The sequence below is a fragment of the Ruminococcoides bili genome, from assembly GCF_040093295.1.
Taxonomy (GTDB): domain Bacteria; phylum Bacillota; class Clostridia; order Oscillospirales; family Acutalibacteraceae; genus Ruminococcoides; species Ruminococcoides intestinale_A.
In genome coordinates, this window is record NZ_JBBNJY010000003.1 from 1 (window position 1) to 115343 (window position 115343).

111 protein-coding genes, 2 tRNA genes, 1 other RNA gene, 5 pseudogenes and 1 CRISPR repeat array are annotated in these 115343 nt (G+C 38.8%); of the genes and pseudogenes, 50 read left to right on the forward strand and 69 right to left on the reverse strand.

Annotated elements, in window-relative coordinates; all coding sequences use genetic code 11:
- Nucleotides 1-174 precede the first annotated feature (174 nt).
- Nucleotides 175-1281, reverse strand: a complete 1107-nt coding sequence (locus AAAY30_RS01350) for an SLC13 family permease (protein ID WP_499215595.1) — start codon at nucleotides 1279-1281, stop codon at nucleotides 175-177.
- A gap of 105 nt (nucleotides 1282-1386) precedes the next feature.
- Nucleotides 1387-2583 carry an AIPR family protein gene (locus AAAY30_RS01355; protein ID WP_301954381.1) on the reverse strand — a complete coding sequence of 399 codons (1197 nt, stop codon included), beginning with the start codon at nucleotides 2581-2583 and terminating at the stop codon, nucleotides 1387-1389.
- 208 nt (nucleotides 2584-2791) lie between these two features.
- Here AAAY30_RS01355 and AAAY30_RS01360 point away from each other — a divergent pair.
- Nucleotides 2792-2938: pseudogene (locus tag AAAY30_RS01360) on the forward strand (helix-turn-helix transcriptional regulator); the annotation flags it as partial.
- Between the two features lie 44 nt (nucleotides 2939-2982).
- Here the strand turns inward: AAAY30_RS01360 and scfB are convergent.
- The 4 genes from scfB to AAAY30_RS01380 form a co-directional block, all read right to left on the reverse strand.
- Nucleotides 2983-4356: a thioether cross-link-forming SCIFF peptide maturase gene (scfB, locus tag AAAY30_RS01365; protein WP_295025265.1), complete on the reverse strand. Its 1374-nt coding sequence runs from the start codon at nucleotides 4354-4356 to the stop codon at nucleotides 2983-2985.
- A 99-nt stretch (nucleotides 4357-4455) separates the two neighbouring features.
- Nucleotides 4456-4608 carry a six-cysteine ranthipeptide SCIFF gene (gene scfA / locus AAAY30_RS01370; protein WP_022234662.1) on the reverse strand — a complete coding sequence of 51 codons (153 nt, stop codon included), beginning with the start codon at nucleotides 4606-4608 and terminating at the stop codon, nucleotides 4456-4458.
- Nucleotides 4609-4708: 100 nt separating this feature from the next.
- Nucleotides 4709-6055 (reverse strand): MATE family efflux transporter, encoded by a 1347-nt coding sequence (locus tag AAAY30_RS01375; RefSeq protein WP_499215594.1) that lies wholly within the window; start codon nucleotides 6053-6055, stop codon nucleotides 4709-4711.
- Nucleotides 6056-6074: 19 nt separating this feature from the next.
- Complete coding sequence (locus tag AAAY30_RS01380) at nucleotides 6075-6611, reverse strand: histidine phosphatase family protein (RefSeq protein ID WP_295053541.1); 537 nt, start codon at nucleotides 6609-6611, stop codon at nucleotides 6075-6077.
- Between the two features lie 167 nt (nucleotides 6612-6778).
- Here AAAY30_RS01380 and AAAY30_RS01385 point away from each other — a divergent pair, with 167 nt between their 5' ends.
- From AAAY30_RS01385 to AAAY30_RS01395, 3 genes and pseudogenes are all read left to right on the forward strand, one after another.
- The gene (locus tag AAAY30_RS01385) at nucleotides 6779-6982 is read left to right on the forward strand and encodes a spore coat associated protein CotJA (protein ID WP_302199057.1); all 204 of its coding nucleotides are present in this window, start codon (nucleotides 6779-6781) and stop codon (nucleotides 6980-6982) included.
- Entirely contained in the window at nucleotides 6975-7229 is a 255-nt protein-coding gene (locus tag AAAY30_RS01390; RefSeq protein ID WP_186934931.1) for a spore coat protein CotJB, read from the forward strand. The genes AAAY30_RS01385 and AAAY30_RS01390 overlap by 8 nt, the downstream gene beginning before the upstream one ends.
- Nucleotides 7229-7321, forward strand: a pseudogene (locus AAAY30_RS01395) (manganese catalase family protein); the annotation flags it as partial. The gene AAAY30_RS01390 and the pseudogene AAAY30_RS01395, both read left to right, overlap by 1 nt.
- Nucleotides 7322-7388: 67 nt before the next feature.
- Here the strand turns inward: AAAY30_RS01395 and AAAY30_RS01400 are convergent.
- From AAAY30_RS01400 to AAAY30_RS01440, 9 genes are all read right to left on the reverse strand, one after another.
- Nucleotides 7389-7874, reverse strand: coding sequence for a lipocalin family protein (locus AAAY30_RS01400; protein ID WP_303248385.1), 486 nt, complete (start codon nucleotides 7872-7874; stop codon nucleotides 7389-7391).
- Nucleotides 7874-8527 (reverse strand): hypothetical protein, encoded by a 654-nt coding sequence (locus tag AAAY30_RS01405; RefSeq protein ID WP_252559599.1) that lies wholly within the window; start codon nucleotides 8525-8527, stop codon nucleotides 7874-7876. The genes AAAY30_RS01400 and AAAY30_RS01405 overlap by 1 nt, the downstream gene beginning before the upstream one ends.
- On the reverse strand, nucleotides 8508-9515 hold the full coding sequence (locus AAAY30_RS01410; protein ID WP_337781974.1) for a DUF624 domain-containing protein: 1008 nt from the start codon (nucleotides 9513-9515) through the stop codon (nucleotides 8508-8510). The genes AAAY30_RS01405 and AAAY30_RS01410 overlap by 20 nt, the downstream gene beginning before the upstream one ends.
- 17 nt (nucleotides 9516-9532) lie before the next feature.
- Nucleotides 9533-10207: a stage II sporulation protein M gene (locus AAAY30_RS01415; RefSeq protein WP_186934935.1), complete on the reverse strand. Its 675-nt coding sequence runs from the start codon at nucleotides 10205-10207 to the stop codon at nucleotides 9533-9535.
- Nucleotides 10208-10286: 79 nt separating this feature from the next.
- Nucleotides 10287-11087 (reverse strand): pyrroline-5-carboxylate reductase, encoded by an 801-nt coding sequence (gene proC, locus AAAY30_RS01420; RefSeq protein WP_337781975.1) that lies wholly within the window; start codon nucleotides 11085-11087, stop codon nucleotides 10287-10289.
- Between the two features lie 43 nt (nucleotides 11088-11130).
- Nucleotides 11131-13230: an SH3 domain-containing protein gene (locus AAAY30_RS01425; protein WP_337781976.1), complete on the reverse strand. Its 2100-nt coding sequence runs from the start codon at nucleotides 13228-13230 to the stop codon at nucleotides 11131-11133.
- A 15-nt stretch (nucleotides 13231-13245) separates the two neighbouring features.
- Nucleotides 13246-13812, reverse strand: coding sequence for a hypothetical protein (locus AAAY30_RS01430; RefSeq protein WP_294668145.1), 567 nt, complete (start codon nucleotides 13810-13812; stop codon nucleotides 13246-13248).
- 1 nt (nucleotide 13813) lies between these two features.
- Nucleotides 13814-14431, reverse strand: coding sequence for a J domain-containing protein (locus tag AAAY30_RS01435; RefSeq protein WP_303248388.1), 618 nt, complete (start codon nucleotides 14429-14431; stop codon nucleotides 13814-13816).
- Nucleotides 14424-15314 (reverse strand): DUF5685 family protein, encoded by an 891-nt coding sequence (locus AAAY30_RS01440; RefSeq protein ID WP_294657114.1) that lies wholly within the window; start codon nucleotides 15312-15314, stop codon nucleotides 14424-14426. The genes AAAY30_RS01435 and AAAY30_RS01440 overlap by 8 nt, the downstream gene beginning before the upstream one ends.
- Before the next feature lie 176 nt (nucleotides 15315-15490).
- Here AAAY30_RS01440 and AAAY30_RS01445 point away from each other — a divergent pair, with 176 nt between their 5' ends.
- Nucleotides 15491-16057 carry an HAD-IB family phosphatase gene (locus AAAY30_RS01445; protein ID WP_337781977.1) on the forward strand — a complete coding sequence of 189 codons (567 nt, stop codon included), beginning with the start codon at nucleotides 15491-15493 and terminating at the stop codon, nucleotides 16055-16057.
- An 81-nt stretch (nucleotides 16058-16138) separates the two neighbouring features.
- On the opposite strand, the gene AAAY30_RS01450 is transcribed toward AAAY30_RS01445, so the two are convergent.
- Entirely contained in the window at nucleotides 16139-16333 is a 195-nt protein-coding gene (locus tag AAAY30_RS01450) for a hypothetical protein (protein ID WP_337781978.1), read from the reverse strand.
- 194 nt (nucleotides 16334-16527) lie between these two features.
- Between AAAY30_RS01450 and AAAY30_RS01455 the strand changes: the two genes are divergently transcribed.
- On the forward strand, nucleotides 16528-17967 hold the full coding sequence (locus AAAY30_RS01455) for a recombinase family protein (protein ID WP_443711559.1): 1440 nt from the start codon (nucleotides 16528-16530) through the stop codon (nucleotides 17965-17967).
- Nucleotides 17945-18526: a manganese catalase family protein gene (locus AAAY30_RS01460; protein ID WP_294664152.1), complete on the forward strand. Its 582-nt coding sequence runs from the start codon at nucleotides 17945-17947 to the stop codon at nucleotides 18524-18526. The genes AAAY30_RS01455 and AAAY30_RS01460 overlap by 23 nt, the downstream gene beginning before the upstream one ends.
- Before the next feature lie 158 nt (nucleotides 18527-18684).
- Here AAAY30_RS01460 and AAAY30_RS01465 read toward each other — a convergent pair whose 3' ends face one another.
- Nucleotides 18685-20193, reverse strand: coding sequence for a recombinase family protein (locus AAAY30_RS01465; RefSeq protein WP_337781980.1), 1509 nt, complete (start codon nucleotides 20191-20193; stop codon nucleotides 18685-18687).
- Nucleotides 20194-20262: 69 nt separating this feature from the next.
- A complete protein-coding gene (locus AAAY30_RS01470) occupies nucleotides 20263-20460 on the reverse strand; it encodes a hypothetical protein (protein WP_005358002.1) in 198 nt (65 codons plus the stop codon).
- Nucleotides 20461-20549: 89 nt separating this feature from the next.
- Between AAAY30_RS01470 and AAAY30_RS01475 the strand changes: the two are divergent.
- The 4 genes and pseudogenes from AAAY30_RS01475 to AAAY30_RS01490 all read left to right on the forward strand — a co-directional run.
- Nucleotides 20550-21130: pseudogene (locus AAAY30_RS01475) on the forward strand (potassium channel family protein).
- Between the two features lie 22 nt (nucleotides 21131-21152).
- Nucleotides 21153-21671, forward strand: a complete 519-nt coding sequence (locus tag AAAY30_RS01480) for a type 2 periplasmic-binding domain-containing protein (protein WP_252559589.1) — start codon at nucleotides 21153-21155, stop codon at nucleotides 21669-21671.
- 60 nt (nucleotides 21672-21731) lie between these two features.
- Complete coding sequence (locus AAAY30_RS01485) at nucleotides 21732-22643, forward strand: magnesium transporter CorA family protein (protein ID WP_022234639.1); 912 nt, start codon at nucleotides 21732-21734, stop codon at nucleotides 22641-22643.
- A gap of 40 nt (nucleotides 22644-22683) precedes the next feature.
- A pseudogene (locus tag AAAY30_RS01490) lies at nucleotides 22684-23176 on the forward strand (histidine kinase); the annotation flags it as partial.
- 126 nt (nucleotides 23177-23302) lie between these two features.
- On the opposite strand, the gene AAAY30_RS01495 reads toward AAAY30_RS01490, so the two are convergent.
- The 10 genes from AAAY30_RS01495 to AAAY30_RS01540 form a co-directional block, all read right to left on the reverse strand.
- Nucleotides 23303-24832, reverse strand: coding sequence for a recombinase family protein (locus AAAY30_RS01495; protein ID WP_499215718.1), 1530 nt, complete (start codon nucleotides 24830-24832; stop codon nucleotides 23303-23305).
- 31 nt (nucleotides 24833-24863) lie between these two features.
- Nucleotides 24864-25052 carry a hypothetical protein gene (locus AAAY30_RS01500; protein ID WP_295027178.1) on the reverse strand — a complete coding sequence of 63 codons (189 nt, stop codon included), beginning with the start codon at nucleotides 25050-25052 and terminating at the stop codon, nucleotides 24864-24866.
- 13 nt (nucleotides 25053-25065) lie between these two features.
- A complete protein-coding gene (locus AAAY30_RS01505) occupies nucleotides 25066-25920 on the reverse strand; it encodes a ParB/RepB/Spo0J family partition protein (RefSeq protein ID WP_295027176.1) in 855 nt (284 codons plus the stop codon).
- Nucleotides 25921-26116: 196 nt separating this feature from the next.
- Nucleotides 26117-26356, reverse strand: coding sequence for a hypothetical protein (locus AAAY30_RS01510; RefSeq protein WP_295027174.1), 240 nt, complete (start codon nucleotides 26354-26356; stop codon nucleotides 26117-26119).
- Between the two features lie 37 nt (nucleotides 26357-26393).
- Nucleotides 26394-27290 (reverse strand): relaxase/mobilization nuclease domain-containing protein, encoded by an 897-nt coding sequence (locus tag AAAY30_RS01515; protein ID WP_295027172.1) that lies wholly within the window; start codon nucleotides 27288-27290, stop codon nucleotides 26394-26396.
- Nucleotides 27291-27296: 6 nt separating this feature from the next.
- Complete coding sequence (locus tag AAAY30_RS01520) at nucleotides 27297-27572, reverse strand: plasmid mobilization protein (RefSeq protein ID WP_295027170.1); 276 nt, start codon at nucleotides 27570-27572, stop codon at nucleotides 27297-27299.
- A 296-nt stretch (nucleotides 27573-27868) separates the two neighbouring features.
- Nucleotides 27869-28183 carry a hypothetical protein gene (locus AAAY30_RS01525; RefSeq protein WP_295027168.1) on the reverse strand — a complete coding sequence of 105 codons (315 nt, stop codon included), beginning with the start codon at nucleotides 28181-28183 and terminating at the stop codon, nucleotides 27869-27871.
- Nucleotides 28180-29103, reverse strand: coding sequence for a ParM/StbA family protein (locus tag AAAY30_RS01530; RefSeq protein WP_295027166.1), 924 nt, complete (start codon nucleotides 29101-29103; stop codon nucleotides 28180-28182). Before AAAY30_RS01530 ends, AAAY30_RS01525 begins: the two co-directional genes overlap by 4 nt.
- A gap of 13 nt (nucleotides 29104-29116) precedes the next feature.
- Nucleotides 29117-29341, reverse strand: coding sequence for a cysteine-rich VLP domain-containing protein (locus tag AAAY30_RS01535; RefSeq protein WP_177899537.1), 225 nt, complete (start codon nucleotides 29339-29341; stop codon nucleotides 29117-29119).
- Nucleotides 29342-29395: 54 nt separating this feature from the next.
- Entirely contained in the window at nucleotides 29396-30295 is a 900-nt protein-coding gene (locus tag AAAY30_RS01540; protein ID WP_295027163.1) for a hypothetical protein, read from the reverse strand.
- 300 nt (nucleotides 30296-30595) lie between these two features.
- On the opposite strand from AAAY30_RS01540, the gene AAAY30_RS01545 reads away from it, so the two are divergent.
- The 4 genes from AAAY30_RS01545 to AAAY30_RS01560 all read left to right on the forward strand — a co-directional run bounded on the left by AAAY30_RS01545 (nucleotide 30596) and on the right by AAAY30_RS01560 (nucleotide 36838).
- Nucleotides 30596-31438 carry a tyrosine-type recombinase/integrase gene (locus AAAY30_RS01545; RefSeq protein WP_295027161.1) on the forward strand — a complete coding sequence of 281 codons (843 nt, stop codon included), beginning with the start codon at nucleotides 30596-30598 and terminating at the stop codon, nucleotides 31436-31438.
- 291 nt (nucleotides 31439-31729) lie between these two features.
- Nucleotides 31730-32443, forward strand: a complete 714-nt coding sequence (locus tag AAAY30_RS01550; protein WP_302191071.1) for a hypothetical protein — start codon at nucleotides 31730-31732, stop codon at nucleotides 32441-32443.
- Nucleotides 32433-33959: an Eco57I restriction-modification methylase domain-containing protein gene (locus AAAY30_RS01555; protein WP_295053516.1), complete on the forward strand. Its 1527-nt coding sequence runs from the start codon at nucleotides 32433-32435 to the stop codon at nucleotides 33957-33959. Before AAAY30_RS01550 ends, AAAY30_RS01555 begins: the two co-directional genes overlap by 11 nt.
- Nucleotides 33959-36838, forward strand: a complete 2880-nt coding sequence (locus AAAY30_RS01560; protein WP_302191072.1) for a GIY-YIG nuclease family protein — start codon at nucleotides 33959-33961, stop codon at nucleotides 36836-36838. The genes AAAY30_RS01555 and AAAY30_RS01560 overlap by 1 nt, the downstream gene beginning before the upstream one ends.
- Before the next feature lie 125 nt (nucleotides 36839-36963).
- Here AAAY30_RS01560 and AAAY30_RS01565 read toward each other — a convergent pair.
- Nucleotides 36964-37215 (reverse strand): annotated as a pseudogene (locus AAAY30_RS01565) (TnpV protein); the annotation flags it as partial.
- A 208-nt stretch (nucleotides 37216-37423) separates the two neighbouring features.
- Here AAAY30_RS01565 and AAAY30_RS01570 point away from each other — a divergent pair.
- The 5 genes from AAAY30_RS01570 to AAAY30_RS01590 are packed head-to-tail and all read left to right on the forward strand — an operon-like array spanning nucleotide 37424 to nucleotide 41197.
- Complete coding sequence (locus tag AAAY30_RS01570; protein WP_295027153.1) at nucleotides 37424-38182, forward strand: DUF5986 family protein; 759 nt, start codon at nucleotides 37424-37426, stop codon at nucleotides 38180-38182.
- A 30-nt stretch (nucleotides 38183-38212) separates the two neighbouring features.
- On the forward strand, nucleotides 38213-39364 hold the full coding sequence (locus AAAY30_RS01575) for a helix-turn-helix domain-containing protein (RefSeq protein WP_303248396.1): 1152 nt from the start codon (nucleotides 38213-38215) through the stop codon (nucleotides 39362-39364).
- Nucleotides 39365-39370: 6 nt separating this feature from the next.
- Nucleotides 39371-39877 (forward strand): hypothetical protein, encoded by a 507-nt coding sequence (locus tag AAAY30_RS01580; RefSeq protein WP_303248397.1) that lies wholly within the window; start codon nucleotides 39371-39373, stop codon nucleotides 39875-39877.
- Nucleotides 39878-39886: 9 nt separating this feature from the next.
- A complete protein-coding gene (locus AAAY30_RS01585; RefSeq protein ID WP_295027147.1) occupies nucleotides 39887-40261 on the forward strand; it encodes a hypothetical protein in 375 nt (124 codons plus the stop codon).
- Nucleotides 40262-41197 (forward strand): DUF1848 domain-containing protein, encoded by a 936-nt coding sequence (locus AAAY30_RS01590; protein WP_295027145.1) that lies wholly within the window; start codon nucleotides 40262-40264, stop codon nucleotides 41195-41197.
- A gap of 304 nt (nucleotides 41198-41501) precedes the next feature.
- Here the strand turns inward: AAAY30_RS01590 and AAAY30_RS01595 are convergent, their stop codons facing one another.
- Nucleotides 41502-41876 carry a TnpV protein gene (locus AAAY30_RS01595; RefSeq protein ID WP_295027142.1) on the reverse strand — a complete coding sequence of 125 codons (375 nt, stop codon included), beginning with the start codon at nucleotides 41874-41876 and terminating at the stop codon, nucleotides 41502-41504.
- 541 nt (nucleotides 41877-42417) lie between these two features.
- Here AAAY30_RS01595 and AAAY30_RS01600 point away from each other — a divergent pair.
- From AAAY30_RS01600 to AAAY30_RS01620, 5 genes are all read left to right on the forward strand, one after another.
- Entirely contained in the window at nucleotides 42418-42702 is a 285-nt protein-coding gene (locus AAAY30_RS01600; RefSeq protein ID WP_295027141.1) for a hypothetical protein, read from the forward strand.
- 44 nt (nucleotides 42703-42746) lie between these two features.
- Nucleotides 42747-43034 (forward strand): hypothetical protein, encoded by a 288-nt coding sequence (locus AAAY30_RS01605; RefSeq protein WP_295053510.1) that lies wholly within the window; start codon nucleotides 42747-42749, stop codon nucleotides 43032-43034.
- Nucleotides 43021-44628, forward strand: a complete 1608-nt coding sequence (locus tag AAAY30_RS01610) for a hypothetical protein (RefSeq protein ID WP_302484294.1) — start codon at nucleotides 43021-43023, stop codon at nucleotides 44626-44628. Before AAAY30_RS01605 ends, AAAY30_RS01610 begins: the two co-directional genes overlap by 14 nt.
- Nucleotides 44629-44977: 349 nt before the next feature.
- Entirely contained in the window at nucleotides 44978-45325 is a 348-nt protein-coding gene (locus AAAY30_RS01615; RefSeq protein ID WP_295027135.1) for a hypothetical protein, read from the forward strand.
- Nucleotides 45303-45668 carry a DUF1643 domain-containing protein gene (locus tag AAAY30_RS01620; RefSeq protein WP_295027133.1) on the forward strand — a complete coding sequence of 122 codons (366 nt, stop codon included), beginning with the start codon at nucleotides 45303-45305 and terminating at the stop codon, nucleotides 45666-45668. Before AAAY30_RS01615 ends, AAAY30_RS01620 begins: the two co-directional genes overlap by 23 nt.
- Nucleotides 45669-45806: 138 nt before the next feature.
- Here AAAY30_RS01620 and AAAY30_RS01625 read toward each other — a convergent pair whose 3' ends face one another.
- The 21 genes from AAAY30_RS01625 to AAAY30_RS01725 all read right to left on the reverse strand — a co-directional run bounded on the left by AAAY30_RS01625 (nucleotide 45807) and on the right by AAAY30_RS01725 (nucleotide 67611).
- Nucleotides 45807-46715 carry an ADP-ribosylglycohydrolase family protein gene (locus AAAY30_RS01625; protein WP_499215719.1) on the reverse strand — a complete coding sequence of 303 codons (909 nt, stop codon included), beginning with the start codon at nucleotides 46713-46715 and terminating at the stop codon, nucleotides 45807-45809.
- Entirely contained in the window at nucleotides 46705-47700 is a 996-nt protein-coding gene (locus AAAY30_RS01630; protein ID WP_302191077.1) for a hypothetical protein, read from the reverse strand. Before AAAY30_RS01630 ends, AAAY30_RS01625 begins: the two co-directional genes overlap by 11 nt.
- 16 nt (nucleotides 47701-47716) lie before the next feature.
- Complete coding sequence (locus AAAY30_RS01635; RefSeq protein ID WP_295027128.1) at nucleotides 47717-48355, reverse strand: leucine-rich repeat protein; 639 nt, start codon at nucleotides 48353-48355, stop codon at nucleotides 47717-47719.
- A 369-nt stretch (nucleotides 48356-48724) separates the two neighbouring features.
- Nucleotides 48725-49071, reverse strand: a transfer-messenger RNA (tmRNA) gene (ssrA, locus tag AAAY30_RS01640).
- A gap of 153 nt (nucleotides 49072-49224) precedes the next feature.
- The gene (locus tag AAAY30_RS01645) at nucleotides 49225-49404 is read right to left on the reverse strand and encodes a hypothetical protein (protein WP_022234618.1); all 180 of its coding nucleotides are present in this window, start codon (nucleotides 49402-49404) and stop codon (nucleotides 49225-49227) included.
- A 15-nt stretch (nucleotides 49405-49419) separates the two neighbouring features.
- Nucleotides 49420-50607: a sodium/glutamate symporter gene (gene gltS, locus AAAY30_RS01650; protein WP_302191079.1), complete on the reverse strand. Its 1188-nt coding sequence runs from the start codon at nucleotides 50605-50607 to the stop codon at nucleotides 49420-49422.
- Nucleotides 50608-50627: 20 nt separating this feature from the next.
- Nucleotides 50628-51578 (reverse strand): TAXI family TRAP transporter solute-binding subunit, encoded by a 951-nt coding sequence (locus tag AAAY30_RS01655; protein ID WP_337380695.1) that lies wholly within the window; start codon nucleotides 51576-51578, stop codon nucleotides 50628-50630.
- Between the two features lie 112 nt (nucleotides 51579-51690).
- The gene (locus tag AAAY30_RS01660) at nucleotides 51691-54459 is read right to left on the reverse strand and encodes an AAA family ATPase (RefSeq protein WP_412122661.1); all 2769 of its coding nucleotides are present in this window, start codon (nucleotides 54457-54459) and stop codon (nucleotides 51691-51693) included.
- Complete coding sequence (locus AAAY30_RS01665; RefSeq protein WP_295027124.1) at nucleotides 54456-55592, reverse strand: exonuclease SbcCD subunit D; 1137 nt, start codon at nucleotides 55590-55592, stop codon at nucleotides 54456-54458. The genes AAAY30_RS01660 and AAAY30_RS01665 overlap by 4 nt, the downstream gene beginning before the upstream one ends.
- A gap of 153 nt (nucleotides 55593-55745) precedes the next feature.
- Nucleotides 55746-55868, reverse strand: coding sequence for a hypothetical protein (locus AAAY30_RS01670; protein ID WP_271229648.1), 123 nt, complete (start codon nucleotides 55866-55868; stop codon nucleotides 55746-55748).
- Between the two features lie 106 nt (nucleotides 55869-55974).
- Complete coding sequence (locus AAAY30_RS01675; protein WP_499215736.1) at nucleotides 55975-57711, reverse strand: Rqc2 family fibronectin-binding protein; 1737 nt, start codon at nucleotides 57709-57711, stop codon at nucleotides 55975-55977.
- 9 nt (nucleotides 57712-57720) lie between these two features.
- Entirely contained in the window at nucleotides 57721-58206 is a 486-nt protein-coding gene (gene rlmH / locus AAAY30_RS01680) for a 23S rRNA (pseudouridine(1915)-N(3))-methyltransferase RlmH (RefSeq protein WP_443719448.1), read from the reverse strand.
- A gap of 9 nt (nucleotides 58207-58215) precedes the next feature.
- Nucleotides 58216-59004 (reverse strand): MBL fold metallo-hydrolase, encoded by a 789-nt coding sequence (locus tag AAAY30_RS01685; protein ID WP_499215737.1) that lies wholly within the window; start codon nucleotides 59002-59004, stop codon nucleotides 58216-58218.
- Between the two features lie 115 nt (nucleotides 59005-59119).
- Nucleotides 59120-60886: a Na/Pi cotransporter family protein gene (locus AAAY30_RS01690; protein ID WP_499215738.1), complete on the reverse strand. Its 1767-nt coding sequence runs from the start codon at nucleotides 60884-60886 to the stop codon at nucleotides 59120-59122.
- A gap of 192 nt (nucleotides 60887-61078) precedes the next feature.
- On the reverse strand, nucleotides 61079-62749 hold the full coding sequence (locus AAAY30_RS01695; RefSeq protein WP_499215739.1) for a sensor histidine kinase: 1671 nt from the start codon (nucleotides 62747-62749) through the stop codon (nucleotides 61079-61081).
- A 3-nt stretch (nucleotides 62750-62752) separates the two neighbouring features.
- Entirely contained in the window at nucleotides 62753-63424 is a 672-nt protein-coding gene (locus tag AAAY30_RS01700) for a response regulator transcription factor (protein WP_294664394.1), read from the reverse strand.
- Nucleotides 63425-63524: 100 nt separating this feature from the next.
- Complete coding sequence (gene phoU, locus AAAY30_RS01705) at nucleotides 63525-64166, reverse strand: phosphate signaling complex protein PhoU (protein ID WP_499215740.1); 642 nt, start codon at nucleotides 64164-64166, stop codon at nucleotides 63525-63527.
- Nucleotides 64166-64918, reverse strand: coding sequence for a phosphate ABC transporter ATP-binding protein PstB (gene pstB / locus AAAY30_RS01710; RefSeq protein WP_022234601.1), 753 nt, complete (start codon nucleotides 64916-64918; stop codon nucleotides 64166-64168). Before pstB ends, phoU begins: the two co-directional genes overlap by 1 nt.
- 17 nt (nucleotides 64919-64935) lie before the next feature.
- Nucleotides 64936-65826 (reverse strand): phosphate ABC transporter permease PstA, encoded by an 891-nt coding sequence (gene pstA / locus AAAY30_RS01715; protein ID WP_295053856.1) that lies wholly within the window; start codon nucleotides 65824-65826, stop codon nucleotides 64936-64938.
- Complete coding sequence (gene pstC, locus AAAY30_RS01720; protein ID WP_499215741.1) at nucleotides 65819-66688, reverse strand: phosphate ABC transporter permease subunit PstC; 870 nt, start codon at nucleotides 66686-66688, stop codon at nucleotides 65819-65821. The genes pstA and pstC overlap by 8 nt, the downstream gene beginning before the upstream one ends.
- Complete coding sequence (locus AAAY30_RS01725; RefSeq protein WP_295027111.1) at nucleotides 66685-67611, reverse strand: substrate-binding domain-containing protein; 927 nt, start codon at nucleotides 67609-67611, stop codon at nucleotides 66685-66687. Before AAAY30_RS01725 ends, pstC begins: the two co-directional genes overlap by 4 nt.
- A 213-nt stretch (nucleotides 67612-67824) precedes the next feature.
- On the opposite strand from AAAY30_RS01725, the gene AAAY30_RS01730 reads away from it, so the two are divergent.
- Entirely contained in the window at nucleotides 67825-69204 is a 1380-nt protein-coding gene (locus AAAY30_RS01730) for a TrpB-like pyridoxal phosphate-dependent enzyme (RefSeq protein ID WP_022234597.1), read from the forward strand.
- A gap of 176 nt (nucleotides 69205-69380) precedes the next feature.
- Nucleotides 69381-70694, forward strand: a complete 1314-nt coding sequence (locus AAAY30_RS01735; RefSeq protein ID WP_252559577.1) for a CobW family GTP-binding protein — start codon at nucleotides 69381-69383, stop codon at nucleotides 70692-70694.
- Between the two features lie 161 nt (nucleotides 70695-70855).
- Here AAAY30_RS01735 and AAAY30_RS01740 read toward each other — a convergent pair whose 3' ends face one another.
- The 3 genes from AAAY30_RS01740 to AAAY30_RS01750 form a co-directional block, all read right to left on the reverse strand.
- The gene (locus AAAY30_RS01740) at nucleotides 70856-71092 is read right to left on the reverse strand and encodes a DUF896 domain-containing protein (RefSeq protein WP_022234595.1); all 237 of its coding nucleotides are present in this window, start codon (nucleotides 71090-71092) and stop codon (nucleotides 70856-70858) included.
- 96 nt (nucleotides 71093-71188) lie between these two features.
- A complete protein-coding gene (locus AAAY30_RS01745) occupies nucleotides 71189-72760 on the reverse strand; it encodes a peptidoglycan-binding protein (protein ID WP_249376389.1) in 1572 nt (523 codons plus the stop codon).
- A 310-nt stretch (nucleotides 72761-73070) separates the two neighbouring features.
- Nucleotides 73071-74336, reverse strand: a complete 1266-nt coding sequence (locus tag AAAY30_RS01750; protein WP_252559576.1) for a cation:proton antiporter — start codon at nucleotides 74334-74336, stop codon at nucleotides 73071-73073.
- Nucleotides 74337-74829: 493 nt separating this feature from the next.
- Here AAAY30_RS01750 and AAAY30_RS01755 point away from each other — a divergent pair, with 493 nt between their 5' ends.
- Nucleotides 74830-75552: a leucine-rich repeat domain-containing protein gene (locus AAAY30_RS01755; RefSeq protein WP_249376391.1), complete on the forward strand. Its 723-nt coding sequence runs from the start codon at nucleotides 74830-74832 to the stop codon at nucleotides 75550-75552.
- A 61-nt stretch (nucleotides 75553-75613) separates the two neighbouring features.
- The gene (gene adhE, locus AAAY30_RS01760; RefSeq protein WP_295026286.1) at nucleotides 75614-78235 is read left to right on the forward strand and encodes a bifunctional acetaldehyde-CoA/alcohol dehydrogenase; all 2622 of its coding nucleotides are present in this window, start codon (nucleotides 75614-75616) and stop codon (nucleotides 78233-78235) included.
- A gap of 257 nt (nucleotides 78236-78492) precedes the next feature.
- Here adhE and AAAY30_RS01765 read toward each other — a convergent pair whose 3' ends face one another.
- From AAAY30_RS01765 to AAAY30_RS01815, 11 genes are read right to left on the reverse strand one after another with little or no spacing between them, the layout of a single operon-like run.
- Nucleotides 78493-79155 carry a V-type ATP synthase subunit D gene (locus AAAY30_RS01765; protein ID WP_252559605.1) on the reverse strand — a complete coding sequence of 221 codons (663 nt, stop codon included), beginning with the start codon at nucleotides 79153-79155 and terminating at the stop codon, nucleotides 78493-78495.
- Nucleotides 79156-79181: 26 nt separating this feature from the next.
- Nucleotides 79182-80558 (reverse strand): V-type ATP synthase subunit B, encoded by a 1377-nt coding sequence (locus tag AAAY30_RS01770; RefSeq protein ID WP_022234483.1) that lies wholly within the window; start codon nucleotides 80556-80558, stop codon nucleotides 79182-79184.
- Between the two features lie 14 nt (nucleotides 80559-80572).
- Nucleotides 80573-82324: a V-type ATP synthase subunit A gene (locus AAAY30_RS01775; protein ID WP_022234484.1), complete on the reverse strand. Its 1752-nt coding sequence runs from the start codon at nucleotides 82322-82324 to the stop codon at nucleotides 80573-80575.
- Between the two features lie 41 nt (nucleotides 82325-82365).
- The gene (locus AAAY30_RS01780; RefSeq protein WP_022234485.1) at nucleotides 82366-82962 is read right to left on the reverse strand and encodes a FliH/SctL family protein; all 597 of its coding nucleotides are present in this window, start codon (nucleotides 82960-82962) and stop codon (nucleotides 82366-82368) included.
- A 21-nt stretch (nucleotides 82963-82983) separates the two neighbouring features.
- Nucleotides 82984-83292, reverse strand: a complete 309-nt coding sequence (locus AAAY30_RS01785; RefSeq protein WP_022234486.1) for a V-type ATP synthase subunit F — start codon at nucleotides 83290-83292, stop codon at nucleotides 82984-82986.
- 27 nt (nucleotides 83293-83319) lie between these two features.
- Nucleotides 83320-83757, reverse strand: coding sequence for an ATP synthase subunit C (locus tag AAAY30_RS01790; RefSeq protein ID WP_022234487.1), 438 nt, complete (start codon nucleotides 83755-83757; stop codon nucleotides 83320-83322).
- A gap of 56 nt (nucleotides 83758-83813) precedes the next feature.
- Entirely contained in the window at nucleotides 83814-85757 is a 1944-nt protein-coding gene (locus AAAY30_RS01795; RefSeq protein WP_186934925.1) for a V-type ATP synthase subunit I, read from the reverse strand.
- A gap of 33 nt (nucleotides 85758-85790) precedes the next feature.
- Nucleotides 85791-86825 (reverse strand): V0D/AC39 family V-type ATPase subunit, encoded by a 1035-nt coding sequence (locus AAAY30_RS01800; RefSeq protein WP_186934924.1) that lies wholly within the window; start codon nucleotides 86823-86825, stop codon nucleotides 85791-85793.
- 45 nt (nucleotides 86826-86870) lie between these two features.
- Entirely contained in the window at nucleotides 86871-87179 is a 309-nt protein-coding gene (locus tag AAAY30_RS01805) for a hypothetical protein (RefSeq protein WP_022234490.1), read from the reverse strand.
- A 17-nt stretch (nucleotides 87180-87196) separates the two neighbouring features.
- A complete protein-coding gene (locus tag AAAY30_RS01810; RefSeq protein WP_186934923.1) occupies nucleotides 87197-88558 on the reverse strand; it encodes a PFL family protein in 1362 nt (453 codons plus the stop codon).
- A 36-nt stretch (nucleotides 88559-88594) separates the two neighbouring features.
- Nucleotides 88595-88864: an ACT domain-containing protein gene (locus AAAY30_RS01815; protein ID WP_195410495.1), complete on the reverse strand. Its 270-nt coding sequence runs from the start codon at nucleotides 88862-88864 to the stop codon at nucleotides 88595-88597.
- A gap of 175 nt (nucleotides 88865-89039) precedes the next feature.
- Between AAAY30_RS01815 and AAAY30_RS01820 the strand changes: the two genes are divergently transcribed.
- On the forward strand, nucleotides 89040-89864 hold the full coding sequence (locus tag AAAY30_RS01820; RefSeq protein ID WP_337782019.1) for a histidinol-phosphatase HisJ family protein: 825 nt from the start codon (nucleotides 89040-89042) through the stop codon (nucleotides 89862-89864).
- A gap of 225 nt (nucleotides 89865-90089) precedes the next feature.
- Here the strand turns inward: AAAY30_RS01820 and galU are convergent, their stop codons facing one another.
- Nucleotides 90090-90962 carry a UTP--glucose-1-phosphate uridylyltransferase GalU gene (gene galU / locus AAAY30_RS01825; protein ID WP_022234494.1) on the reverse strand — a complete coding sequence of 291 codons (873 nt, stop codon included), beginning with the start codon at nucleotides 90960-90962 and terminating at the stop codon, nucleotides 90090-90092.
- Between the two features lie 21 nt (nucleotides 90963-90983).
- Nucleotides 90984-92066 (reverse strand): RING finger protein, encoded by a 1083-nt coding sequence (locus AAAY30_RS01830; RefSeq protein WP_302191269.1) that lies wholly within the window; start codon nucleotides 92064-92066, stop codon nucleotides 90984-90986.
- Nucleotides 92067-92276: 210 nt separating this feature from the next.
- Between AAAY30_RS01830 and AAAY30_RS01835 the strand changes: the two genes are divergently transcribed.
- The 6 genes from AAAY30_RS01835 (at nucleotide 92277) to AAAY30_RS01860 (ending at nucleotide 101093) form a co-directional block, all read left to right on the forward strand.
- On the forward strand, nucleotides 92277-93059 hold the full coding sequence (locus AAAY30_RS01835) for a transglutaminase-like domain-containing protein (protein WP_443711407.1): 783 nt from the start codon (nucleotides 92277-92279) through the stop codon (nucleotides 93057-93059).
- Nucleotides 93059-98032: an anti-phage protein ProA gene (gene proA, locus AAAY30_RS01840; RefSeq protein WP_499215635.1), complete on the forward strand. Its 4974-nt coding sequence runs from the start codon at nucleotides 93059-93061 to the stop codon at nucleotides 98030-98032. The genes AAAY30_RS01835 and proA overlap by 1 nt, the downstream gene beginning before the upstream one ends.
- Nucleotides 98033-98136: 104 nt before the next feature.
- Nucleotides 98137-98334, forward strand: a complete 198-nt coding sequence (locus AAAY30_RS01845) for a hypothetical protein (protein ID WP_499222339.1) — start codon at nucleotides 98137-98139, stop codon at nucleotides 98332-98334.
- Between the two features lie 135 nt (nucleotides 98335-98469).
- Nucleotides 98470-99588 (forward strand): peptide chain release factor 2, encoded by a 1119-nt coding sequence (prfB, locus tag AAAY30_RS01850; protein WP_186934917.1) that lies wholly within the window; start codon nucleotides 98470-98472, stop codon nucleotides 99586-99588.
- Nucleotides 99589-99609: 21 nt separating this feature from the next.
- A complete protein-coding gene (locus AAAY30_RS01855) occupies nucleotides 99610-100821 on the forward strand; it encodes a cofactor-independent phosphoglycerate mutase (RefSeq protein WP_337782021.1) in 1212 nt (403 codons plus the stop codon).
- A gap of 83 nt (nucleotides 100822-100904) precedes the next feature.
- Nucleotides 100905-101093 (forward strand): FeoB-associated Cys-rich membrane protein, encoded by a 189-nt coding sequence (locus AAAY30_RS01860; RefSeq protein WP_178480416.1) that lies wholly within the window; start codon nucleotides 100905-100907, stop codon nucleotides 101091-101093.
- Nucleotides 101094-101095: 2 nt separating this feature from the next.
- Here the strand turns inward: AAAY30_RS01860 and AAAY30_RS01865 are convergent, their stop codons facing one another.
- On the reverse strand, nucleotides 101096-101743 hold the full coding sequence (locus tag AAAY30_RS01865) for an HAD family hydrolase (RefSeq protein WP_337782022.1): 648 nt from the start codon (nucleotides 101741-101743) through the stop codon (nucleotides 101096-101098).
- Nucleotides 101744-101928: 185 nt separating this feature from the next.
- Here AAAY30_RS01865 and AAAY30_RS01870 point away from each other — a divergent pair.
- The 4 genes from AAAY30_RS01870 (at nucleotide 101929) to AAAY30_RS01885 (ending at nucleotide 104230) form a co-directional block, all read left to right on the forward strand.
- Nucleotides 101929-102013 (forward strand) — tRNA-Leu (locus AAAY30_RS01870).
- A 510-nt stretch (nucleotides 102014-102523) separates the two neighbouring features.
- The gene (locus AAAY30_RS01875; RefSeq protein WP_302191266.1) at nucleotides 102524-102778 is read left to right on the forward strand and encodes a hypothetical protein; all 255 of its coding nucleotides are present in this window, start codon (nucleotides 102524-102526) and stop codon (nucleotides 102776-102778) included.
- Nucleotides 102766-103107: a TnpV protein gene (locus AAAY30_RS01880; RefSeq protein WP_499215636.1), complete on the forward strand. Its 342-nt coding sequence runs from the start codon at nucleotides 102766-102768 to the stop codon at nucleotides 103105-103107. Before AAAY30_RS01875 ends, AAAY30_RS01880 begins: the two co-directional genes overlap by 13 nt.
- Before the next feature lie 73 nt (nucleotides 103108-103180).
- Nucleotides 103181-104230, forward strand: a complete 1050-nt coding sequence (locus AAAY30_RS01885) for an acyltransferase (RefSeq protein ID WP_499215597.1) — start codon at nucleotides 103181-103183, stop codon at nucleotides 104228-104230.
- 618 nt (nucleotides 104231-104848) lie between these two features.
- On the opposite strand, the gene AAAY30_RS01890 is transcribed toward AAAY30_RS01885, so the two are convergent.
- A tRNA-Gly gene (locus tag AAAY30_RS01890) sits at nucleotides 104849-104922 on the reverse strand.
- A 454-nt stretch (nucleotides 104923-105376) separates the two neighbouring features.
- Here AAAY30_RS01890 and AAAY30_RS01895 point away from each other — a divergent pair.
- From AAAY30_RS01895 to cas2, 10 genes are all read left to right on the forward strand, one after another.
- Nucleotides 105377-105589 carry a hypothetical protein gene (locus AAAY30_RS01895; RefSeq protein ID WP_499222340.1) on the forward strand — a complete coding sequence of 71 codons (213 nt, stop codon included), beginning with the start codon at nucleotides 105377-105379 and terminating at the stop codon, nucleotides 105587-105589.
- 635 nt (nucleotides 105590-106224) lie between these two features.
- The gene (gene cas6 / locus AAAY30_RS01900) at nucleotides 106225-106965 is read left to right on the forward strand and encodes a CRISPR-associated endoribonuclease Cas6 (RefSeq protein ID WP_337781807.1); all 741 of its coding nucleotides are present in this window, start codon (nucleotides 106225-106227) and stop codon (nucleotides 106963-106965) included.
- Nucleotides 106965-108359, forward strand: a complete 1395-nt coding sequence (gene cas8a1, locus AAAY30_RS01905; protein ID WP_337781808.1) for a type I CRISPR-associated protein Cas8a1/Csx8 — start codon at nucleotides 106965-106967, stop codon at nucleotides 108357-108359. Before cas6 ends, cas8a1 begins: the two co-directional genes overlap by 1 nt.
- Before the next feature lie 18 nt (nucleotides 108360-108377).
- The gene (gene cas7i / locus AAAY30_RS01910; protein WP_337781809.1) at nucleotides 108378-109262 is read left to right on the forward strand and encodes a type I-B CRISPR-associated protein Cas7/Cst2/DevR; all 885 of its coding nucleotides are present in this window, start codon (nucleotides 108378-108380) and stop codon (nucleotides 109260-109262) included.
- A 12-nt stretch (nucleotides 109263-109274) separates the two neighbouring features.
- Nucleotides 109275-110339, forward strand: coding sequence for a CRISPR-associated protein Cas5 (cas5, locus tag AAAY30_RS01915; protein ID WP_337781810.1), 1065 nt, complete (start codon nucleotides 109275-109277; stop codon nucleotides 110337-110339).
- A 10-nt stretch (nucleotides 110340-110349) separates the two neighbouring features.
- Nucleotides 110350-111531 carry a CRISPR-associated helicase Cas3' gene (cas3, locus tag AAAY30_RS01920; protein WP_499215598.1) on the forward strand — a complete coding sequence of 394 codons (1182 nt, stop codon included), beginning with the start codon at nucleotides 110350-110352 and terminating at the stop codon, nucleotides 111529-111531.
- Nucleotides 111532-111593: 62 nt separating this feature from the next.
- A complete protein-coding gene (gene cas3 / locus AAAY30_RS01925) occupies nucleotides 111594-112556 on the forward strand; it encodes a CRISPR-associated helicase Cas3' (RefSeq protein ID WP_499215599.1) in 963 nt (320 codons plus the stop codon).
- A 9-nt stretch (nucleotides 112557-112565) separates the two neighbouring features.
- Nucleotides 112566-113063, forward strand: coding sequence for a CRISPR-associated protein Cas4 (gene cas4 / locus AAAY30_RS01930; RefSeq protein ID WP_022234507.1), 498 nt, complete (start codon nucleotides 112566-112568; stop codon nucleotides 113061-113063).
- 9 nt (nucleotides 113064-113072) lie between these two features.
- Nucleotides 113073-114065, forward strand: a complete 993-nt coding sequence (gene cas1b / locus AAAY30_RS01935) for a type I-B CRISPR-associated endonuclease Cas1b (protein WP_022234508.1) — start codon at nucleotides 113073-113075, stop codon at nucleotides 114063-114065.
- A 3-nt stretch (nucleotides 114066-114068) separates the two neighbouring features.
- On the forward strand, nucleotides 114069-114347 hold the full coding sequence (gene cas2 / locus AAAY30_RS01940; RefSeq protein WP_022234509.1) for a CRISPR-associated endonuclease Cas2: 279 nt from the start codon (nucleotides 114069-114071) through the stop codon (nucleotides 114345-114347).
- 185 nt (nucleotides 114348-114532) lie between these two features.
- Nucleotides 114533-115290: a CRISPR direct-repeat array (repeat unit 30 nt; unit sequence CTATAAATCTATCCATATTGGATTTTAAAT).
- Nucleotides 115291-115343 lie beyond the last annotated feature (53 nt).

Below are 115343 nucleotides of genomic sequence, written 5' to 3' on the forward strand. Positions count from 1 at the left end.
TATATCGGAAGATTTTTATGGGCGCTGCCCATACCCGCAATTTTTGAAAAAATTGAGTAAACTTTTTTGCTTTTGGGAGGATAGTTTAGCGTTAGCTAAATTTCAATGCCCGACCGACACTCCGCTAAACCACAATTTTTAATGTTATCAAACATAAAAAACAGAACGCAAAAATCATTTAATCACAAGCCATAATATTATATTTGCCGCCAAAAACAAAACATTAAATAAAGTAAATAATCCAAAGTATTTTGCGATACTTACATTTTCTTTCTGAATAAATTTAAACGATATAAGACTTGCCATTGATGCTATCAATGTACCAAGGCCTCCGATATTTACACCAATCATTAAATCTGTAGCATTATTTGTAAAACCTGAAAGTAAAATTGTGGCAGGCACATTTGAAAATACCTGACTTGCAAGCACTCCAACCGGCACTTCATTGCCATTAACTACACTCGAAAGCCAACCGTTAATTTGACTTATATTACCGAGATTACCTATGAATACAAAAAGAAATATGAAAGTAAACAGCAAACTGTAATCTACCTTTAAAAGCACCTTGCGGTCAAATATAAGTACAAAAGCAATTACAACAGCAAGGAGTATAAGATAGTTTAATACTCGAAAAACACTTAATAGAGCAATTGCAAACAATGCAATATACATTGCTATAAGTCTTTTATCAAAATTTAATTCTTCCCTATTTTCATTATATACAATTGGAGATTTACCTGAAAATAGTGAACAACATACAAGCATAACAAGAGAAATCAAGGCATACGGCAAAATCGTCTTAAAGAAATCAGATATATTCATATTATAAGCCGAAAACAAGTACAAATTTTGCGGATTGCCTATCGGAGTCAGCATACTGCCAAGATTGGCGGCTATTGTTTCAAGCGTTACAACATATATCGCTCGGCTTTGCTTGTCCGCAAGTTTTAACAGCACTATTGTAAACGGCACAAATGTTATCAATGCAACATCATTTGTAATTATCATGGAACTGAAAAAGCATAACAGTACAAGCGACAGCGTAACACCTCGCATTGTATTGACTTTATTAAGCAGATATTCAGCAATCACTTTGAATACACCCATTTTGTTAAACCCAACCATTACTGTCATCAGAGAAAACAAAAGTCCAAGCGTGCGGAAATCTATATAATCAAAATATTTTTCACTCGGCGGCACAAAGAACATTGAACTCAGCGCAAGCACGAACGAAACGCTGAGTACAATTTCTTTCTTTAAAAAATCAATTATCCTGTTCATTTGTAAAATCACCATAAAAAGCGGTATGAGAAATCCCATACCGCCTAAATCATAACAAGATATATATGTATATATACTGTACAATAAATTAAAAATTTGATATAATTACAATGATCTTCGTAATTCCAATTCAACAGTAATGTATAAGGTTTTCCAATTACCACTATCTTTACCAACAGCTTGAGGACTATTTCCAAGTGTTCTACTTCTTTCAATTGTAGTTTCTACTAATTCACTTCCTAATCTATCAAGAAAATCAAATGGATTAGCAGCCCATTTATAATACCCATTATCATCTTGTACAATCAAGGCTCTAAAAGAACCAAGAATTGGATATAAAAAACCTGTTGGAGTTTGATAATCCATTTCTTTTTTATAAAATTTTGATTTAAACTTTGTATCTCTTTTTGCTGATGTTACACCTTTTACAGAACCGTAGCGCCCAGATGTGTATTTTTGCTTGTAATAATCAACCATTTTAGTTTCAATCATATCATAAAGCTTAAATAAATCTGTCATGATATTTTTTAATCTATAATAAGGGTTTTTAACAGTTTCGCCATATTTTTTATGGTCATCAATATAATAATCTATACATTTTTTCTTACCATTATAAGATACAATTGGAAAAGAATTTTGATCTGGATATTTAGAAATATTGAACAGTGTGAGAATAGAGATAATATCGGCAACATCTATATCACCTTTATCATTTTCTCTAAAATAAACATTATCTTTAAAAGGTTCATTTCTAATAGCATCTTTTATAAATTTAAATCTATTTTCAAGTTCAGCAATAGATTTATCTTGAACTTGTGTTGAAGTATTTCTTGCCGCAGCTAATGATTGAAAAATATCTTCAACTCCAGTTAATAATTCAATTTTTACGAACTGCTGTCCGTAGTCTATTTGCTCACGCTTTTTTAAAATAGCTTTATAAGTATGACCGCCATCAATATTACCATGAACATCTAAATCTTGAAAAATAACTTTTAACATACCACTATTATTATCATAATGTACATCTTTAGCGGAGATAACTAAACCTCTGTTAAGTAAATAAAAATCAGGTTCCGAAGTTTTTAGCAATGATTCCATAATTTTTTTTGCAACTGATGTACCCATTTTTTGTTCTCTTGGATTAGTAGCCATAGGTATATTGTCTGGCAAATCCTTAACATCGCAAATTGCAAAATACATTTGTGGATAAAATTCATCCGGTTTTTTAACCAAATCTTTGTGTTGAAATGGATTTGGAATCTTTCTAAAACTTTCAACTTTAAAATTCAATTCAGTGCTCATAATTAATTTTCCTTTCAATTAAAATATAAATTTTATGAATGATACATAGATCTCTCTATCATCAACAATATAATAATATAACATTAGCACACACAATTCAACGCTATATATGACGTTTTGAGGTAAGTATGAAAAATAAAAATTTAATAAATTATTACTTAGGAAATGAAATAAAAAAGATTAGAATTTCAAGAGATATACTCAAGAAGAATTTTCAGAAATTTGCGGAATTAGTAGAGCCTATTACGGTAGAATAGAAAGAGGCGAATATAATGTAACCGTTGATATGTGTTTAAAAATATCAAATGGATTTGGATGTCATATTTCTGAATTGTTTATTAATTTACCAGTTTAATTAAAAAGCGGTATGAGAAAACCCATACCGCTGAATTTATTGTATTAAAGCTCTGCTTCGGCAACTTTCATCATAATTGCACATTCCATACGCTTTTTAAACAGCTCACAGCCATATTCATAAATGCCTGTAATTGAGCCTGTGGCGTGGTATGCGTTTGCAGCACAGCCGCCGCTGCAATAAAGTTTTGCCCAACAATCTTTACAATTCGGTCTTGCGTACGCATTGCAAAGTTTAAACTCGTCCTGAATAGCAGTATTTGTAACACCTTCATAAATGTTTCCAAGACTATATTTAGGGTCGCCTACGAACTGATGACAAGGATATAACTCACCCCACGGTGTAACTGCCATATACTCTGTACCCGAACCGCAGCCCGAAATTCTCTTGTAAATACAAGGTCCGCCCGTAAGGTCAATCATATAGTGATAGAAAGTAAGCGGTCTGCCCTCTTTTTCACGCTTAAGCATTTCCTTTGCAAGTATCTCGTACTGCTCAAAAAGAACAGGTAAATCATCGTATGTAAGCGCATACGGGTCTTCCGGTGAGCAAACAACAGGCTCCATTGAAAGCTCTGTAAAGCCAAGGTCTGCCATATGGAAAATATCATTTGTAAAATCAGTATTGTTATGTGTATAAGTACCACGCACATAATAACCTCTGTTACCACGCTTTTTAACAAATTCCTGGAACTTTGGCACAATAATATCGTAACTGCCCTTGCCGCTTACGGTTTTTCTAAGGTGGTCATGTACTTCTTTTCTGCCGTCAAGGCTAAGTACAACATTATGACATTCTTTATTTGCAAATTCAATTACATCATCATCAACAAGCATACCGTTTGTTGTGAGAGTAAAACGGAAATTCTTGTTCTTTTCCTTTTCAATACTTCTTGCGTAAGCGACAATCTGCTTTACTACATCAAAATTCATAAGCGGTTCGCCGCCGAAAAAGTCAACTTCAAGGTTTACTCTGCTGCCTGAATTTTCAATAAGAAAATCAATAGCTCTCTTGCCTACTTCAAAACTCATTAAAGCTCTGTCACCGTGATACTTACCCTGACTTGCAAAGCAGTATTCGCAATTAAGATTACAGGTATGAGCAATATGCAGGCACAAAGCCTTAATAACAGTGTTTCTCTTTTTAAAATCAAATGCAAGGTCCTCATATTTATCAGCAGTAAAGAGCTTGCCGTTATCCTTTAATTCTGTAACATCATCATAGCAATCCGAAATTTCTTCTGCTGTAATTTCAGGGATATCTTTGTACTTTTCAAGCATAGCCTTGATTATATTTTCTTTATCGGAATTTTCGTACATTTCAATAACATCATACGCAAGGTCATCTACGCAGTGAACACTGCCGCTGAAAACATCAAGCACTATGTTATATCCGTTTAACTTATACTGGTGTATCATATATTTTCTCCAAATCCTTTTTATAGACAAAAGGAAAGCCGTTCTCCAAAAGGTGAAACGGCTGAAAATCCTTTTTAATGCAAAATTTGCACAGCTAAATTATTTCTCGCTGAGGCACTTCTCACACTGCTGGTTAGCAACGCCGCAAGATGTTTTGCAAGCTGACTGACAAGATGTCTGACACTCACCGCAACCGCCTGTTTTAACGCTCTTCTTAAGGTCACGAGTTTCAATAGTCTTTATTCTTTTCATAGAAAATCATACTCCTTGTAAGATTATATTTTTATTATAATACCACATTATGCGAAATTTGTCAATAACATTACAGGGCAATTTGTATAATTTGTAAGCATTATATCGTATATCCGTTACTTAACCTTCTGCCAAATCTGCTTTTACTGTACATAATAAAACCTACTGCGGTTGTAATAACTTCGGTTATCGGGAATGTAAACCAAAAACTTTCAAGTCCAAAATGTGCAAGCACCCAACCAAGCGGTACAAAAAGCACAATTGTTCTCAGAATTGTAAGTACGGAACTTTTAAAAGCCGAACCGATTGCCTGAAAAAATACAGGAAAAATCAGTGATGTAACCATTGGTATAAAAGAAACGGCAATTATCCTTAACGCATATGAGCCTATTCTGATTACCTCGCTGTCCTTTGAAAATGTGCCCATAAGAGAGGCAGGCATTATTTCAAAGCACAACACACCGATTAGCATTAGCGCCATTCCGAGCAAGACAGCATCTTTCAGAGTTTTGCCGCACCTTTCTCTATTTCCTGCACTGTAATTAAAGCTGATAACAGGCACAATGCAGGTCTGCATTGCACCGAGAGGAATAAAAAATATTGTCTGCCATTTATAATATAAACCCAAAGCGGTGACTGCCTGATCGGAAAATCCCTTTAATATTAGATTTAATCCGAATATATACAATGTGTATGCAGACTGCATAAGAATATTCGGAAAACCTAAGTGGTAAATTCTCTTTATGTATTCTTTGTATTTGGATATTTTCGGCGATCTTTTGCAGCCTTTTTTCATTACAATTAAAGCAGCCGCAATCTGTCCTACTACTGTAGCGATAGCTGCACCGGCAATGCCCAATTCGGGGAAAAATCCGATTCCGAAAATTAACAATGGGTCAAGAGCAATATTAACAAAAGCACCCGCAATTTGAGCAATCATAGGTATTTTCATATTTCCCGTCGCCTGCATAACTTTTGTCCAAATGCTTTCAAAAAACAAACCAAAGCTAAATACACAAACTATTCTGCCGTACACAATTACTTCATCTATAATTTCCTGTGAATTTGTCGATATTTGTGCATAAAACGGCATTATAAACCAACATATAAGAGCAAAAACAAACCACATTGCAAACGCAAGGAAATTTCCTACGCCTGCGGTTTCATCACTTTTTTTCTTGTTGTCAACACCGAGAAAATGCGCCATGAGAGTATTTATACCAACGCCCGTACCGACCGCAAGCGCAATCATCAACAACTGTATCGGATAAATTATTGACAGCGCCGTAAGTCCCGATTCTGAATAATTACCTATAAAAAAGCTGTCTATTATATTGTACAATGCCTGTATAAGTTGGGCAAGCATAACAGGCGGTGCAAGTCTTAACAATATACTGAATATTTTATCATTGCCGAAATCCAATTCTTTTTTCTTTACCCTATCCAATTAAATTTGCCTCCACAAATCATTCAAATTCATATTTTAAAACAGCACAGTTCTTAACTCCGAAATTTGCATATTCAGTGTTAGTCATTTCATAGAAATATGAATTAATCACCCTTGATATTCCGTTGTGCGCAACAAGAATACAGGTTTCACCGCTCGCTTTTACATCATCAAGCAGATTATAAATTCTTTGCGCAAGGTGCAACATAGATTCGCCGCCGTCATATCTGCAAACAAACTCACCTTTGGCAATTCTGAACTCATCACCGTTTCGTGGAGTTCCCTCAAATTTTCCGAAATTCTGTTCTGTAAGTCTTGGCTCTTCAATAGCAGGAATACCTGTTATTTCTGAAATATGCATTGCCGTTTTTTTAGCTCTGATAAGCGGAGAATAAAGGATTTTATCTGCATTTATGTTATCGTTTAAAATCTTTTTACCTGTTTCTATAGCCTGTTCATGACCCTTTTGCGTTAAGTCAATATCCGTAGAACCGCAAATTTTATTTTCAACATTCCATACGGTTTCACCGTGTCTTACAAAATAAACACAGCTCATAAAATCATCCTTTCGTACACAAAACTTCCCTATATACTTTATCAAAATTTCACTGACAATTCAAGTTTTTGCCATAAAAAGTATTCCCGTAAAAGCAGTTTGGTACTAATTTTATACAAGTGCATAATATGTTATTGAGTAAACAAGCTCGGAAAGGAGAAATTTATGTGGACATTATCAATACAGTAATTTCAAGATACGCAACATCAAAATTTCCTGAAAAAACACCTCCGGCAATGGCATATGTTCCGTTTCAGGAAAGTAATCCAAAAACCTACTCCCCTGTTCAGGCGCTTGAAGCAGGCACAGTTTTTCCGGAATTGAACAAGCCTTTTTACGGTAATAAATGCGGTGGTGTAAAAAATGACTGAGAGAGAAATTCTTTTAAAGAAAATATCAACATATCAATTCTCAATCCTTGATTTACAGATTTTTCTTGACACTCACCCATACGACCAACAGGTACTCTCGCAGATAAAAGAATGTAAAGAAAAACTTTTGCCCTTGATTGAAGAATACGAAGAAAAATACGGACCTTTACGCAAAGAGGCAAATACAGCTAATAAATGGCAGTGGGTTAAAAATCCTTGGCCGTGGGATAACGAGGAGGATTTGTAATGTTTGTATATGAAAAAAAATTGCAGTATCCCGTAAACATCAAACAAACCAATGCAAAACTTGCTAAAATCATTATTACGCAGTACGGTGGTGCATACTCCAAAACATATAAAAAACAGGCTGTCCGCTATAAAAGCGCGACAGCCTGTTGCTTTGATATTAATTATTTAAAGTGAAATAAACTTCGTAATCTTCATAATTCAATGAAATTGATTCAATTTTATCACCGTTACGGTGAATATAAAAACTTGTTGTAGTTTCTCCGTCATCAAAAGCGGCGGTAATTGTATCGCCGTTTACAGTATACTTTCCGGAGTGCGTACCGTCCTCTGATGTGCCGGGTGTGAGCCAAAGCGAAAAAGTACCGTCATCCTTAAATGAAAGCGAGCCTTGATACGAAGTATAGCTTGTATTATAAACCTCTGCCATTTCCACTTCATCGCCGCTTGCATTTACAGCACTCGATGATACCCAATCTGTACCGACAATATCATTAGCTTTATTATGCATTGTAAAAATCAAAGCTACTACCGCTACGACAATTACAAGTAGAACAACAGTGACTGTAATTGCCTTTTTACGGTTAAATTTATTTTCTGTATGATTTACTTTGTTTCTTTTTTTATTCTTTTTGGTTTTGCTCATTAATTTGCACTTCCAATTTTAAAATAAACATCATATCCGACATAATCAATCTTTATTTCGCTTGGAACATTGCCTTTGTACGAGATAATTTCCGCAGATTTATTTTTGTCATTTGAGTATGTCATATTAATTACGCCGTCAGTTACGGTATATGCACCATAGTTATACTCCGACTGGGTTATATTATCGGAAAAGAGTCCGTTTTTATCAAAGGTAATTCCCTCTCCGCCATATACCGAGCCGAAAACTTCTTTTACAGACGCATCACGCTTGCCTACATTGTCAAAAGCCTTATACGGATACATCTCTGCGTCAAAATTCAGATTTTTGTCCGCACTCTCTGCACCGCTTACTACAATTGCCTGTGTGGTCGGCTCAACAGCAGCTTCTTCCTTTTCAGTGCTTTCCTCTGTAGTTTTCTGTATCGACTGCTCGGTTGTTTCTTCTGTAACAGCCTGTGTGGTTTCTGCTGCCGTCATCTGTTCTGTTGCAGCAATCGTTGTGTTATTGTTTTTATTATCGGAATTAAGTTCTCGCTGTACCGAATAAAAAGTAATACCGATAATCAAAAGCACCAAAAACGCAATTATAGCAATAAAAAGCCACAGACTTATTGTTATTTTAGGTCGTTTTTCAGCGTGTTTTGCTTTCATCAGATTTCCCCTCTGCTTTCTCTCTTTCTTTTTTCATCTTAATAATTACACTTCGCTTAACCATTTTTCCGTTATAGAAAATATATTCATCGCCGTCTTTATTCTCTTCGACATCAAGGTCAAGAAATTCCTCGGCTATATTGTTTTCCTCATCTTCCTCGTCAATAAACTGACCTTTTCTTCTGTTGTCCATTTTCTTATCAATTTTTTTAGAGCGTTTTTCTTTTTCTGTCATAAGGTTATACATTCCGGGATAAACCGAGGCATTTATAACATAAGAAGCAAGCGCAGGCACAAGTACAAACATAAGAATTGCGGTTGTAATTATAAGCGCAATACTGCTGTCTGTATTGCCTACAAAAATAAGAATTGTAGCGCAAAAAAGCACAATTATAAAAAGACCGAATGTTGCAATAATATTATGCTTTAACTCACCGAATGACATAAGCGCACTGTTTTTATAAATATTTTTAAGTGACAAATCAAATGTAACTGTCATTGACGGTACATAAAAGAAAATAAAAAGAAATGCAACTGCAATAATAATTGAAATTATCAGGCAAACATAAAGCATTACAAGGAAAAACGAGTCTGCATTCGGCTGTGAAATTAATGCGCTGTACAGCCTTATTGAAAAATAACTGAATATAACCGCAAAGTATGTAATTACACCGTGAATTAAAAATCTTTTCCAATTGTTTTTTATGCCCTCAATAAATGTTTTGAAAACATCCACATTTTCTTTTCCTCTTGCAAGTCTTGTGGTAACAAGGGTTACGCCTGCAAAAAAAGGTGAAAGCGGAATAATCGAAAGCATAAGAATAAAATATCCGTTAAGTTTTAATGCACTGTCAAGAAAATAAAAAGCCGTAACCAACACCGCAAGCGGTACGGCAAACAATAGGTTTGTAAAAACTATTTTACCGAAATTATTAAATAGGTTGTTGAAAAAATCAGTCAAAGCGAACTTTGCTTTTTTCCCTGCCATTGTTCGACCTCCATAGGTTAAAAATTAAAATTCCCCGCAAAAACTCCCCATAATGCAGCGTCAAGCACGGCAGAAAGAAAAGCGAGTATAAGGCAACTCACTCCCCTTGAAAGAAAGTCCGATATATACCTGTGCGAAGATCCGCCCATTTTTTTATCCGCTATAATCTGCCAAAACATATTTCCCGATGCGGTAAAAGCGGCGGAAGAAAATAAAATAAGTGCCAGACAAAATAAAAATGTTCCGGGCAACAGTACAAAAAGATAGAAAACTATACCTTTTAACGAATGAACCGAAAACAAATATCCGGCAGTAATTCCCGTACCGAAGCCCTTTAAAAACACAATAAAAGGCAGTACGGGGATTCCCCAAGGGGTTAATCCGAGTAAAAATACTGCGAACAAAAATATAAAATCAGATGCAAAGCAGGCACAAAATGTGTTAATTACATTTTGTGAAAGCCGTGCGTCAAGATTTGTAAAAAACAAAAAATCAAGAGAAGCAAGCATTTCCTTGTCGGCAGACATTGCATATACAGTTCCGCAGGCAAGTCCGACAATCAACATCGAAATAAACAATATATAAATTCCGTATCTCTTTATGTAATATTTTATATCTTGTGTTGTCAGAGAAAACCTGCCTGTTCTGATTAAATCTGTTTTTTCTTTTATCGAAAATATAAAGCCTTTCACAAAACATTCCTCCATATAATTATCCTTAATAAAAATATGCGGAATATTTTGCTTGTATGCTAATTATCTATTAATGTAATTACTTACCGAGCTCTTCTGCCCTCTTTGTGCAGGCAGCCATACCTTTTTTAACGGCATCATAAAAGCCGAGGTCTTTCATTGCATCAAGAGCAGCAATGGTAGTACCGCCCTTTGAACTTACTTTTTCAATGAGTGTATCAACACTGTCGCCGCTCTCTTTAAGCATTTTAGCCGAACCCTCAAGAGTTGCACAAATAAGATTCATTGCCTTGTCATAATCAACGCCGCACTCTTGAGCATAATCTGCCATTGCTTTTGCAAAGAGATAAATATATGCCGGGCTGCTTCCGTTTACAGATATAATCTCGTTCATATGCTCTTCTGCAATATATTCACAAACACCGCTGCCCGCAAACATATTATAAACAATCTGTTTGTCTTCTTCGGAGATATTATCTGACGGGCAAAGTGCAGACGCACCCTTCCCGAGCAAAAGCGGAGTATTCGGCATAACTCTTACTACAGGGCATTTACAATCAAGAAGATTCTGCACATATGCAATAGAAATACCTGCCGCAATTGAAACAAAAACTTTGTCATCTGTTACCTGTGACTTTAATGCCTCAAGCACTTCGGGATAATTCTGCGGCTTAACAGCGAGAACGGTAATGTCGCTTTCAAGCATAACATCAGCGGCGGATTTTTTAATATTAATGCCTTTTTTGCTCATAATATCGCATTTTTCCTTGTCTAGGTCAAAAACATTAATAAAATCAGCCTTGCCGTCATTCTGTCCCATAAGACTGCCGATAATTGCAGTTGCCATATTTCCTGCACCAATAAAACCGATTTTCTTCATTATAATACTCCCTTTCAAATAAGTAATACCAATTAAATATTTATCACAATCCAAAGCTCGGGTTACGGGCGCAAGTATAACTGAAACCGTACTTGTTTTCGTAACCGTCCCTTATGTAATCACCGTAAAAGAATATTTCAGCCTCATCAACTCTTCTGTATAAAAGTCCCTCATAGCAATCGCCTGCCGCATGGTGATATGCAAAGAAATTCTTAGCATACGCAGACTGACTTACATTATCAAGACTTCTGCTTGCTGACATTACAGAGGCATAGTCGGAATAAATATATCCCACCGTGCCGTCACTCAATTTAATTTTATACCAATTATCATTATAAAGACTGCCGTCAACGAAAGTAAAGGTTGTACCGTAAGACATAACGGATACAACAGAATAAGATGTTGACGCTCCGCTTCTCAAATTTACGCCGTCACCGCTTACATAGCCTTGAGCATTTGCAGACGGTTTTAATGCAGGCTGATATGCTGTATTAAGTAAAGTGTCCGACAAATCGCTGTCATTGTCAAGCGCATATGCTCCTACATTATATGTAAAGCACACAAGTGCATCGAACTGCTGTTGGTTACACTTTACATTATTTGAAATCATAAACTTATTAACTCGAGAAGTATATCCGCCACTGTTTACGGTTTGGCAAAGATAAGCATATGCCTCGGTTTTTGAAAGATTATTGTAAAATTGTTCGCCGGACCACACAACCTTGCCATAACCTAATGTTGCGTCACCCGTAATATAGTCAGGTGTTACCGTAGGCAAAAATCCCTCATAATTTGCGATAAGAGAGATTATTTCATCGCTTGCACGGCGTTCACCGAGAACCGCAGTTGTAGTATCGGTTGAAGTTGTAACAAAAACTTCGCCCTCTGCATCATCTTCGACAGTTCTGTAATAGTTTTCGTCCTCTGCGAGCGAATACGCTGTATAGTTCCATGTACCCGAAGTATCAAGCACAGTTTTTGCAGACCAAATAATATTGTCGCCGTCTTTCTTTATTGAATCGGCGTGAAGCGTATAGCTTTCTTTTTCATTGGATATCGTAAAATACAAACCACGCTTTGTATTATCGGTTATAGCATTCAAAGTAACAAGGCTGTTAAGAGGCGCCGAATTAGGTGTGGCATATACGAAACGAACAGGCGCAGTTTTTTCTACAGTTACAATACAGGTACCTGCACCATAGCTTGTTTCTGCCGAAATTACGGCAGTACCCTCGCTCTTGGCATATACAACACCGTCGCTGACTGTAGCTACATTTGAATTTGAAGTTTTCCAATCTACATATGAATCTGTGGTAAGAAAAACAGATTTATCTTTATTTATATGAACCGCAGAATCGGAAATACCTACATAACTTCCGCTTGTAACCGTTACATAGCAACTCTCTGATATTCCGTCATATCTTGCGGTAATAACTGCCGAACCCGCAGCTTTTGCATATAAAAGTCCGTCCGAAGTTACAGATACAATATTAGAATTTGATGAAGCAAAGTTTACATTACCTTTTGCACCGTTTACATACAAAGTGCTGTAGTTTCCTTTGTACATACTAAGACTTGTCTTTGAAAGTCCCGACTTTTGCGGTTCATCGGCATTAAGCGTTACATAATCCGCATAAACATATCCCCTTGTACCGCTGCTAAGTTCAATGTAATACCAATTACCGCTTTTTGAAACGGCGGTAATTTTTGTACCGTAATCAAGAGTAGTAATAACAGAATAATCTGTACCCGCACCCGATCTCATATTTACATCACTTGCATTTATGTAACCCGTTCCGAGAGTATCTGTAACCTCTTTTGCGGTAGCATATTCATAGTAAATATATCCCTTTGTACCGTCCGAAAGAGTGATTTTGTACCACTCGCCGTTGTACAGAGTTCCGTCGTCAAAGGTAAATTCTGTTTTGTATCCCATAACAGTCACAACACTGTAGCTTGTACCCGCTCCCGAACGAAGATTTACTCCGTCACCATTTACATAACCTGACGCTCCTGCCGTCACACTTGCGCTCACAGCCTGCTCTGTCTGTGAAAGTTCAGCCGCATTTACGGGAAGTGAAAAAAGCAGCAATACGGCCGCAAGAATCGGGACTATTAATTTTTTTGCGCTTACTTTTCTCATGATACTACCCCTCTGTCATTTTCTGTATTTTGGTTTTATAAGCTTGTTTCTGAGTACAACTATATAATATGTAACGAGTTTTGTTGCCGCCAAGTCATAAATTGTAAAGAATATATTTCCTGCAAGCAAGAAAATCCACGGTACATACATTCCGCCTATAGTGTATTCCTCAGCAGGCACGGCAAGTAAAAAAGCCGCTATAAAAAATGCTCCTATTACCGCTGCATTGAATACCGCATATTTAAGCACAAGCTGTACGGCTCTTGTTTTTATTTTTCCCTCTATTGCACCTTTAATTATCGGATAATAACCGAAAAACATAATGTAATATACAACAGCTTCCTTGTCACCCGCAAGGAAAAGCGAAAGCAGTGAAACACATATAAATGCGCCCCACGCCCACTTATGACCTGCTTCGACTACAATCACCATAAGCACAATTCCTGCCATACAAGGAAAGGCAAAAGTACCGAGCGGCACTAATGATGTGAGCATCATAAAGACAAGCGAAAGTGCCGACAACACACCCGAAATTGTAACTTTAAAGGTTGTTTTTAACGGACTTGAAGATGACTTTTTCATATTAACAGCCCATTCTGCAACAGTTGCAAAGGCAGTTTGTAAGACAGTTTACACAAAGACATGTGGTGCAGTAATCACACATAGCACCGTCACCTGTATTTGGTGTACCTTGAGTGTAGCCGCCGTAATTATAAGCCCTCTGATTATTCATATTATTAAGAGCCGCACGGTACTCCTGATTGTTAGGGTCCATATTTACAGCCTGTGTAAAGTAAGAATAAGCCTGATTTGCCCAACCCTTGCGATATGCACACATACCTTTAAGGTAATGCCATTCTGCGTCACGGTACTGTTGCTCTGTATTATCAAGAATCTGTTCGGCCTCGTTAATCATATTGCGCTGAATATAAATTCTTACACCGTGAAATCTTGTGGATTGGTGAGAATATCCGCCGGCTGCATTTGAAGTTGAACCCGAGCCTCTGCCCTTTTGCCTTAATTGATTTATTGTATCGTAAGCCTCATTGATTTCCTTCATTTTTTGTTCGGCAACATCTGCAAGCGGACTGTCCGCATAATTGTCGGGATGATATTTTTTGGCAAGCTTTCTGTACGCTGCTTTAATTTCTTCATCGCTGGCATTTTCAGATACGCCAAGAACCTCATAAGGATTATTCATCTTTACTTCCTTTCTGCGACTCAAAAGATTTGTCCGAGTCCTTTTGGGTTTTATCTGTAATTTTATTCTGAATTTTCGGGAATCCTCTAAGCATCATATTGTCAAGTATCCCCTTAAAACCGTTTATATCAAGTAAATTATACGCATCATATGCCCTTGCAAGGCACTGATTAAGAGTGAGCGAAATAATATTGTTGTCTAAACTTGAACCGTCCTCTTGTATAAAAGGGTTAAAACTTAATGACTTAGCGTCTTTTTCTATATCGTCTGCCGCATCCATAAGATAAATCCATCTGCCTATATTATATCCGTATTCGTATAAAACTCGGCTCTCGGTTTCGTCATTACCGTCTTTTGCAAGGATTTTTCCGAGCATTTGAGCTGTCGGGTCTGCCGAAATATCAACGGAAGAGCTTTTATCCTGTTCAATAACAGCCTGTCTTTCCATCATTTCAGCCACATATTCGTCAATCCACGGATAACGCTTTTTAGCTTTCTTTCTCTGATGTGAGAAAAACGGCTTAATCATTCTCGAAAACAGAGATTTAAAAAATCCGCTGTCATTTATATCATCAATAAGTTTGTAGTAAACGGTAATAATTGAAAAAGCCGCAGCCTTTTGGTAATCGTCATTTTTGCTGTAAGCAAAATTACATCTTTTAAGAGGATTGCAGGTACATCTGCCTTTCTTAAAACCGCCGCACGAAGAATGTAATGACATCAAAAGCATTGCGTAAAAAGTACAGTCATAGCTCAATGTAAGACGAGTTAAAAAAGAATAATCTTTACCCATTTGCTTGCAAAGTCCGCAGTAAACAGCCTTATATGTTTCAAACTCTTTTACAAGAAGTTCCTCTTTTTCAATCTGTAAATAACCGAACACTGTATTACTCCTATATTATTACTCACATTATACTATACTATATTTCAGGGTAAAAAGCAACAGTAAGTATGCCGAAAATAAGTGATTATTAGGTGAACAAGGGTATTGCAAAAATCTATAATTAATTATAGAATATAAGTATTTATAAAGCTAATAATTTACTAAGAGGTTTATTTATGAATGTATATGACTTTGATAAAACAATATATGACGGCGACTCAACCGCCAATTTCTATATTTTTTCTCTAAAAAGGCATAAAAAAATTTTATTGCTTGCCCCCTCACTTATCGGTGCTTTTCTTAAATTCTATGTTTTTAAAATCGGCACAAAAACGCAGTTTAAAGAAAAAATGTATAAATTTTTAAAATACTGCGACATACAAAAAGACATAACCGACTTTTGGAATATTAATATTGACAAAATCAAACCGTTTTATAAAAATCAACAGCAAAAAGATGATGTAATAATATCCGCCTCCCCAGAATTTTTACTTGCACCAATATGCAAAACTCTCAAAATAAATTATCTTATGGCATCTGTCGTTGACGAACATACAGGCAAATACAGCGGTATAAACTGCCACGGTGAAGAAAAAGTAAGGCGATACAGAGAAATGTTTGGTGACATAAAAATTCACGAATTTTATTCCGACAGCTACAGTGACACTCCACTTGCTAAAATTTCCGAAAAGGCATTTATCGTAAAAGGTAACCGACTCCTTGATTGGGATTTTTCTAAATAAAACTGTTTATACAAAATTCTATTATATTAAATCAGGTCAATCCGATAAAAGATTGACCTGATTTTTTTGAAATATCAATATTTACAGATTTTTAATGTACTCTGAATTGTTTGAGTAAAAATTACTCATATGTTTTCCGACATTTTCAAGCATTTTCTGTACAGCCTCTTGTGTCTCTGCCTCGTCACGAGGCAAATACCATTTTACATTTCTCTCTTCGTCAACTTCATACCACAAATAATATTTCCCGTTAATCGGTAAATGTATTCTAACCATAAAACTTTGCCTCTTTGACAATTTATAACCACCCCTTAACTTTATTCTATTCCTACATATATATTATGTGCTCTGCAAAATCAATTAACAGATGCCAAGCAACATATATAGCAAAAATCAACACATTTTTATCTCTGAAACATATTATGACTTATAGCAAATTCACTTAGATTAAGCGATAGAAAGTGATTATTATGGAAAAAGAACTTAAAACCGCTGCGGCATATATCAGAGTATCTACAGACCGACAAACCGAGCTTTCTCCTGACAGTCAACTGCGTATAATAAAAGAATACGCAAAACAAAACGGTTACAATATCCCGTCAGAGTACATATTTCGAGAAGACGGATTGTCAGGCAAATATGTCAAAAAACGGCCGCAATTTATCGAGATGATAGGGCTTGCAAAGCAAAAGCCTGCACCGTTTAGTGCAATACTTGTGTGGAAGTTCAGTCGATTTGCACGGAATCAAGAAGAAAGCATTGTATATAAATCTATGCTTAAAAAGAATGATGTTTCGGTAATAAGCTGTTCCGAAACTCTTGATGAAGAAAATCCGTTTTCCTCACTTATTGAGCGTATCATAGAATGGATGGACGAATATTATTCAATCCGCCTTTCCGGGGAAGTGCTGCGAGGAATGTCCGAAAAAGTCAAACGAGGTCAGCCGGTGACTATTCCCTCTTTCGGTTATGATATAATCGATAAACAATATGTTATCAACGAAGAAAAAGCAGCAATTGTTCGTAAAATCTTTACCGATTATATAGACGGAAAGAGCAGCATACAAATTGCATCCGAACTAAACGAAATCGGTGTCAAAACTACAAGAGGAAATCCTTTTGAAAACAGAACAATAGATTATATCCTGAAAAATCCCGTTTATATAGGAAAAATCCGTTGGAATCAAAACGGAAAAACTGATTACAGATATTCAAACAACAAAGATATTGTGTACACTCAAGGAGTACATAAATCTATTGTCAGCGATGAAATTTTTTATAAAGTTCAAAATTTGATAGAAGCTAACGGTCGTAAACAAAGAAAAGGCATACACAATAATATTAAACAAGAATATATGTTGCACGGTTTAATAAAATGTAGCAACTGCGGCTCTGCATTAGCATATTCAAACAAAGGACTGCAATGCATTAAATACTCAAAATCAATATGTAAACAGTCACATTACATCAGCCTTACCAATATTAATAATCTTGTAATACTCGGACTTGAACAGGTTTTTAAAAACAAAGATTTTAAACTTTCGGTCAAGTCTTTATCTCAAACTGTTGCTGACTGCATTGATTACACTAACTTAATCAAAAAAGAAAATCAAAAAATACAACGGATAAAGAGCGCATATCTTGAAGGAATCTACACTGTTGAAGAAGTAAAAGAATACAAAAAGTCTGTAGAAGATAAAATAAAAAACCTATCTTCCCGTCAAGTTCAATTAAAACAAGAAAAAACTAAACCAAGAAAAGAAAATGTAAAAGAAAAGAAAAACTTTTTAGCAACTCTAAAAAGCCCTGCAATAAGCGAAAAAGAAAAGAATGAAATACTAAAAGGCTTTGTAGATTGCGTAGTCTTTAACCGCTCAACTTCTTCGGTTGATATATTTCTTTATATCTGATTATCACTTTTCGGAGTACGGTGGACCTGACGGAGAACTCGGCGCATCACTCAGATATTTAAGTCAGAGATTTACAATGCCGCTGCCGGAATTAAAAGCCACCTTAACCGACATCGGTACCGAGGAATTAAATCACCTTGAAATGATAGGTGCAATTGTATATCAGCTTACAAAAGACCTCACGGAAGATGAAATCAAAAAGCAAGGCTTTGAAGATTACTTTGTTGACCATACAACAGGCGTATATCCGCAATCGGCAGGAGGTTCACCTTTTACAGCCGCATCTATGCAGGTAAAAGGCGATCCAATTACAGATCTCCACGAAAATATGGCGGCCGAACAAAAAGCGCGATCAACCTATGATAATATCTTAAGATTTTGCGATGATTACGATGTAAAAGACGCAATAAGATTTTTGCGTGAGCGTGAAGTAGTACACTATCAACGCTTCGGTGAAAATCTGAGACTTATGACCGACAAACTTGACGAAAAGAATTTCTACGCATTCAACCCGTCATTTGATAAAAAATGTTTTAAAAACTGTATGAAAAAGAAATAACGCAAAATAAAGGCATCCCATAAAATTTTGTGTACGGTTGCATAATTTATATTGTGTTGTTTTATACTTCATAAATGATTCTTGTTTTGCTATAAAAAACGCATAAATATTTGAATAATCATATACTAAAAAAGTCACGACTGCATATGCAGTCGTGACTATAATGGTGGAGCGGGTGTCATCAAGGATGAACACCCCTCCGTTTCGGTATTTTCGCCCTCAAAAGCTTCCTCAATATCATCAAGCGGGATATTGTCGATGCTCAAAGGCTTCTTACTTGCGTTGATAATTAGGGTGAAATGATCGTCATACAAGTAGATGGATTGAACGAATATATTGATAATCGCTCTGCGCTTATTAAAATCATCAAGCGGCATTTCGCACACATAATCAAGAAAGGCTAAAATCTGCGCTTCGGATAGGCAGATTTTCTTGTTGTTCTCAATAGCAAGCTGAGTTTCCAATTCCTCTTTTTCTGCTTGTCGTTTATGCAGACGCTCAGTCAGCATATCAACCGATTGTCCTTGTTCAATACCTTTCCAAAGGTTTTCAATGGCAGCATCGACTTCCTTAATGGCTTTCTTGATTTCACGCACCGATATATTGTCGGGACTCTTGTTACATTCCTCTGCAACACGCTTTGCAATATATCGGATTTTATCATAAGTAAGCATTTTTAGGCATTCGCTGACAACACGGTCCTCGATATATTGCTTGCCGATAATCTTATTATCGCATTTCTTTTTGCGTGCCTTTTTGCACATATAATAGTGATACTGCTTGCCGGTTTTACCCGTGCCGCCGTAGCCTATCATCATTTCTTTACAATGGCCGCAGAAAAGTTTCGTAGTTAGGAGATATTCGTTTTCGCCCCTTGTTCGAGCGGGTGCTGATTTGTTTTTATACATAAGCGATTGGACCCGATAAAATAAGTCGTCATCCAAGATGCGTGGCATTCCGCCGGGTGTTTCAACTCCTTTGTATAAATATATGCCGATATAGCGTTTGTTTTTGAGAAGGCGGCTAAGGCTGTTATATGTGAATTCGTTGCCGATAGAAGTTTTAACCTTTCTCCGCTGCAAATCCTTTGCAATTTCCGCTTTGGTTTCACAACTTGCATATCGTTCAAATATTTCACGGACAATAGCCGCTTCTTCCTCGTCAACATAAAAGGTGCGGTCTGCTTTGCTGACCTTAAACCCAAGTCCCGGATTGCTGCCGTTTGATAAGCATTTTTCGCCATTGATAGACATTCCCCGGTGTATCTTCTGCGCAAGTTCCACCGAGTAATATTCCGCCATACTTTCAAGAACGCCTTCGATAAGGATACCTGAAGCGTCATCGGTGATATTCTCTTTTGCAGATAAAACTCTGACGCCGTTTTTCTTTAATTTTGCCTTATAAATCGCACTGTCATAACGGTTACGGGCAAAACGGTCAAGCTGATACACAAGTATCCCATCAAAGGTGTGTTTATCGCTGTCTGCAATCATCCTTTGAAATTCGGCACGGTTATCAAATTTACCGCTTTGTGCTCGGTCGATATATTCACCGACTACTGTGTAATTGTGCGACTCGGCATATTCATAACAGACCTTTAACTGTCCTTTAATAGATTGCTCGGTTTGACTATGGCTGGAAAACCGAGCGTATATTACAACATTCATCTGTGAGCCTCCAATTCTTTCTATACATAATTATAATCCTCCTTTATTTGCTGTCGAATGTGCGAAAACTCAGACGCCCGATGCAGTTGCATCAGGTGTCCGTTCATCATATTCAGGGTGTTTGGTAAGCCATTTTTCAAAGTAAGCTTTGCCCTCGTCACTATCATAGAACTTCCTAATCTCTGGCGCTAATGCCTTTGCAAAAGAAGTGAGCAGTTCTTCGGGTAACTCTACCTTGGTATAATCAATCCTTGTATATTTCTTCATAGGCTCACCTCATCGTTCTCGGTCACGCTGTCGAATCAGATAGCGGCGGTAATGCTCGCAAGCTTTCATAACAAAGTCTTCTGCACGAGATGCGGCATCAGGTTATGGCTGTAGACAAAAACGAAAAAGAGTAAATGCGGTATTGCCCTTTGTTATGAACGCGCAAATAGGTGATGCAACAAATGAGGAGTTTTTGGAGTCTTTGGGCGTAAATAATTTTGATGTTTGCATCGTTGCAATCGGGGACGATTTTCAAAGCTCGCTTGAAACGACATCTCTATTAAAGGAATTGGATGCCAAAAAGATAGTTTCCCGTGCGGCACGGGAAGTACACGCAAAATTCCTTCTGCGAAACGGTGCGGATGAAATCGTATATCCCGAAAGGCAGCTTGCGGATTGGACGGCTATCCGCTATACTGCCGACCATATCCTCGATTACATAGAGTTGGACAGCGATCATGCAATTTTTGAAATTGCCGTACCCGAAAAATGGATCGGAAAAACCGTTATTGAAGCAGATGTGCGTAAAAAGCACGGTATCAATATTATGGCGATTAAACGCGACGGTAAAATGAATCTAAATTTTGCGCCTGAAACAAGCTTTATACCGGGTGACACTATTTGGGTGCTGGGTGATACCAAAAACATACAAAAGTGTTTTCACATATAAATTCCGAAAGAAGACGGAAAGCATGAAAGAATTATTGTTAGTGTGCGCAGTGGCTGTCATTATTGTGTTCGGTTACTTTATAATGAAAAAGCTTGACGATTTTTTAGCAAATAACCACCACTTAATTGACGAAGAAATTGCAGAAAACAGCCTTTTTATTGCGTTTGATAATCCTATGATCTTGGATTCGCTGATACCGCTATTTGAAAAGTTTTCAAAAGGAAAGCCGAATTGTCAGCTTCATTTCCTGTTTGGAAATACAGAGGATATATATGATAAGCTAAACAAAAATCGCATTGACTTTGGCTTTATTGAAAACAATGCTTCTGCAAATGACGATACATACCGCTGTCTTATCATTTCTACAAAGCAAAATAGTATTATCTGTGAGAAAGCAGGATGTACGATAGAACCTCCGGATTCTTCCGTAATTCAGACCGCTGTGATATGGAAAAAGGCTTCAAATAATGCCTTTGCAAATAGCTTCTCTGATTTTCTCTTTTCAAATCAAGCGGTGATCAATGCGGAATATGTAAAGTAGAAAATACTTTTATACTTGTGATATATGTGATATAATAAAAAGTAGAAAGGGGGAGTTGTAATGCAATACTTTATAAATTCAAAAGACGGGAGTCTGCAAGCCGCCCAAAACTGCGGCGATAAAAAGCCGTTTTTTACATTTATGAGTACGGCGGAATTTCACAAATGTAAAGAACAACTACCGTATTATAAAGAACTTCTTCACTGTCTTGGATCAATTCGTTATTGTAAGGCAGAGGTTTTCAAAAACTGCATCATCGGAACATTACGCCTGCCTCAAAAAAGTGAACAGCGTTCACCGCAGCTTTCCTTCAGCTTTTATTTGACGGGACAGTCGCTCTTATTTGTGGAAGATGTAGGCAATTTGAAATTATTTGTAGAAAAACGGATAAGTATGTTTCAGGAGCTGAACAGTCCGGCTCAGCTTCTTTTGCAGTTTATGGAGCAAATGATAGAGGATGATATTCTCTATCTTTCTCACATCGAGTCAGAAACAGAAAAAATGGAAGAAAATATCGGCTCCGGCGGTTCGACAGACTTTTTCCCTCTGCTCACAAAACACAGGCAAAAGCTGTCCGAATTAAATGCTTACTATGAACAACTGACAGATATCGGAGAGTTGTTTCAATCCCGCGCGTGTTCTCCATTTGCAAACGATACGCAGGACTGGGATAAATTTACCCATCGTGCCGAGAGATTGCAAAACCATGTAAAGTTGCTTCGTGAAAATATGCTTCAACTTCGTGAGCTTTATCAATCTATGCAGGATGCGCGGCAAAATAAGATTATGGGGATTCTCACAATCGTCACCACCTTTTTCCTGCCTCTTACTTTAATTACAGGATGGTATGGAATGAACTTTGCTTATATGCCGGAGCTGAAGTGGCGATACGGTTATCTGTCGGTGATTATTGTTTCTCTTATTATCGCAATAGGAGAAATCATCTACTTCAAAAAGAAGAAATTCTTTTAATTTTTCCAACTTGAAATATGAGACTTACATGGGTGTTTATATGGATGAAATAAGGCAAAGTCCAGAACATTTTCTAAAAGAAATTGAAAAGGAGAAACAGAACCTAAACAGAGGACATTTGAAAATCTTTTTTGGCTATGCCGCAGGAGTCGGCAAAACCTATGCTATGCTGAAAGCAGCTCATTCGGTAAAGAGGCATGGTATTGATGTCGTTGCCGGATATATTGAACCTCATGCCCGTCTTCAGACCTCTGCACTTGTAAACGGATTGGAATGTCTTCCGAATCTTGTTTCGGAATATAACGGAATTACTCTTTCAGAATTTAATCTGGACGCTGCACTTGCCAGACATCCACAGTTAATTCTTGTGGATGAGCTTGCCCATACCAATGCCCCCCGTTTGTCGGCATACAAAGCGTTATCAGGATATTGAAGAACTGCTTAATGCGGGAATAGATGTTTATACTACGGTAAAGGCGGCTTACAGAACAAGCGTAATGCTTATGGTTACAGAAATTTTAAGCGTTTCCGTAATCGTATTTTACATATGTTTTCTCACCAAATGCAAAAACAAGCGATAGCTTGATTTACTATCGCTTGTTCATTTCAATTCTTCTTTTTCGGGTTTTCCCCAACTATTGACATAGAGCCTAAAAAAGTCACGACTGCATATGCAATCGTGACCGAGTTGGTGGAGCAGGGGTGCTCAAGGATGAACACCCCTCCAAAGCTCCGGTTTCGCCTTCAAATGCCGTTTCTATATCATCCAGCGGGATATTGTCAATGCTCAACGGCTTCTTGCTGGCGTTGATGATGAGGGTAAAGTGGTCGTCATACAGGTAGATGGAATGAACAAAGATATTGATGATGGCTCGGCACTTATTCACATCGTCAGCGGGCATCTCGCAGACATAGTCCAGAAAGGCCAAAATCTGCGCCTCGGTCAGCGTGATCTTCTTGTTTTCCTCGATGGCGAGCTGCGCCTCCAGCTCCGCCTTTTCCGCCATGCGCTTGTTGAGCCGTTCCGTCAGCATTTCCACGGCCTGCCCCTGCTCAATGGCTTTCCAGAGATTCTCAATGGCCGTGTCCGCCTCTCGGATCGCCTTTTTCAGCGCCTTGGCTGTCAGGTTGTCCGGGCTTTTGGCGCACTCCTCAGCCACCTTCTTGGCAATGAAGCGGATTTTCTCCTCGGTCAGCATTTTCAAACATTCGTTGACCACACGGTCCTCGATATAAGACTTGCTGACAATCTTCTTGCCGCACTTTTTCCTGCGGGCATTTTTGCACATATAGTAGTGATACTGCCTGCCGGTCTTGCTGGTGCCGCCGTAGCCCACCATCATTTCCTTGCAGTGCCCGCAGAACAGCTTTGTGGTCAGCAGATATTCGCCCTCGCCGTGAGTTCGAGCCGGTGCATTTTTGTTCTTGTTCATCATCGATTGCACCCGGTAAAATAGGTCATCATCCAGAATGCGAGGCATTCCGCCGGGCGTTTCCTTTCCTTTGTAAAGATAGACGCCGATATAACGCTTGTTGCTGAGCAGGTGACTGAGGCTGTTGGGGCTGAATTCCTTGCCGAGGGAGGTCTTGACCCTGCGCCGTTTCAGATCCCGGATGATCTCCGCTTTCGTCTCGCCGCTGGCGTAGCGCTCATAAATCTCACGGACAATGGCGGCTTCCTCCTCGTCCACATGGAACCGCCGCTCGGCATCGACCTTGAAGCCCATGCCGGGGTTGCTGCCGTTGGACAGGCACTTTTCGGCATTGATGGCCATGCCTCGATGGATCTTCTGAGAAAGCTCCACGGAATAATATTCCGCCATACTTTCCAGAACGCCCTCCACCAAGATGCCGGAAGCGTCGTCCGCAATATTCTCTTTGGCAGACAGCACCCGGACACCGTTCTTTTTCAGTTTCGCCTTGTTGATGGCACTGTCATAGCGGTTGCGGGCAAAGCTGTCCAGCTGATATACCAAAACGCCATCAAAGGTGTGCTTGTCGCTGTCGGAGATCATCCGCTGAAATTCGGCACGGTTGTCCGTGGTGCCGCTGATGGCCCGGTCAATATATTCTCCGACAACGGTATAATGATTCGACTCCGCATATTCATAGCACACCTTGAGCTGTCCTTCAATGGACTGCTCCGTCTGGCTGTGGCTGGAAAAGCGGGCGTAAATGACTACATTCATACAGAATCCTCCTCTCCGATTTTTATTATAGTCATCCACTCTCCGGTGTCGAATGTGCCGCATATTCTGGGTGCTTCAGAAGCCACTTTGCAAAATAGGTCCTGCCCTCGTCGCTGGCGTAAAACTTACGCAGCTCCGGGAGCATGGCCTTGGCAAAGGAGGTAAGCAGTTCCTCCGGCAGTGCGACCTGCGTGTAGTCGAGTTTGCGATATTCTCCCATAGGCCGCACCTCCTTATCGCTCTCGGTCGGTTCGTCGGCGGTAGTCCCGCTCGCAGAGCTTCACCACGGCATCCTCAATCTGGGCGGCAGTATAGCTTTGCGGGAAATACTTTCGGATGCGCTCCATTGGGATTTTCAGGCGGGCCTTCTGGTTTGCTTTTTCCTCCGACATAATGGTTTGAATGACCGCCGTGGTCAGCGTCCCTTCCCGGTCAGCCTTGTGCATCCGCCATGCCTGTGAATAGGACGGGGTGCAGTCGTTGATGGCGCACTGCTCCAGCACCTCCCGCTGGCTCTGTTCATCAAGAAACGAAAGCTCCACACCGACGGACAAGGCAATTTCGCCCTCGTCCATCTTTTCAAGGAATTCAGGAATGAGATAGGTCAGGCGGATATATCGCTTAACGGTATCCTTGCTGATTCCTTCTTGCTCTCCGATTACCTCCGTGGACAACTTCGGCGCAATTTGCTCCGAAGTTATGTCTGTTCTTTGTCCCTGATGCTTCAGGACATCAGCTTTCAACTTATACGCAAACGCCTTTTCAGAGGGCAGAATATGTTCCCGGTAGAGGTTGCTGTCCACCACCGCAATGGCGGCAGCATCCCGGTCGAGGGCATAAATTAAGGCAGGGATCTCGGTGATCCCTGCCTTTTGTGCGGCGTGTAAGCGGCGGTGGCCGCTTATTACCTCATATTCATCTGTATTTTCAATCGGTCGGACAATCAGCGGCGAAAGAATACCTTGCGTCTGTATGCTTTCGATCAGCGTGTTCATCTCGTCATCGTCCCTGACCTTGAACGGGTGTCCGGCAAAGGGACGCAATTTTTCTACCGGAATTGCCACCGGCTTTTTCATCGTATTTTTCATTTTATCTACCTCTTTCCTTGTATCTTGCACGGGCTTTTTTCTCCAGCTCGTGCTCTTGTTTTAGCAATTCATACAGGTGCGGGGATTTCTCTAAAATCCGCTCTGCACGGCGCAGACGCTCTCTTATGGGTTTCATCTGCTTGGATACCATCTTTCGGCGCTCTTTATAAAGGGCTTGTTCTTTTTGCGACCTTGGTCAACGGATGCGGTTGTTGATGTCGCTGCGCTCACGCTCCAAAGCAGAAAGTTCAGACTTGGATCGCTCAATATTTGCTTGGAGGTCGGCTACCGTATGGATACCGTGCTCCTGTAAGAAGTGATAGTCGGCAACCAGCTCCTTCAAATCCTTCTCAGCCGCCCGCAGATCCGGCGACAGCAGCATTACATCGGCAAGCTCGGCTACGATTTGGATTATCGTTATGACAAGATAAAACACCGCATCCACCAAAATGGTTGCAGTGTCATAGCTGTGTTCAATGGAGAACCCCCAGCTTTCGCAGCTCGTCCTCCAGTAGGAATTTCTTCGGCTTGTACGGTGGTCGGTATTCCAAGGTGAATAGCCGATACCGATTTTCGGCGTTCTGCCGTAGCTGTGCGTTGACACGATCTTTGGAAAAGCCGATGCCGCTCAGCCGCACAGCACGCTCCCAATGCTTCGCTTTGACCGAAAAGCGCACAGGATCGAGCGTATAACCGAACGCATAGAGCTGACTTTCAAATTCTCTGGGGCTGGTCGCAAAGGACAGGCAGTATTCCACATCCTCCCGCAGATAGTCCCGGTGGATTTTCTTGCCGGCCTTGTGAACCCAATATTCTTTCTTTTTGCCCTTACTGTAAAACTCGCTGTTTTCCAATACAGACAGCTCGTGCTCCCGGCAGATTTCATCGGAGATTCTACGCAGCTCCTTGTGGTCGCCGATTTTGTTTTTGAACTTTGCGCCGTCCTTAAAGGACACGGGATTCACAACAAAATGGCAGTGAACATTGTCGGTGTTCAGGTGGACGGTAACGAGCACCTGATACCGGTCGCCCCACATCTTTCTTGCTGTTTTCTTTCCGATTACAAAGGCTTGCTCCGGCGTGACCTCGCCTTCACGAAAGCTCTGAATGCCGTGGTAGCCGACGACCTTTCCACGCAGACCGAATCGCCGCTGCACAGCGATCATCTCGGCATAGGCGTTCTGTGCCGAGCAGTTGATACCGCCCACAAACATCTTGCGGTCGGTCTTATCGTCGTTCTCGGCATAGCGCAGAGCGGCGTACAGATCCTCGTCCAGATATTCCGGGGCGGTGGTCTTGTCGGGATTGTCGGCGTAGTCCAGCGTGGCTTTCAGGTTTTTGAACACAGGCCAAAAGCCTGTTACGGCCATGCCGCATCACCCCTTTCCCGGCAGCAGGAATTCTGCTGTGATTTGTTTCAGCACTGCGCAAATTTCCTCGTCCAGCTCCGGTGAACTGGCTTTATCCGCAAGCGCACCCAGCTTTTCAAGACAAACAAAAAGAGCGTCAGGCGGAACCGTTCTCGGCTCGTACCCCAACGCTCTTTGCTTCACATATTCGCTTGTACTCAGCCCACATTTTCGGGCCTTTGCTTGAATCTTCTCTTTTTCCATTGCCGTAACTCTTACGGCAATTCGTACATCCTTCCCCATAGCATCACGCTCCTTTCCTTGGGGGATTGGGGGCTGCGCCTCCCAAAGAGTCAGCCGATTTCGGCTGTGATTGGGACTTTGGCGGCACACAAAGTCCCTGCTTGCTATACCGTAGGACGCACCCCGCAGGGCATAAAGAAAAGTGGCTGTCAGATACTGGGATTTCAGCGCATCTCTGCGCTGCCCAATACCGAAAACCGCTTTCTTGCCACTTGGGATACATCTTGTTTCAGAGCCAAAATGGCTCTGATTCTGCTGTAAATACGGTGATTTGAGCCACATATCGGCGTTTTGGCTCAGTCGAACATTTCAAGGTCATCCAGCACGCTCTTTTCATTTTCGGCTTGCTGCTCCTCGGTCAGCTCCGGTTGTACCTGCTCAAAGACAGGAGGTGCCGCAACAAACGACACCTCCTGCAATTCCTCCCGTATGACCTGCCGAATATCATCCAGCAAAACCCCATTTGTGGATGACTGCCGCTGCATTTCGTTTAAGATCGCCGTTACCATAAAAGCGTTGCGGGATTTATCCAGCGACTGTAAATATTGTGCGGCGTTTGCCTCTTTTGGCTTGTCCAAATCAAACCGCACATTGATTCGATATTTGCTCATCCCTTCGCCTCAGCCTTCATCTGCGTTTCCGCCAGATATTCATACCCCTTTGCAGCGGCGCAGATGTCCTCAACGAATTTTACACGGTCGGCGCTGAACTTATAAAAATTCTTTACAAGGCAGCCGCCGCCACCGGTCACATACAAGGTCATCGTATTCTCATCGTAGCCGTGCTCGCGCAGCCTGCGGAAAATATCCCGCACATACTCGGCAGCGACGCCCTTGATGATTTTCAGGTCGGCAGGCGCAATATTTGCCGTGCCGGTGATCAGCACCTCGTCGATGATGGCATCGTTGATCTCCCGCTGTGTTCTCTGCATAAACGCCTCACGAACTGCAAGCGTACACTGGTAGGTCCCGAATTTTTCGGTGAACATCTTGCCCTGCTGCGGCTTGCCGTTGATCATATACAGGGTGTTCATCGTGCCGTTGCCGATGTCGGCAATCAGGTTGACGCCTTTCAGAGTGGTGGCAAAGCCGGCAATAGCGGCGTACCCCTGCGGATAGATACGCACATCGTCGATGTAGAGGTGGTAGTCCGCCTTTTTGTAGGAGAACTCCACCTCGGCATTCTTCATCAGATATTCCTTGAAGTCCGCCTTTTGCCCGCTTGTCCAGGTCAGGGGCAGACCGGCGGCAATCACAATGTGCGCCTCGGTAAGATTTTCGGCTTTCAGCTCCTTGGCGATTGCCGCAAGGGTCAGCACATAATAATCCTCGTCCTTGATTTTGTCCGGTGCAAATTCCTTGTGCCCCTCGCCGATGAGATAATACCTGCCGCCGTAGACCAGCATATCCGCCGTGAACAGTGGCTCGTGGTCATAGGCGGTGATGCCGGTGGGAAAACAGAAATTGGCCGTTTTCATATTCCCGTACCCGTGGTCGATGCCGATGATTTTTGTGTTGTGGATTGTTTTCATTTCCTCATCCTCCTCATTTATTCTGATCTCTGATTTGTGCGTATAGCTCACTATCGGACGGCAGTACCGCCCGGCGGAAATAGTTGCAGTAAATGCCGCTCCGGCTGATGATCTGCACGCAGCGATGTGCTTCTCCGTCATCCAGCAGGATGCAGTTACCGTGGTCATAGCAGCAACATCGCCGGCGCACCAGTTTGTTGACCCGCCCTCGCTGGGACGGGTATATTCTCCATTTCATAATCTCCACCTCCGTTTGGGCATAAAAATAACACCTACCGATTTCCGATAGGTGTTATCCTGTGATCTTGTCATTCTCAAAGCCGTAATCCACGCCGGTGTAGGCCTCGTAAGCCTGTCCGATCTTGCGGATGCGCTTGAGCACGCCGCTGTGATTTTTGTAGCCCAGCTTTTCGGCGATCTTCTCCAGCGTGTCGCCGCTCATACGCAGTTCAAGGATCTGCATATCCTTTTCGCTGAGCGTGGCCTTGAACTGATCCACCAGTGCCTGTGCTACCACTGTTTCCTCCACATTCTGCGACGGGTCCGGCTCCTCGTATTCCTGTCCGCCGTGGGCGTCAGCATAGGCCTCCTGAAATTCCTCCAGTGAGATCATCGGGTGCTTGGTGCGGGTATGGTACCATTTTCGGATGAAGTCCGTTTTCTGGTTGCTTTTCCGAAAGTCGAAGTCCTCGAAACAAGGATATTCCCGCGCCACTTGGATGATCTCATCCTTCCGGTGCTTTTTCATCACATTGGGCACAATGTAGCGCAGATAGATGTCGATCTGCCATTCCGGTACATACCCCAATTCCGAGTGGCAACCTTTGAATAATTCGCCGGCGGACGCCAAGATGCCTTCGTCCGTCAGCTCTTGAATCCAGTAGTCCGGGCAGTGGGCAAACCGCCACGCCGGGTCGTAGCCAGAGTAAATTTCCATATACTCGCCGAAGCCCATATACGGCCAAACCATAAAGGCGGTGGCATCTATGATGAGCAGCCGGAACAGATCGCTCTCCACGAACTCACAGGCGGCACGGTTGTGAAATAGCTCCTGCGGATTCCGTGGAATGGCGTTCAGCTCTGCCCCACAGCGGGACAGGATGCTTTTCGGGATGAAGTAGTAGAACGGGATGTACTCTGCGTTTCGGAACGGCGTAGGTGGCCCGTCCTTTCTGGTCAGCATAATTGGCATTTTTATCGTCTCCTTTCCAGAGGGCCAGCGCCCTCTATTTTTTTAACGGCACAAGCAAACGCCGATTGTTCCTGCTTTTCAAAAATAATTTTAGCATAGTTGCTGTCCAATAAAAATCCCTACAAGCGCAGAAAACGAAAAAAGCCCCGGTGCGGATCAAGAAACCTGAAACGCACCGGGGCTGAACGAAAATCCATAGATTCGATTCCTGTCACTGCTTTTCTTACAATAAACGGTGACAATTTTGTTTTCATACTTTTCGGGTAAAATAATCAAAAAATACTCGGAGGTAAATCCACAATGAAGGGACGATTACTCACGGCGGCGGAGATCGCCGAATTTACGGAACATCTTGTCTTAGAGGAACGGAGTGCCGCAACAGTCGAAAAATATGTTCGGGATGTCCGCGCCTTTGCGGCATACGCACCGGATGGAGAAATTACAAAGGAAACCGTGATCGCATACAAAAAGCACCTGCAAGAAATCTACGCCGTGCGGAGCGTAAACTCCATGCTGGCCAGCCTCAACTGTCTATTCAACTTTCTCGGCTGGCACGACCTGAAGGTAAAAACACTGAAACTGCAGCAGCAGGTTTACTGCCCCGAAGAAAAGGAACTGACGAAAGCGGAATACACACGGCTCTGCCGGGCAGCGATGCGAAAGCACAATGAACGGCTCTGTCTGATTTTGCAGACCATCTGCGGCACCGGCATCCGGGTCAGCGAGCTGCAATTTATCACTATTGAGGCAGCGCGGTGCGGCGAGGCGGTGGTAAGCTGTAAGGCAAAGACCCGGACGGTGTTTCTTGTGAAGGCGCTGAGGCAAAAATTGCTCCGCTATGCAGCGGAGCAAGGAATCGAAAGCGGAATAATTTTCGTGACCCGCACGGGAAAGCCGGTCAATCGGACGAACCTGTGGAGGGAAATGAAGGCGCTATGCGCGGAGGCAGATGTCAACCCTCAAAAAGTATTTCCGCACAACCTGCGCCACCTGTTCGCCCGGGTGTTTTACGGCATCGAAAAGGACATTGCCAAGCTTGCCGACATTCTCGGTCACTCAAGCATAGATACGACCCGCATCTATATCATTTCCACCGGCACGGAGCACCGCCGCCGCATGGAGAATATGCACCTAATTTTATAAGCAACAGAATCCCGATTATGTTGTAGTTCCATTTTGATAGAAGCATACCTATACATATTGTATTATAGCATCAACCTGCGAAAAAGTAAAGAAAGCATCGACGAAAAGCGTGAAAACCCTAAAATTGTCTAAAATCGAGCACAACAAGAAAGCCTTTCCAGCTCGCTTTTTGAAGCGATAAGAGGAGGCTTGCTTTTTCATACCCTTTTTGGCCTGTCCGATCTGTGGCAGGTCTTTTTTGCTGCCCTGTTTACAACATAATCGGGATTATGTTTCCGGGGGATCAAAAGCGTGACAAAGCAAGTGAAATCCAAACAGCGGGTGGCGGATCACGGCGAGGTATTTACCGCCGAGCGGGAGGTAAAGGCGATGTGCGACCTCGTGAAAACCGAGACAGAGCGCATCGACAGCCGCTTTCTGGAGCCTGCCTGCGGCGATGGAAATTTTCTTGCCGAGATCCTGTCCCGGAAGTTGGCTGTTGTAAAAAAGAAATACAAGAAGTTCCCGATGGACTACGAAAAGTATTCCGTTCTGGCCGTCAGCAGCCTGTACGGTGTGGATATTCTGCAGGACAACTGCGAGGCATGCCGGGAACGGCTTTATCGGATGTGGGACAAGAAGTACAAAGCCGTCTGCAAAAAGGAGGTCAGCGAGGACTGCCGCCGCTCGGTGCGGTTTATTCTGTCCCGCAACATCGTCTGCGGCAACGCCCTGAGCCTGATGCGCGTGGACGAAAACCAGCAGGATACCGGGGAGCCCATCGTGTTTTCCGAATGGGCCTTTGTGACCGGCTATCAGCTCCAGCGCAGCGACTACACCTTTGCCAGGCTGATGCAGGGATATGACGAGGCCCGTGACCTGTTCGACAAGAAAAAGCGCAAAAAGCGGGAGGAGCAGATGACCCTGTTCGACGCGGACGAACCCGCCGAGAAGCCCAGCGACGAGGGCGAGTTCCTCAAGAAATATGTGACGCACTACAGGAGGGTATGGGAAAATGAGCAATGATTTCTACTCCGGCATCTATAATCCGGATGTGTTGTCCTGCCTTGCCAATCTGTCCAACGATGAGGTGTTCACGCCGCCGGAGGTAGCCAATTCGATGCTGGATATGCTCCCGCAGGAGTTGTTTTCGGACCCCAATACCAAGTTTTTAGACCCGGCCTGCAAAAGCGGTGTCTTTCTGCGGGAGATTGCCAAGCGGCTGCTGACCGGATTGGAGCCGATCCTTCCCGACCTGCAGCAGCGTATTGACCACATCTTTCATCACCAGCTTTACGGTATCGCCATCACCGAGTTGACCAGCCTGCTCTCCCGTCGTGGTGTGTATTGCAGCAAGTACCCCAACAGCGTGTATTCGGTGTCCCGCTTTGACGATGCGGAGGGCAATATCCGCTACAAGCGGATTCCTCACCGTTGGAAAAACGAAAAATGCCTCTTTTGCGGCGCAGCCCAGAGCCAGTACGACCGGGACGAAATGCTGGAGACCCATGCCTATGAGCTGATCCATACCACCAAGCCGGAGGATATTTTTAAGATGAAGTTCGATGTGATCATCAGTAACCCGCCGTATCAGTTGAGCGACGGGGGAAACAACGCTAGTGCTACACCCATATATCAATTTTTTGTTGAAAAAGCCCAGAAACTAAATCCTCGATATTTAACTATGATTATTCCTTCACGCTGGTTTTCTGGCGGAAAGGGACTGGATTCATTCCGGGATAATATGATTAACGATACAAGAATAAGGGTTTTGCATGACTTTTTGAATGCGTCCGACTGTTTTGGTACCGGTGTAGAAATCAAAGGCGGCGTATGTTATTTTCTCTGGGATAGAGATGATAAAGGCGTTTGCTCGGTAAATACTCATTCGCATGAAGGAATAATCTCGAATGCTAAGCGATACTTAAAAATTGGAGATAACGATGTTTTTATTCGCAGAAACGAAGCCGTTTCCATTCTCGAAAAAGTTCAGAATAAAGCAGAGCCGTCTTTTTCAGAAATAGTAAGCTCACGAAAACCATTCGGATTGCCAACAAACTTTTCCGGGCATGCAGAAAAAAGAAATGGCGATTTTGTCTTATTACAACGAGGAAATTCTGCTTATATTTCGGAAACCGAAGTATGTAAAAATGCTGATTGGATTGAAAAATATAAAATCTTTCTAACAAAGGCGTATAATGCTGGTGATGAGTATCCACACCAAATTCTTAATAAGCCGCTTTTAGGAAAGCCTGGCACCTGCTGCACAGAAACTTATATTGTTATCGGTCCATTTGATAATAAAGCAGAAGCCAAAAATGCAATGTCATATATAAGCACAAAATTCTTTAGGTTTTTAGTTTCTGTTAGAAAAATTTCTCAGGATGCAACGCAGAAAGTATATCAGTTTGTCCCTATGCAAGACTTCTCCAAACCTTGGACTGATGCCGAACTTTACGCCAAGTATGGCCTTACCGATGAAGAAGTTGCTTTCATCGAATCTATGATAAAGCCTATGGACTTGACCGGAGGTGAGGAATAATGCCGCAAATGGATTTCTTTCCCCAACGCCCAGAAGTCCATCCGATGATCTATGCCTATCGGGACTTAAATCCGGATTATGACGGCCTGCTGAAGGTGGGCTACACCGAAAAGGATGTGGACAGGCGTGTGGCGCAGCAGTACCCCACCAAGCGCCCGGACGGCAAGCTCCCATATGAGATCTTGTACCGCAGCTCCGCCATGCGGGAGGACGGCTCCTGCTTTACCGACCACGATGTGCATCGTATGCTCCGCCGCAGGAAAATCACCGGCGTGGGCGGCGAATGGTTCCGCTGCACGGTGGATGAGTTGGAAGCGGCGGTGCTGGCGGTGAAAACCGACACCCTCAACGAGGAGAACCGCACCCGCACCTTTTCCATGCGCCCGGAGCAGGAGGAGGCCGTCAACAAGACCATCGCCTATTTTCGTTCCGCCAAGCTGGATACGCCGGACCGTGCGCCGAAATTCCTCTGGAACGCCAAAATGCGCTTCGGCAAAACCTTCGCCGCCTATGAGCTGGCCAAACGAATGGGGCTGAAAAAGGTGCTTGTGCTGACCTTCAAGCCCGCCGTCGAGGCGGCGTGGGAAGAGGATCTCATGACCCACAAGGACTTCGAGGGCTGGCAATTCATCTGTCGGGATGGAATGCGCTACGAGGATGCCGACCTGTCCCGCCCTATCGTCTGTTTCGGCTCTTTTCAGGACTATCTCGGCACCAACGAGAGCGGCGGCATCAAGGCAAAGAACGAATGGGTACATACCACCAACTGGGACATCGTGATCTTTGACGAATACCATTTCGGCGCGTGGCGGGACAATGCCAAAAAGCTCTTTGAAATGGACAACGAGGATGAGGATTACGACTTCGATATGGAGAAGTACAAGAAGGACGAGGCCGACAATGCCTACAACGAGACCTTCCTGCCCATCACAACATCGTACTATCTATTCCTGTCCGGCACGCCGTTCCGCGCCATCAACAGCGGCGAATTTATCGAGGATCAAATCTACAACTGGACCTATTCCGACGAACAGCGGGCCAAGGAAAACTGGGACGGGGCTGCGGACAACCCCTATGCAGCGCTGCCCCGGATGGTGATGATGACCTACCGCATCCCGGACAGCATCCGGCAGATCGCCATGCAGGGGCAGTTCGACGAATTTGATTTGAATGTATTTTTCTCCGCCAAATATGGCGAGAAAAGCAAGCCGGAGACCGCCCGCTTTGTCTATGAGAACGAGGTGCAGAAGTGGCTGGACCTGATCCGAGGGTCTTATCTCCCGGCCAGCGTGGACGATATGAAGCTGGGTCAGGACAAGCGCCCGCCTATGCCGTTTTCCGATACCCGGTTGCTGAATGTGCTGTCCCACACCTTCTGGTTTCTGCCCAATGTGGCCAGTTGCTATGCAATGTATAACCTGCTTCAGCAGAAGCAGAACAGCTTTTACCACGATTACCGCATCAATGTCTGCGCCGGGACCAAGGCGGGCATTGGCGTGGATGCGCTGGAGCCGGTGCAGAAATCCATGGGTGACCCGCTGACCACTAAGACCATCACGCTGTCCTGCGGCAAGCTGACCACCGGCGTCACGGTCAAGCCATGGACGGGCATCTTTATGCTGCGGAATCTGAAAAGCCCGGAGACCTATTTCCAAGCGGCGTTCCGGGTGCAGTCCCCGTGGACGGTGCGTACCGGCTCCGGCACCGATCAGATCATGAAGTATGAGTGCTATGTCTTTGACTTTGCGCTGGACCGCGCCCTCAAGCAAATCTCGGATTATTCCTGCCGCCTGAATGTGAATGAAAGCAACCCGGAAAAGAAGGTGGCGGAATTCATCAACTTCCTGCCCGTACTGGCCTATGACGGCAGCAGCATGAAGCAGATCGACGCACAGGATATTCTGGATATTGCGATGGCCGGCACCTCGGCCACACTACTGGCCAAGCGCTGGGAATCTGCATTGCTGGTCAATGTGGACAATGATACGCTCCGGCGACTGATGGCAAACAAAGAGGCCATGGAGGCCCTGATGAAAATTGAAGGGTTCCGCAGCCTGAACTCGGATATCGAGACCATCATCAACAAATCGGAGAGCGTGAAAAAGGCCAAGAAGGAAAAGGGCAAGGAGCTCACCAAGGAGGAGAAAAAGGAAATCTCCGAGGAAGAAAAAGAATACAAATCCATGCGGAAGCAGATTCAGGAAAAACTCATCAAGTTTGCCACCCGTGTGCCGATCTTTATGTATCTGACGGATTACCGGGAGCGCTCTCTGAAGGATGTGATCACGCAGCTGGAACCGGGGCTCTTCAAAAAAGTGACCGGTCTGGATGTGAAGGACTTTAATCTGCTGGTGGAGCTGAATGTATTTAACGCCAGCCTGATGAATGATGCCATCTTTAAATTCAAGCGCTATGAGGATTCCAGCCTGTCCTACACCGGCCTGAACAAGCACAAAAACGAGGATGTCGGCGGCTGGGATACCGTCGTGAAGCGCAAGGAGTACGAGCTGCTGTTCTATAACCAGCAGTCTACGATGAATGCGCCGGAAATCGACGAAGCCGATGCTCCGGAAGCGGACGAGGAGCCGGAACCGCCCAAAGCCCCCGTTCCAACTCGGACGCCACCGGCTAAGCCGGATTTTGTCACTGCTGCCTTCGGCGTGAAATCTCCGATCGCTCCCGCAAAGCCCCAGCAGCCCGAAAAACCGAAGGTCGATGTTTCCGGCGTTGCCGTTGGAAGCGCTGTGGCTCACGCTAAGTTCGGCATTGGCAAGGTGATCGAGCTGAACAGGGGATATGTGACCGTCCGCTTTGAGCAGGGCGAGAAGCGCTTTATTTTCCCCGATGCGTTTGAATCCGGATTTTTGAAAGTACAATAAGCCAAAAGAGGCCCTCCGTATCATTTTCTCGATACGAAGGGCCTTGCCTTATGTATAGGATTTTTTGTATTCTATTCAACTGTTTTGAAAAAATATCGTAAGTTTTCAGCTTCTCTCAGTGTTGATTATATATCAATTAAGTCGGTATATATGATTTCAGCAACTCCGCTACGGATACTATTCATCCATCGAACCCACTCCATTTGATTTTCAGCTTTTAGTGCTTCGGTTACATCTTCTTTTTTGGTAAGTTCCGTTATCAACCGAGAAAACAGCTTCTCCGCTTGCCCTTCAATATCGGCGAGGTAGCTGTTCAGTTTACCACTTGTCAGTAAGTTATAATACAAAATTTTGTGGTGCTGTTTAAGATACCTTGCGTGCCTCTGTCCCCCACTAACAAACGGGTGCTGCTATGACTCCTCCTTTGGCAAGCTACCCACGGAAAATAGTGTTTCCAATAAGCTTATAATAGATTTCTCTTTCTTAGTCAAGACATATTATTTTGATTCGTTTGTTGCACTTGACAAAATTCAATTTTTGTGATATTATAATAGACAAATAATCCAATGTAGAGGAGAGACTTATATGGACATTTTTCTTGGCAAAATTTCTCATGACATTAAACAAAAAATTTATGAATGCATATTCCAAGCACTTTGTGAAGACCGTCAAGAAGCGGATGCATATATGGGACTTAAAACACATGTGTCCGGTCCCTTCCTGAACTGGGATTTAATATACCGAAACCTTATTAATGCTTTTGGCGATGATAATGTCAGCGTCAAGTGGTCTACAACAGTACGAGGAATGTGGACTGTATTATTGCTCTATGATGTAGAAAGCGGATTACTTATTTCTTTTATGAGGGATACTCGCCTTGAGGCAATTAAACATTTGAAAGCGGAAAAACAGCCGCAATATATCCGTTCGCTAATTGCCTTGAACGACGAACTTCAAGCTACCAATAAACAGCTCACACTTTCAAATGATGTAACAAGCTCTGAGTCGCAAAACGGAACTGAGTTGATGAAAGTTCTTGACAACTTGTGTTCAGGTTTCGATTGCCCAATAGAGCATCACGAACTTCATCATGCTCTTGTTTGTTTTTCGAGCAAGTACGGAACATTGAGTTCTCTTCAAGCTTATATTTTAGATTGCGATTTGGATATTGTAGAACAACAAAACTGGCTTGATATGACTAAGCCTGTGATGAGTAACGAAATTGAGACTGCTAAGCAGGAGCATAACAAATCAACAATCACTCTGAAATCGAAAGCTACTGATCGTTTGAAAGAAAAAGGATTGGTCGCCTTAAAGGAAAAGAAAAAAGAAAAACAAGCATAATCCCCCATTCTGAAAGCGAGCGTAATAATTATGAAATTATTTAATGGTAATCGGCTGAAATCAGCACGTCAATATAGAGAGCTTACAGTTGAGGAATTGGCACAAAAAATCAATGTAAGCAAGCAGACCATATCACAATATGAAACTGGAAAGATTGAAAATGTTCCTTTTGATAAAATACTTTCTATTTCAAATGTTCTGAATTTCCCATATAAATACTTTGCGCAGGAAAATCGTTTGAAGCTTCAAACAGGAGCAACCTATTTCCGTTCTCTTATGAAAACAAGTAAGAAGTACCGACTGGCACAAGAAATTAAGATGGAGCACATTGCTGCTATCTATTCCTTTTTGAATGAATATGTTACATTTCCTGAACTTAATTTGCCTGATCTGAGCGAAGAAACTCTTTCACCAACCGAAGTTGCAAAAGTATTGCGAGAATATTGGAAACTTGGAGATAAGCCAATAGAAAATCTTATGAGTACTGTGGAGCAAAACGGAATTGTTGTTACTACTTTCGCTACTGATACTGATGACATTGACGCATTTAGTCAATATGTCGATGTGAATGGGACAGATGTCTATCTGATCGCTCTTTCCAGTAACAAAGAGTCTGCTTCTCGAATTAATTTTGACATTGCGCATGAGTTGGGACATATTCTTTTGCATGAATGGAGTGAAGATGAAGAAGTTCTTACACGTGAGGAATTTAAGGCAAAAGAAAAGGAAGCGAATGAATTTGCTGCTGCTTTCTTAATGCCCGAAACATCGTTTGCAGCTGATGTAGAGTTGGATCCACAAAACTTAGACTATTACAAACAGATTAAGCGCAAATGGAAAGTGTCTATTGCCGCAATGCTTTACAGAAGTTGCGATCTTGGCATTATCACTCAAGGTCAATACCAGTATATGATGCGTATAATGCAAAACAAGGGATGGCGGAAATCAGAGCCACTTGATAATACAATGAAAGCGGCAAAACCGGCATTGTTTTCAGATGCCGTTGATCTTCTTCTTGACAATAAAGTTTTTACACAAAAAGAATTCGTTGACGAATTAAGCGAAATGGGACTTGCTATGAATCCGAGCGAATTGGAAGTTTTACTCAATCTGTCAAAGGGAACGCTATCTGTTCAAAATACAGAGCCTGTGAAAATGGTGATTCTTAAGCCAAAGGAGTGATTAATAATGCTGATTGATGAAATTGTGGATTTTTGTGATACAAAGTACCGAAATAGCAAATGTAATAGATGTGATAATTGTAGTTATGGAGATAATTGTCCAGGGAGCTGCGAAAGGTGTTTACATTATATTCATACGCCTACTTCGGCACCTGCACCAAGAAAATATGACTGTAGCAACATGGCTTGTTATTACACTTGCAAATATTCATATAAATATATGTCCGAACTTATTAATGCGTTTTCGAATTTAAAAGATTTGAAATATAAGTCACATATAAAAGTAATGTCTGTTGGCTGCGGTCCATGTACTGATTTATTCGCACTGGATTTTTTAAGACAGGATGGTGTATTCAAATTTGATTCTGTCGAGTTTCGTGGTATTGATCCAGCTAAAGATGTATGGTTTGATATTCACGAGCAAATAAAGAGATGTAGCCCTTCAATCATTATACCCAAATTTTATTACAAAGATGTAACGAAACTTATCGATGTAATCACAGAAGTCCAATAGATTCCCGATTTGATTGTCTTTCAATATGTGTTTTCGGATATGGAAAAGCACTGCGATTCAGTTCGCCTACATGAATTCATTTCCAAGTTAGCAACATTTGTAAATGACGCTATGAGGAAAAATACATATATAGTCTTGAATGATATTAATCTTTCAACCCAAATGGGAGGTGGGCGTGAGCTCTTTGATGAACTGGCTGACCAAATAAATAATGCAAACAAAAGACGCTTACATTTTAAGAATAATAACAAACCCAATCACTACAATTACGGAGAAGAATATAAGGACAATTCATTGATAGTCGCAAATCCGCAATTTGTAAATGAATATAATCCGTATGATTCATGCGCAAGTGCTCAGATGATAATAAAGAAGGTAAAATAGATGATTATAAGTGCCAGCCGACGAACAGATATACCAACATATTATTCGGAGTGGTTTTTTAACAGACTTAAAGATGGGTTTGTTTATGTAAGAAACCCTATGAATATCCATCAGATAAGTAAAATACCACTTTCTCCCGATGTAGTTGACGGGATAGTTTTTTGGACAAAGAATCCCACACCAATGTTAAATAGATTGGATGAACTCAACCAATATATTTACTATTTTCAATTTACTCTGAATTCATATAGTGTGGATGTTGAGCCCAATATTCCGTCAAAAAACAATATAGTAATTCCGACTTTTCAAAAACTATCCCAAAAAATCGGGAAGGACAAAGTAGTGTGGAGATACGATCCGATTTTTTTCAATCAAAAATATACATTGGGTTACCATGTAAAATATTTCAGAATGCTCGCTGATAAGCTTGCCGGATATACAGAAAAATGCACGATCAGTTTTATTGACTTATATAGAAATACGCAAAGAAATATTTCGCCTCTTAACATCCAAGTTCCGACAGAAATCCAAATCGAACAACTTGTAACACAGTTCTCTGAAATTGCTGCACAATATGGGATTTACATCGATACCTGTGCAGAAAAAATTGACCTTGATAAATTCGGAATTAAGCATGCCCATTGTATTGATAAAGATCGCCTAGAACGAATCGGGCAATATACACTTGATATTGATAAGGACAAAAATCAACGCACTGAGTGTGGATGTTTTGCAAGCATCGATATAGGAACATATAACACCTGCAAAAATGGCTGCTTGTATTGTTATGCCAATTTCAGTCAAAAGGCAGTATGCAATAACTTTGGACTCCACGATCCAACATCTCCGCTACTATTTGGTACAATTGGAGACGATGATGTTATAAAGGAGAGAGAAGTACATTCATGCCGAAATTGTCAAATGAATTTGTTTTAATATTAATGGAACTGCGAGATTTAATTATTTAGCAAAAAATATAGTCCGCATAGACTTATATCTAATAATCAATCAAGTTAAACAAATCACACGGAAATTTATATGATGAGTGAAAATGCTCTGCTGAGTAATAAAGACACATATGTGTCAAATACAGTTTCTGGTCACATGATTGACAATTCATGTATTTTGAAGCCAAATAATATAATACATACGGTCAATGGTACTTGTTGTGGATAACCATAATAAAAATATAAGTAAAATGAAGCGCCCACAGGTTCGTTTTGAATCTGTGGGCTGCGTCTTAAGAATATATTAACTCTGCATTCACAATCTCCATAGCGGCATTTCGGATATTGTTCATTTTCCCGACCCACGCCATTTGATCAGTGGCTTTAAGATTCTCATCGATACCTTGCTTATCAGCCATATCTTTAACCAGCCGTGAAAACATTTCTTCCGCTTGTTCGTCAATGTCGGCAAGATAGGCATTTAATTTGCCTGAAGTTAAATAGTTATAATAGATGACTTTGTGGTACTGTTTTAAGTACCGTGCGTGTTGTTGTCCCCAAATGCCGATAGATTTCTGTGCTTCTTCGGTAAGTGTCAAGTTTGGAAGCAGATAATCTCCAACCTGAGTATATGTACCACCCACCTGTTCAAATAATGATTTTTCCATAGTGTTTTCCTCCTGTGTTTTATTGTGTTTTCATTTTACAGAAAATCAGGAAACAACACCAATGTGCCGATTTTGGAGTATAGCAAAACACCGCCTTAGAACTTAATCTAAAGCGGTGTTTTCTGTTTGTATCAGAGTGAACATTTAACGGCGAAGCCGCCTGCAAAAAAGTAGGTGTTCGTCCAATACCTGTTTGGTGGAGATGATTCGGACACGGAGAAAGTCACGGTTTAAAAATACTTGTGTCTGCCGAGTGAATTAAAAGGCTTTTAAGGAGTGTGATAAATACCTATATAAATACTATAAATTTGAATATCCTTAACTCACCAATTTTCGGCAAAACAAAAGGATATTGCAAGGCAGTTAAAACTGCCTCCCCCACATCTCACGCTTAGTGCGTGGTGTGGTGTTTTGGCTTGCAATATACTTTTTGTTGCCGAATTTTTTGTCTATATATATTTTTACACTTTTGCGTGGAAAAGCACGGAAGATTTTTCCATTTTGCTGTTATATAATGTAAAAAGAGGGTGAAACAAGGCAGGTGATTGATATAGATAAAAATCAACAAAAACGCACAACATTAAACGGAGTTTATGAAACAATGAGCGAAATCATAGGCTTTGACAATGTGGTAAAACTGTATGAAAACTTTAAAGGGAGTCAGATAAACTTTCCTACCCGACTTTTTTCTAAGGAATTTGTCCTTGAAGAAGCACTCAAGGCATATGACGGAACATCGGAATCAATCAATCTGATTGCGACAAAATACTCGTATTCGGAACGAACAATCAGAAAACTATTAAAAAATCATTTAAACTCAATTTAAGCAAATCAGCTTAAATCATATTTTTATTCTTAGGAGGAATTTTAGTGTTACAAATTATCATCTCAATCATAGGTTTAATTATTGCAGTATTTGTTTTTGCTTTGATAGCAGACAAGTTTCCGTCCATTACAAACTGCATACCATTGGCAATATTCATTTTTGTACTTTTATGGGGAGCAAGTATTTGTATTTCCTATATAGCGTGGTGGATTGGAATAATTGTAGCTATTGTCGCTCTGATTGTTTACATAATAAAAAAGAAAAAGCCTCTGCAAATGGACAACAACGAACCAATTGACAATAATCAGGAGGATAATAATGAATCTAAATGAATTTTTACAAAAAGAAAACTGTGAAAAAAAATTTAATATATGTGTGGGCAACATAAAAGTTTCAAATGAAAGAAATTTATACAATGCTTTAAGAAAATGGTATAAAAGCCTTGCAAAATCAGCACAAAACTCGTTTGATGAGGGTTATAAATCCTATAATAACTGTGAGGACATTATTTCTAAAGCAGAAGATGATTTTAAAAGCAGTATGGCAATTGTTGTTGAAGATTTGAAAGATACCTTTATAAATTTAGGTGAATATGATTATGACACCAATGCCGTTTCTGAACTAATCGAATCCGCAGGTTGCACAGAAATATTTGAAGAAAGATTTTGCTCTGTTGCCGAAAAAGTGTATTCTATTATGGGTGATGTTGAAGCTCAGAGAGAATACAGAGAACAAAGAAAAGAAAACAGAGGTCGTTGGCAGGGTGCTACTATAGGTGAAAATGCCATAACTGCAATAAGCCATCAAATTGATGTCGGTGCTATGAATATGGCGAGTGGTGCGGCACATAGTGTTGCAAATGCTGTCGGCAACTTTTTCACCGAAATGCAGGCTGAATCAGACCTGAAGAAATTATTCAAAAATAATGAAGTTAAGATTTTACTTTCTGAGGGTGTGTATTACTCAGCATATTCCGTAATTGAGGTATTTATGCAAACAGTCGGACAAGATTATGACTGGGGATATGTTGAAGATTGCGACAGCGAAAAAGCACAAAGATTGATAAATAACCTCAAAAGCAATTCAATTGCTTCAGAGAATATTTCAAAAATCTGCATAGATGTACTTTCTCTTAATCCGTATAACATTGAAATATATGATTACTTATTAAAAAATTACGGTGATGACGGAAGTTTGAGTACATTGGCAGAATACTTCGACATAGACGGTTTTTCTGCAATAAAGGAATCTATGGCACTTGACTATGTAAAAAAGAATCAGGGTACAACAGAAGAAGATGCCGTTAAAGCTAAACACGATTTAATCGAATATTGCAAAAACATAAGACTTGACATTACAGATGAGTCCGAATGTATTACATACATAAATTCCGTACTTGATGATTTTGATTTAAAATATCGAACAGTTGACGGTGTGGTCTGTGAAACAAGAGAAAGTGCTGATTTTTCAAGAAGCGAATTACCTGATATACTTGAATTTATGAAACAAATTCAGCCTTTAAAATCAAATCCGATATTGCCGTATGAAAATGACCTGTTAGCAAAGAAAGAAAAATTTATCAACACATTTTCTTCTGAGGTTTCTAAAAAGCATTTAGAAACTATCAATACATATCTAAGTGATTTTGATAAACAATTTTGTAAAACAAAATTATTTTCAAGCGTTCCAAGAAAGCAAGCGGCAAAAGATAGAGCTTTATCATATGCAAAAGGACTTCGATATTCTACAATTGAGGAGTTTGACAGAGAATACGAAAAATATAAAGATTTTATTATAAAAAATCTTGGCGTAAACATTGATGAAGCTGTTGAAGCAAAAGAATATCTTGAGAAAAAGAGGAAACGCTTGTCAAGTCCATACGGTGGCATAGGCGGATTCGGTGGTTTCTTCCACAAAAGAAAGTAATGCAATTTTTTAGTAAACGCATATATTTGCAAAAAGTGTATATAAAAAATAAATAATTTTTCACCATCTGAAAATGCACTCACCAAAAGGCGGTGGGTGCATTTTTGCATAAATAAATGACAGAAAGGAGCAGAACAATGGAAGCACTTTGGTTTGTACTTGGTTTTGCGGTAACAACAACCGTTGTACTCGCAACAGAAAAACTCATCATAAAAAATTAATTTGGAGGAAAAAATATGTTTGGACTTATTATGGCACTTACAACAAAAGTAGCGGTAGAAATGTTTGCAACAGGTGCAGGAACTGCTATTACACTTCTCTGCACAGGTACAAAGCTGAGGAAAAGAAAATGATTGAAATATTTACACCTGATGATATATTAAAAATCAAGGACTGTTACATTGCCAAGTATATCAAAAATCTTTTCACAAATCTTCTGACACAAACATCTGATTGTTCGCTTGAAACAGTCGGAGGTATTTTTTATGTTGAAAATGAAAAAGACTTTGACGATTACAAAAGTTTTGGTTTATCCTCAAAAATAACAGAAAGCAGATTTGAATGGATTGACTTGATAGGCAATGATTTTCTTGACGGATGTATTGTTCTTGACAATGACAGGGCAATAAACATTGTCGGCAAAGCTGACTATTTTAAAAAAGGAGTATTGAACTATGAGTATAGCGAACACAATTGAAACAAACAGCACAGTAAAAACAACAGCGGTCTTTTCCAAAAACAGAAAAGACCGCTATTTGTTGAAAGCAGAATGGGACAGCAACAAAAAGTCGCTTGCAATAATAATGACCTATCCCTCATCTGCCGATGAATTGATTTTTGACCAAACAACCATGCTTGTCAGAAACGGAGCGGTAAAAAATGATTTCGGCTCCGTTTCAATAATCAATCTCTTCTCATCAATCGACAACCCTTTGCCTAAAACAGACAAAACAAACACTTCTTTTGTAATGAGAGAATGTGACAATGCAGATGTAATAATAGTTGCATATGGCAGGAATCCAACTCCCTGCGGTTTATGAATATTTGTCTATTATGTTTAAGTTTCGTTTTAACTTTGCCCCACTGTGCTGCAATCAAACCGCTGTTGATACATTTTTCAACCTACTTTGAACATTAAGGCAAGTTCTGCACCTGCCTTAATGTTCTGATATTGTTTTTTATATGTTTTTTTGAGATTGCTTGTTTACAAAATCAAAAAATTCTTTGCACAAGCAAGCGGCATGTTTATCAAGTTTACACTTGCAAAAATTCGCAATGTATAAAGGAATTTCTTTATAGTAAGCTTCTGCGATGCTTCCTGCCATTGCAGCTATTGTGTCTGAATCACTTCCGTATGAAATTGCAAGTTTTATAGCTGATTCAAAGTCAGTGCTTTCTAAAAAAGCAGCAACTGCCAAATGAACTGTATCCTGACAAGTTACACTATAATTACTTTTTTCACGCAATACTTCAACCGAAAAATCAAGTTCTGAATAGCCAAATTCTCTGATAATATATTCTTTAATTTCATCTTTAGATTTTCCGTTTCTCGCAAGAAAAATTGCAGCCGCTATACACATTGCGCCTTTCTCGCCCTCAGGATGATTATGGGTTATGTCAGCAGATAATTTTGCAAAACGCATAGTTTCTTCCATAGTGTCAAAAAAACACCCAACGGGACTTACTCTCATTGCAGAACCGTTTCCAAAACTGTTATAAGGTTCGTATTCATCAATCAGATAGGCTTTGTTGCACCATTGCCAAAAACTAAATCCGTATCCCAGTGGTTGATTTTTATATTTTCTGCAAACATAGTCAACCATTCTTTTCACTAACTTGTCTTTAAAGTAATCATCATTTTCATAATCATTCAGATCATGCAACAACCAGTCAGCAACAGCAAGGGTCAACACAGTGTCATCAGTAAAATGGCTACCGTCTCTGAACAAATCAATTTCTGAAATATTATTGTATTTCTTCTTTTCAAACTCAAATGTTGAACCTAAAATATCTCCGCAGATTGCGCCGAAAATATTATTGTTTGTCCTACAGGCATAACAAATACCTGAGCAATTATTATATATCATAGAATTTTTCAAGTTTAGCTTTTAGATATGAATTTTTCATTAACTCGTTATACAATTCTTCCTTACTAATTATATAAATATTTGTGCCGACATATTCTTTTCTATATTTATCAATATCCTCGTCTTTCCATTTTCCTGAAAAAAGATAGATTTTATCATAACTCTTTTCATCATTATATTCATTTGGAATAATGTCGTCACTTTGATTTTTGACCTGGCAGGTTATAGGATTTCTATTTACGCTTACAAAGCTAAATTCATAATTTTGTTTGTTAATTTTACAGGAAGAGGGCAATAAAATATATCCCTCTTTATAATGCCTTTCATAAATAAACTGACTAACGAGGTCCTCCAACTCCATATAGTTTAAACTCGTTACAAAATTATCTTGATTTAACAAGGGCTTAGGGATATTAAATTCCGTAGTCTTGGATGCTCTTTCATAAGATGCAATTATCATAATTTTTAATTTATTATTTGCAACTCTCTGAATGGTAGAATGATATCTTTGTGAAAATCTTCCAATTATATCAGATGGTAATTCTTCTTCATTTTCAAATTCAAACCATTCCTTTACATTACATCCCCATGATAGCCTATTAGCACCATTAACAGAAAATCTTTGAATATACTTTGCCTTGCCATCAACTCTGCCTAAATAGAAATGAGAATTTTTCAGACGCATTATCACTAAATCGCCGTCAGCAATGTTTTGGTACATTTTAAGTGCGGACTTATATGATTCTTTGTATTGAGGACGGTCTATTTCAACCATTGATTCATACTTTGCTTTGTTTTCTTCAGTAATCTCTTCGTTGTCTGCAATTTCGTCAATTATTTTTGTCGCCCAACCCATACCAAAAATATTATTTTTAATGCATTCTTGTTGAAAAGGTAAAACCTCAGATGAATATCTTTCATCCTTAGGAAATGGCATAAGATTAATAATCCAGCAGTTAATTTTGTTTAAATTAATTTGTTTCATCAATAATTACTCCTTTTTATTCATAATTTTTCTTAGCAAAATCAATATCAGCCTTAATTTCATCAACAAGGCTTTGCGGAAAAATGACCTTGATATGCCTTGAATATTTCAGTGCCCACATTTTCATGGCAATCGGGTTTACCTTGACTGTCACCGTGACCTCATCGCTTGTAACGTTTTCGGGAATTGTTATGCTTTTCAATGATATACAATACATAAAAGCAAAATCACCTATGCTTGTTACGCCATCAGGAATGATATAAGATGTATCTTTTTCCCCTTCCGGATATTTAATAAGTACGCTTTTGGACTTGTCGAACAATACACCTCCACAAGACAAATAATTGGAATTACCCTCGCTTACATTTATGCTTTGCAACGAATTACATCCTGCAAAGGCATAATTTTCAATGTTTATTACACCGTTTGGTATTGTTATGTTTTCCAAGGTTGTGCATCCAGCAAAAACCTTATCCCCAATGCTTATCACACTGTCAGGAATTGTTATGCTTTTCAGTGCGTCACAACCCCCAAAAGCATCTTTTCCGATGCTTGTTACACCGTCAGGAATTGTTACAGTCACATTTTCTTCTACTCCCGACATTCTGCACTTTGTCAGAACACCGTTCTGAATTTCAAAATGCGGAGTACACATACAATCACCTCATAATAAAAGTATCATTATTTTACATAATAGTCAATCAGTTTTCTTTTATTTATGTGTTTATTTTAACAAGACAGATGAACCAAAAACAGGACATCCGTTATAAATTCTGATTTTGAAAAATGAAACGCTTATTTTTAAAAATGAAACGGTCAAAAAGTTTTGTGTCAGAATAAAAAATCGGCTCTAAAAACACACTCAACGGCTGCCTTTTTTATTACAAAACAGCCGTATTTTTTATTCACTCTGACACTTTACTAATCGGCAAAAATGCCGTAAATACTGATTACAAGCCGTTTTTAAGAGATAAAAATGAACCGCAATTAAGATACGCTTTGTATCAAAATTGCGGTTCTTATTTGGTGGAGATGAGGGGAATCGAACCCCTGTCCGAAAAGTATTTGCCAAGGCTTTCTACGAGCGTAGTTGTCGTTTTAAAATTCCCTTACCGCAGCACCCGACAACAGGTTATACGGCTCGGTAGCCTCTAATGTGTGATGCTGCCCGAGGCACTGCCGCATTCACATTTACCACTAATCGACGCCCCTTGCATAGCCGTGGTGCTCTATGCAGGAACGAGCAGCTTACGCTGCTAATCTAACTGTAGTTTTGTCAGTTATTTTAAAAGTTGCGGATTTTATAGTGGCTCTCCGCACCACTGCTCGCTTACCGAGGTTCACGCTCCCCGTCGAAGCCTTTACATCCCCGGATATAAACAAAGTTTAGCCTGTTTTAAGACTATCATTATACTATATATAACAAGCATTGTCAATCACTTTTTGTCATATATGCTAAATTATCAAATTTTATTTAAAGACTGACAAAATGAGCCGCACAAATTAATGTACGGCTCTTTGTTATTATTTGCTGTGCTTATCTTTTTTCTTTTTTATATGAATTTCGGGAACTGCCACTGTATCATAAATAACAGATTCGTCGGCATTAGGTTTTTCGCTTGATATTTGCTTTACCTTACCTGTGTGAATTTCAGGAAAAGCAAGGTTTTCGGTTTCTACAAAATATTTATCCTTATCCTTCATAATATTACCTCCATTTTACAACAGATTAATAAAGAATGTGATTGTAAGGCTGTTAAGAAAATCTGCAAACAAGCTGCCTACTATAGGAATAATCAGATATGCTTTTACAGAAGGCTCATACTTTTCACAGATTGCCTGCATATTTGCCATAGCGTTAGGAGTTGCGCCCATACCAAATCCGCAAGTACCGGCTACTAATACCGCCGCATCGTAATTCCTGCCCATTACATTGAAAACCACAATATAAGAGAATAGGAACATTAGAGCTACCTGTCCTGCAAGCAATATAACAAGCGGAAGTGCAAGGTCAGCAAGCTGCCAGAGTTTTAGTGTAATCATTGCAATGCCGAGGAAAAGCGAAAGGCAAATACCGCCGAGGTCGTTAATTTCACCCATATGAATTGTGATTTTGCCTGTGTATTCGCCGATATTACGCATAATTGCCGCTGCAATCATTGCTCCGATGTAGATTGGAAATGTCATACCTGTGAGCGAGAGCAATTTTGAAAATATCGTGCCGATGCCTACCGCAATTATAAGCTGAAATACAGCCGGCGCATACATCGAAAAATGTCTTTCGTGCTTTTCTTCTTCTTCAACAAGAAGAGTATCGTCATCATTTTTGATTGTTTCAAGAAGATTGTGCTTTTTAATAAGTCTGTTGCCGATTGGGCCACCCATAAGCGAACCTGCAATAAGACCAAATGTTGCCGCCGCAGTGCATACAGTTGTTGCTCCGCTAATACCGAAGTCCTCAAGCACCGGACCGAATGCACCTGCCGTACCGTGACCGCCTACCATTGGGATTGAACCCGTTGTCATACCCGTAAGCGAATCAAGTCCGAGAAGATTTGCAAGTCCTATGGCTGTGAAGTTCTGAGTTATTATAAGAACAATTACAAGTACAAGAAAAATAAGCAACGGTTTTCCACCGCTTTTAAGTACCTTTAAGTTTGCCTGGAAACCTACCGAGGTAAAGAAAAATACCATACATACTTCTTTTAAAGTATCGTCAAAATCAATTTCAAGTATTCCTGTAGAATAGCAAATCAAAGTAAATATTGCGAATATCAATCCGCCGATTACCGGTGCGGGAATACAGAATTTTTCAAGAAAAGAAATTTTTCTTTTAAGGAAAGCTCCTAATATCAGTACAACTACAGCAACTGCGATTGTCTGATACATATCAAGTGTAATGCTCAATGTTTACATTCCTTTCGCAGTTATTCTGCTGTTTTTACTTCAATGCCTTTTTCACTGTAATATTCTGCCGCACCGCTGTGGAACGGAATATTTACACCTGTTACGGCATCTTTTTCTATAATATCAAGGTCAGCCGAAACAGTAAGCTGAAGTTCGTTTGCGTTATCAAACACAAGTTTTGTAAGTGTTTTCACCTTATCATTTGAAAGTCTGTCACTTACAATAAGTACCGATTTTACTCCAATGGTATTTACATCCTTAGTCTGACCGTTGTATGTGTTTCCGTCAACCTTGCAGTCAATGTACGAATACGCTGATTTAAGCTTGTCTGACGCTTCTTTGTCAATGCTAAGAAGTTTTATGTCGCACTGTCTTGAAAGTTCTTCCACAACTGTGGCGTTTATGCCGACTGTCCAAAACAAAGCGTCAACCTCACCCGATACGAGTGCCTTGGCTGAATCCGCATAATTAAAGTTTTCCTCTTTAACCATTTTTTCATTCAAACCGTATGCGGATAAAATCTGTTTTGCATTGAGTTGTGAACCCGATTCCTCTTCACCGACGCTGACCGTTTTACCGAGTAAATCATGAACGCTGTTAATGTCAGAATCTGCCCTTACTATAATATGGCACACTTCGGTGTAAAGAGCCGCAACAGCGCTGTAATCTTTATATGCTGTTTTAAATGAATTTTCTCCGTTATATGCATCGCTTATAATATCAGATTGAGCAATTGCCGCATCAAGATAACCTTGTGACAGCAAACGAACATTTGCCGCAGAGCCTGCTGTGGTCTTTACTTCAATCTTAAGAGCGCTGTCATTTTCGGCAAGCTGTTTTAATGAAGTTGCCGCCTGGTGATAAACACCGCCCAAACCTGCCGCTCCGAATCGAATACTTCCGTCCCCCATCGAACAACCGCAAAGCAAAACAGTTAACACAACAAGCAGAAGTGCAATAATTTTTTTCATCTTACCGCCTCTTTTTTTAATAGAAAAGAGGAATTGTAAACAGCGTACAATTCCCCGATATTTACAATTGATTATAACATATTTAGTGTAAAAATGTCAAACCTGCAAATTGCTAATTAAGTTTCAATTCAACCTTGCTGCCGCCTGACTTTTCTTTAGTTACGACAAGCTGTTTGTCTATCTCACTTCTAAGTTCAGCCACATGAGATATGATACCGACAAGTCGATTATTTTCCGAAAGTCCCGACAGTGCTTGCATTGCCTGTCTTAAAGTTTCTTCATCAAGCGAACCGAATCCTTCGTCGACAAACATTGTTTCCATTTTAATGCCGCCTGCCGATGCCTGTATCTCATCGGAAAGTCCAAGCGCAAGTGAAAGCGATGCAATAAAGGATTCGCCGCCCGATAAACTTTTTACACTTCGCTCCGTACCGTTGTAATGGTCAATAACATTTAAGTCAAGTCCGCTTTTACTACTTAAATTATCCGCAACATCTTTTCGTTTGAGGTCGTATTTACTTCCCGACATTTTCATAAGATGAACATTTGCACGAGCTATTATTTTATCAAAAAATGCAGTCTGAATATAAGTTTCAAGAGTGATTTTCTGCTTACCCGTTATGTTGCCGTTTACCGTATCGGAAAGTGAATTTATAAGTTTCCACCTTTCTTCCAGCTTTGCAAGATCTGCCGCTTGAGCAGAAAGATTTTTAAGAACGGTATTATTTGCAATTATACGCTGTGTGATTATATTGTTTAAATCCGTAATCTGTTTTTTCTCTTTTGAAACAGTATCTCTCTCCTGTTTTTTCTCGTCAATGTTAATCTCTTCAACATCTTTTAAAATATCGTTTAGTTGTGTTATTTGCGTTTTAAATTCATTGACTGATTTTTCACACTCTTTATACGCATTTTCGGCTTTTAACAATTCGGCTTTGTTTTGTTCAATTTTCTTTTCAAGTTTTGATTTCTCGTTTAAAGCCGCTGTTTTGTTTTCAAATTTAAGTTTTCCCCGTAAATTTTCCTTTCGTTTATTTTGCTCATCTATAGCTGCAGAATATGAAGATATATCAGCCTTAAGATTTGTAATTGATTCATTAATTTTGCTGATTTTTTCTTTGGTATCTTCCGTTAATTTTAAAATTTCGGCTTTTCGTCCTAATTTTTTATTTTCTTCGGCAATTTTTAAATTTAAATCCTGCTTTTGCTCGGATATTTCTTTGAGTTTTTCCGATATTACCGTTTCGGCATTTTTAAAATCAGCATCTGTTTTTAACTTTTCGAAATTATTCTCCGCAGTGTTTTTTGCATTGTCGTAAATGCCTTTTTTCTCGCCTGCTTTACTGCTTAAAACATTTGCCTTATCCTGTAAATCTTTTGCGTCTTTTTCGGACTTTTTTACCTCTGATTCGGTAGGTGCGTTCACAGCCTTTTCCGCCTTATGCGGATGAGTGCAAGAACCGCATACGGGGCAAGGCTCACCGTCAACCAAGGTTTCTGCTATTATACCCGCTTGCTCACTGTTAAACTCAAGGCGCATTTTATCTGCAATTTCTTTTTTGACAGTAGCTTTTTCTTGAGCGACGCTGTATTCCTTTTGAGCAGTTAAAAATGCTTTTTTAATTATTTCAAGATTTTTTATCTCTTCTTGCAGACTTACAAATTCAGTTTCTTTGGCAGCGATTTTTTCAAGTTCAGTACTGAATTTCACTTTATTTTCTGAAGAATTTTCAAGTTCAGAACTCTCTTTTTCATATGACTTTAAACTTGAATTATATTCCGCAAGTTTAGTTTCGTTTGTCTGACAGTCGATTTTGCATTTTTCAAGATTATTTGAATTACTCTTGATTTTATTTTCCAACAAATCAAGTTCATCATAATCATTAAGCTGTTGTTCAAGTATAGTTACATTCTTTTCAATTTCCTGTGTAATCGGCTCTTTCTGCTTTTCAATATCATAGAGCTTTTTTAATTCTTCAGATTTCGGCAATGCCTGCTCGTACTTATTTTTTGCCGTTGCAAGCAATTCACGGTTTTTATTCTGTTCCTCGGCTTTTGAAATTATTTCAGTAATACTGCTGATTTTTTCTTCTGATTTTTCGGTCTGCTGATATAATAATTTTGATTTTTGCGTATCCTCGTCAATAATTTTGTTTATAAGTTCAATTACCTCAACCACCGATAATTCGCCGTTTTTAGCCTTTTGGGTTTCTATATACAGCACATTTTCTTCACTGCATCCGATATTTTTTATATCGTTATCTACGCTTACTTTTTTTATTTTGAGTTCGTCTTTTATTTTGCTGAAATCGGATTTTACTCTGTCCTGAAATTCAAGATATATGTCTGTTTTAAAGATATTTCTTAGAATTTTCTGCCTTTCCTTGGTATCGGCAAGCAGAAGTTTTAGAAAATCTCCCTGTGCTATCATTGCAATTTGTGAAAATTGAGCGTCGTTTACACCGAGTATTTCTTCAATTTTTGTATCAACAACCTTTTTATTGGTTTCTACTCTGCCGTCGGGCAACACCAATTCTGCGCCTGCCGATTGTTTTGTAAAACCGTTTCCTCTCGCCTTTTTCCTTTCATACTCGGGATTGCGTTTCACGGTATACTGCTTGTTGCCGTTTACAAAGGTCAGTTCAACTGTTGTAGGAGTATCGTTATCCGCATATTTTGAACGAAGCATAGATGAATCACGGTTGTTTCCGCTTGCTTCACCGTAAAGCGCATATTTTATACCGTCAAAAATTGTGGTTTTACCTGCGCCTGTGTCGCCCGTAATCAGATACAGACCGCTGACTCCAAGCTTGTCAAAATCTATTTCCTGTTTACCCGCATACGGGCCGAATGCAGACATAACAAGTCTTATCGGTCTCACAATGACTCCTCCTTTATCTGTTCTATTAAATCACTTGCATATTCAAGCTGTTGTTCTGTCATTTGCTTTCCGTTCTGTTTTTCAAAAAACTCCGAAACTAATTCAATTTCCGATTTTCTTTCAGTTCCCTGCGCCTGCGTGATGTCATACGATGACCTTGTCCTCGTATTGTCATAATCAAGTTTCATTAAATTATGATAAATATTGCGCAGTCTTTCTACCGCATACGGCACATCATCTTCATCTGTAAGTATAATATGCAGATAATCTTCTGTGGCAGTACCCTCATAGTTTTCTCTGTTTACAAGTTCATCGTAACTTCCTTTTATTTCTCGCATATCATGCAAAGGAATAAGCGGTATTGTCGTAACATCTATATCTTCTTTTTCTTTAATTTCAACTATTGTAACGGATTTTTCGTGATTTATTTCCGAAAACGAATATTTTAACGGTGTACCGCAATAACGAACAGTAGATTTACCGACATTTTGCGGACGGTGAATATGACCGAGCGCCACATAATCAAAATCGTCAAAAACATACGAATCCACATTGTCGGTTCCGCCTACTGCGATAATTTCGGAATCCGAGCGTTCTGCGCCTGTTACAAACTGATGTGTAACAATTACATTTCTGGCATTTTTATCTATGTTCATATTTGATATTGCCACACGAATTGCTTCGGTATAGGTATTGATTTCTTCATCTTCAAAAAATCTTCTTACATTTGACGGCTTAATAAACGGTAAAAGATAAAAATTAATTTTTCCGTAATCATCTGTAAGCGAAACAAAATCCGTACTGCCGTTATACACCTGTGACATATGTATTCCGCTTTTACCCATAAAACGAGAACCAAACGCAATACGCTCCGGCGAATCGTGATTACCGCTTATTACAATTACCTGCAAACTTCTTTCAGTAAGTTTGTATAAAAAGTCATCAAACAACTGTACAGCCTCTGCGGAAGGGACAGGTTTGTCATATACATCGCCTGCAATTATTACAGCCTGTGGCTTTTGTTCGTCAATTATATTTATAATTTTTATCAATATATATTTCTGATCTTCAAGCATAGAATAGCCGTTTACACGCTTTCCGAGATGCAGATCGGATAAATGCATAAATTTCATAACATCATTCCTAATTTTGTTATTTTGCTTAATTATAACATACTTTTTTAGAAAATTAAAGATATTATAAATAAAAACAGACCGCTACTGTAGTGTAACGATCTGCTGTAAGGGAAGGAAAAGTTTAGATAACTTTTTCAGCGTGTAGGTAAATTATTCAGCGTCGGTAAGAGCTACCGCATAAGTCATTGTACCCGAATACTTAACACCCTTTGGTGTTGACGGATTGTTGAGAACAGGCTTTACCGCTTTATCGCTTTCGCCTTTAAGTACCATCTGATTTCTGAAATAATTCGTACCTGCCGTAAAACGGTTCTTAAAATATCTTGATTATATTAACTGACAGCACAAAACTCGGCAACCGTAAAGATTGCCGAGTTTTTTATTCGGAAATATTTGCTTTCGGTGTGACATAAACAGTTTTGTTATTTACATAAATAACCATACCCGGTCTTGCACCGCTTGGCTTGCTTACATAACGCACAAGCGTGTAATCTACAGGCACTTGACTGCTTTCTCTTGCTTTACTGTAATATGCGGCAAGCTGTGCCGCCTCTAAAATTGCGGTATCGCTAATTTCTCTGCCTTCCGCAAAAACAACTGTATGCGAACCGTGAATATCTTTTGTGTGCAGCCACATATCATTTTTATTTGCAATTTTTAATGTAAGTTTATCATTTTGAGTATTGTTTCTGCCTACCAAAATTTTAAATCCGTCACTTGAAGTAAATTCAAGCGGCGGCAGTGCCGCCTGCTGTCTTTGCTTGCCCTTTTGTTTGCGTAAATATCCCTGCTCGGTAAGCTCTTCCCTTATCTGCGCAAGTTCACGCTCACTCTCCGCACGGCTTACCGTATCAAGTACAGAATCAATGTATTCAAGCTCTGACCTGCCTTTCTCAATCTGTTCGGTCAAAATATGCTCTGCATTTTTCGCTTTTTGATAATCTTTATAATATTTTTGAGCATTTGCCGCCGGAGAAATTGCAGGATTGAGTTTTATGCGGATAAGCGACATATTTTCATCGTAAAAATTTTCCACTTCCGCAAAAGATGCGCCACGCTCAATACGGTAGAGATTTGCCTGCAACAAATCGCCGTTTATTCTAAGCTGTTCACGATTTGCACATTCTTTAAGTTCAATCTTTTGCTTTGCAAGTTTACGGGAAATTCTTTCGCTTAAATTAACAAGCATTTTTGTAAGGTCTTGAGATTTGACCCTCATTCTCTCTCTTGAATCTCTGGTTTCGTAAAAGCTGTCAAGAAGTTGTGAATATGTGTCAAAGTGCTTTATTTGAGCAAAATTTCCGTATTGCTCAATATCTGTAAATGTAAAATCAATCGGCTTGCCGTCATCTCTTATAACCATACACGGTTTGCCTGCATATTTATTAACATTTACATACAAATTATTGAGCACATCAACAAGTCTGTCATAATGCTGTTTATCCATACGGGTAGTTGTGCCCTCGCCCACTCTGTACTCAAGTTCTCTGCACACAAGAGGCGATACACCCTGAATTGCCCTTAGCAGTGCCTTGTTAAGCATCATTTCGCCGTCAAAATCAACTGTTTTTTCCGCTATTTCTTCTGCCGAATGTTTAAGAATTGAAAGTTTATCCTGCGCCTCGGGAAGTTCGTATTTTATATTTGGAAGCACAAGTCTACGGCTGCTCATAGTCAGGTCAACACGCTTGAGGGAATCAATAATTACTCCGTTTGAATCCACAATAATAATATTGCTGTACATTCCCATAATTTCGCAAACTACTGTTATTAGAACGGTATCGCCGAGTTCGTTTACACATTCAAAATCAAGGAACAGCACTCTGTCACATTCCTGTTGACGAACCGCAACCAGCTTTCCGCCGCCGATACGCTTACGCAAAAGCATACAAAACATAGGCGGTGAAGCGGGATTTTCAGGTGTATTGCCGCAAAAATGCACCCTTGGTGAATTTGCCCTTGCCGAAAGCAAAAGTTTTTTATTGCCGTTAAAGGTACGCATCGCAAATACAAGTTCATCTCTGTTCGGCTGATAAATCTGCGATACCCTGGCACCGAGCGCCTCGGTTTCTATTTCGTGTTTTATATATCTTAAAAAAATTCCGTCTAAAGCCATCTTTTACCTCTATTTATGATATTTGCCGTTGGTAGAAATTTCAAACGCACGGTAAATCTGTTCCGACAGTACCATTCTTGCCATCTGATGAGGAAATGTCATTTTACTCATAGAAAGTTTGAAATCCGCTCTGTTTTTTACCTTATTGCTAAGTCCGTAACTTCCGCCGATAATAAAATCCACCGTACTTTTTCCTGTAATTGCCGCATTGTTGAGCATTGCAGAAAGTTCTTCGCTTGAAAGCTGTTTGCCCTCAATGCACATTGCCACCGCATAATCACCTGCACCGATTTTCTTAAGTATTCTTTCTCCCTCTGCCTCAATTACCTCTGAAATTTCAGCCCCGTTCGGATTGTTATTTCTTATTTTTTCTTCCGCAAGTTCAACTACCGCAAATTTACAAAAGGCAGTAAGTCGTTTTGCGTATTCGGAAATTGCGTCTGTAAAATATTTCTCTTTAATTTTTCCTATACAAATTATATTTATTCTAATCATCTTTCACCATTAAAAAATTACCGATTTAGCATTAGTTTCTACGGGCGCTACATCGAGAGTATAATCTATTCCCCTATTCATTCCGTACTTTGAAAGTTCGTTTACAGCTGTATTAAGCGCTATTGAGGGAGTATTATTTTGCTCGCTTAAGTGACCGAGCATAAGTCTTAAAGTACCTGACTGCACAAGTCCCGCAAGCTCGGCGGCACAATCAGGATTAGACAAATGACCGTATTTAGAGAGTATTCGCTTTTTGAGTACAAACGGATACGGGCCGTTTTTCAGCATATCAACATCGTGGTTTGACTCAATAACCGCAAAATTGCTGTGTGCAACGGCATTTCTTACATCATCGGTCATATATCCCATATCAGTTGCTATTGTGGCAGTCTTTCCGTCTGCAAGCGTAACACTGTAGCAACAGCTTTCAGCGGCATCGTGCGGAGTATCGATTCTTTTAATAAGCATATCGCCTACTGCAACTTCGTTTTCGATAACCTCGGTTTCAAAGCGGTTATCCAGACGATTTGCCCTTTCAAGCGCCTCAAGTGTACCCTGACTTGCATACACCTTAAAATTATAGCGTGATGCAAGCACTTTTACGGCACTGCAATGGTCTGTATGCTCGTGGGTAATAAATACCGCACCTATTATGCGTGGATCTATTGAATTTGTAAGTAATGCATTTTCAATATGTTTGCATGAACGACCTGCGTCTATCAGCACGCCCTGTGTTGCCGTACCCAGAAAATAACTGTTACCTTTACTGCCGCTAAAAAGCGGGACTGCTTTTGCCAAACTAATCTACCCCTATTCAACAATAGTCATAATAATATATAATAACACAAAATTCACATTTTGTCATCTGCATAATAAAAAACCCACAGCTGAAATTTGCTGTGGGTTAAATAAATTATTTTTTCAAAGCAGCTGCGGGAAGTGCATATTTTTTCTTGTATTCCTTATAGTCTGCGTTGTACTGAATATCATCGGAATTTTTAAGTTCGTGCAAATATTCGTGTGCATCGTAGCCGTTGTTGTTGATTTCAATAACACCGACCGCAATGTTTGAACAATGGTCGGAAACTCTTTCCATACTTGTAATAAGGTCAGAGAAAATAAATCCGAGTTCTATTGTACATTCGCCGTTTGTAAGACGCTTAACATGAGCCTCTTTAAGTTTATCTCTGATGCGGTCAATAACCTGTTCAAGAGGTTCAACTTTCGCCGCAAGTTTTACATCGTTATTGATAAATGCAAGCGTTGCATTATTTATAATCTCTTTTATAGCGTCCATCATAACATTAAGACCCGCCATAGCCCCTTCGGAGAAAACCGCTTTTTTCTCCTCAATTTCTTTTGCGGCACCGACAATATTCATTGCGTGGTCGCTGATTCTCTCGAAATCACCTATACCGTGCAAAACTCTCTGAACACTTTTACTGTCGTTTTCAGAAAGATTTTTCTGACTTAGTTTTACAAGATATGTCGAAATTACATCTTCGTACATATCAATTGTGTCTTCGTTTTCAGAAAGGGTGTCAGCCGCTTTTTCGTTATAATTACCAACCATTTCAAGTGCGCCGAGAAGTGTACCCTCCGAAAGTCTTGCCATTTTTTCCGTAACATTTAAAGCACGGTCTGTTGCAAGTGAAGGTGTGTTGAGGAAACGCTCGTCGAGGAATGGTGTTTCACTTTCTTCTTCCGTATCCTTAATTGTAAGGCAAGCGAGTTTTTCAAGCTGGCGTGTAAAAGGAAGTAACATAGCTGTTGCTGCAATGTTAAATGCTGTATGGATAACAGCGATATTTGCCTCGGCAACTACATCGTCCAGGAATCCGTATTGGAATATTAAATTTGAACCGTAGAACAGCGCACAAATTACAAGTGTACCTATAATATTAAAATAAAGGTGTACCAAAGCAGCACGCTTAGCGTTTTTCTTTGCACCTATACAAGAAATCAAGGCAGTTACGCAAGTACCTATATTCTGACCCATTACAATCGGAATTGCCATTGAGTATGTAATCGCACCTGTTTTGGAAAGTGCCTGCAATATTCCGACCGATGCGCTTGAACTCTGGATAATTGCTGTGAGCAATGCACCTGCAATAATACCGAATACAGGGTTATTAAAGACTGTAAGAAGATTTGCAAAGTTAGGATCGTTAGAAAGAGGTGCTACCGCAGAACTCATAGAATCCATACCGAACATTAAAATTGCAAATCCCAAAAGAATAGACGCAAGGTTTTTCTTACTGTCGCTCTTTGTAAACATAATAAGAATTATGCCTATAAAAGCGAAAACAGCAGAAAAAGATGTCGGTTTAAGCAGTTGCATAAATACGCTGTCGCCCTCAATACCCGAGAGGCTTAAAATCCACGCTGTAACTGTTGTGCCGACATTAGCACCCATAATAATTCCTATTGCCTGTCTTAGCTTCATAATACCGGAGTTTACAAAGCCGACTACCATAACCGTAGTAGCGGATGATGACTGTATAACAGCTGTAACGGCTGCACCGAGCAAAAATCCCTTGAAAGTATTGTTAGTCATTTTTTCAAGAGTTTTTTCAAGTTTACCGCCCGAGAATTTTTCAAGGCCGTCACCCATTGTATTCATACCATACAAAAAGAGTGCCAAGCCACTCAACAGCTGAAGAATCGAAAAAATATCCATATCCCTAAACTCTCCTTTTCCTTTGTAATGATATTAGTATTAAGTCAAAGTTTTATTTTGCATTTGTAAAATCTATGTAAAGTTTTTTACACAACAACAACTGCGCCCTGTATATAAGTAAGACTTAAACAAGACGCAGCCGTAATATTAAATATTAATATTTAATTTTGCTAAAAGTACATTTTATAATTTTTACAATGCTTTTACTTTAAATGTAAATACCGTACCGTTTTCATTACTCTTTAATGTAATAGTACCGTCATGTCTTTCGGCAATATGTTTTACAATTGCAAGTCCAAGACCTGTACCGCCGGTTTCTTTAGAACGGCTTTTGTCAACTCTGTAAAAGCGCTCAAAAACTCGTTTTTGATGTTTTAACGGAATACCGATTCCCGTATCCGCAACACTGAGAACGGCGTTTTCGTCCTCTTTTTTAACAGTAACGGTAACATTTCCGCCCTTGCGGTTATATCTTATCGCATTGTCACAAAGGTTATAAACAAGTTCATAAAGTTGGTTACGATTGCCGTTTATTAAAATTTTATCTTCCGCATTAACTTTAATGACAACCTCGTGTTTATTTGCATTTGTATGTAAATCTTCCGCTACCTCTCTTGAAAGTCCCGACAAATCGACCTTATCGTAATTTACGGGTCTTGTGTTTTCGTCAAGTTCGGAAAGCTCTATAATATCGCCAATCAAAGAAAGCAGTCTGCCTGATTCTTTATGAATTTTTCCGGCAAATCTTTCAATATCTTCCGGTGCAACAATTCCGCTTTCTATAATTTCCGCATAACCCGAAATTGAAGTGAGCGGAGTTTTTAACTCGTGGGTAACATTTGCGGTAAATTCACGCCTCATTTTTTCGGCTTTTCGTTTAGCCGAAATATCAATTATAAGACAGATTACACCTTTTTGTTCGCTGTTGGAATACACCGGACTTGCAATTATCTGCAATACTCTGCCATTTATACTGCCTTCATTGCTGCTGCGTTCACCGCTGAAAGCCTTGTCAACACATTCGCACAAAACCTCATTGCGTGAAAATGAAATAAGACTTTCGCCAACAGTGCCCTCTGAATCCGTGCCGAGATATTTTGAAGCGGAATGATTACACATAAGCATATTCTTATCCATATCAAGCATTATAAAGCCCTCGGACATATTTTGAATAAGCGTGTCTATTCTGTCTTTTTCAAGCTGTAAGCGTGAAACCTGCTTGTTAATCTGCTTTTGCTGACTTGAAATGGTGCGGGAAATTGAACTTAATTCTTCATATTGATTGCCGTCAACATTGCTTTCGAGATTTTCTATAGGCGCAATAATTTTTTTCGTTGACCTTTTTGAAAGCACACAGCAAAGAATAAATACAATAATTATTACGGCAAACAAAATCGGAACAAGGTGCATAAAAATGGAGTAGCCGTTTTCCATAGTTTCAGACAATCGCAAAACATTTCCGTTTGAAGTTTTTACAGCATAATAATATGTAACATTGCCGAGTGTTTCTGATTTTCTGCTGTCATCGCCGTATCCGTTTTTCATTGCATTTATAAATTCGGGACGATTGGAGTGATTTCCCATTTTTGTAACATCAACGCCGTCATCGCTTTCCAAAAGAACATTTCCGTTGCCGTCGAGCAATGTAACTCTTATTCGTGATGAACTTAAATCGTGCAGCAATTCATAGCTGCTGTTTTTATTATAAAGATTTGCGGCTATATTTGCATAATCTTTTAATGTTGTTTTTTCCGAAGAAGAAAAAATAAACCAGAAAGCGGCTGTTGAAAAAACAGCCGTCAAAAGAATGGATACACCAGCGGTGATTATAAATCTTTTTAAAAGAATTTTTCTTAGTTTCATTTATCATTCTCCTGCCTTGTATCCTACATTACGCACGGTTTTAATAAGATTGCCGCATTCTCCGAGTTTTTGTCTTAGAGTTGTAATGTGCATATCAACCGTACGGCTCTCTCCCTCGAAATCGTAACCCCAAACATTAATGATAATGTTCTCTCTTGTGAGTGCCATACCTTTATTGTTAAGCAGATATTTGAGCAATTCGTACTCCTTGTATGTAAGGCTACACTGTTCTCCGTTTGAAGTTACAATATGCTTTGAATCGTCAAGAACAATTCCGCCAAGTTCCACGGTTTCGGGCTTTTCTTCTACCGTACAGCGTCTTAAAATCGCCCTTACTCTTGAAATAAGTTCAAGTACGGAGAACGGCTTTGTAAGGTAATCGTCGGCACCCATATCAAGTCCTTTTACCTTATCCATCTCACTTGACTTTGCGGTAACAAGAATAACCGGAATATTTTTTGTAGACTTGTCTTTTCTTAATTTTTCAAGTACAGACAATCCGTCAAAATCGGGAAGCATTACATCAAGAATAACAAGCTGCGGCTTTATTTCCGCACACGCTTTAAAAAAGCTCTTGCTTTCTCCAAAGCTTTTAACCTCATAACCGCTGTTTTTCAGTGCGTAGGTTTCAAGCTCCCTGATGTCTGTATCGTCTTCTACAATATAAATAAACATATAATTCTAACTCCCCGATATAGATTTAAGGCAGACATACTTCCGCCTTAAACCTAATTATATCACAATAGTCTTGATTTGCAACAAAAATCATCAAATGTTATACTGTCTTTCCTGTAATTGAAAACACAACCCATTCACCGATATTTTCCGCATGGTCGCCGATTTTTTCAAAATACTTTGCAATAAGCAAAACATCTATAGCCTGCTGATCAAGTTCTTTGTTTGCGTTTATAATATCGACAACCTCTTGTTTTACCTTATTGAAAAGGTCATCAATAGCGTCGTCCATAGTAGCTACGGTCTTTGCAAGTTTCAAGTCTTTTTTAACAAAAGCGTTAATAGCCGTTGTTACCATATTTGAAGAACGCTCTGCCATTTCAGAAAGATGAGTCATTGAATAAATGTTTTCGCAGTCTTTCAAATAAGTTGACATTTCCGCAATGTCAATAGCCTGATCACCGATTCTTTCAAGGTCGGTAATCATCTTAAGAGCCGAAGACACCGTTCTTAAGTCACCTGCAACAGGCGACTGTAAAAGGAGGAGATTTAAACAATAGCTTTGTATTTCTCTCTCCATCGTATTGATTTTTTCTTCAATAATTCTTGATGTTTCAAGTTTATCGTATTCACCGTTTGTAATAATGGTTATCGTATTTTTTATTGCACCTTCAACCAAAGCGCCCATTTCAATGAGTTTATCGTTAAGTGCTTTTAATTCCAAATCAAAATACTCTCTCATTAGCCGAACCTTCCTGTAATGTATTCCTCTGTACGCTTATCCTTTGGAGTAGAAAACAAGGTAGCCGTATCAGTGCATTCAATCATTTCGCCAAGCAGGAAGAATGCCGTATTATCAGCAATTCTCATTGCCTGCTGCATATTATGTGTAACCATAATAATGGTATATTTATCTTTAAGCTTCATACAAAGTTCCTCGATTTTACCTGTGGAAATAGGGTCAAGTGCAGATGTTGCCTCGTCCATAAGTAAAACTTCAGGCTTTACCGCAAGCGCTCTTGCAATGCAAAGACGCTGCTGCTGACCGCCCGAAAGGCCGAGTGCGCTCTTTTTAAGTCTGTCCTTAAGTTCATCCCAGATAGCGGCATCTTTCAAAGACTGCTCTACGATTTCGTCAAGCTCTCTTCTGCTTCTTATACCGTGTGTTCTCGGACCGAAAGCTATGTTATCATACACGCTCATAGGAAACGGATTTGCTTTTTGAAAAACCATACCCACTCTTTTTCTGAGAACATTTACATCCATATTTTTGCCGTAAATATCCTCGTTATCAAGACGGATATCACCTGTAATTTTACAACCCTCAACCAAATCATTCATTCTGTTAAGTGATTTCAGGAGCGTTGATTTACCGCAGCCCGACGGGCCGATAAAAGCTGTAATACGGTTTGCCTCCATATTAAAGTTTACAGACTTTAATGCGTGAAATTTGCCGTAATACAGGTTCATATCCTTAATTGTAAACTTATCCATTTATTTTCCTTCCACTCTTACTTATTTTTACTTGTAAGCTTTTTGGCGATAAATGCCGAAAGCGTATTTATTAAAAGTACAAGCACAAGCAATACAACCGCTGTTGCCCAAGCCTGATCTGTATGCAATCCCTCATTTGCAAGTACATACATATGAATAGCAAGCGTTCTGCCCGAAGACATAAGACCTTTTGCAAGACCCGACGCCGAACCCGATGTATATAAAAGAGCCGCAGTTTCTCCGACTATTCTGCCTACTGCAAGAATTATACCTGCAAGAATACCCGGCATTGCACTCGGAAGAATTATTTTTATAATTGTTCTCAGCTTGCCTGCGCCAAGTCCGTAACTGCCCTCTCGGTACGAGTCGGGAACAGAAAGCAAAGCTTCCTCTGTAGTTCTCATAATTGTCGGTAATACCATAATTGCAAGTGTAAAAGAACCTGCAAGCAATGAAAGTCGCCACTGCAAAGTAGTTACAAAGAATAACATACCGAACAAACCGTAAACAATCGACGGAATACCTGAAAGAGTTTCTGCCATAGTTCTGATAAGTTTTACAAACTTGTTGCCCCTTTTTGCATATTCCGCAAGGTAAATCGCAGCACCTACGCCAAACGGTACGGCAATTACCAAGGTAAGCAAAGTTACCACAACAGTATTGATAATTGCAGGCATACAGGATACATTATCACTGTTATATTCCCATGCAAACAGCTCCGGTGTAATATGCGGAACACCCATTACAAGAATATATACAATTAAAAATACCAGAGCAAGCACTGATATTGCCGCTGCAAGTACAACCAATATAAACAAAACAAGTGAGAGCGGCTTTCTTTTATATTCTCTTAATCTTTGGGCAAATCCTGTTTTATTGATTGCCTTTATTTCATTGTTATCAGCCATTCTTTTCACTCCTGCTCTTAATTGCCTGCATTGAAAGTGTAATAATTAATATGAACACAAACAAAACTACACCTGTTGCTATAAGTGCCTGTCTGTGAAGTCCTGTTGAGTAACCCATCTCAAGTACAATATTTGCTGTAAGCGTTCTTACACCGTCCGTAAGTGATGTAGGAATCTGCACCTGGTTGCCTGCAATCAGGATAACCGCCATAGTTTCGCCGATAGCTCTGCCTATGCCAAGCACAACACCTGCAAGAATACCCGACTTTGCGGCAGGAAGCATTGTTTTGAACACACTTCTCTCTCTTGTTGCACCGAGTGCCAATGCACCCTCGTAGTAATTTTCGGGCACCGCACGGATTGCCGACTCCGAAACGCCTATAATTGTAGGCAAAATCATAATTCCGAGCACTATTGACGCCGCAAGCAAACTTGAACCGTCGACGTCAAAGTTATCTCTGATAAACGGTACAATTACCATAAGTCCGAAAAAGCCGTAAACGATTGACGGAATACCTGCGAGTAATTCTGTTGCGGGTTTTATAACCTTATATAACGGTTTCGGACAAAAGCGAGCAAGGAAAACCGCTGTTAAAATTCCGATCGGCACACCGATTACAACAGCGCCTGCCGTAACATAGATACTACCGATAATCATTGTAAAGATGCCGTAGCTAGCCGGAACATTTGTAGGTGCCCATTCAGAGCCGCCTATAAAATCAAAAAATCCGATTTCTGCCATTGCCGGAACACCGTTGTAGAAAAGGAAAATACATATAAGCACAACTGCCGCTATGCTTGCAAGGGCTGTCAGGAAGAAAACTCCCTGCATAGCCCTTTCTTTAATATTGTTTAATCTCATTTAGTTATATCGCTCCAAACCTTAGCTTCGCCTGTATAGATAGCTTTTACCTGATCCATTGTGAGATTTTCTGTAGTATTGTTTGTATTTACGATTACCGCAATACCGTCTTTTGCAATTGTTGTTGATGTAAGAGCTGTTTCTGTATCTTTAAGCTCTCTTGATGCCATACCGATGTCACAAGTACCCTCAAGTGCAGACTGCATACCTGCCGAAGAGTCTGATGTCTGGAGTTCGATTTCTGCCTTTGTATTTATCTGCTTGTAAGCCTCAATAAGTTTTTCCATTACAGGAGATACCGAAGAAGAACCTGCAACTGTAATTTTGCCCTCCGGCTTTGTTCCTGCATATGCTGCGTTTTCAGATACCGGAACATAACCCTCTTTAGAAATTACTGCCTGACCGTCTGAGCTTAAGATATAATCTACAAAATCCTTAGCAAGACCGCTTAAGTCGCCCTTATAAGCAATGTTGAACGGACGGCTGATTTTGTATTCGCCTGACTTTACATTTTCTGCTGTTGCCTCAACATCTTCAACCTTAAGAGCCTTAACGCTGTCGTTGAGTGAACCGAGTGAAATGTAACCGATTGCTGCATCATTGCCCTTTACATTAGTAATAACAGCCTCAGTACCGTTTACTGTAACTGCATCTGTTCTTGTCGTATCTTTCTTTGTGTCGCCGTCTTTAACAAGAACACCTGTAAGCTCTACGAAAGCATCACGAGTACCGGAGCCCTGCTCTCTTGTAATAACAGAAAGTGATTTGCTTGTATCAAAAGCACTTGTGTTTGATGAACCGGCATTGCTTGAGTTGTCGCCTGATGCTGTTGATGAAGAATTGCCGCCGCAGCCTGCAAATGCACTTGCCATAATTACGCCTGCTGCTAATACCGATAATAATTTTGTACTTGTTTTTTTCATAAATATAATCTCCTCAAATAATTATCGTACTTCTTTTGAGTACGCTCTTAGTTTAGTTAATTTTTGTAAAGCTATTTACCTCCTATTTGTAAAATACCCGTAAAAAATTATTTTAATTATGTTATGAAATAATATTTTCTATAAAAAGTGATGACAAGAGGCAAATAATATGTTATAATATTATAAATATTGATATTTAGGAGGCTGAAACCAATGGAAAATACAAAGATTCCATATAAAATTTATCTTGACGAAAGTGAAATACCTACTCAATGGTATAATGTTCGTGCAGATATGAAAAACAAGCCTGCTCCTCTTCTTAACCCTGCTACATTAAAACCAATGACAGCAGAGGAGCTTTATCCTGTTTTCTGTAAAGAACTCGTAGCACAGGAACTTAACGATACAGACGCATACATAGATATTCCGCAGGAAATTCAGGATTTCTATAAAATGTACCGTCCGTCCCCGCTTATCAGAGCATATTTCCTTGAAAAAGCTCTCGGTACTCCTGCTAAGATTTACTATAAGTTTGAGGGTAACAATACAAGCGGCAGTCATAAATTAAACTCTGCCATTGCACAGGCTTATTATGCTAAAAAGCAGGGTCTTAAAGGCGTTACAACAGAAACAGGCGCAGGCCAGTGGGGTACCGCCCTTTCAATGGCTTGTTCTTACTTCGGTCTTGATTGTAAGGTATATATGGTAAAAGTATCTTACGAACAAAAGCCGTTCAGAAGAGAAGTTATGAGAACTTACGGTGCAAGTGTTACTCCTTCCCCGTCTACAGATACTGCAGTCGGCAGAAAAATTCTTAAGGAGCACCCGGGCACAACAGGCAGTCTTGGCTGTGCAATTTCCGAGGCTGTAGAAGTTGCAACTTCTACAGAAGGATACCGTTATGTACTCGGCAGTGTGCTCAATCAGGTACTTCTTCACCAGTCGGTTATCGGTCTTGAGGCTAAAAAAGCTCTTGATAAATACAATGTTAAGCCTGACATCATTATCGGTTGTGCCGGCGGCGGTTCTAACCTTGGCGGTCTTATATCTCCGTTCGTAGGCGAAAAATTAAGAGGTGAGGCTGATTACAGAATTATTGCCGTTGAACCTGCATCTTGCCCAAGCTTGACAAGAGGTAAGTTTGCATATGACTTCTGCGATACCGGCAAGGTTTGCCCGCTCTCTAAGATGTACACACTCGGCAGCGGATTTATTCCGTCCGCTAACCATGCCGGCGGACTTCGTTACCACGGTATGAGCAGCACACTTTCACAGCTTTACCACGACGGTCTTATGGAGGCTACTTCTGTTGAGCAGACATCTGTATTTGCTGCCGCAGAACAATTTGCAAGAGTTGAGGGTATTCTCCCTGCTCCGGAAAGCAGCCATGCAATCAGAGTTGCAATTGATGAGGCTCTCAAATGTAAAGAAACAGGCGAAGAAAAAACTATTCTCTTTGGCCTTACAGGTACAGGCTACTTCGATATGCTTGCATATGAGAAGTTTAACGACGGTCTTATGAGCGACTATATTCCGACAGACGAGGAACTCCAGAAAGGCTTTGACGGTCTTCCGAATGTTCCGGAAAACTGATATAATTATTATGGAGAGAGGCTTTCCTCTCTCCTTTTTATTATAGTAATTTTTATTAATAATTGTAAAAATATCAACTTAATTAGCCATAACTAACTCGTAACTACTTGACAAAATAATTCTGTTGTGCTATTATTCCATTCGTAGAAAATTATTCTTGAAAGGAAATGACATATATGGCAAAACCAAAGCTTCCAATTCCTGTAACACTTCTTACAGGTTATCTTGGTTCCGGTAAAACTACACTTATCAACCATGTCCTCGGCAATCAGGAGGGCTACAAATGTGCCGTTATCGTAAATGATATAGGCGAAGTTAATATTGACGCTGAGCTTATTCAGAAAGCAGGCGTTGTTACTCAAAAAGATGACAACCTTGTTCCTCTTTCAAACGGCTGTATTTGCTGTACACTTAAGGTTGACCTTATCAATCAGATTGCAGAACTTGTAAAGTCAGGTAAATTTGATTATATTCTCATTGAGGCAAGCGGTATATGCGAGCCGCTCCCTATTGCACAGTCTATTGCTGTACTTGAGGGTGACGAAGAGGAAGGCACTCCTGCTATCTGCCGTCTTGACAACATTGTAACTGTTGTTGACGCACTCAGAATGGCTACAGAGTTTGGCTGCGGCGACAATCTTCTTAAAGACGATGTTGACGAAGAAGACATTGAAAGCCTTGTTATTCAGCAGATTGAGTTCTGTTCTACTATCATTCTCAACAAAGTTGATATGGTAAATGAGGAGCAGCTCGGCAGAGTTAAAGCTATGATTAGAACTCTTCAGCCAAAGGCTAAAATTATTGAGGCTAACTACGGTAAGGTAAGCGTTGGCGACATTCTCAATACAAATCTTTATGACTTTGAAGAAACTGCAGGTTCAGCAGGCTGGGCACAGGCTTACGATAAGGACGAAGACGAGAAAAACGAGCATCACGATCATGATGAGGATGAACACGAACATCAGCACCACGAAGAGGACGAGCATGAGCATCACCATCATCACCACGATGAAGACGAGCATGAGCATCACCATCATCATGATGACGAAGATCACTCTCACTGCGACCACGAGCACGGTCACTGCTGCCACCATCACCACCACGGTGACGATGACGAAGAGTACGGTATCTGTACTTTTGTGTACCACAGCCGCCGTCCGTTCAATCAGGAAAAATTACAGGAATTTGTAAACAATTGGCCAAAGGGCGTTGTTCGTGCAAAGGGTATTCTTTGGTTCTCCGATAAAGACAAGAGAGATTACCTCTATGTATTTGAGCAGGCAGGCGTACAGATTACCGCTACAGAAAACGGCAAATGGCTTGCTGCATTCCCTAAGAGCGAGCAGAAGAAATACTTTAAAGAGTATCCTGATATTGAAGAGCATTGGGATGAAAAATACGGCGACCGTGAAACCAAACTTGTATTTATCGGTCAGCATATGGATAAGCAGAATATTATTGAAAGACTTGACAATTGTCTTGACGATTAATAAAAATAATTACAGGGTTGATTCAGAAAATAGAATCAACCCTGTTTTTTATCAAAAATTGTAATTAATTTATGGTTTAGCACACAGTTAAAATTGTTTTGAAAAAGTATTCCGCATTTAGAATAGAACCTAAATTTTTAATTATTGATATAAAATATAAATTATTCTGATTTATTATCTTCTTTTGTTTTCTTTTTGGCGGCGGATTTAAACGGAACAACCGAACCGTCCTCCTGTTTAATACTTACATTATCGAGAGTATTATCAAACTGTTCTCTGATTTCAGCAAGATACACGGCATAAAGCTGTTTCTGTTCTGCCTGTTCTTCAGCATTAAGTCCGAGTGTTTTCTTTTTCTTTGCAAGTTCATTTATTCTTTTAATTAAATCTTTATCCATAATAATCACTTCCTATGTTAATAATACCACACTGTAAAGTTTTTTGCAATACAAAAGCCGTATCATATGGACAACCATAAGATACGGCTTAATTTTTTACCAGTAACGAGCCTCAGTTTTTACTCTTGTATATGCTTTTTTGCTTCTTGCTCTTGTACGGCGGGCTTTTTTTGAAGCCTTAATATTTTTAATAATATATACACCGCCAAAAATCGAAAGTAAAGCAAGAACTACTACAAACCAAAGACCAACATTAAGATTGCGCTTTACAACTGCCGAAATAATAGCAGGTGTATTGGCTGATGTGTTTGAAAGTGCAGCCTTTGTAACCTTATTTGCAGCCTGCGCTACAACTGCGGCTGAATGTGTATAATCCTGATTTTGTGTATTCTGCAAAACAAATTGTGATGAACCTACCTGCGGCATTGCATACGGACCTGTGTAGCTTACTGTAGAAGCAAGTGCGGAACCGTTGCTTGAAAGTGCTGTTGCCGAGAACATTGCCTGATATGTATCCTGATCCACAATACCTGTAGCTTCAAGATTATTTGCAAGCTGGAATGCCTCAACAGCTTGTACTGTAGTTTCTCCGAAGTAGCCGGTAGCTATTTCATTAAAGAAACCGAGAATAGCAAGTCTGTTCTGAATTGTGAGAACTGAGTTACTCTGATCGCCCAACTGATATGTAGGTGTCTGTTCAGCAAGTTTTGCCTGAACATCAGCATAGGTAGGACAATCTTCCGAGTAAAGAATATCTCTGTCTGTACCTGAAATACCGTCAACATCTACTCCTGCTGCCTGCTGGAACTGAATGTAAGCTGCCTCTGTTGCATCGTCAAACTTACCGTTTACTTCGCCATCATAGTAGCCAAGCTCCTTAAGTCTTTCCTGTATCTTCGTTACTTCGTCACCCTCATCGCCGTTTCTGTAAAGAACAGGCGCTGTAGGTGTTTCTTCTTTTACCTCTTCAGTCGAACTGCTGTTGTCGCTGTCAGTTGAAGAATCGTCAACCGTGTTGTTTGAAGAGTTGTTGTCTGAACTTGAAGAAGAATTGTCGGAAGAATTTGAAGAAGATGGATCTGACGGAGTATTGCTTGATCTGCCCTTTGAATCAAAGTAATATGTAGTGCCGTCAATTGTTCTTGATGTATCTACAATGTATTCGCCGTTTTCATAGTAATAATAATCACCGTTGAACTCTTCCCAACCGTTTTCTATGTAGTCAATAGCGCCTACCTTGTACCACTGTGTCCACCCCATATAATCTACGGTGTCATAGCATACATCTTCGTCATCGTTTCTTGCGTCAACTGCCATACCGTCGCCGATATATACACCGACATGACCATCCATATGAAGACCGAGTCCGTGTATTCGTGGAATACCGTTGCTGACATATCCACTTGCGCTTGATGCATACAGCTGTGAATCTCCGCCTCTTGCGTTGCCTCCGCAATAGGAATAAATAAGACCGGAACAATCTACGGTACCGGGAGTAGCTCCGCCGTAAACATAGCTCCAACCGCTGTAATATGCATTGAGCGCCCACTCTGCAAGACCTGCACCTGTGCCTGATGCATGAGCTGTAGTACTGCCTGCGACTGCGCACGCACCCGAAAGCATTGTTACACTCAACAGCACAGAAGCAATTTTCTTACTTCGCTGCATTGTATTACCTCCAAATTGTGTTAAGTGTAATAATTACATCAAAATTACACTTATTAACAAATTTGTAATAATTATAGCAGATATTCAAGAAAAAATCAACCCCTTGTTTAGCATCCCTCCCCTTTTTTGTTAAAAAGCACAATAAAAACGCTATTATAATTCAATATCAGAATTTTAATTCACATTTAGATTACAAATCAAGTAAATTTTTGTAACATTTTGAAATAATTGTAAATATAATTATTTATTAAACACGAGGCAACAAATAAGCCGCACTCTGACGAGTACGGCTGAATTTGTAATAATTAAATTATTTTTCATCATGTTTGAAATCATTGTCAGAAATATTGTAAGTAGCACCTACACCTTCCTGAGCAAGTTTCTTTTCGTTTTCAATTACACTGTCTTTTTTGTCAGGCCACTTTGCATAGAGAACCTTCAAAAGGATAGGAGTAAGAATTGAAGAAACAATAATGAGAATGATTACAGCTGTAAAGAACTTAGCGTCCATAAGACCTGCGTCAAGTCCCTTTTGTGCAACAATAAGAGCAACCTCACCGCGGTTCATCATACCTACACCGATTTTAAGCGAATCCGTCATATTGAACTTACAAATTTTTGCCATACCGCCGCAGCCGATAATTTTGGTTACGAGAGCTACAGCAACAAGTGCGATTGAGAACCATAATATCTGCATATTAAAGTTATCAAAACTTGTCTGTAAACCGATGCTTGCAAAGAAAATAGGTCCGAAGATCATATATGAACTGATGTCCATTTTTCTTTCAATATAACCCGCATCATTGATGTTACAAAGAATAATACCTGCTACATAAGCACCTGTAATATCGGCAATACCAAAGAATTCTTCCGAACAATAAGCTGCCGCAAAACAAAGAACAAGTCCGAAAATCGGAATTCTTCTTGAATGAGGCCAGTGCTTGCTGATCCATTTAAAGAGGAAGTAAAGTGCAAAACCAAGTACAATTGCAAGTACAAAGAAAAGAATTGTCTTGATGCAAACATCAACAGGTGAAACATCAGGGCTCTTGAAGCCGATAACTACGGTAAGAAGAATAATACCTATAATATCGTCAAGTATCGCAGCAGAAAGTATCGTTGTGCCGACCTTTCCTTTCAGATGTCCCATTTCCTTAAGAGCCTGTACGGTAATACTAACCGATGTTGCCGCAAGAACAGTACCCATAAATATGCCTTCGTAAAGCCGTGTATCCGGAGTACCGAATCCAAAGCCCATATAAACAAGCATACCGCCTACAAGAGGAACAGCAACACCTGACAAAGCAATCAACAATGCAACAGGCCCTGTTTTTACAAGTTCCTTAAGGTCTGTTCCCAAACCTGCCGAGAACATAAGTAAAATTACGCCGATTTCTGCCATACCTGAAATAAAATCGTCCTTAACTACAAGGTTAAGCAGTGAAGGTCCGATAATAAGGCCGGCAATGATTTCGCCAACAACCTGCGGTGCTTTGAGCTTACGGGCAAGAAGTCCGCAAAGCTTAGCAGCAACAAGGATTATGGCAAGATTTCTTAGAATAAGCATTAAATCCATAGTGCGCCCCTTCTCCCTATACATATTAATATAGGAAATATTAAAAATTTTCCACCATATATTTTAGCACTTTTGCTTTAAATTTCAAGACGGTATTGTTAATATCTTAACAGTAGCAACAGTTTTGTCATTATTTACATTTTTTAGTATTTATCTATAATATTTATGTATTTTTTATCTATATACAATTGATTTTAAAATTTTAGTAAATTAGTTGTTTTTTTATGGTATTTTAAATTACCATTTTAAAGACATTCAAGTATTTAAGCCTTTATTCTTAATTTGTAATTAGAAATAATTTCTTATTATTTTGTCGAATATGTAAGAATACAGCATACCTCAATACTAATTTATTATGTAATGCGATAAAAGTAACAAAAAGCGAAAAAAAAACGAAAAAAACATTGACAAATATTTAACAAAGATGTTAAAATGGTATTACTGAAAATTAGAAAATCAGTACCAGTATAAGTTTGAAAGGATCCTTCAAATTATGAAAAAAATATTATGCGCACTTATTGCAGGTGCAATGTGTGCAACAATGGTTTTCAGCCTTGCAGGCTGCGGCTGTTCGAATAAAAACGAACCCGGCTATACCATTGAAGCTACAAAGCCTGACCTTACAGACAACGGCTTTGGTTATTACATTGTAAACAGCAATGAGCTTATGGTAACAGAGTACACAGGTAACGAAAAAAATATTGTTATTCCGGATACCTATAACAACTATAAAGTAACATCAATAGGTCCTAACGCTTTCAGCGAAAAGGACATTGAGAGTATAACAATTCCCGATACGGTAACTGAGATTGAGGGTCATGCTTTCCAGTCATGTACAAATCTTAAGTCGGTTACACTTTCCAAAAATCTTAAAACATTAGGCAATAATGTATTTTTCCTCTGTACTTCACTTGAAGAAGTTACAGTTCCGGGTTCGGTAACAGACCTTGGTCTTTTCACTTTCCAGGGTTCGGGAGTTAAAAAAGTAACTATCGAATCAGGCAGTCTTGAAGAAATCAGAGAATATGTTTTTTATCAGTGCCCTGCCATTACAGAAATCGACATTCCTGCCAATGTAACTAAAATGTCTGAATACAGCGTTTGTGATAACGCAAACACTGTTACAATAAATGCTCCAAAGGGTTCTTACGCAGAAAACTATGTAAAAACCAACGGAAAAACCAACAAGCTTGAATTTAAAGCTGTTGAAGAATAAGTCATCCATTTTCAGCTTTTTGCTGAATAAAATACAAAATGCTAGATAAGAGGTAGATTTAATGAGCACAAAAGAGTATCCGATCGTAGAAAACGCAGAGACTTTTGAGGCAGCTTTAGCAAAAGTTAAAGAAGCTCAGAAGATTTTCGCAACCTACACACAGGAACAGGTTGACAAGATTTTCCTTGCAGCAGCATCCGCAGCTAACAAGATGAGAATCCCACTCGCTAAAATGGCTGTTGAAGAAACAGGCATGGGCGTAGCTGAAGATAAGGTTATCAAAAACCACTTCGCTTCTGAGTACATTTACAATGCTTATAAAAATGTTCAGACATGTGGCGTAATCGAAGAGGACAAATCTTTCGGTATTAAGAAGATTGCAGAGCCAATCGGTGTTATCGCTGCAGTTATTCCAACAACAAACCCAACATCAACAGCTATCTTTAAGACACTTATCTGCTTAAAGACAAGAAACGGTATCATCATCAGCCCACACCCACGTGCTAAGAAGAGCACAATTGAGGCTGCTAAGGTTGTTCTTGAGGCTGCTGTAGCTGCAGGTGCTCCAGAGGGCATTATCAGCTGGATTGACATTCCAAGCCTTGAGCTTACAAATATGCTTATGCAGGAAGCTGATTGCATCCTTGCTACAGGTGGTCCTGGCATGGTTAAGGCTGCTTACTCATCAGGTAAGCCTGCTCTCGGCGTTGGTGCAGGTAACACTCCTGCAATTATTGACGAATCAGCAGATATTCTCCTTGCTGTAAACTCAATTATTCACTCAAAGACATTCGATAACGGTATGATTTGTGCTTCAGAGCAGTCAGTTATCGTTGAAAAGAAGATTTATTCAAAGGTTAAAAAGGAATTTAAGGCTCGTGGTTGCTATTTCCTTAACGACGAAGAGACAGAGAAGGTAAGAAAGACTATCATCATCAACGGCGCACTTAACGCTAAGATCGTTGGTCAGAAGCCTGTTACAATTGCTGCTCTTGCAGGTGTAACAGTTCCTGAAGAAACAAAGATTCTTATCGGTGAAGTTGAAAGCGTTGACATCAGCGAAGAGTTTGCACACGAGAAGCTTTCTCCTGTACTTGCTATGTACAAGGCAGAGGACTTTGAAGATGCACTTGCTAAGGCTGAGCAGCTCGTTGCTGACGGCGGTTACGGTCATACATCTTCCCTCTATGTTGATGCTGTTAACGATAGAGCTAAGATTGACGAGTTTGCAGGCCGTATGAAAACTTGCCGTATCCTCGTAAACACACCATCTTCACAGGGTGGTATCGGTGACCTCTACAACTTCAAGCTTAGACCATCTCTTACACTCGGCTGCGGCTCATGGGGCGGTAACTCAGTTTCAGAGAACGTAGGTGTCAAGCACCTTATCAACATTAAGACAGTAGCCGAGAGGAGAGAAAATATGCTTTGGTTCAGAGCACCACAGAAGGTTTATATTAAGAGAGGCTGTATGCCTGTTGCTCTTCAGGAACTCAAGGATGTTATGGGTAAGAAGAGAGCATTTATCGTAACTGACTCATTCCTTTACAAGAATGGTTATACAAAGCCAATCACAGATAAACTTGATGAGATGGGCATTGTTTACACAACATTTGCTGATGTTGAGCCTGATCCGTCACTTATCTCTGCTCAGAAGGGTGCAGAGGCTATGCGTAAGTTTGAGCCTGATGTAATCATCGCACTCGGCGGCGGTTCAGCAATGGATGCCGGCAAGATTATGTGGGTTCTCTATGAGCATCCGGAAGCTGACTTTATGGATATGGCTATGCGTTTCTGCGATATTCGTAAGAGAGTTTATACATTCCCTAAAATGGGTGAAAAGGCTTACTTCATCGCTGTTCCAACATCTTCAGGTACAGGTTCTGAGGTAACACCATTCGCAGTTATCACAGATCAGGAAACAGGCGTTAAGTACCCGCTCGCTGACTACGAGCTTATGCCAAATATGGCTATCGTAGATGCTAACAATATGATGAGCGGTCCTAAGGGTCTTACAGCTGCATCAGGTATCGATGCTGTCAGCCACGCACTTGAGGCTTATGCATCAATGATGGCTACTGACTTTACAGACGGTCTTGCACTTAGAGCTCTTGAAGTTATCTTCAAGTATCTCCCGGCTTGCTATGACAACGGTATGAATGAGCCTTTTGCTCGTGAGAAAGTTGCTCACGGTGCTACAATGGCAGGTATGGCATTTGCTAACGCATTCCTCGGTGTATGTCACTCAATGGCTCATAAGCTTGGTGCTTTCCACCACATTCCACACGGTATTGCTAATGCCCTTATGCTTGAGCAGGTTATCCGTTTCAACTCTGTAGAAACTCCTGCTAAGATGGGTACATTCCCACAGTATGATCATCCAAAGACACAGGCTCGTTACGCTGAAGTAGCAAGATTCCTCGGTCTTGGCGGTAAGGACGATGCTGAAAGCGTTGAGAACCTCATTAAGGCTGTCAATGACCTTAAGGCGAGAGTTGGTATTAAGAACTCAATCAAGGAGTACGGTATCGATGAAGCTGACTTCCTTGCAAGACTTGACGATATGACAGAGCAGGCATTCGACGATCAGTGCACAGGCGCTAACCCAAGATACCCACTCTTCAAGGAAATCAAGCAGATGTACCTCAATGCTTATTATGGCAACAACAGCGAGACAGTTTAATAGATAAATTATTTCGTTACTTCTCCCCCGTGGTTTCCCACGGGGGATTTTTTTAGGTTCTATTTAAAAATTATGGTTTAGCTGATAGCTTTATCAAGCAACTATAAAAGTTTGGTCGACCTTTTCAAAGGTCGACCAAACTTTTATAATTGATTTTCCAATTTATTCCGCTAAACCATAATTTATTCAACTATTGATAAAAATTTTCCCTTAAAATAGCAAAATCCCACTCTGATTTTTTTCAGAGTGGGATTTTTTTAAGCATTTTCTGCTTGTGTTTGTTTTTCTTTTTCAGCCTGTGCTCTTTTTAGTTTTGTTCTCTTAATAACCTTAAGACGGCTGAATTCTTCTCTTTCCTTTTCATCAAGAGCATCGGAAATAAACTTTACGGTTTCTTCAAATTTAGGAATCATAATGTTCTTAAGAGCGTTGGCCCTCTTCTGTGTTTTCTTGATTGAAACCGCAAGACGGTAAACACTGTTTTCTATCTCGGCAAGCTCTGCGGTAAGATACTTAACTTCGGTGAATTTCTCGTAAGTTTTATCAATACCTGAGTTTGTAAGTCGCAGTCCGTAGTGCAGGTAGGTTTGAGGTTTTTTCTCGCCAATGGTGAGAATCGGAATTTCAACACCCATTACACTTCTTGAATCAAGTTTTAATGAGTCTTCTTCAGGAATCGTGTTTGAAAGGTCATCGCAAAAGCCGTTTGTAACATTGGCAGTCTGAAGTGCTATGTAAGCTTCTTCATATGCATTGTCGATCTTCTCCTGAATTGCATTGGCGTGGTCGATAAGCGTCATCATTTCTCTTATAAGAATATTACGCTTACGGTCAAGCAGTTCATAGCCGTTTTTGGCAAGAGCAAGCGACTTTTTGGTGTTCATCAGATTACCTTTTGTAGGTACAGCCTGTACAGCCATAGATGCTCAGCACTCCTTTCTGACGGTTATTTCTCAACATAATACTTGTCAAGAATCTGATCGTCAACACGGTCAAGTTCTGATTTCGGAAGTGTAGAAAGTAATTCCCAACCGAGGTCAAGGCTCTGTTCGATACTTCTATTTTCGTTGAATCCCTGATTAACAAACTTTGATTCAAACAGTCTGCCGAATTCAATATATTTCTTGTCGATAGGGGAGAGTTCTTCCTCACCGATAACAGATGCAAGTGAACGAGCGTCAATTACCTTTGCATATGATGCAAAGAGCTGGTTTGCAAGTGCCTGATGATCTGCTCTTGTGTAACCCTCACCGATACCGTCCTTCATAAGACGGGAAAGTGAAGGAAGAACGCTTACAGGCGGATAAAGACCTTGTCCCTGTAATGAACGGTCAAGTACAATCTGACCCTCTGTAATGTAACCTGTAAGGTCAGGAATCGGGTGAGTAATATCATCGTTAGGCATTGTAAGAATAGGAATCTGTGTAACAGAACCGTTCTTGCCTTTAATCATACCTGCACGCTCATAAAGTGATGCAAGGTCTGAATAAAGATAGCCCGGGTAACCTTTTCTTGCAGGAATTTCACCCTTTGATGATGAGAACTCACGAAGAGCCTCGGCATATGAGGTCATATCTGTCATAATAACAAGAACATGCATCTCAAGCTCAAATGCAAGGTACTCGGCAATAGTAAGAGCACATCTTGGAGTAAGTGTTCTTTCAATAATCGGGTCATTCGAAAGGTTTAAGAGCATTACAACTCTTGAAAGTACGCCGCTTTCTTCAAAACTCTTTCTGAAGTATTCGGCAACATCTTTCTGAACACCCATTGCTGCGAATACTACGCAGAAGTTATTAGCATTTGCACCGCTGATTTTTGCCTGACGAACAATCTGTACCGCAAGGTCATTGTGCTTCATACCTGTACCTGAAAAGATAGGAAGTTTTTGACCTCTGATAAGTGTCATAAGTGTATCAATGGTAGAAATACCTGTGTTGATGTAGTTCTTAGGATAAATTCTTGAAACAGGGTTGATAGGTGTGCCGTTAATGTTAGCACGCTTTACAGGGAAAATATCTCCGAGTCCGTCAATAGGTCTGCCTGCACCATCAAGTACACGACCGATAATTTCAGGAGAAAGAGGCATTTCCATTGGGTGACCTGTAAGTCTTGTTCTTGTATTTGTAAGGCTGATTCTTCTTGTGCCCTCAAATACCTGAACAACAATCTTTTCACCCTCAATCTGTACGACACGGCCCTGTCTTACTGTGCCGTTATCAAGGCGGATGTCAACAATTTCCTCGTTGGAAACGCCTTTTACTCCGTCAAGAACTATGAGTGAGCCGTTAATTTCTTTAACGCCGACATAATCTATAATCATTGTGCGTTTCCTCCTTACATAATTGAGTCAAGCTTTTCATCAATTTCCTTGATATATTCATCAAAGAGTTCAGGCTTGCTGTTAGGAATATCATATTTCATCTTTGTAAGTTTATCGAACAAACCAAGCTCAATAACCTTTGAAATAGGAATTTCCTTGGTAACAACCTTCTTAGCCTTATCGTAAAGGTGAAGAATTGTTTTCATCATAAGTTTCTGCTTTTCAAGCGGAACATAAGTATCATCAGCGTGGAAAGCATTTTGCTGTAAGAAACCTACACGAACTACTCTTGCAGCTTCAATGACAAGTTTCTGGTCATCAGGAAGTACATCGGAACCGATAAGTTTTACGATTTCCATAAGCGAACTTTCTTCCTGAAGAAGTGCACTGATTCTGTTACGATACTCAATAAAGTCTTTACCGAGGTTTTCTTCAAACCAAGGGTCAAGGTCGTTAAAGTATTCGCTGTAGCTGTTCATCCAGTTAATAGCAGGATAATGTCTTGAATAAGCAAGCGACTTATCAAGTGCCCAGAAACAACGGGTAAATCTTTTTGTGTTCTGTGTAACAGGCTCGGAGAAGTCTGAACCCTGCGGAGAAACCGCACCGATAAGTGTTACAGAACCCTCACCGCCTGAAAGAACTTCCGCACGGCCGCCACGCTCATAGAACTCGGCAAGTCGTGAAGGCAAGTAAGCCGGGAAACCTTCCTCGGCAGGCATTTCCTCAAGTCGGCCCGAAATCTCACGAAGAGCCTCGGCCCAACGAGAAGTTGAGTCAGCCATCATAGCAACATGGTAACCCATATCTCTGTAATATTCGCCAAGTGTGATACCTGTGTAAATTGATGCCTCACGGGCTGCAACAGGCATATTTGATGTGTTGGCAATAAGAACGGTTCTGTCTGTCATAGGACGCTGTGACTTAGGGTCGATAAGTTCAGAGAATTCTTCGAGTACCTGGCTCATCTCGTTACCACGCTCACCGCAGCCTACATAAATAATAATATCAGCGTCGCACCATTTTGCGAGCTGGTGCTGTGTCATAGTTTTACCTGTACCGAAACCGCCCGGTATAGCGGCTGTACCGCCCTTAGCAATAGGGAAGAGAGAGTCAATAACTCTCTGACCTGTAATAAGCGGAATTGAAGATGCAAGTCTGTCCTTTACAGGACGAGCGGTTCTGATAGGCCATTTTTGACAAAGTGTGAGGTTGTGCTCAACACCGTTATCATCTTTAATAACAACAATTGTGTCAAAAAGCTTGTATTGACCGTCAGGCATAACCTTGGTAACAACGCCTGAAAGTTCAGGGTGAACCATAAGTCTGTGTTCAATGATTGGTGTTTCGGGGAGTGTAGCATAAATCTGACCACCCTCGAGCTTGTCGCCAACCTTTACTTTCATTGTAACATTCCAGAGCTTTTTGTCATCAAGAGAAGAAACAGATGCACCTCTGTCAATGAAAGCGCCTGCCTGTTCCTCAATAGCCTTAAGAGGACGCTCAATTCCGTCAAAAATATTATCAATAATTCCCGGTCCGAGAAGTACATTCATAGGTGCGCCTGTACCTGTAACAACATCTCCCGGTTTAAGACCGGTTGTTTCTTCATATACCTGAATTGTGGTAAAATCAGAAGTTATACCGATTACTTCACCGACAAGGTTCTGTTCACCTACATGAACCATTTCCATCATTTCAAAGCAATCAGCATCTTTTACGGTAACAACAGGTCCGTTAATTCCATAAATAACATTATTTTCCATTTGTATTACCATCTTCTTTCGGATAAAATCAAGAAGGTCAATTAGTTAAGAACGCTCAGACCTGAGTTCTCAATAAACCATTCTCTCTGTGCAGAGAGCTTTGTGTCGAGTGTTTCATCGGCAACAATTCTCATTGATTTGCAGTAGCCTTTAAGACCGCCGATTTTGATTGAGTTGTCTTTAACAAGTTCAGCCATTCCGTGGAATGCGGCAAGGATTTCTGTTGAATACTTCATATCCTTTTCATTTATATAAACAACACAACGGTTATCGTCAAAAAGTTCTGCAATCTGTCTTGCACTGTCAACAAGTTTTAATTTATATTCTTTGGTTTCTGTGTATTTAATAAGCTTTTGTGCAGCCATTTCAAATACTTCGTCAGTCATTTTTGCTCTTTCTCTAAAGAGTTTTTTCTGACTTTCCTGAACAAGTCTGGCAAGTTTGCTTGTTTCTACATACTTTTTAGCTTCAAGCTGCTGCTGTATGTAGCGTTCGCTGTCACGCTTGCCGTTTTCTTCGGCTTTTTTGAGTTTTTCTTCCTTTAAAAGCTCAACTTCAGTATTGGCAATAGACTTTTGTTCTTCGGTGTATCTTTGTATGGCTTGCAAAAAGTTATCGGTTTTTGTGGTATTTTCCATATTAATAACCTCTCAGCTCATTCAGAGTTTTACGCCAATAGCGTCCTGAACATATTTTGTGATACTGTCTTTGGTGCGTCCGTTGCCATGACGGTCGGGGATTTCTACAATCAAAGGCTTTTTGCGGTTGAGCTTTAAGTCATAGATAAGGTCAGGGCAGAGAGAAACAAGAGTTTCTGTCATAAGAATAACAGCCACATCTTCTCTCTCCATAGCCTTAGTAAGCTCTCGTGTAACCTCTTGTTCCGTATGAACAACTACACCGTCAATACCTGCAAAACGCATACCCATTTTAGTATCAACATTATCGCTTATAAGAAAAAATTTCATTTTTCGTCATATCCTTTATTTCTTCAATTAGCTGAAGAGAATCAAGATTGAGATAAGCATACCGTAAAGGGCAACACCTTCACCGAGAGCAACGAAGATGATTGCTTTACCAAATGCCTTTGGATCTTCACTTGTTGCGCCGATAGCTGCAGGAGCTGCGTTACCAACGGCAATACCACCGCCGATACATGAAAGGCCAACTGCGATAGCTGCGCCGATATATGCAAAGCTCTTAGATGACTGCTGAGCAACCTGTACTGCCTCTGAAACTGTGTTTGCATCTGCTGCACCTGCTACGATTGGGCAAAGAAGGCAAATTGCAAATACTGCTGCGAATGAAGCAATCTGCATTAAAACTGTTTTCTTTCTGTTATGACCTTTTTCGTAAGCCTTTACAGCTACAACTACTGATGCTACAAGAAATACAACAGGGAGTGCCAACATAACTAAATTTAAGATGCTCATAATGATTTACCTCCAAAAATAAATAAACAATAAAATATATAATTAAGTTTTTCAACTTAACTGTTTTGTGTAAGTTTTAGCTTGACAGGTTCGTATGGTCTGCCTTCGCCTGAATAGAAACGGCTGAAAAGCTCATAGTATTCAAGTCTTAATACCTGAATTGCTACGAGGAGAGCCTCAAGTACCATTACTATAACATTACCTACTACAACAATTGGCCAGTAGGCAATAGGACCTGCGGTTTCGGCAAGAACAAATACAACCATCATCATACCTGCGTGAACAAGAACGAATGCGCCTACACGCAAGAAACTCATTGTGTTTGTTACATAGCTTAAAAGAACTTCAATTGATTCAAAAATATTTTCAACAATGTAGTCCTTCCAGCTTTCCGGTTTCCAGTCAGGTTCTTTGTTTACCAATCCGCCAAGCGGCTCGGCAAAGAAAATTAAGATAAACGGAATTACAATCAGGAATATAATGTACGGAGCGTTGAATACGGGAAGTCCGAACAAAAGCTGACCTGCAATACCGAATACTATTGCGCTGTAGAAAATTATACCTGCCACACCGCTCGTGCTGAACAATGCTCTGCCATAATCCTTTTGACGGATTGATGTGTAGACATTGAGGAACATTGCGGTAATTAAAAGGAATACGCCAATGCCTATGGCTACAAGAATAATCTTTGTTGCCATTTCGGAGCTCATTACCTCAATAGGCTTTTCTTCAAGTCCGAAGAGAGCTTTGTACATGGGGTCGAGCAAATGCTCAAATCCGAACACACTGCCGAATACAAGTCCGAAGAATGCAGATGAAATACCGCACGGTGCAAGTATTTTACCAATTGCCATCTTTTTGATTTTATACATTAATATACCTACAACAGTAAGGCAGATACCCTGACCGACATCGGCAAACATAATACCGAATATAATAATGTAAGTTATTGCAACAAAAAGTGACGGGTCAATTTCATTGTATTTTGGCACGCCGTACATTGAAGTATAAAACTCAAACGGTCGTGCAAGGAAACAGTTTTTGAGTTTAACAGGCGGAGATTTTTTAATCTCGTTCTTTGCGTCTGAAAATTCAACTGTAACGCTTCTGTGTTTGCAAAGTCGTTTTTTAAGCTGTTTTGCAAACTCGGTCGGCACCCAGCCTACAATAATAAAACTTTTATTGTATTGCAAAGCTTTAGTTCTTATAGTTGAGTACAAAGAAAGTTCTTCAAGTTTTGACAAATATTTTAAAATTCTTTCTTTGTTAATGGAAAGATAATCGTCAATACGCTTTTCGGTATCTTTGTAAACATCCTCAAGGTGGGGAATAAGTGCCGTAAGTTTTTTCATATGCAGAGTTGGCGTTGAATTAACACCGATTATGTCGCATCTCTCAAAGAAAAGACTTGAAAAAACTCTGTCAATTTCTTCTGTCTTATCAGCAGGAGCAAGATAAACGCCCCAATAATAAGCTTTATCTTCTGTACACACCGAAAAATCAATATAAGGGTCATCCTTATAATTTTCCAGTTTTACATAGCTGTCCTTAGGAAGTCTTCCGAATCTTGCATTTACATATTTAAGCTCAAGCAGCTTTTCTATTTCAATGTCAAGTCCGACAAAGTGCTTTGTTTCGTCAAGATTTTGTTTTGCCTCAAGCAATTGCTCGGCGGCAAAATCTCTGTCTTCAACAAGCTCGTTTAGTTCATCGCAAATCTTATTGCAAAACAATTGAATATCCTGATATGTCGGATTAAAATTGCTTACATCGACAAGCGGGAACTGCCTTTTTGTAAGTCCTAATGAAGCCTTGAGGTTAGTGAGATGTTCGGCATAAATATTTTTGGTCTGAAGATGTGAAAAGCCTTGGGTATTGTTGTAAAAAACAGACACATCATCGGGATGAAAAACTCCCGATTCTCCCAAAACGGTAATAACATCGTCAATCTCATCCATAAAGCCGATTATATTAACAGCTTGCATGGTTGATACAGCCAAATAAAATCACCTCTTTGTTAGTGGTACTGCTTACTAAACGATAAGCAGGGACTGTATTTTTTTAGAATCAAGTTTATATCGTGTACCTTCAATCAAGGTTATAATATTCATAAGCTCGGTTTCGGCAACGAACATATATGAAATCATCACAACAGAAGGATTGTTTGAGAAATACATATTCTTTCTTGCAAGTTTGTATTTTACTCTTGGGCTGATGTCACTTGCGTAAACATAACCTATTTGCTCAATCAACTTACCGGTGTGAGTTTCCTGCATTACGGAGAATACTTCTCCGGAGGATTCCGCACGGCACATTCTGTCGAGAGTTTTTTCACTGATGCTTGAGAAAGGGTAGAGCAGGTTGTTTTTTATTTGCTCCGGTGTAAGGTTATAATACTTTTTAAGACGAAGTACACGGGAGAAATTATTGTAATCGTTGATTACGGTAAAAAGCTCCATAAGCTCTTTTCTTTCAGTGCCTTTTGTTTTGCTCTTTATTACCTTTTTGAGGTTGGAGAAAACAAAAGTATAAAGATCATTTTCAATATCCGATATAGGCAAAAGATTGTTTTCGTCGGGCTTGTATTTTTCAAATATTTGAGAATACTTTGTATTGCTCAAAATGGTGAGAAATTCATCGTAATTTCTTGCAAGCGCAAGTTTCTGCAAATCAATCTCCGTATGTTTTGCAAAATATGTCGGATACTGATAAATAAACTTTTCAGTAGATGAAGTATTCAGCAAAGTGAGAAAGCGCATTATCTGTTCAATCTCGGTTCTGCTTATAACATAAGCTGAAAAGCCGGTGCTCATCTGGGAATCATATCTGCAAAGCGAGTCAAACTCATAGAAAAGATGCTGCCTTAAAAGAACCTCAAGTCTGCCACGGTGAACATCACGCTCATTTATATCACGCAATGCCTCCGCATAGTGCGTATATGACTTAAGATAAGACATTACTTCTGCAACACTGTTTGAGTTAAGCAAACTGTTGTAGTCCTTTTCGGTAAGTCTTTTACCAAACTTTGCTCTTGCTTTTGCAAGCACCGCAAACGAAGTGGAAGACACAGCTTTCGCACCTCCTTTAAAATAATATGCTTAATAAATGGATAGTTATCCGATAGTTCGTTTAGCAATTTCATCTGACCATTTGTCAGCATTTGCCTCGAAATCAGATTTAAGTTTAATTAAAACAGATTTATGCTTCTGACGAGTATCCTGCCACTGATGTCTGATGTCCTTGTCAATATAAGCACTCTGGCGCTCAATGGTTTCGTCAGCTTTTGACATATAGGAATCGTAGATTACCTTTGCTTGAGCGTCAATCTCTTTGGCAAGAGCTTCTTTGTTTTTTTGATTTTCTTCATCGAAGGCTTTTGCCTCAGCGTCTGCTTCAACAATCTGTTTAATCATATCCTTCAAAAAATCACCCCCTGAAATTAGTTCTTGAGAGCCTGAAGCGGTGCAGGAATTCTTCCTCCTCTGTTGATAAATTCAGCCGGTGAGCCTTTTCTTAGCGGCATTACAGGACCGTAGCCGAGAAGTCCGCCAAAGTTAAGTGTTTCGCCTGCTTTTTTACCAATAGCGGGAATAAGTCTTACAGCGGTTGTCTTAGTGTTTACCATACCGATAGCTGCTTCGTCTGCAATAATTGCAGAGATAACCTCGGCACTTGTGTCACCCGGTACAATAATCATATCAAGACCAACTGAACATACGGCTGTCATAGCCTCAAGTTTAGTTATGTCGAGATATTCGTTTTCAGCTGCATAAATCATACCTGCATCCTCCGATACCGGAATGAAAGCGCCGCTAAGTCCGCCAACATGTGACGAAGCCATTACGCCGCCTTTCTTAACAGCATCGTTAAGAAGTGCAAGAGCAGCAGTTGTACCGTGACATCCGCATACTTCAAGTCCCATTTCTTCAAGAATATGTGCAACACTATCGCCGACTGCCGGTGTAGGTGCAAGTGAAAGGTCAACGATACCAAAAGGAACGCAAAGTCTTTTGCTTGCTTCTTTTGCTACAAGCTGACCCATTCTTGTGATTTTAAATGCGGTTTTCTTAACCATATCGGCGATTTCGGCAATATTTTTGCCTTCGCCGCCCTTAGCAAGAGCAGCTCTTACTACGCCCGGTCCCGAAACACCGACATTGATAACTGTATCAGCCTCGCCGACACCGTGGAAAGCTCCTGCCATAAACGGGTTATCTTCAGGAGCGTTACAGAATACTACAAGCTTTGCAGCGCCGATGCAATCACGATCTGCTGTAGCTTGAGCAGTCTGAACTACAGTTTTACCCATCATTTTAACTGCGTCCATATTGATACCGGCTTTTGTTGAACCGATATTTACCGAAGAGCAAACAAAATCGGTAGTTGCAAGTGCTTCGGGGATACTCTCTATAAGCGCATAGTCGCCGCTTGCGAAACCTTTTTGTACAAGAGCGGAATAACCGCCGATGAAGTTTACGCCGAGTTCTTTTGCGGCTTTGTCGAGTGCGTGAGCAAATTTTACTACCTTTTTACTCTGGCATGGTGCAGCTACCATTGCGATAGGGGTAACTGAAATTCTCTTATTTATAATAGGAATACCGTACTCCCTCTGGATATCCTCGCCTGTTTTTACGAGGTCTTTGGCAGAACGGCAGATTTTGTCGTATACCTTTGTGCAGGCTTTGTCAATATCGTCATCAATACAGTCTAAAAGTGAAATGCCCATTGTAATTGTTCTTACATCGAGATTTTCGTTATCAATCATATTGATAGTTTCAAGTATATCTTTTGTTTCGAGCATAGGTGTTTATCCTTTCAATCCATATTTAAGGGCAAATTAAATTCTGTGCATACTGTTGAATATATCTTCGTGCATTACATGAATCTTAGTTGCGGTAGCCTCTCCGACAGCGTCAAGGTCGGTTCTTAACTTTTCAAAATCAATTTTCTCTTCATTGAATTCAATAAGCATAACCATTGCAAACATATCCTGAAGAACGCTCTGTGTTACCTCAACGATGTTTGCGTTGTCAGCAGCACAAGCGGCTGATACCTTTGCAAGTATTCCGACTGTGTCCTTACCGATTACTGTAATTATAGCTTTCATAAGTTACCTCCGTATTTGCAAGATTTTAATTTTATTCCTGCAAAAGAATTATAAAAGAATTATATGATTGTTTATTATCATTACCTTATTATATAACTAAAATCTAAGAAAGTAAAGCCTTATATTGCATAAATTTGGCGAATATGGTATTATTTATTACGGAGGCTTGATAACTATGATTTTATGTGATGTTCATATTCATTCAAACAATTCTTTTGACGCTGAAAATACAGTGGAAGAAATGTGTAAATCTGCCCTAAATAAGGGATTTTACGCAATAGCAATTACCGACCATTGCGAAGCACCTTTTATCAAGTTTGGCTATAACAAAGAATTCGGAAATTTTAACGAAAGAATACCTTTGTCATTTTTGCAAACCAAAAACGCACAGATAAAATATAGACAAAAACTCAAGGTTTTATGCGGAATAGAGCTCGGCGAGCCTATGCACGATCCGGAATGTACCGAAAAAGCGCTTTCTTTTGGCGATTTTGACTTTGTTTTAGCGTCTTTGCACAATTTAAAAAATATGGAAGATTTCTATTTTATCGACTTTAATAATTGTAATATTTCCGAAATTTTGAAATTATATTTTAATGAACTTGCAGAAACAGCGACCTTCAGTGACTTTGACAGCCTTGCTCATCTTACATATCCTTTAAGATATATTTTTGAAACAACAGGGGAATATCCTGACCTTACACCTTATCAAGATGTTATTGACGATATATACAGAACACTGATTTCAAACAATAAAGCTCTTGAAATTAATACTTCGGGTTTATTCAAACCTATCGGCAGAACTTTGCCCGATGAATTTCAGCTAAAGCGCTACCGTGAACTCGGCGGAAAGCTTATCACTGTCGGAAGTGATGCCCACACAAGCACTGCTGTCGGAAACGGAATAGAAGAGGGAATAAGACTTGCACATAAGTGCGGATTTAAGTCGTATACTATCTTTGAAAAGCGCCGCCCGATTGCTATACCGATAGAATTTTAATTAAACTATATCGTATATCTTAATAGATATTGTGTTGTTTATCATATTATAACGCAAGTTTAAAATAATTCAACCGCTAATTTTGGTTACTGTATCTATTAATGTACAAAACTATAAATATTGTTTAATAAACCGAATAAAAACAAATAAAAAACAGACATTTCTCAAAAGTTGGAAATGTCTGTTTTGTGCTTTAGCTTAATTATATTATGTCAAGACAGCTTATTATAATGTCTTTGCAAGTTCTTTTATGTATTCTCTTAATTGGTCTTTAGTTTCGGGATGTTCAAGACCTACTTCGATTTGAGCCTGAAGAATACCGAATTTATTGCCCATATCGTATCTTCTGCCCTCAAATTCAACGGCTGTCATACCATCTGTAACAGCGATTTCACGCATTGCGTCTGTAAGCTGAATTTCACCGCCTATGCCCGGCTGTGTTCTTTCAAGAATTTCAAAAATTTCTGACGGAAGAACACATCTGTCTATGATAGAGTAAAGTGAGAGAACTTCCTCCGGAGTTTGCGGTTTTTCTTTCATATCTGTGCATTTAAATACATTGTCGTAAATATGCTCAACTTTAAGTGAACCGTATTTATGAATGTCTTTTGCATCAACTTTTTTAACGCCGACAACACCTTTGCCAAACTCGCCGTAATGTTCAATAAGCTGACCTATGGCTGGTTTTTCGCCTACAATTGCGCCGTCGCCGAAAAGTACGGCAAAAGGTTCATTGCCTACAAAAGACTTTGCTTTTAAAATAGCGTGGCCTAAACCCTTCATTTCTTTCTGACGAATGAAAGTGATATTTGCGAGATTTGAAATACCTCTTACTGTTTCAAGAAAATCAAGTTTGCCGCTTTTTTCAAGGATTGCCTCAAGTTCAGGGGATGCATCAAAATGGTCTTCGATAATGCCTTTACCTCTGTTTGTAACGATAAGAATATCTGTTATTCCGGCTGCAACTGCCTCTTCAACGATATACTGAATGGTCGGTTTGTCTACGATCGGGAGCATTTCCTTTGGCATTGATTTTGTCGCGGGAAGTACTCTTGTGCCGAGTCCTGCTGCAGGTATAACTGCTTTTGTAATTTTCATATTTTCCTCCGATATTTGTTTTTAAACGAACAGCGGCATATAAGCGATTGCTAAAAATACAAATGTTGCCACAACTGCTATGGCAAGGTTTACGCCACCCTTGTTTTCTATTTGCTCGTTAATTTTTGACTTTGTGGTTGCTGCTTCTTCGTCTGATTCTTTATCAAAACTCGAAGCGTAGTTTTTAATTGATGAAATTTTCTTTATGCAGTGTTTAAAATACATTCTGTTTGTTCTGAAACCGCAGATAAGCATAATGGCAAATCTGATTGCTCCGAGAATGTACGGAACAGCAAAGTACAAAAGATTTGTAGAGGACATACCGGCAAATAAATCGCCGACATTAGCACCGCTGTATCCGCTTTGAAGTATGGCAGAGTAATTATCCATATAAATGTTATATGCCTCTGTAAATTCAGGTGTGGTTTGTATAATAAGTGTGCCTGCAAGCAATCCTACCACGATTACCGATATAACAATGCCGATTGCGTACATTTTCCTGTAAAGCATATATGCACCGGGTAAAATAGCAGATACAAAGCTGAATCGTGATTTATTTGTTCTTAAGATTGAACCGAAAACACGCATAAAGTAGTTTGTATTTTTGCCGACAAATTTTGAAACCTCACCTGCGGTTACATTATCTGCCATTTTTTCGTCTGCCTTAAAACCTGCCATCGGATCAAACGCAATAAAAGGTATTCCGCCGTTTTGCGGATTTTGACCGAAAGGAAAACCGTTCATATCCGGCGGAACATTATTATTTCCGTTTACGGAATCATTCTTGGGTTGATTGTCTTTTAACAGAGGCGCTCCGCAATGTTCGCAGTAAAACAAAGTATTGTCGTTTGGATGACCGCAAATTTTGCAGATTACTTCATTGTCTGTGCCGCTCTCTTTGTCAGCTTCAAAGTCATCGGAACTGTCCGGTTGATCATTTTCAAATGAAAAATTTTGTGAATGTTTATCCTGATAAAAGCAGTGTTCCTCCTGCTCGTAGCATTCTCTGTGGTGCGGCGTGCCGCATTCAGGGCAAACTACTATATCATCGCCCTCTTTAAACTGTTTGTTACAAACAGGGCATTTATATTTATAAAAATCCATATTTGCCTCCGGGTATTTTTATACAAACTAATTATAACAAATAATCTTATTAATTGCAACCATAATTTATTATAATATTTTAAATGTATATAATTTCTGAATTTTATTATTTAACCGCAAAAAGAATATATTTATTTACAAAATATTGTAATAAATTGGTAAATCTGATATAATGAAAATGTTAAAATTTTTGAGCAAGGAGGATTACTTGTGAATGATAAAGTGAGCGTACAAGTGGTAACCTTTGGAGCAATGAATTTTGCAATGCAGCAAAACTATGTCCCGCTTGTGCGTAGCGTAACGATAAAAAATAACAGCGATGAGGAAATTAAAGATATTATGTTAAAAATTTCCTTTGAACCTGAATTTGCAAAGCCGTTTACACATAGAATTGAGGTTTTACCTCCGCATACCGAAATTGAGGTAAGTCCTGTTAATATTATAGTATCTACGGAGTTTCTGTTCTCACTGACAGAGAGAATTGTTGCACAGATCAGCGTACAGCTTTTATGCGGCGAAGAAGAACTTGTAAATGCCGGTGACAATATTGATTTGCTTGCCTATGATGAGTGGAGCGCCTGCTATATAATGCCTGAACTGATTGCGGCTTTTGTGACACCTAATCATCCCGCTATCTCGGGCATCCTTAAAATTGCAACCGATTATTTAAGAAAATGGGGAAAAGACCCGAGCATAACAGGTTATCAGACCCGCAATGCAGATGTTGTAAAACTGCAAATGGCTGCTGTTTATGCCGCTTTACAGTCAAAAAATATTGTGTATAATAATCCACCTGCAAGTTTTGAAAAAGCAGGTCAGCGTGTGCGACTTCCTTATTCTGTAATTGAGCAGAAACAAGGTACTTGCATTGACCTTGCGGTTACATATGCGTCTTGTCTTGAGGCGGCAGGACTTTTCCCTTTAATAATGATAAAAAAGGTCACGCATACTGCGGCTGCCGCCTTGAAGAGGAAACTTTTGCCGATTGTGTAATTGATGATTTTTCGGCTATTGACAAACGAACGGTAAGTGGAAATGAAGATATTTTGCTTGTTGAATGTACGGATTTTACGGCGGGAGAAAAGATTGATTTTGACAGAGCGGTAAAGCACGGAAAAAATAATCTGTCAGATTCGGAAAATTTTATATGTGCTGTTGATGTTAGAAGAGCAAGAGCTGGAGGACTGCGACCGATTCCGCAAAAAATAGATAGCAACAGTATTTGCGGTTATGACGGGACGGTTGATTCGGTTCCTGATTATCAGGCAGCTGCACCTAAGAAACTTAACAGAAGCGGTACAGGTGTAATCGGATATGAGGAAAGTTCGCTTTCAAGAATACAGATATGGGAGAGAAAGCTGCTCGATTTCAGTTTGAGAAACTCACTTTTAAATTTCAGAATTACCAAAAACGCTTTGCCGATTTTAACTCATGATCTTGCCGCTCTTGAGGACAGCCTTGCAGACGGAGTATCTTTTTCAATACGGGAATTGCCGAGCGAATGGACGGCGTCACTTAGAGATGCAAGGCTTTATGAGATAGAAAACGAAAATGACCTTGCAACAAATATTGCAAGCGAAGAGTTTAAAAGCAAAAGACTTTGTGCGGTTATGCACGACGAAGAACTTGAAAAAACTCTGAAAAATATTTACAGAACAACAAAGTCGAGCATAGAGGAAAACGGTTCAAACACACTTTTCTTAGCACTTGGATTTTTAAAGTGGTACGAAAGCGATATTTCGGAAAAGCCACGCTATGCACCGCTTATTATGATTCCTGTTGAGCTTGTAAAAAGTTCGCATAATAAAGGCTATTTATTGAGAAGCAGACAAGAGGAAACCCAGATTAATGTTACATTGATTGAGTATTTAAGGCAGATTTTCGAACTGAAAATACCGAGCCTTGACCCACTGCCCGAGGACGAGCACGGTACGGACATTCCGCTTGTTTTCAATACGGTTCGTAATTGTATTCTTGACAAAAAGCGTTGGAATGTTGTGAATACGGCTTGCTTGGGACAGTTTTCGTTCGGTCAGTTTGTAATGTGGAGTGACCTTAGAAACCGTGCCGACGAATTAATGCAAAATAAGGTTGTTGCAGGTCTTATTGATAAGAAAATTACTGTTGAGCAGGAAGAAAATCCGCTGACGGTGTCTGAACTTGATGAACGCATCGCACCCGATGACCTTGCAATACCGTTGAGCGCAGATTCTTCACAGATGCTTGCCATTGCAGAGGCGGCAAAGGGAAAAAGTTTTGTACTTCACGGACCTCCCGGAACAGGTAAGTCGCAGACAATTACAAATTTAATCGCAAATGCGCTTTATCACGGTAAATCTGTTCTTTTTGTCGCAGAAAAAATGGCGGCTCTTAATGTGGTTCAACACAGACTTGAAAATATCGGTCTTGCTCCGTTCTGCCTTGAACTTCACTCAAATAAGGCTAGCAAAAGCAGTGTGCTTTCTCAACTCGAAAAATCACTTGAAGTCGGCAGAATAAAGCATCCCGAAAAATACAAAGCAACAGCAGACAGGCTGAAAGCTATGCGTGTGAGTATGAATTCTGTAATTGACGGACTTCATAAAAAGCACGAGAGCGGAATTTCCGTGTATGACGCTATAGAACAATATGAAACCTGTGCCGAATTTAAGAATAAAATAACAATTCCGCAAGACGTTATTAACACTGTTAATGATGACAGAATAGAACAGCTTTCATCCTTAATTTTAAGTTATAAAAATTCTGTTGACGGTGTAGGTGATATAGTTAATAACCCGCTTAAAAATATTTCCCTTACGGAATATTCTATACCGTTAAGAGAAAAGCTGTATTCGGATTGTGTAAATTTGCTTAATCTATATAATAATGCAAAATCGAGCGTTGAAAGAATTTTCGGTACATTTAATATCAATGCCGAATTAAGTGAAAAATCAATCAAAAACATTTTAAATCTTAGCAAAGCGTTGCTTATTCCTTCGGCTTTTTCTCCAAGCCTTATTCTTGAAAATAATTACAATGCGGTAAGTCAAAAGCTGAATAATTATTATGAAAGCATTTGTAACGAAAACAGAGAAAAACAAGAGATTGAAAAAGTATTTACAAGCGGTATTTATGAGTATAACTGTATTCAGGCTCTTAATGAATGGAATGTCGCTCAATCAAGTTGGATACTTAGCAGACATTCAAAACATAAAAAACTTTTGAAAGAAGTTGCAACATTTTGTGTTATGCCAAATGCCGTTACCAAAGAAAATATTATCAATTGGTATCAGCGACTTATTAATTTTAATAAATTGCACAATGATAATATGACTTGCGGTAATGAGCTTAGGTATATACTTAATGAATTAGGTTCTGATTTTAAACAGGCAATTGATAAAACCGATTTTGTCTACAATGCGATAAGTGTGTATAACTATAATGAAATCAGAACAATATTGAATGCTTTTAAGAATATTAATCTTGCACAGCTTGGAAACGATGTTAATTGTGCAGAAAATTATATATTAAAATCGAATGAATTTTCCGACATTTTCAAAGTTAATATTGATAATGAGCAGAGCAACAATTGGCTTGACCGCACCGAAAATACTCTTAATAATATAAGTAAGAATATTGATAAATTGTATGCGGTTACGGAATATAACGCTAAGCGTGAACAGCTTGCAAATGAACAGCTTGAGTGTATTTGTAATGCGGTTGAAAGCGGTATTGTTAATAATGAAAATGCAGTTGACGCTTTCAGATGCAATGTGTATTATGCGCTTGCACTCAAATATATTTCTGTTGACGAGAGCTTGAGCACATTCAGAAGCAACAGCTTTGAGCAAACTATAAAAGAATACCACGCATTAATTGATGAATATTCAAAACTTACTGTTCAGGAACTTGTGGCTAAACTTTCATCTCAAGTGCCTGTTTCGGGTTCGGCAGGTGCGTCGTCTTCCGAACTCGGTATTCTTAAAAGAGCGATAAAAAGCAACGGCAGAATGATGTCGATAAGAAAGTTGTTTAACGAAATCCCTGCATTATTACGCAGACTTTGCCCGTGTATGCTTATGAGCCCGATTTCTGTTGCGCAATACATTGACCCGTCATTCCCTAAATTTGACCTTGTGGTGTTTGATGAAGCATCACAGCTTCCGACAAGCGAAGCTGTCGGCACTATAGCAAGAGGTGAAAATGTTGTGGTAGTCGGTGACCCTAATCAGTTGCCGCCGACAAGTTTCTTTAAATCAAACAGAATTGATGAAGAAAACATAGAAAACGAAGATCTCGAAAGTTTGCTTGATGACTGCCTTTCAATTTCAATGCCGCAGATGTACTTAAAATGGCACTACCGTTCTCGCCACGAAAGTCTTATCGCATACAGCAATATGAAGTATTACGATAATAAACTTTATACATTCCCGTCGCCGAACGACAGAGTGTCGGCGGTTAAACTTGTACACATTGACGGCTACTATGATAAGGGCGGTACAAAGCAGAATAAAGCCGAGGCAGAGGCTGTGGTAAATGAAATTATCCGCAGATTATCCGATGAACAACTGCGTACAAAGAGTATCGGCGTTGTAACTTTTAATATTATTCAACAGAATTTAATTGAAGATATGCTTGCCGATGAATTTTCTAAAAAACCCGAACTTGAAAAATACGACAGCGAATCCGCAGAACCCGTATTTGTTAAAAATCTTGAGAATGTACAGGGTGATGAGCGAGATGTAATTCTGTTTTCAGTCGGCTACGGTCCCGATAAGGACGGCAAAGTTTCTATGAACTTTGGCCCGCTTAACCGTGACGGCGGCTGGCGCAGACTTAATGTTGCAATTTCAAGAGCAAGACAGGAAATGATTGTGTATTCCACTCTTACTCCCGAGCAGATTGATTTGTCACGCACAAGAGCACTCGGCGTTGAAGGGCTTAAAGGCTTTTTGAAATTTGCGGGACAGAACCGAAATATTGTTATACCCGACGGCAAAGTTTCTGTTCATAACGATAATAGAGTTATTGAAGAAATTGCCAAAGAGATAGAAAAACTCGGCTATAAGGTGAACTGCAATATCGGTTGTTCGGAATACAAGATTGATATTGGTATCGTTGACCCTGAAAATCCCGACAGTTATCTGCTCGGTATTCTTGCCGACGGTGAAAACTGCAAAAATTCCGCAACATCTAAAGATAGATTTGTATTGCAGCCCGATGTGCTTGCAGGTCTTGGCTGGAAAATTATGCGTGTATGGACTCTTGATTGGCTCGATGATTCGGCTCGTGTAATTGAAAAGATTAAATCAGAAATTGAAAATGCGATTTCGGGCAAAAATACCAAGCAAAAAATTTCAGAGCAAAACAAAACTCAAAATTTAGAATTTGAAAAAATTGATACATCAACACAGATTGAACAGACAAGACAGCGAAAGTACGAAACAGTCGATTCTCAAATTCTCGGAAGTTCTGAAAGTTTTTATACAGCAGCGGCAGGGGTCGAAATTCAAAAGCTGATGTTTAAAATTATCTCTGTTCAAGCACCAATAAGTAAAAAAGCATTGTACAAAAGTGTGCTTTCGGCTTACGGCATTTCTCGCTCGGGTAACAGGGCAGAGGTAATACTTGACGGTATTCTCGGCAGAATAATGCACTCCGAAACCTCTGACAACGGGGTGATATTCGTATGGCAGCCCGAACAAAAACCTGATGAATACAATGTTTATCGTGTGTCGGAGCAAAACGAGAATAGGCGCAATATTGACGATATTTCCTCAAAAGAAATATTAAATGCAGCCATTCAAGTTTTGAGCGAACAAGGCGGTATGCAAAAATCTGACCTTATTAAAGAAAGTGCCAAAAAGTTCGGTTTTACAAGAACAGGCGCACTTATTGATACAACGGTCGGTTTTGCTGTCGATAACGCAATCAAAAACGGCAAACTTGTTGTATCGCAGGACGGAAAAATTACAGATAAAACATAATTACATAATTATAAGATAGGAGAAATATAATGCCGGATAATGAAGAAAAGATTTTTTAATAAAATCTCAATGAAAAAGCGCCACAACCCGGTATGATGTTTTTTGTGCATTTGCTTTTTGAAGAAAAATGTGAAATGCCGCAGCAGTCGGTAATGAATGAAATAATGGAAAAACATCTTGGCAAAACCGAATGTTTTTCTTATTATAAATTATCGGCAGGTTTTATGCCTGAAAATTATATAGCACGTTTTAAAGACGCTGATGTCAATACGGGAGAATATGCGGCGGGAAAGCGGGAATAAATTATTTACGCAAATTCCTTATTATAAAAAACAGTTTACATTTATCGGCTAATTTGCTATAATAAAATTGTATGTAAAATAGTAATCTGATTTTTAGAGCTATATATCCAAATTAAGACAGGAATGGTATATTTTATGGTACAATTTGAGGAATTATTGTTAAAGGTTCAGGCACTTAAACCTGAAATTGACGATTTGTCAGACGCTCTCGGTATGAAAGGTATGCTTTCTGAAATTCAGCAGCTTGAGCTTAAAGCTACCGAACCGGGGTTTTGGGACGATGTAGAAAAATCTCAAAAAGTTTTACAGCGTACAGGCACACTAAAAGGTAAGGTTGAGGCTTACGAGGCTTTGGTGGCTAAGTATGAAGATACCTGTGCTTTGATTGAACTTGCAAATGAGGAAGAGGATCTTTCACTTCTTGAAGAGGCTGAAAGCGAGGCAGAGGGAGTTAAAGAAAGTCTTGAAAAGCAAAGACTTCAAACTCTTCTTACAGGCGAATATGATAAGAATAATGCAATTCTTACTTTCCACGCAGGTTCGGGCGGTACAGAGGCTCAGGACTGGGCGGAAATGCTTTACAGAATGTACAACCGTTGGGCAGATGCTCACGGATTTAAAGTAAAAGAAGTTGACTATCTTGACGGTGACGAGGCGGGCCTTAAAAGTGCCGTTCTTCTTGTTGAGGGTGAAAACGCTTACGGTTACTTAAAGAGCGAGGCAGGCGTTCATCGCCTTGTAAGAGTATCTCCTTTTGATTCACAGGGCAGAAGACACACAAGTTTTGCCTCTCTTGAGGTTATGCCTGAAATGGACGATAACATTGAAGTAAATATTGCTCCCGAAGACATCAAAATGGATGTTTACCGTGCGAGCGGCGCAGGCGGACAGAAAGTCAACAAGACTTCATCTGCCGTTCGTCTTACTCATATTCCGACAGGTATTGTTGTAGCAAGTCAGGTTGAAAGAAGCCAGTATCAAAACCGTGATGTGGCTATGAAAATGCTTATTTCAAAACTTATGGAAATCAAAGAGAGAGAACACCTTGATAAAATTGAAGACATTAAAGGTGTTCAAAAAGAAATCACATGGGGCAGTCAGATCCGCAGCTATGTGTTTATGCCATACACAATGGTTAAGGATCACCGCACTTCATACGAAACCGGTAATATTCAGGCTGTTATGGACGGTGACATTGACGGATTTATTAACGCATATCTCAAATGTGCAAGTCTTGGCACATTGCAAAAATAATCATTAAAGAGGTAGATAAAAGTGAAATATTTGGTAATGCTTTGTGACGGTATGGCCGATGAGCCAAACGAGGCACTTGGAAATTCTACACCGATGGAAAAGGCAAACAAGCCTTGTATGGACAGCCTTGCCGCAAAGGCTGAGGTCGGTATTGTTAAGACTGTAGCAGAGGGTTTAAAACCCGGCAGCGATGTAGCAAACCTTTCCGTACTCGGTTATGAACCTGCCGTATATTACAGCGGTCGTTCTCCGCTTGAGGCTGCAAGCATCGGTATTGATTTAAAGGATACAGATGTAACTTTAAGATGTAATCTTGTTACTCTTTCAGATGATGAAGATTACGAAAATAAAACAATTCTTGATTATTGCGCCGATGATATTTCCTCGGAAGAAGCTAAGATTCTTATTGAGTATATTCAGGAAAAACTCGGAAATGATGTATTCCGTTTCTATCCGGGCGTATCTTATCGTCATTGCCTTGTTTGGAGCAACGGTAATCCGCATCCCGGTGTGCTTACACCTCCGCACGATATTACAGGCAAGGTAATTACAGATTACATTCCAAAGGGTGAGGCTGTTGACGAGCTTTATGACCTTATGAAGAAGAGCTATGACCTTTTAAAGGATCACCCTGTAAATCAGGCGAGAATAGCAAGAGGCAAGTGCCCTGCAAACTCAATTTGGCTTTGGGGTGAGGGTACTAAGCCTTTACTTGATAATTTCAGTGAAAAATTCGGTATAAAGGGCAGTATGATTTCTGCCGTTGACCTCTTAAAAGGTATTGCAATCTGTGCAGGAATGAACAGTGTTGATGTTGACGGCGCTACAGGTTACCTTGATACAAACTTTGACGGTAAATGCAAGGCTGCTATTGAAGAATTTAAAAACGGCGCCGATCTTGTTTATGTACATGTTGAAGCTCCTGACGAGTGCGGTCACCGTGGTGAAATTGAAAATAAGGTAAAAGCTATTGAAATGATAGACGAGCATATTCTCGGTCCTGTAGTTGAATTTTTAAAGGGTTACGATGATTTTGCTGTTTTGGTATGTCCTGACCATCCGACTCCGCTTTCTATCCGTACACATACTTCTACTCCTGTTCCGTATCTTATTTATGACAGTAAAAATGAGATTAACAGCGGTGTAAAAGTATTCTGCGAAAAAGAAGCAAGAGAAACAGGCAACTATATTGAAAAAGGCTTTACTATGATGAATTATTTTCTTACAAAATAATTTTTCGTCTACATAATTCATTAAAAAATTTACATCCTCACATTTATAATTGAATTAATCAATAAAAATGTGAGGATGTTTTTATGCGTGAATTTATATTAATTGTAACCGCTGTAATCATAATTGCACTTGTTGCCGTAGTGTTTGTAATAATGTATATAAACCATAATAAAAAAAACGGTAAGTCCCACAAGCCGACAATTATTTATTACAAAGTCAAAGAAAACGAAACCGAAGATAATACAGAAAATAATTCTGTAAAAGATAATTAATATTATTTTTCGGAATCTGCAAATACTTTATCGCTGATTTCTAAAAGTTCGGAAAAACTGTGAATGGTGTAGTCGGGATTTTCTGTATTGCCAAAACCGTATTTGGCAAATACAAACGGCACCTTTGCGTCTTTTGACGCTGTTTGATCACCGATAGTGTCGCCAACATAGAAAGCACAATCAATGTTATTTCTACTAATAACAAGGCTGATATTTTCGCCTTTTGTGAGTTGGGTTCTGCCTGACATTTCAAAATCAGAAAAATATTTTTCGAGTTTGTGAGCTTTCAAAAATGATTCAATATAACCGCACTGACAGTTACTGATTATACCGAGAAAATATTTTTCGGAAAGTTTGCTAAGCACATCTTCGAGGTTATCGTACAAATGACCGCCTGACTTTTCAAGATACGGAACTTCTACGGCACAACATTCTTTTATAATGTTTACGCCGTTTTCTTCACTAAGCTCCGGCAACATAATGTTTGCAATCTGCTCAATAGTTTTGCCCATATAGCTGTTCATTTCTTCAAGCGTTATTTGCTTTTGAGTTTCTGGATGCTTTTTAAGAACTTCGTTCCATATAGGAAGAATTACATCGCTTGTGTGCCACAATGTTCCGTCTAAATCAAATAAAATTGCTTTTTTCATAATAATTACTCCTGATTTATTATAAAAATTTTCAAACTGATAATATCACACTCTAAAATTAATGTCAATATGAGGTGTGTTTTGTAAAAAATAAAATTGTTAAAAATTAAAAGTTTTTTTAAAAATCTGTTGACAAAGTAAGTAAGCGGTGATATAATATTTATCGTTGTCAACAGACAATATTTGCGAGTGTGCTGGAATAGGCAGACAGGCACGTTTGAGGGGCGTGTGTTTCACGACGTACGGGTTCAAGTCCCGTCACTCGCACCATAAAAACAGATTAGCTTTTTGTTAATCTGTTTTTTTTGTTTTACAAGTAAATTAATAACGGGACTTGAAGGCGACCGTTAAGAAAACAGTCCGGTGGACTGTTTTTAGGGAGAGCGTTGATGATATTTATAAATTTAACAAGCCGTATCAAACGAGGCAGAAAGTGTACTTATTTTTTTCACTCCGTCACTCGCACCATAAAAACAGATTAGCTTTTTGTTAATCTGTTTTTTGTTTTACAAGTAAATTAATAACGGGACTTGAAGGCGACCGTTAAGAAAACAGTCCGGTGGACTGTTTTTAGGGAGAGCGTTGATGATATTTATAAATTTAACAAGCCGTATCAAACGAGGCAGAAAGTGTACTTATTTTTTTCACTACGTCACTCGCACCAATGACGTATCTGTTCGAACTAACAGATAGATTAAAAATCATTCAAGTAAATTGGATGATTTTTTCTTTGCCAAAAAACATCATCCAATATCCTAAAAAGAAAGGATGGTGCTTGAAATGAAGATAATTAAAGAAGAACTACTATTTGAGGAAAACTTAAAGAAAAGACTAGAGTTTATATGTGAGTTCTCAAAGGTTACTCCTACTTTTGTTAATGGTAGTATAAGAAAAATTGAGAAAACCAATATCTCTTATATTGAGCCACATAGAGTAATTGTAAAAGATACCACATTTCTGGTCTTTAACTATTCTAATGACGTTTATATATCCAATCTAGCAAAAAAGATAAAATTATCTGAATTAGAAAGTTAGAGGGTGATTATTATATTTCAAATATTACAATGCCAAAACAAGAAAATATAACTCTTAATAAATATGGCAAAATGAGATTAAACTACCTAAAAAAGCATAAAAAAGCTGACTATTCAATAATGTTTTTAGATGGTACATTAAATACTCATCTAAAAGATATTCAAGAACAAGCTACATTAAGGGTTGAACAAATTATTAAACAACTAAAAGATAATAGTGATTTAACCGAAGAAATGAAAAATACAGATATGCTTTATTGGGTTGGAACTATGAACACTATTAAAAATCAAGCTGAAGAAATAATTTGTAATGAATTGATTTATATTTAACAAAATTCTTAAAAATTATTGACATATTGTCAAAAAATATTATATAATATAGCTTAATTGAGGGGGGAATAAAATGACAAAAAGTAATAGAATAGTTTACTTGGATGTCTTAAGGGTAATAGCTTGCTTTTCGGTAATTATGGTTCATTCTTGTGCACAGTATTTTGTTAAAGATATTGGTTCGTTTAATTTTTGGGTAGGTAATATATTTGATGGATTAGCAAGAATAGGAGTTCCATTATTTATTATGATATCAGGAGCTTTAATGCTTGATAAGAACTATCAATTTTCAACTCAAAAAATAATTAAACATATAATAAGAATGGTTGTTTTTTTTGTTTTTTGGTCGGTTTTTTATTGTTTTATGTTTAAAATAGTAGGTTCAATAATAATAAAACATGAATCTATTGATATCATTAATATTATAGGTTCTTTAATTAAGGGACATTATCATTTATGGTTTGTTTATTTGATAATCGGACTATATCTTATAGTTCCATTGTTACGATTATGGGTAAATGATACTAATAAAAAATATGTGGAGTATTTTATTATTTTATCTATAATTTTTACATATATAATTCCACAAATCATTAGTATAGGAAGTAACTATAGTAATTTATTTGAATATATAAATGATATTATAGAAAATAATTTATCATTAAAATATGTAGGTGGTTTTACAACATATTTTATTTTAGGTTGGTATATTAATAATTATGAACTTAAGAATAAAAAAATAATATATATATTGGGTCTATTTGGCGTACTGATAACTATTATGGGAACATATATACTTTCAATTACTACAGGAAAAGCTTTGAATATGTATGAAAATTTATATATTAATGTTTTATTTCAAACAGTAGCAGTTTTTGTAATTATAAAAGATAAATTTAAAAATATGCATACTAATAATATTATAAATTCCATTTCGAAATGTAGTTTAGGAATGTATGCTATACATGCTTTAATTGTAACAATTATGTATAGGATTATAGAAAAAGTCAATATTGATTTCGCTTTAATTAATATTCCTGTAGTATTTATAGTATCAGTTGTTTTTGCATACTTAATTTCTTTTATACTTAGTAAGATTCCGGTTTTAAAGAAAGTTGTATAAATAGTCTTGATAAATAATAGATTATATGATAAATTATAATTAAGCTTGAGGGATTATTTAATCAATCGTCAAGAGAGCCGGCGAGTTGTAAATGTCTACGTCGTTGGCACCATAAAAACAGATTAGCTTTTTGTTAATCTGTTTTTTTGTTTTACAAGTAAATTAATAACGGGACTTGAAGGCGACCGTTAAGAAAAGGAGCTGTAAAAAACAGCCCAAATAAAAAACGACTGTATTCTAACCGAAAGGTAGGAACGCAGTCGTTTTTGTGATATAATTTAATATCAATGAAAAACCACATCAACAAGGTGCATTATACACCGTATCAATTAAAATTATAACCGGAAATTGAAAAAAATAATAGAAATTTCTGATCCGGTATATACATTTAACTAGGTTTTTCATCATATTGCTCTAAATAAACACCTTGCTGTTAAGAAAAGCAGGATATGTCGCATATCTACATAGACGGAACAAAGATAACTGCCAATGCAAATAAGGGTAACGACCGATTATTGCCCGGATACAATATTCAGCAATGCATGCAAAAAAACACCGAGACTCACTTTTTCGTGAATCTCGGCTTTTTAATATGCTGTTTCTTTACAGCACCTTTTGTGGAGCGGATGATGGGAATCGAACCCACACGATCAGCTTGGAAGGCTGAAGTTCTACCACTAAACTACATCCGCTTATCTCTGCAACAAATAGTATTATATCATTACAGATAATATTTGTCAAGCGTTAATTTCAGATTATAAACATTTTAAGAAAATTTTAACTGTTTTATATTAAACTCTAAGTTTAACGATGATTATAATTTTAACATACATCAAGATATATAATATCATTTATATAGATTACTTACTTATTATTTTTACCGAAGGATAACTTATTATATCTTTGATAATCAATTATAAAATGTTGGTAACACAGAAAAATAGCAGAAAATGCCAAATATTGAAGTTAGTTAATATTAACTTCGATTTAAAGCCACATTTATAAAAAATTTATAATATAATATCTCAAATAGTATTATATATACAAGCGGCTAATTTTTAATAGTAATAATATACTAAAAATACATCTGTATATTTAAATAAATGCATTTATTATGTTAGAATATACAAAGAAATATATCTCAAATTGTGCAACTGTACAGATGTAAACTTTTCACTCGGTGTAAGTATGATTTCAATGCGGATATTCAGAATGGTTTGCAGTTATATACTTGTTATGGTTCTTGATATGGGCGTTTTAGGTGTATGGATCGGTATGTTTGTTGATTGGTATGCTCGTGCTGGAGCATATCTTGCAAGGTATTTGTCAGGCAGATGGAAAAAGCATAGAATGATTTAAATATTTAAAAATGGAGATAAATTTTGTTTACCCTACCGTCACAATTATAAAAGCTTGACCAAACTTTTATAATTGCCGTGCAAAATATTCCGGTGAATCATAATTTATAAACATTACTCCGACATATATAACTAAAAATGATTTTAAAAAGCAAAGGCCCTCGAATTTTTATCGAGAGCCTTTTATCTTTTATCTTTTTTACAAATCAAATTCAAAGTACGGATTATGGTACAGTGAAAATGTTATAATATGGTAAAGACAAACCTAAATTGCCAAAGTGAAGTTCGGATTTTTGAGGAAAAAACGAGAAATACCACGGGTTCACCTTGACAAAAGAGTATGGTAAAGACAAAATCCAATTTGGATAGATTAAACTAAAAGTTTTAAACGAATATTGTTTAAAATCCATTTTGGTTAGATTTAGATAATTATAACATAATTGATTAAAAATATCAAATGTGCTAAATTGATTAAATTTAATATTATTTTGATATAATTTATTAAAAATGTTTATTTAAACGTATATTAGGTATTGACAAACAAAATTGTGAACGCTATACTGTAATTAGAGTTGTGAAATATCATAACTCTAATAACGAAATCTAATACTATTAAAATAATAAATGGAGGTAAATATGAAAATCTTATTGCGATTTTATTTGCAAAACAATAAGCTGCCGATTGATTATCGACGAATTATGCTTTCGTTTTTTAAACGGTCACTGTCAGATATTGCCGAGGGAAAATATTATGAAAAATATTATTTTACACCGGAACGCAGAAATTTTACTTTTGCGGTGAATCTGCCTATGCCGAAGTTTTCTAAAACGGAAATTCAACTCGGGAAAAATCAACTAAACATTACTTTTTCAACAGCTGACTATAATACGGGATGTATTTTTATGTCTGCTTTTATAAAGCAAAAGGACAAGCCGATTCCCGCTCCGCTCGGCAACGAAATGAAACTTGTCAGTGTTAATCTTGTGCCGGAAAAAAATGTTACTTCATCGTCCTCTGTTGTGAAAATGCTTAGCCCTTTGTGTATCAGATTACATAAAGCCGAGAATAATTCGGATAAGTATATTTCTGTTGCTAATCCGGATTTTACGGAGATTGCAAAACAGGTAATTAAAGAGCAGCTTGTTGAAAGCGGTTTTGACGAGAAGTTAATTTCAAACTTTGAAATTAAACCGTTAAACGCAAAAAAAACAGTGGTTTATCACTACAAAAACTACATTGAATGCAGTTTAGGCAGTTTTAGTATTAATGCCGATAAATCGGTTATTAATTATCTGCTGAAAAGCGGTATAGGTTCACGAAAATCCGCAGGATTTGGCTTTGCCGAGATTTTATCGGAGGGAGGTGAACCGAATTAATGAAAACAAAGATTGATTACTTTGATTATGACACTTTGTTGCAGCCTACCGATTGGAGGTTTGCGGCAGCCGTTGTCGGTTTATGTAAATATTTTGATTACTTTGGAATTGTTTACAAAGTCCTCTATGATGTTGAAGAAAAGCCCGATAATTATATACACGGCTTTGACGGTATTATTTACAAAAGTGAAGATATAACAGAAGAAAAATATCTTGAGTTTGCAGAGAACTATTTTGAAAAATATATGACTCACAAAAATATTTTAAACATTCTCGAAAGTCAAGAATTCAGTGAAGAACAAATTAAATTGGTAAATGACCTTGTTAAGAGCAAAACAGTTCTTAAAGGGCTATTTGACAAAATAAAATTTGACGGAACAAATAAAGATATTTTTATCTCAACCATTGAAGAAAACAGGGCGGAAATTATAAAAAATATCTTTAAAAACGGCAATAACCTTTATAAGAATTACTGCAATGAACGACTTATTTTTACCGAAGATAACAGCACTTGCAGACTTAGAGGCTACAATGTTGACAAAGACAGAAAAACAAGTAATCTCGGCTTTTGTTTTTCAAAGGAAAGTTTTGAGAGCAATGATATTTTAGAATTTGATTTTATACCGTTTGCTTTTTCAAATTCTGATATGAGAGAAACTTATTTTGTGAATAACAATTTTTCTGTTAAGTCTTTAACTCAAACAAACTATGCTTTTTCAAATCAACTTAGTAATACAGAAAATAAAGACGACAAAAACAAACTAATGCTTGTTTTGCAAAATTCAAAGGATTATATAAGCTATGATGTTGAAATTATATCAAAATCACAGGATAAGGCTTATTACGAAACATTCTTTGTACGACTTGAAAGATTAAAAAAGTTAAGAGAATTATCGGGGAAATCATTAAACTTTGTCAAAAAAATCAATGATGATTATTGGTTTAATCTTGAGAAAGAAGTTTATATGCGTTGCCTTAACAATGTGTTTCTTGACGATGTAATTTTAATGATGCTTAAGTTTTATTTTGATGATAATGCCGTTAAAGGCTATATAAAAAGCAGAACCGATATGCTAATAGACATAAATGTATCTTGGAAAGGAAATGATATTATGGATGAAATTAAGTCAGCAAAAAGTTGTGGATTTTTAACTTCCAAAAAACTAATTGAAATGAAAAGCAGTAATAAAATTAATTCGTATAAGCAAAAAATAATCAGTGCTCTTTGCGCACATGATTACGACAGAGCAAAAGAGATTATACTTAGTTTGTCTGCTTATGTCGGAATGGAATTTTCGTTTTTCTATACATTTCTTGAAAATGCGGAAGAAAATAAGGATCTTGCATTTGCTTTTGCAAGTGCATTAAATGAAGTAAGCTCAAAAAATAACTAATATAAAGGAGATTTTATTATGAAAAATAAAGCATTAACATTAACTGTAATCGCAAATATGACAAGCAACTACGGTGAAAGTCTCGGTAATATTTCAAGTGTACAAAAGGTATTCAGAGGCGGAAAAGAGTACGCTACAAGAAGTCGTGAGAGCCTTAAAAACGCTATCTGTGTTCAGTCGGGTTTTTATGATGATTTACAGACATCAAACGAAGGAGCAATGCAGAAGCTTGCTAATGAAGATATAAATGCCGCAACATGCCGTGCGCTTGAGGGTGGATATATGTTTACAAAGTCTAAAGGATCTACATATATTCGTAACAGCTCATTTTACCTTACAGATGCAGTTGCAACCGAGCCGTTTATTAATGATGCCCGTTTTCACAATAACCTTTACCTTGCAACCAATTATGCTAAGGCGCACGGTTTAAATGTTCAAAACAATGCAAAGGATTGCGGCCTTATGCCTTATCAGTATGAATATGACAAGTCATCTAAAATTTACAGTCTTACAATTGACCTCGAAAAAATCGGTAAGGACGAAAACTTTGGTGCAGAGGCAGATAACGCCGAAAAGTGTGAAAGAGTAATTGCTCTTATTGACGCAGTAGAAAATCTTTCACTTGTTGTTAAGGGAAATCTTGATAACGCAGAGCCGATTTTTGTGGCAGGCGGTCTTTCACCGAGAAAAACACATATTTTTGAAAATGCTGTTTCTGTTTCAGGCAAAAGACTTATTATAGAGCCGATTAAGGAAAAACTTGCTCAAGGTTACAGCTGTGCACTTATGCGTAACGGTGAGCTTTCAAACGAGGATGAAATTGTAAGAGAACTTAATCCTGTAAGTATGACAGAATTTTTTGAAAATCTCAGAGGTCAGGTTAAAGAGTATTTTTCGGAGTAAGGCGGAATTAATATGAAAGCAATTAGACTTCATATAAAACAAAACAGTGCAAATTACAAAAAAGAAGAAACTGTAGACAATCGTATGACATTTCCTTTACCGCCGTATTCAACTGTTATCGGAGCACTTCATAAGGCTTGCGGTTATACATCTTATCATCCTATGCAAGTAAGCGTGCAGGGAAAGTACGGTTCTTTAAAAACAAAAATGTATAAGGACGACTGTTTTCTCAACAGAGTAGAAGATGATCGAAATATACTTGTGAAAATGAAAAATCCCGATATGCTTTCAAGTGCATATCAGGTTGTGGCTACTGCTCAAAATACTCAAGGAAACAGTTTTGAAAAAGGCATTACAATTAATGTAATTAATGAAAAATTGCTTGAAGAATACCGCTTTTTAAAGCGTACAAAACGCAGAATCGACAAGCATAAAAAAATCATTAATAAAATGAAAACTCGGCTCAAAGAAATGAAAGCCGATGAAAATATTTCTGCCGAAGAAGTAAAAGAATTTGATAAGCGTATTAAGCATATAAAGGCTGTGTATGATGAATACGAAAAGGTAAAGTATACTGTTCCGTATTCCCATTTCAGAACCCTTGCAAAAGGCCCTAAGTATTATGAACTTCTATGCGATATTGAACTTATCATTCATATAGTTGCAGATGAAAATACTATGAATGATATTATGGATAATATCGGAAATCTTACTGCAATCGGCAGAGGAGAGGATTTTGTAGAAGTGCTTGAGTGTGCGGAAACAGAGCTTTTTGATGTTGACGAAGATGTCGATTACGGAGAAGCTGATTTTGATGTTTATATGCCTGTCGAGTATCTCGAAATTAATAAAGACGATATGGATATAATCTCTAAAACGGAAGGCGGATACACAGGCGGTACAAAATATTTAATGCCTAAGGATTACAAAACAGTGCAGTTAAAGGGCGGTATGAGAAAACGAGTGTTTAATCGTGTACCTATTATTTTCTGTCAACTTAACTATATTGAAAACGGTTGTAAAGGCATAATGCTTGACAAAACCGAGAACGGTATATATTCAGTGTTTTTAGCTTGAGGTATTTGTAATGAATATAGAAGATAAACTTGCAAAACCCGACAAAACAATCGGACAACATTCAAATGAGCTTATAGAGCAGGCAAAACTGCTCTATAAGCTCGGCTATATAAAATCTGATGATTTATACGCTGATTTACTTGTTTCATGTTTAAAACATGATAACGGTAAGGCAAATTCTCAATTTCAAAAAAGAATTACTAAAGGCGGAAATTTTCAACCTGAACAAGAAATTCCACACAGTATACTTTCGACTTTTTTTATTGATAAATCAGAATGTATAAAACCTATAAGCGTATATTTTGCTGTGCTTTATCATCACTATAACAAAGACTCTCCTGTTACAGTGTTTAAAGAAAACCGTGAGCTTATAGAAAAATTCCTTGCTGAATTTGGCTTTGATACAAACTCTTACAATAAAATGAAGAGAAATATTAAGAAAATCAAAGCTTTATTTGAAACCGAACTTTCTGATGAAGAAAAACAATACGCTGTTTTATTAAAAGGTCTTTTACATAAATGTGATTACAGTGCAAGTGCAGGTCTTGACTGCGAAAAGGTCAACGATTTTTTGACTGATTCTTTAAACAATTGGAAAAATACCCGAAATATACATTACAATGAATTGCAAGAATTTTGCATTAAAAATACCGACAGCAATTTAATTGTAACAGCACCTACAGGTATGGGCAAAACCGAGGCGGGATTGCTTTGGTGCGGGGACAATAAATGTTTTTTCGTTTTGCCGTTAAAAACAGCTATCAATGCGATGTACGAAAGAATTAAAAAGCTTTGCGGAGATAATTCGCAAGAAGATTACAAGGAAAGAGTGGCACTTGTTCACTCCGATATGAAATCCTATTATTTGGAAGATTCAATAATTAGCGGAAAAAATTATGATTTTGCGTATGCACAATGCAGTAAACAGCTTGCACTTCCGATTACAATTTGTACGCCTGATCAGATATTTGACTTTGCATTGAAATATGCAGGTTATGAATACAAACTTGCGGTAGCGTCATATTCAAAGTTTATTATTGATGAGATACAGATGTATTCACCTGATGTTTTGGCTGCAATTATTTATGCAATTGAGATGATTCATACTTTGGGTGGTAAGGTGGCTGTAATTACCGCAACTTTGCCTCCGTTTGTAAGAAACGAGATTGAAAAATACTCGGAACAGATGTAAAAACATCCGATTTTTCTGATAAAGGAAAACTAAGGCATAATGTAAAAGTATATGAAAAAAACTTGCAGTCTGACGATATTATAAAAATATTTGATGATACAATATGCGATAAAGTAAAAAAATATCTTGTCGTTTGCAATTCAATTGATATTGCAAATAAGATGTACACCGAAATAAAAAATTCGGATATTAACGCAAGTGTAAATCTGTTTCATTCCAATTTTACAAAAAATGACAGAAAAACTAAAGAAAATGCGATTTTAGCAGCCTCTGAAAAAACTAACGAAAGTATAACTATACCTGAAATATGGATTTCAACATCCGTAGTCGAAGCAAGTCTTGACATTGATTTTGATATTCTTATTACCGAGTTATCGGATTTATTTTCCCTGTTCCAACGCTTTGGCAGAGTAAACAGAAAGGGTAATAAAGACTTTTCATCTTACAATTGTTTTGTATTTACTGAAATTCAAGGTAATGCACATCGTTTTGTTGACGATGCTATTCATTCGTTGTCAAAACAAGCGATTTTAAGCGTTGACGGAATTATCTCTGAAGTTCTTAAAAAAGAACTTATAGATGAGTACCTTTCGGTTGAAAAAATCGAAAAATCAAAATATTATCAAGAATATCGTAAAATTTATAAATATTATAAAGAAAATGTCGATTATCTCTCTCTTAAAAAAGATGGAATAAGAAGTATTGACAGAAGCGACGCTGTGCCGATTGATGTTTATAATCAAAATGAGAGTGCCATAGAAAAAGCTTTGGATGTTTTAAAATCAGATACTTATTCAAAAGATGATAAGCTTAAAGCAAACGAAGAAATACTTGGCTTCACGGTTTCCGTACCTAAATTCAGAATTGACGATTACGAAATAAAAAAATTAAAAATGCCATATACTGAATTACCTGTTATTAACAGCAGTTATGATTCCGAATGCGGCATCAGATTTGATAAGGAAAAGAAAACCCAAAAGCAAGATAAATCTGATGATAACGGAGAACCTGATAATTTTATATGAGGTATGATTATGGACGAAAATAATATTTCCGGTATGCATATTTATTATTACTATGTTTGTAAAAGAAAGCTGTGGTATTTTTCAAACGGTTTGGCAATGGAAAGTGAAAACGAAAATGTCAAAATCGGAAAACTTATAGATGAAACCACTTATAAGCAAAAGAAAAAACATATTATGATCGACAACACAATCAATATTGATTTTATTACCGAGCATAAACTTTTACATGAGGTAAAGAAAAGCAGAAAGATAGAGGAAGCGGGTATTGCTCAACTTAAATACTATCTTTATTATCTGAAAAAGCGTGGGGTAGAGGGAATAAAAGGCAGAATTGATTATCCTTTGCTAAAGCAAAGTCTTAATGTTGAACTTAGCGAAGAAGATGAAAGAGAGCTTGAAAGTGCGGCAGCTGATATAGTAAAAATTATATCGGCTGCTTTGCCGCCAAAATTTAAAAGTAAAAGAATTTGCAAATCATGTGCTTACTATGATTTGTGCTGTATTTGAGGTGATAAAATGCAGGAAAGTTATTACATATATTCGTCAGGCAATTTAACTCAAAAAGACAACACATTAAGATTTACTGCAATTGACGGAAATGTAAAAGATCTTCCGATAGAAAATATTAAAGAAATTTATATTATGAATGAAATAACGGTTACATCTAAATTGCTGAACTTATTTTCAAAATACGGAATACTTGTACATTTCTTCAATTACTATCAATTTTACATAGGAAGTTTTTGCCCAAAGGAAACAAAACTTGCAGGTCAGCTTTTGGTTAAGCAAGTGCTTGCTTACGGCGACTATTCAAACAGATTATCAATAGCAAGAGAATTTATAGTTGCTGCGTCTTATAATATTTACAGAAACTTAAGATACTACAACGGCAGAGGCAAGAATGTGTCAGAGCAAATGGCTGCTATTGAAAATTTGAGGAGGAAACTTGCAGATGTAGAAACCATAGAAGAGTTGATGGGAATTGAAGGTAATATTCGACAGGAATATTACAAAGCGTGGAATGTAATTATTGATCAGAATATTGAATTTGATAAAAGAGTTTATCATCCTGCCGACAATATGATTAACAGCCTTATTTCATATGTCAATTCTCTTGTATATACAAAAACTCTGGCGGAAATTTATAAAACCCAACTTAATCCTACAATAAGCTATCTTCATCAGCCGGGTACAAGGCGATATTCTCTTGCACTTGATGTTTCGGAAATTTTCAAACCGCTGATTGCGGATCGTCTGATATTTTCTTTGCTTAATCGAAAACAAATAACAGAAAGCAGTTTTGTAGAAGGACTTAACGGTTTGCAGCTTACCGAAAGAGCGTCACGAATAATTACATCTGAATTTGACGAAAAATTAAAGACAACTATTTTTCACAAAGAACTTAATAAAAATGTTTCTTATCAATTCTTAATCAGACTTGAACTTTATAAACTGATAAAGCACATTATAGGAGAAAAAGAATATAAAGGCTTTGAAATGTGGTGGTAAATATTGTATGTAATTCTTGTATATGATATAATATGTGATGAAAAAGGCAGAAAAATACTTCCAAAGGTATTTAAGATTTGCAAAAAATATCTTGTACATATTCAAAACTCTGTTTTTGAAGGAAACTTAAGTAAAGCAAACTCACTTGCTTTGCAAAAAGAACTTGATGTTTATATCAGAAAAGACAAGGATTCGGTAATAATGTTTCATACCCGTGAAGAACGGTGGATGAATAAAGATTTTCTTGGAAAAACGGATGATAAAACATCAAATTTTTTGTAACGCTTTTATTGTCGACCTGACATAGCACAAAACCCCCGGCAGGTTGACAGAACCTAAAAATCAAGTAATCATCGGTATAGTTGCTTTTGATATATTGAAATGACAGTAGTATTTGATAAATATTTGGTATATCGACAAAACAGCACAGAAAAATGCCGATGATTACTTATCATTTTATCCCACGGCTATAAATCTATCCATATTGGATTTTAAATTACATAAAGCACCGTATAAGCATAGTCGACTCCGCCTATAAATCTATCCATATTGGATTTTAAATAGCACTGTTAATCGTTCAAAACTTATATCTGGTTTTCTATAAATCTATCCATATTGGATTTTAAATCATTGTACCACTTGCCGTCTGCGTACACACGATAAGCTATAAATCTATCCATATTGGATTTTAAATTGAAGAGTATAGCAACTTGCTTGCTATGACAAAGAAAGCTATAAATCTATCCATATTGGATTTTAAATATATTCTCTACAACCCGATAAGCATTGAGCTTATTGACTATAAATCTATCCATATTGGATTTTAAATCCTGAATCAGAAGTTTTGAGCAGTGATGAAAAAGAACTATAAATCTATCCATATTGGATTTTAAATGTTTATTCCGGTAATGCTTTGCGTGGTATCCTTCGACTATAAATCTATCCATATTGGATTTTAAATGCAAGTTGTACTTTGAACGAATTAGGATTGTGTGACCTATAAATCTATCAATATTGGATTTTAAATTGCAATATTTTTATCAGCGACAGATCGTACAACCGCTATAAATCTATCCATATTGGATTTTAAATGTGTAAGTGATGAATTTCTAAAAGCATTGCGAAAAGACTATAAATCTATCCATATTGGATTTTAAACAAATAATAGCTTGAAAACTCAATCCCTGCTGTGGCACTATAAATCTATCCATATTGGATTTTAAACGCAACAGTATCCGTTGTAACTGAATACATCAAAGTAACATTACCTAATCTGCA

Bases quoted from the DNA above. Each gene is read 5' to 3' on its own strand.
- AAAY30_RS01350 (WP_499215595.1), bottom strand. From the start codon at position 1,281: ATGAACAGGATAATTGATTTTTTAAAGAAAGAAATTGTACTCAGCGTT.
- AAAY30_RS01355 (WP_301954381.1), bottom strand. From the start codon at position 2,583: ATGAGCACTGAATTGAATTTTAAAGTTGAAAGTTTTAGAAAGATTCCA.
- scfB (WP_295025265.1), bottom strand. From the start codon at position 4,356: ATGATACACCAGTATAAGTTAAACGGATATAACATAGTGCTTGATGTT.
- scfA (WP_022234662.1), bottom strand. From the start codon at position 4,608: ATGAAAAGAATAAAGACTATTGAAACTCGTGACCTTAAGAAGAGCGTT.
- AAAY30_RS01380 (WP_295053541.1), bottom strand. From the start codon at position 6,611: ATGAGCTGTGTTTATTTTGTAAGACACGGTGAAACCGTATGGAATGTT.
- AAAY30_RS01390 (WP_186934931.1), top strand. From the start codon at position 6,975: ATGACTGAGAGAGAAATTCTTTTAAAGAAAATATCAACATATCAATTC.
- AAAY30_RS01400 (WP_303248385.1), bottom strand. From the start codon at position 7,874: ATGAGCAAAACCAAAAAGAATAAAAAAAGAAACAAAGTAAATCATACA.
- AAAY30_RS01405 (WP_252559599.1), bottom strand. From the start codon at position 8,527: ATGAAAGCAAAACACGCTGAAAAACGACCTAAAATAACAATAAGTCTG.
- AAAY30_RS01410 (WP_337781974.1), bottom strand. From the start codon at position 9,515: ATGGCAGGGAAAAAAGCAAAGTTCGCTTTGACTGATTTTTTCAACAAC.
- proC (WP_337781975.1), bottom strand. From the start codon at position 11,087: ATGAAGAAAATCGGTTTTATTGGTGCAGGAAATATGGCAACTGCAATT.
- AAAY30_RS01425 (WP_337781976.1), bottom strand. From the start codon at position 13,230: ATGAGAAAAGTAAGCGCAAAAAAATTAATAGTCCCGATTCTTGCGGCC.
- AAAY30_RS01430 (WP_294668145.1), bottom strand. From the start codon at position 13,812: ATGAAAAAGTCATCTTCAAGTCCGTTAAAAACAACCTTTAAAGTTACA.
- AAAY30_RS01435 (WP_303248388.1), bottom strand. From the start codon at position 14,431: ATGAATAATCCTTATGAGGTTCTTGGCGTATCTGAAAATGCCAGCGAT.
- AAAY30_RS01445 (WP_337781977.1), top strand. From the start codon at position 15,491: ATGAATGTATATGACTTTGATAAAACAATATATGACGGCGACTCAACC.
- AAAY30_RS01450 (WP_337781978.1), bottom strand. From the start codon at position 16,333: ATGGTTAGAATACATTTACCGATTAACGGGAAATATTATTTGTGGTAT.
- AAAY30_RS01455 (WP_443711559.1), top strand. From the start codon at position 16,528: ATGGAAAAAGAACTTAAAACCGCTGCGGCATATATCAGAGTATCTACA.
- AAAY30_RS01465 (WP_337781980.1), bottom strand. From the start codon at position 20,193: ATGAATGTTGTAATATACGCTCGGTTTTCCAGCCATAGTCAAACCGAG.
- AAAY30_RS01470 (WP_005358002.1), bottom strand. From the start codon at position 20,460: ATGAAGAAATATACAAGGATTGATTATACCAAGGTAGAGTTACCCGAA.
- AAAY30_RS01480 (WP_252559589.1), top strand. From the start codon at position 21,153: ATGAAAGAATTATTGTTAGTGTGCGCAGTGGCTGTCATTATTGTGTTC.
- AAAY30_RS01485 (WP_022234639.1), top strand. From the start codon at position 21,732: ATGCAATACTTTATAAATTCAAAAGACGGGAGTCTGCAAGCCGCCCAA.
- AAAY30_RS01495 (WP_499215718.1), bottom strand. From the start codon at position 24,832: ATGAATGTAGTCATTTACGCCCGCTTTTCCAGCCACAGCCAGACGGAG.
- AAAY30_RS01500 (WP_295027178.1), bottom strand. From the start codon at position 25,052: ATGGGAGAATATCGCAAACTCGACTACACGCAGGTCGCACTGCCGGAG.
- AAAY30_RS01505 (WP_295027176.1), bottom strand. From the start codon at position 25,920: ATGAAAAATACGATGAAAAAGCCGGTGGCAATTCCGGTAGAAAAATTG.
- AAAY30_RS01515 (WP_295027172.1), bottom strand. From the start codon at position 27,290: ATGGCCGTAACAGGCTTTTGGCCTGTGTTCAAAAACCTGAAAGCCACG.
- AAAY30_RS01520 (WP_295027170.1), bottom strand. From the start codon at position 27,572: ATGGGGAAGGATGTACGAATTGCCGTAAGAGTTACGGCAATGGAAAAA.
- AAAY30_RS01525 (WP_295027168.1), bottom strand. From the start codon at position 28,183: ATGAGCAAATATCGAATCAATGTGCGGTTTGATTTGGACAAGCCAAAA.
- AAAY30_RS01530 (WP_295027166.1), bottom strand. From the start codon at position 29,103: ATGAAAACAATCCACAACACAAAAATCATCGGCATCGACCACGGGTAC.
- AAAY30_RS01535 (WP_177899537.1), bottom strand. From the start codon at position 29,341: ATGAAATGGAGAATATACCCGTCCCAGCGAGGGCGGGTCAACAAACTG.
- AAAY30_RS01540 (WP_295027163.1), bottom strand. From the start codon at position 30,295: ATGCCAATTATGCTGACCAGAAAGGACGGGCCACCTACGCCGTTCCGA.
- AAAY30_RS01545 (WP_295027161.1), top strand. From the start codon at position 30,596: ATGAAGGGACGATTACTCACGGCGGCGGAGATCGCCGAATTTACGGAA.
- AAAY30_RS01555 (WP_295053516.1), top strand. From the start codon at position 32,433: ATGAGCAATGATTTCTACTCCGGCATCTATAATCCGGATGTGTTGTCC.
- AAAY30_RS01560 (WP_302191072.1), top strand. From the start codon at position 33,959: ATGCCGCAAATGGATTTCTTTCCCCAACGCCCAGAAGTCCATCCGATG.
- AAAY30_RS01570 (WP_295027153.1), top strand. From the start codon at position 37,424: ATGGACATTTTTCTTGGCAAAATTTCTCATGACATTAAACAAAAAATT.
- AAAY30_RS01575 (WP_303248396.1), top strand. From the start codon at position 38,213: ATGAAATTATTTAATGGTAATCGGCTGAAATCAGCACGTCAATATAGA.
- AAAY30_RS01580 (WP_303248397.1), top strand. From the start codon at position 39,371: ATGCTGATTGATGAAATTGTGGATTTTTGTGATACAAAGTACCGAAAT.
- AAAY30_RS01590 (WP_295027145.1), top strand. From the start codon at position 40,262: ATGATTATAAGTGCCAGCCGACGAACAGATATACCAACATATTATTCG.
- AAAY30_RS01595 (WP_295027142.1), bottom strand. From the start codon at position 41,876: ATGGAAAAATCATTATTTGAACAGGTGGGTGGTACATATACTCAGGTT.
- AAAY30_RS01610 (WP_302484294.1), top strand. From the start codon at position 43,021: ATGAATCTAAATGAATTTTTACAAAAAGAAAACTGTGAAAAAAAATTT.
- AAAY30_RS01615 (WP_295027135.1), top strand. From the start codon at position 44,978: ATGATTGAAATATTTACACCTGATGATATATTAAAAATCAAGGACTGT.
- AAAY30_RS01620 (WP_295027133.1), top strand. From the start codon at position 45,303: ATGAGTATAGCGAACACAATTGAAACAAACAGCACAGTAAAAACAACA.
- AAAY30_RS01625 (WP_499215719.1), bottom strand. From the start codon at position 46,715: ATGATATATAATAATTGCTCAGGTATTTGTTATGCCTGTAGGACAAAC.
- AAAY30_RS01630 (WP_302191077.1), bottom strand. From the start codon at position 47,700: ATGAAACAAATTAATTTAAACAAAATTAACTGCTGGATTATTAATCTT.
- AAAY30_RS01635 (WP_295027128.1), bottom strand. From the start codon at position 48,355: ATGTGTACTCCGCATTTTGAAATTCAGAACGGTGTTCTGACAAAGTGC.
- AAAY30_RS01645 (WP_022234618.1), bottom strand. From the start codon at position 49,404: ATGAAGGATAAGGATAAATATTTTGTAGAAACCGAAAACCTTGCTTTT.
- AAAY30_RS01655 (WP_337380695.1), bottom strand. From the start codon at position 51,578: ATGAAAAAAATTATTGCACTTCTGCTTGTTGTGTTAACTGTTTTGCTT.
- AAAY30_RS01665 (WP_295027124.1), bottom strand. From the start codon at position 55,592: ATGAAATTTATGCATTTATCCGATCTGCATCTCGGAAAGCGTGTAAAC.
- AAAY30_RS01670 (WP_271229648.1), bottom strand. From the start codon at position 55,868: ATGGTACTTAAAGGCGAAAGCGATAAAGCGGTAAAGCCTGTTCTCAAC.
- AAAY30_RS01675 (WP_499215736.1), bottom strand. From the start codon at position 57,711: ATGGCTTTAGACGGAATTTTTTTAAGATATATAAAACACGAAATAGAA.
- rlmH (WP_443719448.1), bottom strand. From the start codon at position 58,206: ATGATTAGAATAAATATAATTTGTATAGGAAAAATTAAAGAGAAATAT.
- AAAY30_RS01690 (WP_499215738.1), bottom strand. From the start codon at position 60,886: ATGGATATTTTTTCGATTCTTCAGCTGTTGAGTGGCTTGGCACTCTTT.
- AAAY30_RS01695 (WP_499215739.1), bottom strand. From the start codon at position 62,749: ATGAAACTAAGAAAAATTCTTTTAAAAAGATTTATAATCACCGCTGGT.
- AAAY30_RS01700 (WP_294664394.1), bottom strand. From the start codon at position 63,424: ATGTTTATTTATATTGTAGAAGACGATACAGACATCAGGGAGCTTGAA.
- phoU (WP_499215740.1), bottom strand. From the start codon at position 64,166: ATGAGAGAGTATTTTGATTTGGAATTAAAAGCACTTAACGATAAACTC.
- pstB (WP_022234601.1), bottom strand. From the start codon at position 64,918: ATGGATAAGTTTACAATTAAGGATATGAACCTGTATTACGGCAAATTT.
- pstA (WP_295053856.1), bottom strand. From the start codon at position 65,826: ATGGCTGATAACAATGAAATAAAGGCAATCAATAAAACAGGATTTGCC.
- pstC (WP_499215741.1), bottom strand. From the start codon at position 66,688: ATGAGATTAAACAATATTAAAGAAAGGGCTATGCAGGGAGTTTTCTTC.
- AAAY30_RS01725 (WP_295027111.1), bottom strand. From the start codon at position 67,611: ATGAAAAAAACAAGTACAAAATTATTATCGGTATTAGCAGCAGGCGTA.
- AAAY30_RS01730 (WP_022234597.1), top strand. From the start codon at position 67,825: ATGGAAAATACAAAGATTCCATATAAAATTTATCTTGACGAAAGTGAA.
- AAAY30_RS01735 (WP_252559577.1), top strand. From the start codon at position 69,381: ATGGCAAAACCAAAGCTTCCAATTCCTGTAACACTTCTTACAGGTTAT.
- AAAY30_RS01740 (WP_022234595.1), bottom strand. From the start codon at position 71,092: ATGGATAAAGATTTAATTAAAAGAATAAATGAACTTGCAAAGAAAAAG.
- AAAY30_RS01745 (WP_249376389.1), bottom strand. From the start codon at position 72,760: ATGCAGCGAAGTAAGAAAATTGCTTCTGTGCTGTTGAGTGTAACAATG.
- AAAY30_RS01750 (WP_252559576.1), bottom strand. From the start codon at position 74,336: ATGGATTTAATGCTTATTCTAAGAAATCTTGCCATAATCCTTGTTGCT.
- AAAY30_RS01755 (WP_249376391.1), top strand. From the start codon at position 74,830: ATGAAAAAAATATTATGCGCACTTATTGCAGGTGCAATGTGTGCAACA.
- adhE (WP_295026286.1), top strand. From the start codon at position 75,614: ATGAGCACAAAAGAGTATCCGATCGTAGAAAACGCAGAGACTTTTGAG.
- AAAY30_RS01765 (WP_252559605.1), bottom strand. From the start codon at position 79,155: ATGGCTGTACAGGCTGTACCTACAAAAGGTAATCTGATGAACACCAAA.
- AAAY30_RS01770 (WP_022234483.1), bottom strand. From the start codon at position 80,558: ATGATTATAGATTATGTCGGCGTTAAAGAAATTAACGGCTCACTCATA.
- AAAY30_RS01775 (WP_022234484.1), bottom strand. From the start codon at position 82,324: ATGGAAAATAATGTTATTTATGGAATTAACGGACCTGTTGTTACCGTA.
- AAAY30_RS01780 (WP_022234485.1), bottom strand. From the start codon at position 82,962: ATGGAAAATACCACAAAAACCGATAACTTTTTGCAAGCCATACAAAGA.
- AAAY30_RS01785 (WP_022234486.1), bottom strand. From the start codon at position 83,292: ATGAAATTTTTTCTTATAAGCGATAATGTTGATACTAAAATGGGTATG.
- AAAY30_RS01790 (WP_022234487.1), bottom strand. From the start codon at position 83,757: ATGAGCATCTTAAATTTAGTTATGTTGGCACTCCCTGTTGTATTTCTT.
- AAAY30_RS01810 (WP_186934923.1), bottom strand. From the start codon at position 88,558: ATGCTCGAAACAAAAGATATACTTGAAACTATCAATATGATTGATAAC.
- AAAY30_RS01815 (WP_195410495.1), bottom strand. From the start codon at position 88,864: ATGAAAGCTATAATTACAGTAATCGGTAAGGACACAGTCGGAATACTT.
- AAAY30_RS01820 (WP_337782019.1), top strand. From the start codon at position 89,040: ATGATTTTATGTGATGTTCATATTCATTCAAACAATTCTTTTGACGCT.
- galU (WP_022234494.1), bottom strand. From the start codon at position 90,962: ATGAAAATTACAAAAGCAGTTATACCTGCAGCAGGACTCGGCACAAGA.
- AAAY30_RS01830 (WP_302191269.1), bottom strand. From the start codon at position 92,066: ATGGATTTTTATAAATATAAATGCCCTGTTTGTAACAAACAGTTTAAA.
- prfB (WP_186934917.1), top strand. From the start codon at position 98,470: ATGGTACAATTTGAGGAATTATTGTTAAAGGTTCAGGCACTTAAACCT.
- AAAY30_RS01860 (WP_178480416.1), top strand. From the start codon at position 100,905: ATGCGTGAATTTATATTAATTGTAACCGCTGTAATCATAATTGCACTT.
- AAAY30_RS01865 (WP_337782022.1), bottom strand. From the start codon at position 101,743: ATGAAAAAAGCAATTTTATTTGATTTAGACGGAACATTGTGGCACACA.
- AAAY30_RS01875 (WP_302191266.1), top strand. From the start codon at position 102,524: ATGAAGATAATTAAAGAAGAACTACTATTTGAGGAAAACTTAAAGAAA.
- AAAY30_RS01885 (WP_499215597.1), top strand. From the start codon at position 103,181: ATGACAAAAAGTAATAGAATAGTTTACTTGGATGTCTTAAGGGTAATA.
- cas6 (WP_337781807.1), top strand. From the start codon at position 106,225: ATGAAAATCTTATTGCGATTTTATTTGCAAAACAATAAGCTGCCGATT.
- cas8a1 (WP_337781808.1), top strand. From the start codon at position 106,965: ATGAAAACAAAGATTGATTACTTTGATTATGACACTTTGTTGCAGCCT.
- cas7i (WP_337781809.1), top strand. From the start codon at position 108,378: ATGAAAAATAAAGCATTAACATTAACTGTAATCGCAAATATGACAAGC.
- cas5 (WP_337781810.1), top strand. From the start codon at position 109,275: ATGAAAGCAATTAGACTTCATATAAAACAAAACAGTGCAAATTACAAA.
- cas3 (WP_499215598.1), top strand. From the start codon at position 110,350: ATGAATATAGAAGATAAACTTGCAAAACCCGACAAAACAATCGGACAA.
- cas4 (WP_022234507.1), top strand. From the start codon at position 112,566: ATGGACGAAAATAATATTTCCGGTATGCATATTTATTATTACTATGTT.
- cas1b (WP_022234508.1), top strand. From the start codon at position 113,073: ATGCAGGAAAGTTATTACATATATTCGTCAGGCAATTTAACTCAAAAA.